General features: G+C 46.7%; 122 protein-coding genes, 1 riboswitch and 1 other annotated feature (2 of these 124 cut by a window edge). Of the genes, 114 read left to right on the top strand and 8 right to left on the bottom strand.

Annotation, left to right across the window (positions count from 1 at the left end; translation table 11 throughout):
* Both MKY87_RS04860 and lipB read left to right on the top strand, forming a co-directional pair.
* Window positions 1-553, top strand: the final stretch of a protein-coding gene (locus MKY87_RS04860) for a dihydrolipoamide acetyltransferase family protein (protein ID WP_338587715.1). 893 nt of this gene lie to the left of the window's left edge; only the last 553 of its 1446 coding nucleotides appear in the window; its start codon lies off the left edge, out of view; the stop codon is at window positions 551-553.
* Between the two features lie 111 nt (window positions 554-664).
* Window positions 665-1372: a lipoyl(octanoyl) transferase LipB gene (gene lipB, locus MKY87_RS04855; RefSeq protein WP_339782945.1), complete on the top strand. Its 708-nt coding sequence runs from the start codon at window positions 665-667 to the stop codon at window positions 1370-1372.
* Between the two features lie 26 nt (window positions 1373-1398).
* Here the strand turns inward: lipB and prli42 are convergent, their stop codons facing one another.
* Window positions 1399-1500: a stressosome-associated protein Prli42 gene (gene prli42 / locus MKY87_RS04850; RefSeq protein ID WP_017687624.1), complete on the bottom strand. Its 102-nt coding sequence runs from the start codon at window positions 1498-1500 to the stop codon at window positions 1399-1401.
* A gap of 266 nt (window positions 1501-1766) precedes the next feature.
* Here prli42 and MKY87_RS04845 point away from each other — a divergent pair, with 266 nt between their 5' ends.
* Window positions 1767-2900 carry a M20/M25/M40 family metallo-hydrolase gene (locus MKY87_RS04845; protein ID WP_339782946.1) on the top strand — a complete coding sequence of 378 codons (1134 nt, stop codon included), beginning with the start codon at window positions 1767-1769 and terminating at the stop codon, window positions 2898-2900.
* Between the two features lie 139 nt (window positions 2901-3039).
* Here the strand turns inward: MKY87_RS04845 and MKY87_RS04840 are convergent, their stop codons facing one another.
* On the bottom strand, window positions 3040-3174 hold the full coding sequence (locus MKY87_RS04840) for a Z-ring formation inhibitor MciZ (RefSeq protein ID WP_017687626.1): 135 nt from the start codon (window positions 3172-3174) through the stop codon (window positions 3040-3042).
* 122 nt (window positions 3175-3296) lie between these two features.
* On the opposite strand from MKY87_RS04840, the gene MKY87_RS04835 reads away from it, so the two are divergent.
* From MKY87_RS04835 to sigF, 11 genes are all read left to right on the top strand, one after another.
* Complete coding sequence (locus MKY87_RS04835) at window positions 3297-3890, top strand: NUDIX domain-containing protein (RefSeq protein WP_051447058.1); 594 nt, start codon at window positions 3297-3299, stop codon at window positions 3888-3890.
* 2 nt (window positions 3891-3892) lie between these two features.
* Complete coding sequence (locus tag MKY87_RS04830) at window positions 3893-5113, top strand: endonuclease Q family protein (RefSeq protein WP_340963167.1); 1221 nt, start codon at window positions 3893-3895, stop codon at window positions 5111-5113.
* Between the two features lie 162 nt (window positions 5114-5275).
* Window positions 5276-5905: a stage II sporulation protein M gene (spoIIM, locus tag MKY87_RS04825; RefSeq protein WP_017687629.1), complete on the top strand. Its 630-nt coding sequence runs from the start codon at window positions 5276-5278 to the stop codon at window positions 5903-5905.
* Between the two features lie 107 nt (window positions 5906-6012).
* On the top strand, window positions 6013-6480 hold the full coding sequence (fur, locus tag MKY87_RS04820; protein WP_036607866.1) for a ferric iron uptake transcriptional regulator: 468 nt from the start codon (window positions 6013-6015) through the stop codon (window positions 6478-6480).
* Window positions 6481-6638: 158 nt separating this feature from the next.
* Window positions 6639-6881 (top strand): DUF4227 family protein, encoded by a 243-nt coding sequence (locus MKY87_RS04815; RefSeq protein ID WP_017687632.1) that lies wholly within the window; start codon window positions 6639-6641, stop codon window positions 6879-6881.
* 75 nt (window positions 6882-6956) lie between these two features.
* A complete protein-coding gene (locus tag MKY87_RS04810; RefSeq protein WP_036607863.1) occupies window positions 6957-7847 on the top strand; it encodes a tyrosine recombinase in 891 nt (296 codons plus the stop codon).
* A gap of 129 nt (window positions 7848-7976) precedes the next feature.
* Window positions 7977-8801 carry a purine-nucleoside phosphorylase gene (locus MKY87_RS04805; protein ID WP_036607861.1) on the top strand — a complete coding sequence of 275 codons (825 nt, stop codon included), beginning with the start codon at window positions 7977-7979 and terminating at the stop codon, window positions 8799-8801.
* 304 nt (window positions 8802-9105) lie between these two features.
* Window positions 9106-10227: a D-alanyl-D-alanine carboxypeptidase family protein gene (locus tag MKY87_RS04800; RefSeq protein ID WP_340967379.1), complete on the top strand. Its 1122-nt coding sequence runs from the start codon at window positions 9106-9108 to the stop codon at window positions 10225-10227.
* Between the two features lie 144 nt (window positions 10228-10371).
* The gene (gene spoIIAA, locus MKY87_RS04795) at window positions 10372-10725 is read left to right on the top strand and encodes an anti-sigma F factor antagonist (protein WP_017687636.1); all 354 of its coding nucleotides are present in this window, start codon (window positions 10372-10374) and stop codon (window positions 10723-10725) included.
* A complete protein-coding gene (gene spoIIAB / locus MKY87_RS04790; protein WP_036672324.1) occupies window positions 10722-11177 on the top strand; it encodes an anti-sigma F factor in 456 nt (151 codons plus the stop codon). The genes spoIIAA and spoIIAB overlap by 4 nt, the downstream gene beginning before the upstream one ends.
* Window positions 11178-11191: 14 nt before the next feature.
* A complete protein-coding gene (gene sigF, locus MKY87_RS04785; protein WP_036607856.1) occupies window positions 11192-11947 on the top strand; it encodes an RNA polymerase sporulation sigma factor SigF in 756 nt (251 codons plus the stop codon).
* An 87-nt stretch (window positions 11948-12034) separates the two neighbouring features.
* Here sigF and MKY87_RS04780 read toward each other — a convergent pair whose 3' ends face one another.
* The gene (locus tag MKY87_RS04780; RefSeq protein ID WP_340963165.1) at window positions 12035-12964 is read right to left on the bottom strand and encodes a DMT family transporter; all 930 of its coding nucleotides are present in this window, start codon (window positions 12962-12964) and stop codon (window positions 12035-12037) included.
* Between the two features lie 108 nt (window positions 12965-13072).
* On the opposite strand from MKY87_RS04780, the gene MKY87_RS04775 reads away from it, so the two are divergent.
* Window positions 13073-13981, top strand: a complete 909-nt coding sequence (locus tag MKY87_RS04775) for an AraC family transcriptional regulator (RefSeq protein ID WP_340963164.1) — start codon at window positions 13073-13075, stop codon at window positions 13979-13981.
* Window positions 13982-14526: 545 nt separating this feature from the next.
* Here the strand turns inward: MKY87_RS04775 and MKY87_RS04770 are convergent.
* Entirely contained in the window at window positions 14527-14679 is a 153-nt protein-coding gene (locus MKY87_RS04770) for a hypothetical protein (RefSeq protein ID WP_340963161.1), read from the bottom strand.
* A 105-nt stretch (window positions 14680-14784) separates the two neighbouring features.
* Here MKY87_RS04770 and MKY87_RS04765 point away from each other — a divergent pair, with 105 nt between their 5' ends.
* The 25 genes from MKY87_RS04765 (at window position 14785) to MKY87_RS04645 (ending at window position 43805) form a co-directional block, all read left to right on the top strand.
* Window positions 14785-15441 (top strand): stage V sporulation protein AA, encoded by a 657-nt coding sequence (locus tag MKY87_RS04765; protein WP_340963158.1) that lies wholly within the window; start codon window positions 14785-14787, stop codon window positions 15439-15441.
* Window positions 15422-15850, top strand: a complete 429-nt coding sequence (locus MKY87_RS04760) for a stage V sporulation protein AB (RefSeq protein ID WP_026080996.1) — start codon at window positions 15422-15424, stop codon at window positions 15848-15850. The genes MKY87_RS04765 and MKY87_RS04760 overlap by 20 nt, the downstream gene beginning before the upstream one ends.
* A 24-nt stretch (window positions 15851-15874) precedes the next feature.
* On the top strand, window positions 15875-17542 hold the full coding sequence (locus tag MKY87_RS04755) for a spore germination protein (protein ID WP_340963155.1): 1668 nt from the start codon (window positions 15875-15877) through the stop codon (window positions 17540-17542).
* A gap of 104 nt (window positions 17543-17646) precedes the next feature.
* The gene (gene lysA, locus MKY87_RS04750) at window positions 17647-18978 is read left to right on the top strand and encodes a diaminopimelate decarboxylase (protein ID WP_017687645.1); all 1332 of its coding nucleotides are present in this window, start codon (window positions 17647-17649) and stop codon (window positions 18976-18978) included.
* A gap of 249 nt (window positions 18979-19227) precedes the next feature.
* A complete protein-coding gene (locus MKY87_RS04745; RefSeq protein ID WP_017687646.1) occupies window positions 19228-19659 on the top strand; it encodes a peptidylprolyl isomerase in 432 nt (143 codons plus the stop codon).
* A 107-nt stretch (window positions 19660-19766) separates the two neighbouring features.
* Entirely contained in the window at window positions 19767-21080 is a 1314-nt protein-coding gene (locus MKY87_RS04740) for a hypothetical protein (RefSeq protein WP_340963153.1), read from the top strand.
* 168 nt (window positions 21081-21248) lie between these two features.
* Window positions 21249-21415, top strand: a riboswitch (FMN riboswitch).
* 323 nt (window positions 21416-21738) lie between these two features.
* On the top strand, window positions 21739-22842 hold the full coding sequence (gene ribD, locus MKY87_RS04735) for a bifunctional diaminohydroxyphosphoribosylaminopyrimidine deaminase/5-amino-6-(5-phosphoribosylamino)uracil reductase RibD (RefSeq protein ID WP_176872572.1): 1104 nt from the start codon (window positions 21739-21741) through the stop codon (window positions 22840-22842).
* 61 nt (window positions 22843-22903) lie between these two features.
* The gene (gene ribE / locus MKY87_RS04730) at window positions 22904-23572 is read left to right on the top strand and encodes a riboflavin synthase (protein ID WP_036607839.1); all 669 of its coding nucleotides are present in this window, start codon (window positions 22904-22906) and stop codon (window positions 23570-23572) included.
* Between the two features lie 31 nt (window positions 23573-23603).
* Window positions 23604-24836, top strand: coding sequence for a bifunctional 3,4-dihydroxy-2-butanone-4-phosphate synthase/GTP cyclohydrolase II (locus tag MKY87_RS04725; protein WP_133385394.1), 1233 nt, complete (start codon window positions 23604-23606; stop codon window positions 24834-24836).
* 102 nt (window positions 24837-24938) lie between these two features.
* Window positions 24939-25406, top strand: coding sequence for a 6,7-dimethyl-8-ribityllumazine synthase (gene ribH, locus MKY87_RS04720; protein WP_017687651.1), 468 nt, complete (start codon window positions 24939-24941; stop codon window positions 25404-25406).
* Window positions 25407-25510: 104 nt separating this feature from the next.
* The gene (locus MKY87_RS04715; RefSeq protein ID WP_076328266.1) at window positions 25511-26311 is read left to right on the top strand and encodes a segregation and condensation protein A; all 801 of its coding nucleotides are present in this window, start codon (window positions 25511-25513) and stop codon (window positions 26309-26311) included.
* A complete protein-coding gene (gene scpB, locus MKY87_RS04710; protein ID WP_340963151.1) occupies window positions 26280-26936 on the top strand; it encodes an SMC-Scp complex subunit ScpB in 657 nt (218 codons plus the stop codon). Before MKY87_RS04715 ends, scpB begins: the two co-directional genes overlap by 32 nt.
* A 188-nt stretch (window positions 26937-27124) precedes the next feature.
* The gene (locus MKY87_RS04705; protein WP_249913479.1) at window positions 27125-27856 is read left to right on the top strand and encodes a DUF2953 domain-containing protein; all 732 of its coding nucleotides are present in this window, start codon (window positions 27125-27127) and stop codon (window positions 27854-27856) included.
* A gap of 147 nt (window positions 27857-28003) precedes the next feature.
* Entirely contained in the window at window positions 28004-28486 is a 483-nt protein-coding gene (gene ytfJ, locus MKY87_RS04700) for a GerW family sporulation protein (protein WP_339782962.1), read from the top strand.
* Window positions 28487-28616: 130 nt separating this feature from the next.
* A complete protein-coding gene (locus tag MKY87_RS04695; protein ID WP_340963149.1) occupies window positions 28617-29810 on the top strand; it encodes a D-alanyl-D-alanine carboxypeptidase family protein in 1194 nt (397 codons plus the stop codon).
* Window positions 29811-29841: 31 nt separating this feature from the next.
* Window positions 29842-30468, top strand: coding sequence for a nucleoside recognition domain-containing protein (locus tag MKY87_RS04690; protein WP_017687657.1), 627 nt, complete (start codon window positions 29842-29844; stop codon window positions 30466-30468).
* Between the two features lie 6 nt (window positions 30469-30474).
* The gene (locus tag MKY87_RS04685) at window positions 30475-31008 is read left to right on the top strand and encodes a spore maturation protein (RefSeq protein WP_017687658.1); all 534 of its coding nucleotides are present in this window, start codon (window positions 30475-30477) and stop codon (window positions 31006-31008) included.
* Between the two features lie 63 nt (window positions 31009-31071).
* Window positions 31072-31890: a S1 family peptidase gene (locus MKY87_RS04680; RefSeq protein WP_339782965.1), complete on the top strand. Its 819-nt coding sequence runs from the start codon at window positions 31072-31074 to the stop codon at window positions 31888-31890.
* A gap of 196 nt (window positions 31891-32086) precedes the next feature.
* On the top strand, window positions 32087-32836 hold the full coding sequence (locus MKY87_RS04675) for a pseudouridine synthase (RefSeq protein WP_062835222.1): 750 nt from the start codon (window positions 32087-32089) through the stop codon (window positions 32834-32836).
* Between the two features lie 134 nt (window positions 32837-32970).
* Window positions 32971-33498 carry a redoxin family protein gene (locus MKY87_RS04670; RefSeq protein ID WP_017687661.1) on the top strand — a complete coding sequence of 176 codons (528 nt, stop codon included), beginning with the start codon at window positions 32971-32973 and terminating at the stop codon, window positions 33496-33498.
* Window positions 33499-33512: 14 nt separating this feature from the next.
* Entirely contained in the window at window positions 33513-35186 is a 1674-nt protein-coding gene (gene resB / locus MKY87_RS04665; protein ID WP_340963146.1) for a cytochrome c biogenesis protein ResB, read from the top strand.
* A complete protein-coding gene (gene ccsA / locus MKY87_RS04660; protein WP_338587622.1) occupies window positions 35183-36445 on the top strand; it encodes a cytochrome c biogenesis protein CcsA in 1263 nt (420 codons plus the stop codon). Before resB ends, ccsA begins: the two co-directional genes overlap by 4 nt.
* Window positions 36446-36584: 139 nt before the next feature.
* Window positions 36585-37301, top strand: a complete 717-nt coding sequence (locus tag MKY87_RS04655) for a response regulator transcription factor (protein ID WP_036607918.1) — start codon at window positions 36585-36587, stop codon at window positions 37299-37301.
* A 55-nt stretch (window positions 37302-37356) separates the two neighbouring features.
* A complete protein-coding gene (locus MKY87_RS04650) occupies window positions 37357-38754 on the top strand; it encodes an ATP-binding protein (protein WP_253501426.1) in 1398 nt (465 codons plus the stop codon).
* A 194-nt stretch (window positions 38755-38948) separates the two neighbouring features.
* A complete protein-coding gene (locus MKY87_RS04645; RefSeq protein ID WP_340963144.1) occupies window positions 38949-43805 on the top strand; it encodes a BclA C-terminal domain-containing protein in 4857 nt (1618 codons plus the stop codon).
* A gap of 194 nt (window positions 43806-43999) precedes the next feature.
* Here the strand turns inward: MKY87_RS04645 and serA are convergent, their stop codons facing one another.
* Window positions 44000-45595, bottom strand: a complete 1596-nt coding sequence (serA, locus tag MKY87_RS04640) for a phosphoglycerate dehydrogenase (protein WP_076209897.1) — start codon at window positions 45593-45595, stop codon at window positions 44000-44002.
* 199 nt (window positions 45596-45794) lie between these two features.
* Window positions 45795-46025: a binding site (T-box leader), on the bottom strand.
* Between the two features lie 335 nt (window positions 46026-46360).
* On the opposite strand from serA, the gene MKY87_RS04635 reads away from it, so the two are divergent.
* Genes MKY87_RS04635 through MKY87_RS04625 form a run of 3 tightly spaced genes read left to right on the top strand, consistent with a single transcriptional unit; the run spans window position 46361 to window position 48230 of the window.
* Entirely contained in the window at window positions 46361-46954 is a 594-nt protein-coding gene (locus MKY87_RS04635; RefSeq protein WP_338587620.1) for a CPBP family intramembrane glutamic endopeptidase, read from the top strand.
* Complete coding sequence (locus MKY87_RS04630) at window positions 46951-47403, top strand: hypothetical protein (protein WP_338587619.1); 453 nt, start codon at window positions 46951-46953, stop codon at window positions 47401-47403. Before MKY87_RS04635 ends, MKY87_RS04630 begins: the two co-directional genes overlap by 4 nt.
* Before the next feature lie 53 nt (window positions 47404-47456).
* The gene (locus MKY87_RS04625; RefSeq protein ID WP_340963142.1) at window positions 47457-48230 is read left to right on the top strand and encodes a metallophosphoesterase; all 774 of its coding nucleotides are present in this window, start codon (window positions 47457-47459) and stop codon (window positions 48228-48230) included.
* Window positions 48231-48275: 45 nt separating this feature from the next.
* Here MKY87_RS04625 and MKY87_RS04620 read toward each other — a convergent pair whose 3' ends face one another.
* On the bottom strand, window positions 48276-49172 hold the full coding sequence (locus tag MKY87_RS04620; RefSeq protein ID WP_339782970.1) for a polysaccharide deacetylase family protein: 897 nt from the start codon (window positions 49170-49172) through the stop codon (window positions 48276-48278).
* 94 nt (window positions 49173-49266) lie between these two features.
* Here MKY87_RS04620 and MKY87_RS04615 point away from each other — a divergent pair, with 94 nt between their 5' ends.
* From MKY87_RS04615 to MKY87_RS04505, 23 genes are all read left to right on the top strand, one after another.
* Window positions 49267-49620 (top strand): hypothetical protein, encoded by a 354-nt coding sequence (locus MKY87_RS04615; RefSeq protein ID WP_338587614.1) that lies wholly within the window; start codon window positions 49267-49269, stop codon window positions 49618-49620.
* A 187-nt stretch (window positions 49621-49807) separates the two neighbouring features.
* Entirely contained in the window at window positions 49808-50422 is a 615-nt protein-coding gene (locus MKY87_RS04610) for a genetic competence negative regulator (RefSeq protein ID WP_338587613.1), read from the top strand.
* Between the two features lie 43 nt (window positions 50423-50465).
* Window positions 50466-51161, top strand: coding sequence for a glutamic-type intramembrane protease PrsW (gene prsW / locus MKY87_RS04605; protein ID WP_062835211.1), 696 nt, complete (start codon window positions 50466-50468; stop codon window positions 51159-51161).
* 114 nt (window positions 51162-51275) lie between these two features.
* Window positions 51276-51446, top strand: coding sequence for a hypothetical protein (locus MKY87_RS04600; protein WP_167350887.1), 171 nt, complete (start codon window positions 51276-51278; stop codon window positions 51444-51446).
* A gap of 121 nt (window positions 51447-51567) precedes the next feature.
* Window positions 51568-52914, top strand: coding sequence for a germination protein YpeB (gene ypeB / locus MKY87_RS04595; protein WP_339782974.1), 1347 nt, complete (start codon window positions 51568-51570; stop codon window positions 52912-52914).
* A 148-nt stretch (window positions 52915-53062) separates the two neighbouring features.
* The gene (locus MKY87_RS04590) at window positions 53063-53716 is read left to right on the top strand and encodes a flagellar brake protein (protein ID WP_338587610.1); all 654 of its coding nucleotides are present in this window, start codon (window positions 53063-53065) and stop codon (window positions 53714-53716) included.
* Window positions 53717-53779: 63 nt separating this feature from the next.
* Window positions 53780-54004 carry a hypothetical protein gene (locus MKY87_RS04585; protein WP_340963139.1) on the top strand — a complete coding sequence of 75 codons (225 nt, stop codon included), beginning with the start codon at window positions 53780-53782 and terminating at the stop codon, window positions 54002-54004.
* 103 nt (window positions 54005-54107) lie between these two features.
* The gene (gene cmk, locus MKY87_RS04580; protein WP_315936052.1) at window positions 54108-54812 is read left to right on the top strand and encodes a (d)CMP kinase; all 705 of its coding nucleotides are present in this window, start codon (window positions 54108-54110) and stop codon (window positions 54810-54812) included.
* Window positions 54809-55396 carry a lysophospholipid acyltransferase family protein gene (locus MKY87_RS04575; RefSeq protein WP_091018056.1) on the top strand — a complete coding sequence of 196 codons (588 nt, stop codon included), beginning with the start codon at window positions 54809-54811 and terminating at the stop codon, window positions 55394-55396. Before cmk ends, MKY87_RS04575 begins: the two co-directional genes overlap by 4 nt.
* Before the next feature lie 142 nt (window positions 55397-55538).
* Entirely contained in the window at window positions 55539-56753 is a 1215-nt protein-coding gene (gene rpsA / locus MKY87_RS04570) for a 30S ribosomal protein S1 (RefSeq protein ID WP_062835205.1), read from the top strand.
* 185 nt (window positions 56754-56938) lie between these two features.
* Window positions 56939-58261, top strand: a complete 1323-nt coding sequence (gene der / locus MKY87_RS04565) for a ribosome biogenesis GTPase Der (protein WP_076209907.1) — start codon at window positions 56939-56941, stop codon at window positions 58259-58261.
* Between the two features lie 11 nt (window positions 58262-58272).
* Window positions 58273-58896 (top strand): glycerol-3-phosphate 1-O-acyltransferase PlsY, encoded by a 624-nt coding sequence (gene plsY / locus MKY87_RS04560; RefSeq protein ID WP_076209908.1) that lies wholly within the window; start codon window positions 58273-58275, stop codon window positions 58894-58896.
* Window positions 58889-59929 carry an NAD(P)H-dependent glycerol-3-phosphate dehydrogenase gene (locus MKY87_RS04555; protein ID WP_036607707.1) on the top strand — a complete coding sequence of 347 codons (1041 nt, stop codon included), beginning with the start codon at window positions 58889-58891 and terminating at the stop codon, window positions 59927-59929. The genes plsY and MKY87_RS04555 overlap by 8 nt, the downstream gene beginning before the upstream one ends.
* Window positions 59930-60032: 103 nt before the next feature.
* Window positions 60033-60308, top strand: a complete 276-nt coding sequence (locus MKY87_RS04550; RefSeq protein ID WP_017687687.1) for a stage VI sporulation protein F — start codon at window positions 60033-60035, stop codon at window positions 60306-60308.
* Between the two features lie 173 nt (window positions 60309-60481).
* On the top strand, window positions 60482-60661 hold the full coding sequence (locus MKY87_RS04545) for a DUF2768 family protein (RefSeq protein ID WP_017687688.1): 180 nt from the start codon (window positions 60482-60484) through the stop codon (window positions 60659-60661).
* An 83-nt stretch (window positions 60662-60744) separates the two neighbouring features.
* Entirely contained in the window at window positions 60745-61362 is a 618-nt protein-coding gene (locus MKY87_RS04540; RefSeq protein WP_340963137.1) for a hypothetical protein, read from the top strand.
* 17 nt (window positions 61363-61379) lie between these two features.
* Entirely contained in the window at window positions 61380-61730 is a 351-nt protein-coding gene (locus MKY87_RS04535) for a 2Fe-2S iron-sulfur cluster-binding protein (RefSeq protein WP_091028919.1), read from the top strand.
* A 46-nt stretch (window positions 61731-61776) separates the two neighbouring features.
* Window positions 61777-62556 carry a hypothetical protein gene (locus tag MKY87_RS04530; protein WP_340963135.1) on the top strand — a complete coding sequence of 260 codons (780 nt, stop codon included), beginning with the start codon at window positions 61777-61779 and terminating at the stop codon, window positions 62554-62556.
* A gap of 455 nt (window positions 62557-63011) precedes the next feature.
* On the top strand, window positions 63012-64490 hold the full coding sequence (spoIVA, locus tag MKY87_RS04525; protein WP_036607700.1) for a stage IV sporulation protein A: 1479 nt from the start codon (window positions 63012-63014) through the stop codon (window positions 64488-64490).
* A 217-nt stretch (window positions 64491-64707) separates the two neighbouring features.
* A complete protein-coding gene (locus MKY87_RS04520; RefSeq protein ID WP_036672016.1) occupies window positions 64708-65805 on the top strand; it encodes a sugar ABC transporter substrate-binding protein in 1098 nt (365 codons plus the stop codon).
* Window positions 65806-65918: 113 nt separating this feature from the next.
* Entirely contained in the window at window positions 65919-67436 is a 1518-nt protein-coding gene (locus MKY87_RS04515; RefSeq protein WP_339782978.1) for a sugar ABC transporter ATP-binding protein, read from the top strand.
* Window positions 67433-68419, top strand: a complete 987-nt coding sequence (locus tag MKY87_RS04510) for an ABC transporter permease (RefSeq protein ID WP_017687695.1) — start codon at window positions 67433-67435, stop codon at window positions 68417-68419. Before MKY87_RS04515 ends, MKY87_RS04510 begins: the two co-directional genes overlap by 4 nt.
* Window positions 68420-68636: 217 nt before the next feature.
* A complete protein-coding gene (locus MKY87_RS04505; protein ID WP_024630670.1) occupies window positions 68637-68909 on the top strand; it encodes an HU family DNA-binding protein in 273 nt (90 codons plus the stop codon).
* A gap of 66 nt (window positions 68910-68975) precedes the next feature.
* Here the strand turns inward: MKY87_RS04505 and MKY87_RS04500 are convergent, their stop codons facing one another.
* Window positions 68976-69137, bottom strand: a complete 162-nt coding sequence (locus tag MKY87_RS04500; protein ID WP_340963132.1) for a hypothetical protein — start codon at window positions 69135-69137, stop codon at window positions 68976-68978.
* Between the two features lie 147 nt (window positions 69138-69284).
* Here MKY87_RS04500 and mtrB point away from each other — a divergent pair, with 147 nt between their 5' ends.
* The 33 genes from mtrB to MKY87_RS04335 all read left to right on the top strand — a co-directional run bounded on the left by mtrB (window position 69285) and on the right by MKY87_RS04335 (window position 99459).
* Entirely contained in the window at window positions 69285-69506 is a 222-nt protein-coding gene (mtrB, locus tag MKY87_RS04495) for a trp RNA-binding attenuation protein MtrB (protein ID WP_017687697.1), read from the top strand.
* Between the two features lie 121 nt (window positions 69507-69627).
* Window positions 69628-70179: a hypothetical protein gene (locus tag MKY87_RS04490; RefSeq protein ID WP_340963131.1), complete on the top strand. Its 552-nt coding sequence runs from the start codon at window positions 69628-69630 to the stop codon at window positions 70177-70179.
* Between the two features lie 101 nt (window positions 70180-70280).
* Window positions 70281-71144, top strand: coding sequence for a heptaprenyl diphosphate synthase component 1 (locus MKY87_RS04485; protein WP_340963128.1), 864 nt, complete (start codon window positions 70281-70283; stop codon window positions 71142-71144).
* 15 nt (window positions 71145-71159) lie between these two features.
* Window positions 71160-71888 carry a demethylmenaquinone methyltransferase gene (locus tag MKY87_RS04480; RefSeq protein ID WP_036607690.1) on the top strand — a complete coding sequence of 243 codons (729 nt, stop codon included), beginning with the start codon at window positions 71160-71162 and terminating at the stop codon, window positions 71886-71888.
* Window positions 71881-72747, top strand: a complete 867-nt coding sequence (locus MKY87_RS04475) for a UbiA-like polyprenyltransferase (RefSeq protein WP_091028934.1) — start codon at window positions 71881-71883, stop codon at window positions 72745-72747. The genes MKY87_RS04480 and MKY87_RS04475 overlap by 8 nt, the downstream gene beginning before the upstream one ends.
* A complete protein-coding gene (locus tag MKY87_RS04470) occupies window positions 72748-73368 on the top strand; it encodes a UbiX family flavin prenyltransferase (protein ID WP_339782981.1) in 621 nt (206 codons plus the stop codon). It begins immediately after the preceding gene.
* A 343-nt stretch (window positions 73369-73711) separates the two neighbouring features.
* Entirely contained in the window at window positions 73712-74686 is a 975-nt protein-coding gene (locus MKY87_RS04465) for a polyprenyl synthetase family protein (RefSeq protein WP_017687703.1), read from the top strand.
* A 154-nt stretch (window positions 74687-74840) separates the two neighbouring features.
* Complete coding sequence (ndk, locus tag MKY87_RS04460; protein ID WP_017687704.1) at window positions 74841-75284, top strand: nucleoside-diphosphate kinase; 444 nt, start codon at window positions 74841-74843, stop codon at window positions 75282-75284.
* Between the two features lie 25 nt (window positions 75285-75309).
* On the top strand, window positions 75310-76104 hold the full coding sequence (locus tag MKY87_RS04455; RefSeq protein ID WP_074095642.1) for a CheR family methyltransferase: 795 nt from the start codon (window positions 75310-75312) through the stop codon (window positions 76102-76104).
* Window positions 76105-76282: 178 nt separating this feature from the next.
* Window positions 76283-77452 carry a chorismate synthase gene (aroC, locus tag MKY87_RS04450; protein ID WP_017687707.1) on the top strand — a complete coding sequence of 390 codons (1170 nt, stop codon included), beginning with the start codon at window positions 76283-76285 and terminating at the stop codon, window positions 77450-77452.
* 1 nt (window position 77453) lies between these two features.
* The gene (aroB, locus tag MKY87_RS04445; RefSeq protein WP_340914123.1) at window positions 77454-78548 is read left to right on the top strand and encodes a 3-dehydroquinate synthase; all 1095 of its coding nucleotides are present in this window, start codon (window positions 77454-77456) and stop codon (window positions 78546-78548) included.
* A 5-nt stretch (window positions 78549-78553) separates the two neighbouring features.
* Window positions 78554-78931 (top strand): chorismate mutase, encoded by a 378-nt coding sequence (gene aroH, locus MKY87_RS04440; RefSeq protein ID WP_338587591.1) that lies wholly within the window; start codon window positions 78554-78556, stop codon window positions 78929-78931.
* Between the two features lie 729 nt (window positions 78932-79660).
* Window positions 79661-81229 (top strand): anthranilate synthase component I, encoded by a 1569-nt coding sequence (gene trpE / locus MKY87_RS04435; protein WP_036607674.1) that lies wholly within the window; start codon window positions 79661-79663, stop codon window positions 81227-81229.
* 68 nt (window positions 81230-81297) lie between these two features.
* Window positions 81298-82338 carry an anthranilate phosphoribosyltransferase gene (gene trpD, locus MKY87_RS04430; RefSeq protein WP_091034830.1) on the top strand — a complete coding sequence of 347 codons (1041 nt, stop codon included), beginning with the start codon at window positions 81298-81300 and terminating at the stop codon, window positions 82336-82338.
* Entirely contained in the window at window positions 82328-83116 is a 789-nt protein-coding gene (gene trpC / locus MKY87_RS04425; protein WP_340963124.1) for an indole-3-glycerol phosphate synthase TrpC, read from the top strand. Before trpD ends, trpC begins: the two co-directional genes overlap by 11 nt.
* Before the next feature lie 35 nt (window positions 83117-83151).
* On the top strand, window positions 83152-83853 hold the full coding sequence (locus tag MKY87_RS04420; protein WP_340967378.1) for a phosphoribosylanthranilate isomerase: 702 nt from the start codon (window positions 83152-83154) through the stop codon (window positions 83851-83853).
* On the top strand, window positions 83850-85049 hold the full coding sequence (gene trpB, locus MKY87_RS04415; RefSeq protein ID WP_074095639.1) for a tryptophan synthase subunit beta: 1200 nt from the start codon (window positions 83850-83852) through the stop codon (window positions 85047-85049). Before MKY87_RS04420 ends, trpB begins: the two co-directional genes overlap by 4 nt.
* Window positions 85046-85852 carry a tryptophan synthase subunit alpha gene (gene trpA / locus MKY87_RS04410; RefSeq protein WP_074095638.1) on the top strand — a complete coding sequence of 269 codons (807 nt, stop codon included), beginning with the start codon at window positions 85046-85048 and terminating at the stop codon, window positions 85850-85852. Before trpB ends, trpA begins: the two co-directional genes overlap by 4 nt.
* Before the next feature lie 86 nt (window positions 85853-85938).
* The gene (hisC, locus tag MKY87_RS04405; RefSeq protein WP_307534835.1) at window positions 85939-87039 is read left to right on the top strand and encodes a histidinol-phosphate transaminase; all 1101 of its coding nucleotides are present in this window, start codon (window positions 85939-85941) and stop codon (window positions 87037-87039) included.
* Window positions 87040-87065: 26 nt separating this feature from the next.
* Entirely contained in the window at window positions 87066-88160 is a 1095-nt protein-coding gene (locus tag MKY87_RS04400; RefSeq protein ID WP_074095636.1) for a prephenate dehydrogenase, read from the top strand.
* A gap of 726 nt (window positions 88161-88886) precedes the next feature.
* The gene (locus MKY87_RS04395; protein ID WP_062835180.1) at window positions 88887-89480 is read left to right on the top strand and encodes an RNA polymerase sigma factor; all 594 of its coding nucleotides are present in this window, start codon (window positions 88887-88889) and stop codon (window positions 89478-89480) included.
* Complete coding sequence (locus MKY87_RS04390) at window positions 89477-90112, top strand: anti-sigma factor family protein (RefSeq protein ID WP_338587582.1); 636 nt, start codon at window positions 89477-89479, stop codon at window positions 90110-90112. Before MKY87_RS04395 ends, MKY87_RS04390 begins: the two co-directional genes overlap by 4 nt.
* Window positions 90113-90155: 43 nt before the next feature.
* Window positions 90156-90755, top strand: a complete 600-nt coding sequence (locus MKY87_RS04385; RefSeq protein WP_340963121.1) for a histidine phosphatase family protein — start codon at window positions 90156-90158, stop codon at window positions 90753-90755.
* Between the two features lie 233 nt (window positions 90756-90988).
* Entirely contained in the window at window positions 90989-92107 is a 1119-nt protein-coding gene (locus MKY87_RS04380) for a hypothetical protein (protein WP_340963119.1), read from the top strand.
* Window positions 92108-92151: 44 nt separating this feature from the next.
* Window positions 92152-92658, top strand: a complete 507-nt coding sequence (locus MKY87_RS04375) for a gamma carbonic anhydrase family protein (protein ID WP_338587578.1) — start codon at window positions 92152-92154, stop codon at window positions 92656-92658.
* Between the two features lie 23 nt (window positions 92659-92681).
* Window positions 92682-92861 (top strand): IDEAL domain-containing protein, encoded by a 180-nt coding sequence (locus tag MKY87_RS04370; RefSeq protein ID WP_017687723.1) that lies wholly within the window; start codon window positions 92682-92684, stop codon window positions 92859-92861.
* A gap of 153 nt (window positions 92862-93014) precedes the next feature.
* Complete coding sequence (locus MKY87_RS04365) at window positions 93015-93437, top strand: DUF2487 family protein (RefSeq protein WP_340963116.1); 423 nt, start codon at window positions 93015-93017, stop codon at window positions 93435-93437.
* 192 nt (window positions 93438-93629) lie between these two features.
* Entirely contained in the window at window positions 93630-94172 is a 543-nt protein-coding gene (locus MKY87_RS04360) for a QcrA and Rieske domain-containing protein (RefSeq protein WP_017687725.1), read from the top strand.
* A 15-nt stretch (window positions 94173-94187) separates the two neighbouring features.
* Window positions 94188-94859, top strand: coding sequence for a menaquinol-cytochrome c reductase cytochrome b subunit (qcrB, locus tag MKY87_RS04355; RefSeq protein WP_017687726.1), 672 nt, complete (start codon window positions 94188-94190; stop codon window positions 94857-94859).
* Window positions 94860-94880: 21 nt separating this feature from the next.
* Complete coding sequence (locus MKY87_RS04350) at window positions 94881-95765, top strand: menaquinol-cytochrome c reductase cytochrome b/c subunit (RefSeq protein WP_036607643.1); 885 nt, start codon at window positions 94881-94883, stop codon at window positions 95763-95765.
* A gap of 111 nt (window positions 95766-95876) precedes the next feature.
* The gene (locus MKY87_RS04345; RefSeq protein ID WP_340967377.1) at window positions 95877-96503 is read left to right on the top strand and encodes a DUF1405 domain-containing protein; all 627 of its coding nucleotides are present in this window, start codon (window positions 95877-95879) and stop codon (window positions 96501-96503) included.
* 246 nt (window positions 96504-96749) lie between these two features.
* Window positions 96750-98495 carry a cellulase family glycosylhydrolase gene (locus MKY87_RS04340; RefSeq protein WP_340963113.1) on the top strand — a complete coding sequence of 582 codons (1746 nt, stop codon included), beginning with the start codon at window positions 96750-96752 and terminating at the stop codon, window positions 98493-98495.
* Between the two features lie 94 nt (window positions 98496-98589).
* Complete coding sequence (locus tag MKY87_RS04335; RefSeq protein ID WP_338587573.1) at window positions 98590-99459, top strand: sporulation protein YpjB; 870 nt, start codon at window positions 98590-98592, stop codon at window positions 99457-99459.
* 114 nt (window positions 99460-99573) lie between these two features.
* Here the strand turns inward: MKY87_RS04335 and MKY87_RS04330 are convergent, their stop codons facing one another.
* On the bottom strand, window positions 99574-100443 hold the full coding sequence (locus MKY87_RS04330) for a YitT family protein (RefSeq protein WP_340963111.1): 870 nt from the start codon (window positions 100441-100443) through the stop codon (window positions 99574-99576).
* Between the two features lie 172 nt (window positions 100444-100615).
* Between MKY87_RS04330 and MKY87_RS04325 the strand changes: the two genes are divergently transcribed.
* The 15 genes from MKY87_RS04325 to MKY87_RS04255 all read left to right on the top strand — a co-directional run.
* Window positions 100616-100945 carry a nucleotide pyrophosphohydrolase gene (locus MKY87_RS04325; RefSeq protein ID WP_017687732.1) on the top strand — a complete coding sequence of 110 codons (330 nt, stop codon included), beginning with the start codon at window positions 100616-100618 and terminating at the stop codon, window positions 100943-100945.
* A gap of 50 nt (window positions 100946-100995) precedes the next feature.
* Entirely contained in the window at window positions 100996-101520 is a 525-nt protein-coding gene (locus tag MKY87_RS04320) for a tetratricopeptide repeat protein (RefSeq protein WP_084650368.1), read from the top strand.
* 80 nt (window positions 101521-101600) lie between these two features.
* Window positions 101601-102404, top strand: coding sequence for a 4-hydroxy-tetrahydrodipicolinate reductase (gene dapB / locus MKY87_RS04315; protein WP_017687734.1), 804 nt, complete (start codon window positions 101601-101603; stop codon window positions 102402-102404).
* 11 nt (window positions 102405-102415) lie between these two features.
* Window positions 102416-102856 (top strand): methylglyoxal synthase, encoded by a 441-nt coding sequence (gene mgsA / locus MKY87_RS04310; RefSeq protein ID WP_017687735.1) that lies wholly within the window; start codon window positions 102416-102418, stop codon window positions 102854-102856.
* Window positions 102853-103551, top strand: a complete 699-nt coding sequence (gene bshB1, locus MKY87_RS04305; protein ID WP_340963108.1) for a bacillithiol biosynthesis deacetylase BshB1 — start codon at window positions 102853-102855, stop codon at window positions 103549-103551. Before mgsA ends, bshB1 begins: the two co-directional genes overlap by 4 nt.
* Window positions 103552-103649: 98 nt before the next feature.
* On the top strand, window positions 103650-104810 hold the full coding sequence (gene bshA, locus MKY87_RS04300; RefSeq protein WP_340963105.1) for an N-acetyl-alpha-D-glucosaminyl L-malate synthase BshA: 1161 nt from the start codon (window positions 103650-103652) through the stop codon (window positions 104808-104810).
* A gap of 63 nt (window positions 104811-104873) precedes the next feature.
* Window positions 104874-106172, top strand: a complete 1299-nt coding sequence (locus MKY87_RS04295; RefSeq protein WP_340963103.1) for a CCA tRNA nucleotidyltransferase — start codon at window positions 104874-104876, stop codon at window positions 106170-106172.
* Entirely contained in the window at window positions 106159-107136 is a 978-nt protein-coding gene (locus tag MKY87_RS04290; RefSeq protein WP_339783000.1) for a biotin--[acetyl-CoA-carboxylase] ligase, read from the top strand. Before MKY87_RS04295 ends, MKY87_RS04290 begins: the two co-directional genes overlap by 14 nt.
* A 344-nt stretch (window positions 107137-107480) precedes the next feature.
* On the top strand, window positions 107481-108359 hold the full coding sequence (gene panB, locus MKY87_RS04285) for a 3-methyl-2-oxobutanoate hydroxymethyltransferase (RefSeq protein ID WP_036672039.1): 879 nt from the start codon (window positions 107481-107483) through the stop codon (window positions 108357-108359).
* A complete protein-coding gene (panC, locus tag MKY87_RS04280; RefSeq protein WP_338587561.1) occupies window positions 108356-109252 on the top strand; it encodes a pantoate--beta-alanine ligase in 897 nt (298 codons plus the stop codon). The genes panB and panC overlap by 4 nt, the downstream gene beginning before the upstream one ends.
* Window positions 109245-109628 (top strand): aspartate 1-decarboxylase, encoded by a 384-nt coding sequence (gene panD, locus MKY87_RS04275; RefSeq protein WP_017687742.1) that lies wholly within the window; start codon window positions 109245-109247, stop codon window positions 109626-109628. Before panC ends, panD begins: the two co-directional genes overlap by 8 nt.
* Window positions 109629-109745: 117 nt before the next feature.
* A complete protein-coding gene (locus MKY87_RS04270) occupies window positions 109746-110369 on the top strand; it encodes a tetratricopeptide repeat protein (RefSeq protein WP_313771433.1) in 624 nt (207 codons plus the stop codon).
* A 142-nt stretch (window positions 110370-110511) separates the two neighbouring features.
* Entirely contained in the window at window positions 110512-113373 is a 2862-nt protein-coding gene (gene dinG / locus MKY87_RS04265; protein WP_339783005.1) for an ATP-dependent DNA helicase DinG, read from the top strand.
* Between the two features lie 218 nt (window positions 113374-113591).
* The gene (locus MKY87_RS04260; RefSeq protein ID WP_062835163.1) at window positions 113592-114245 is read left to right on the top strand and encodes a redox-sensing transcriptional repressor Rex; all 654 of its coding nucleotides are present in this window, start codon (window positions 113592-113594) and stop codon (window positions 114243-114245) included.
* Window positions 114232-115343, top strand: partial view of an amidohydrolase gene (locus tag MKY87_RS04255; RefSeq protein ID WP_339783008.1) — the 5' portion only. 196 nt of this gene lie beyond the right edge of the window; only the first 1112 of its 1308 coding nucleotides appear in the window; it begins with the start codon at window positions 114232-114234; the stop codon falls past the right edge of the window. Before MKY87_RS04260 ends, MKY87_RS04255 begins: the two co-directional genes overlap by 14 nt.

The following is a 115343-nucleotide window of genomic DNA, read 5'->3' as shown; positions in this document are numbered from 1 at the left end:
TGAGTTCAAGCGTAAGGAAGGCATCAATCTGACATATCTGTCCTTCATGATGAAGGGAGTCGTTAACGCGATTAAAGACTACCCAATCATGAACTCGGTATGGGCAGTGGACAAAATTATCGTCAAACGGGACATTAACCTGTCCATGGCGGTAGGAACCGAAGATTCCGTACTTACACCTGTAATCAAACATGCCGATCAGCGAAATATTGCAGGTCTGGCCCGTGAAGTGGATGAACTGGCTCGCAAAACACGTGAAGGTACGTTGAAGCTGGATCATATGCAAGGTGGTACGTTTACGGTAAACAACACAGGTTCATTTGGTTCGATCCTGTCCCAGCCAATCATTAACTACCCGCAGGCAGCGATTCTTACATTTGAGTCGATTGTCAAAAAGCCAGTGGTTATTAATGATATGATCGCTGTTCGTTCGATGGCTAACCTGTGTCTATCACTGGATCACCGAATCCTGGATGGTGTAATCAGCGGACGTTTCTTGCAACGTGTCAAAGAAAACCTTGAAGGATATACCATGGAGAGCAAGGTGTATTAAGTAAATAGTTGACGGGAAAGTGTATGTGCCGGAGGCCGTGCACTTTTCCTGCTGTCTATGGACAAGTGCTCAATTGTACAATGAACCTGAAGCAGAAGGGTGTGGGGAATCATGAGCAAGCCGCTGGATGTTGCATACATACCAATGCTTGATTATGAAGAGGCTTGGAACCGCCAGAAAGCGATTGTGCAGCGATTGGACGAGGGCGAGGGAGCGGAGCAGATGCTGCTTTTACAACACCCGCCTACGTATACAATCGGATCACAAAATCATCCGGAGCATCTGCTTCTCAGTCCGGAAGAGTTGCGTGAGCAAGGGATTTCTTTGTTTCAAATTGACCGTGGCGGTGATATTACTTATCATGGTCCGGGCCAGTTGGTAGGTTACCCGTTATTGATTCTTGGTCGGGATGAAGACCTGGATCTGCACGGCTATTTACGGAAACTTGAGCAGGTACTTATGGATTATCTCGCAGACCAGGGCATTGAAGCCGGACGCAAAGAGGGTTACACGGGTGTGTGGATTGGCGATATGAAGATTGCTGCAATCGGCATCAAGTTTAATCGTTGCAAACACCGCCGCGGTTTTGTGACCAGTCATGGGTTTGCTTTTAACATCAGCTCAGGCATTCAACATGCAGGTTTTCAGGGGATTGTTCCTTGTGGGATTGAGCAGTATGGCGTTACCTCACTGGAGGATATAACGGGCAAGTCCTATGCGGTGGAGCAGGTAGCGCAGGAGATTGTTCCGTACTTTAATCGTATCTTTCCGTATAAGATTAATTGGGTCACGGAAAAAGAAGCCCTTCAACGTCTGTAAACAGTTCGTCGAAAGGCTTTAGGTTGCTATCCGAACAGCAACGGTTCGAGAGCGATGAAAAGGGTGGACCCGATCATGGCGATCAGCATGAGATAGATGATGATTTTGAACCATTTCTTTTTTTGCATGATGAGAGAACTCCTTTCAACATAAAGTGTATGTTCAAAAAGACTGGTTTTCAGTACCAAGAAGATGGGATGAAGCTAGAAATGGAGTAGCGGAGCGTAGGGAAAACTACGTGAGCAACGGACATTTCGGCTGAATTCCATATTCGATGCTGATGATGCCGCCAGGCATCCTTCGTAATCAAATGCAGACTTTTTGAACAACCTCATAAAATAAACAAGCCATAGTAATTGTATTGTACCGTATCCACGAGAGGGAGGAAAGTCCTATGATTAAACAACAACGTGTTATCGATCAGTTCATGGAACTGGTGCAGATTGATAGTGAAACGAAAAATGAACAGAACATCTCGAAGGTGTTAAAAGAACAGTTTGCAGAGCTTGGTCTTCATGTCTATGAGGACGACACCATGGAGCAAACCGGACATGGCGCCGGAAATCTCGTCATTACCTGGGAAGCCGAAGGAACAGAAGGGGTTGCACCGATCTTTTTCACATGTCATATGGACACCGTAACGCCAGGACAGGGAATTAAGCCTGAACTGGGTGAAGATGGCTGGATTCGCAGTGATGGAACAACGATCCTGGGAGCAGATGATAAAGCAGGGATTGCGGCATTGTTCGAAGCGATTCGTGTGATCCAGGAAAACAAGATTCCTCATGGCAAAATTCAATTGGTCATTACAGTTGGCGAAGAGTCTGGACTGGTGGGCGCACGTGCGATGAATCCGAAGGATATCGATGCCGAGTTCGGTTATGCGCTTGACTCTAATGGAGCTGTAGGCACGATCTGTGTAGCTGCACCAGCCAGAGCTGAAATTCAAATGAGCATCTATGGTAAGTCCGCACATGCGGGCGTGAACCCGGAAGACGGGATCAGCGCCATTCAGGTAGCAGCCAAAGCAATTGCAGCGATGACACTGGGCAGAATTGATGATGAAACGACAGCAAACATTGGCAAATTCCAGGGTGGATCACCACTCAACGTGGTATGTGACTTTGTACAGCTTGAAGCGGAAGCCCGCAGTATTGTGCAGGAGAAAGTTGAATTGCAGGTTGCACAGATGCGTGATGCGCTGGAAACGACATGTCGCAAATACGGTGCAACGGCTGAATTTAGAAGTGAGATCCTTTACCCTGCATTTGGCTTCCATGATGAACACGAAGTTGTACAGCTTGCACAGCGTGCCATCCGCAGTATTGGGCTGGAGACAAGTACGTTTGCTTCCGGTGGTGGCAGTGATGCCAATATCTTTAACGGATTCGACATTCCAACAGTGAACTTGGCGGTAGGGTATGAGGATATTCATACAACCAAAGAACGTATTCGTGCCGAAGACATTGTGAAGTTATCCCAGGTAGTCGTAGCTATTATTCAGGAAACGGCAGCTGACAAGAAATAACGTGTACTTCTTAGACAAAAGTCCGAACCCGGTCTATATCGGATTCGGACTTTTTGCGAATTCATGTTATATTTCAAGGGAGAAGACTCGTTAATTTAGGGTCAAATTGAGTCAATGGGTGAATGGATTAATGACCCATTCATTTGCGTCCAGCGAGCAGATCGATTAACTTGGCATCCGGGCCCCACTCGCGCAACCATTGTTTGAGTATGAGCTGTACTTGCCGGGCTTGTCCTACCACGTGTACGGATTGAGGCGTCATATAACTGTTCATCGAAAGTCCCCCTGATTCGTTTATATTTGCTGTGAGAATTCTATACGCTCACCATATGCCCAAAATCAGAGATATATACATTAACCGAATATATAATCCTACGATATGGAGTTGAAGAACAAATGAAACCAAACCAATCTGCCCAATCCATCCACGCGGCACAACCTGCCAATCCAAAACTAGATGAAGTGACCGTATCCACTAAGCCAATCTTCGAGGGCAAAGTGATTTCACTTCAAGTCGATACCGTTAAACTACCGAACGGCCAGACGGCTACACGTGAGATAATCCGGCACCCTGGCGCTGTAGCTGTACTCGCTCTGAATGGGGATCGTATGCTTGTAGTGGATCAGTATCGTCAGGCAATGGGACGCACCGAAGTGGAGATTCCTGCGGGAAAATTGGACCCGGGAGAAGAGCCCGAGGTTGCCGCAGCACGTGAATTGCGAGAAGAGACGGGATATGTAGCCAAGTCGCTGCGTCATTTGCGTTCCTTTTACACGTCACCGGGTTTCGCAGATGAGATCATTCATCTTTACATCGCTGAAGAGTTGGAAGCAGGGGACATGGCGCTGGACGAAGATGAATTCCTTGAAGTTGCCGAAATAACTCTGGAGGAAGCCTATGCGCTCATGGACGAGAACCGGATTAGCGATGCCAAAACGATGATGGCTGTGTACGCGTGGGATCTCTACAGAACGACAGGACGGTTCTAAACATGCAAGACCAACTGGAAACATCCTCGATGTGGGAGCCCTGTTATACAGACCTGCATATTCACATCGGACGAACCTCACGCGGCGAGGCCGTTAAAATCAGCGGCAGTCGGGATCTGACATTTGAGAACATTGCTCGGGAAGCATCGGATCGCAAAGGAATTCATTTGCTTGGTGTTATTGATTGTCATTCTCCGGTTGTACAGATGGATATTGAGCAATTGCTGGAGAGTGGTACGATGTCTGAGATTGAGGGAGGCGGCATTGCCTACCAGGACACCACCATTCTGCTGGGTACAGAGATTGAGCTGCGCGAGCCTGGCATGCGTGAGTTCCATATGCTGGCGTATTTCCGTGATCTGAAAACGATGAAGTCCTTCACGGACTGGATGAAACGTTATATGAAAAATGTGAACCTCAGTTCTCAGCGTGTATACGTGCCCGCTCTAGAGATGCAGGCCGAGATTAAGGCGCGTGGTGGGCTTATTGTGCCTGCACATGTATTTACACCGCATAAAGGCATCTATGGCATCACGGCGCCCCGTATGAGCGATGTTCTGGATACTAGTCTCGTGGATGCTGTCGAGCTGGGGTTAAGCTCGGACTCATCCATGGCTAGTTATATTCGGGAGTTGGATCATGTCCCGTTCCTGACCAATTCGGATGCTCATTCACTCGGTAAGATTGGACGGGAGTATAACGAACTGCAAGTTGCTGCCCCTTCTTTTGATGAATTCCGTATGGCACTTCAAGGAGAAGCCGGCAGGAAAATTGCGGCCAATTATGGACTGAATCCAAGGCTGGGCAAATACCACCGTACTTACTGTGCAGCATGTGGCAGCATTATGGACGAGCAAGCGATGTCAGCAGAGCGTTGTCCGCACTGTGGCAGTCTGAAGCTGGTGCAGGGGGTGCTGGATCGCATCCTGGCGATCTCTGATCGAGAGAGTCCTCATGTTCCTGCAAACAGACCGGCCTATCATTATCAGGTACCACTGGAGTTCATCCCCGGTCTTGGCAAAGCCAAACTGCGCCAGCTACTGGACCATTTTGGTACGGAAATGAATGTACTTCATCGCACCAGAGAGGAAGAGCTTGATGCGGTTGTTGGACCTGTGCTGGCAGGCCTGATTGTGGCTGCACGGAACGGACAACTGGAGCTGTCCTCCGGAGGTGGCGGTACGTACGGAAAGGTTGCTGTTCAGGAAAAAGCTTCGGAGTGACCCGTGTAAATATTCTGTAGTTCAACTCATATTAGCTTTGGCTTTACAGAGGTCCAATCTGGACAAGAAGTCATACAGGCGCACTCCGGTTCATAAGAATGACTATGAGGATGGAATTGAGAATCCTTGCAGCATGATACCGGAAAGGGGACTCGTACCTGTATGCGCTCTTCCTACTTTACATTTAAAGGTCAGACTTCGTTATATGTATTTGTGGCTGTCTTGTTTCTGGTCGGCGTCATTTTTGGTGCGCTCATGGTGAACGCATTGTCTCTTGAGCAACGTCAGGATCTGGAGGGTTATCTCGGCAATTTCTTCATGACCGTGCAGCACAGTGCACAGGTGACTGAGACCGGGGCATATTGGGACATTGCCATGCTCCATCTGAAATGGGTGGGTCTGATCTTTATTCTGGGTTTATCCGTCGTTGGACTACCCGGTATACTGGTTCTGGATTTTCTAAAAGGTGTGCTCATTGGATTCACAGTGGGGTACCTTGTTGGGCAGTATTCCTGGAAAGGGCTGCTGTTTGCACTGGTGTCCGTGGCACCGCATAATCTATTTGTCATTCCGATCCTTCTGATCTGCAGTGTGGCGGCGATGACGTTCTCGTTATACATCATTCGTAATCGTGTTTTGATGCAGCGAACACCTGGTCGACAAAGGCCTTTTGCTTCATATATAGTGTTAACTTTGGTTATGGCTGCATTGCTGCTCGGCGTGGCGTCTTTTGAAACATGGGTTACACCTGCGATGATGCGTTGGGTCACGCCAATGTTACTACCGGCCTAACGTGCACCGTATAGTGTAAAATGTTGACTTTAATTACGCACTCCCCCTATAATGAAAAGAGTGGGTTAAGTTGCAGTGTGCAGTGATTTCCTAGGGGGAGGGAGAAAATGGAAGCACGGATTGATAAAATTAAGCAGCAACTACAGTCCCAAGGATATAAATTAACGCCCCAGCGGGAAGCCACCTTAAGAGTACTTCTTGAGAATGAAGAAGATCATCTGAGTGCAGAAGACGTATTCATGCTCGTTAAAGAAAAGGCTCCCGAAATCGGTCTGGCAACCGTGTACCGTACCCTCGAACTGCTGAGTGAGCTGCATGTTGTAGAGAAAATCAACTTCGGCGACGGTGTAGCGCGTTATGATCTGCGCGGAGATACATCCAAGCATCACCATCATCACTTAATCTGTGTTCAATGCGGAAGTATGGATGAAATACGTGAAGACTGGCTTGGACCGCTTGAAGAGCGTTTGGAGCGGGAATTCAACTTTTCGGTAGTAGATCACCGACTGGACTTTCATGGAATTTGTTATCGTTGCAAAGCTAAAAATGAACAGAAACCCAAAGATGAAGAATAACATAGCATATCTTCAAGCTCTCACCGGCGGTTTTGACGGGAGAGCTTTTTTGGCAACGGACATGATCTGGAGTTTCGCCCAAATGGCATAAACCTGTGTTTATGGACATACCCTGATTCAAGGACAATACCGGATTCGAATCAGGAGGGGACGCGCCCATGATTATATCAGTGCGGAGAGGGCTCCGTTTTATTCGATTTATTATATTTTTTGCTGCATTAGTTTATCTGTTCTATCATGTTCTGGATCTGTTTAATGGCTGGATCTCACCTGTGGATCAATATCAGATGCCAACTGGCAATGCAATCAAAGTATTTCAGGAAACGGATTGGCCGGGTAATGGAGAAGGACGTCCTACGATGGCAGAGCGTCTCCGTTTGTTCTATTGGTACGGGGAGTAGCTTCGAACAGCCAAGGATGCAAATACGGGAGCAGTCTGCCAGAGCGGCAGATCTGTCAGTTGAGGAGCGTTGTACATGAAACAGACGATACACGCCTATGCCTTATACTTGGAAGATGATAAAGGGATGTCGAGCAGCACGCTTGAATCGTATCTCCGAGACGTGGACAAGTTCATTGAATTTGCAGATAAGGAATATGGCATACGCGAAGCCGATCAGGTCAGACGCACACATGTCGTCCTGTTTGCAGGTCAGCTCAAACAGGCAGGACGTGCCAATGCAACCATTGCCCGCAGCATCGTATCTCTGCGCTCCTACTTTCATTTTTTGATGCGGCGGGGTGATATTATACAGGACCCTACGTTTGATGTGGAAGCTCCCAAGGCGGACAAGACGCCACCACAGGTGTTAAGTATCCAGGAGATCGAACAACTGCTGACAGCGCCTGATACTCGTTCACCGCAGGGTGTGAGAGATCGAGCGATGCTTGAACTGTTATATGCTACGGGTATTCGGGTCTCTGAACTGATTGCGCTTGACATTCGGGATGTACAGCCAGGTATGCGCTTTATCCGATGCGGTGGGGCGGGCAAGGAACGTATCCTTCCCATCGGTGCACCAGCAGCACATTGGGCAAGTGTATATGTGGAGGAATTCCGCAACAAGTTGCTCAAAACCGATTCGGACGAGCAGGCACTATTCGTGAATGTATCCGGCAGACGTTTAACCCGGCAGGGCTTCTGGAAGCTGCTCAAAAAAGCGGCGGTGGACGCGGGAATCTCGGAAGAAATTACGCCGCATACGCTGCGTCATTCGTTTGCGGCGCACCTGATTGCCAATGGGGCGGATACACGTGCGGTTCAGGACATGCTGGGTCACGTGGAGCAGCCTGGACAACAATACGGCAATCATGGTCGCAAAACCATGAAAGAAATCTATGAAACCCATCATCCGAGGGCAAGATAGATTTTGACGCAGGGCATTCACAAATAAATGCGGAACATTGGGCCGATTTAGGATAAAATAAATTGAATACATCCAAACGCCGTTATACATAAGACGGATCGTTTCAACTCAAGGAGGAACATACATCGCATGACAGCATTAAACCAACAAATGATTTCGGAAGCAGCATCTTATATTCAAAGCAAAAGCTCCATCAAGCCGGAAGTCGGTTTGATTTTGGGTTCGGGTCTTGGCGTACTGGCAGAACTGATTGAAGATGGTGTAAGCATCGCTTATCAGGATATTCCACATTTTCCGGTGTCCACAGTAGAAGGACATGAAGGTGAACTATTGGTCGGAACCATCAAAGGTCGTCCAGTCGTGATGATGAAAGGCCGTTTCCACATGTACGAAGGATATGGTCCTGAACTGACAGCTTTCCCGGTGCGGGTTATGAAAGAATTGGGTGTAAGTAGCCTGCTTGTAACCAATGCTGCGGGTGGTGTGAATACGTCGTATGAAGCTGGAGACTTGATGCTGATCTCTGATCACTTAAATCTTACAGGCAAAAATCCACTGATCGGACCAAATGACGCTGCACTGGGCGTGCGTTTCCCGGATCTGTCCGAAGCATATAGCCGCCGTTTGCGTGCGCTGGCGAAGGATACGGCCGCATCACAAGGTTTTAACGTACGTGAAGGGGTATACGCAGGTATGCTCGGTCCGAACTATGAGACACCGGCAGAGATCAGAATGCTGCGTACATTGGGCGCAGACGCAGTGGGTATGTCCACTGTATCTGAAGTGATCGTGGCACGCCACGCAGGCCTGGAAGTACTCGGTATTTCCTGTATCAGCAACATGGCTGCCGGAATTCTGGACCAGCCGCTGTCACATGATGAGGTGATGGAAACGACGGAACGTGTGCGTGAGTCGTTCCTGGCGCTGGTAGTGGCGGTTATTCCGCAAATGTAAGCAAGATTTGAGTAGAGAAGGTTACCTCTTTGGATGAGAAATCATCGGGGGGGAACCTTTTTTTTGTTGTGTTAAACGTACGGTTACTCATTCATTGAGTGCAGTACGTTTTTTTGCTTTGACCACATTTTTCAATAAAAGTTCGGGAAATCATGCTTTACATGGAATAATTTACTGGAAACGGGCCGACAATGATTAGCAGTACATGCATGGAACATGCAGTAAGCAAGTCATTTGAGGAGGTAACCTTGTGAAGAAAAGAATAATGGCATCGTTCATGACCCTTTGTATCCTGCTGTCCCTTATGGCATCAACGGCATTAGCTGAAGAAACACCGAAGGCAGCGGGAGGAACTGATCTGGCCCCGTCGGCGCGATCAGCGATCTTAATGGATGCAGATACGGGGACCGTCATTTATGAGAAAAACAGTCATGATCAGCTGCCTCCGGCGAGCATTACAAAAATTATGACCATGCTGCTTACGATCGAAGCGATCGACTCAGGCAAGCTGAAGCTGACGGACAAAGTAAGAGCGAGCGAATATGCAGCTTCGATGGGCGGTTCGCAGATCTTCCTGGAGCCTGGGGAAGAAATGACAGTTGATGATATGTTAAAAGGGATCGCGATGGCTTCGGGCAATGATGCCTCAGTGGCTATGGCTGAGAAGATCGCTGGCTCGGAAGAAGCCTTTGTACAGCTGATGAATGAACGTGCGAAGGAGCTTGGCATGAAGGATACTCATTTTGCCAACTGTAACGGTCTGCCAGTCGATAATCATTATTCTTCCGCCCATGATATTGCCGTCATGAGCCGTGAACTGTTGAAACATTCCGGGATTACGAAGTACACCGGTGCATATCAGGATTACCTTCGCAAAGATACGGAAAAGCCATTCTGGCTGGTTAACACCAACAAGCTGGTTCGTTTTTATCAAGGGGCAGACGGTTTGAAAACAGGTTACACTTCCGAAGCGAAATTCTGCTTGTCTGCAACGGCGTCCAAAGATGGATTGCGTGTCGTTTCCGTGGTACTTGGTGAACCAAATACCAAAACACGGAACAGCGAAGTGTCTTCGATGTTTGACTATGCGTTTAGCCAATATACGATGAAGGCGCTCTACAAGGCAGGGGATCTGCTGGGCAGTCTGAAGATCGAAAAAGGTGAAGTTGCCGAATTGCCTCTAAATGCCACGCAAAATTATAGTGTACTGATGCGCAAAGGAGCCAAATCCAACGACATCCGACATGAATTGTCGGTTGCCAAAGAATTGAAAGCTCCGATCAAGGCTGGGCAAAGTATAGGTAAACTTGTGGTTTACCAGGGCAATGACGTGATTAAGGAGTTCGATATTCAGGCCCCGCAGGATGTGAATAAGGCTGGCTGGTGGAAGCTGTTCAAGCGGACAACGTCCAACCTGTTTGACTAAACGGCGATTTCTGCGAGTTGCACGCATCCTTCGAACATATTTTGTAGTTAAATAGGGGTTTTCTTCTAGTTTTGTCGGGGGGCAGGAAAAGCCTTCGGAAGCGTAGAAATCCTTGTTCTAAGACAGGGAGGAGAGTGAGCAAACGTGAACTTGCATGTGGAAATGGAACACCATCGCGGGATTCTGATTGTACGATTATCCGGGGAGCTGGATCACCATACAGCTGACATGGTACGGATGCAGATGGATGAAGCCATCCAGCGGAGACAAAGCGAGCATCTCGTACTCAGCCTGAAAGATCTGCAATTTATGGACAGTTCGGGTCTGGGTGTCATTTTGGGAAGATACAAGCTCATTAAGAATAAAGGTGGCAAGATGGTGGTCTGTGACGTCAATTCGCCAGTGTACCGATTGCTGGAAATGTCGGGTCTGTTCAAGATTATGCCGATATACGAAAATGAGGGAACTGCTCTCTCAGGTCTGGAGGTCGTCTCATGAATGAAGGAACAGGGACAAATTTCATGAATCTGCAATTCGCGGCCAAGTCAGAGAATGAGTCGTTTGCACGGGTAACCGTTGCTGCGTTTATCTCCCAGCTTGATCCAACGATGGACGAGCTCAGTGACCTGAAGACGGTCATTTCGGAAGCCGTGACCAACAGCATCATCCACGGATACAACAACAACTCCGAAGGTGTTGTGTCTATCCAGGCCGAGATTCGGGAAGACATGATCACAATCATCGTGGAAGACCGCGGTGAAGGAATCGAAGATCTTGAACTCGCCAAGCAGCCGCTATATACGTCCAAACCCGAACTTGAGCGGTCGGGCATGGGCTTCACCATTATGGAAAACTTTATGGATGAATTCGAAGTCAGCAGTGAGCCCGGCAGAGGCACCTCCATCAAGATGAAAAAAAGGATTGAATCCAAGAAAGCATTGTATAATTAGGGGTTGGTGTTCTTATGGATGCTGAAGTGAAACCATCTTCACAGACCTATTTGGACGATGCCGAGGTCAAACGGCTGATTGCGCTCAGTCAGTCGGGTGACCATGTCTCACGGGATACGCTGGTGAACTGCAACATCAGACTCGTCTGGTCCGTCGTACAGCGTTTTATGAACAGGGGATATGATCCGGAAGATCTGTTCCAGATTGGTTGTATCGGTCTGCTCAAGTCAGTGGACAAATTCGATCTCAGTTATGACGTGAAGTTCTCAACCTACGCGGTACCGATGATCATCGGAGAAATCCAGCGATTCCTGCGGGATGACGGTACCCTGAAGGTCAGTCGTTCACTAAAAGAGATGGCGAATAAAGTCCGTAAAAAAAGGGACGAACTGTCTAAACATCTGGATCGTCTGCCAACGATTAAGGAAGTTGCCGCAGAGCTGGGGGTAACCCCGGAGGAAGTCGTATTTGCCCAGGAAGCGAACAAACCACCCACCTCCATTCATGAGACGGTATTCGAGAATGACGGTGATCCCATCACCTTAATGGATCAGATTGCCGACGAGTCTCAGGAACGTTGGTTTGACAAACTGGCCTTGAACGAAGCCATCGGTGGTCTCAGTGAGCGGGAGAGGTTAATCGTGTATCTTCGGTATTACCGGGATCAGACCCAGTCCGAGGTTGCCAGTAGGCTGGGTATATCTCAGGTGCAGGTATCGCGTCTGGAGAAAAAAATACTGCAATCCATCCGCGACCAGATCGCGCAGTGATTTTGTGGAGTGCAACAACAATATTGGCGCTTATGCACCAATATACGACAACTAACAACCTTCTATCGCGCATTATGGCGAGGGAGGTTATTTGTTGTTACTCCGGGGAGATCTCGAACGATTGGACTGCATGACCAGCATCATGCCAAGAATACATGCCATACCAATCCATTGATAGAAGCCAAAAGGTTCATGGAGCCATATGACGGTTGTTCCAACAGCAGCAAGCGGCTCTGCGCTCCCGAGCAGGCTAGTTTCCTTGGGTGTAAGACTCTTGAGACTCGCAATATAAAACCAAAAAGCAATCATGGTTCCAAAAAGGATCGTAAATATCAAATAACCGTAGGTTTCAAGCGTGATGTTAGCAAAATTCATTTTCCAGGGTGGGTGAATAAAACTCATTCCCAAACCACCGATGATCATAGCCCAGCCGACCACAACAAGTGAATCGAACTTTTTAATCAGTTGCACGGCATACAGCGTATAAAATGCAGCTGAAACCCCGGATAACAGTCCCCATATCACTGCGAGCGAGGAGACGGATAACCGCGTAAGCGAGCCATTCGTCAGCAGGAGAAAACACCCACTGAGAGCCAGAACGGCGCATGCAAGGTCATTGCGTGTGAGGACAGACTGCTTACGGAGTGCGATGTAAATCATGATCATAATAGGGGACAGGTACTGCAGGAGTGTAGCCACCGCTGAATTACCGTGTTTAATGGATGCCATGTACGTATACTGGACGGTAAGCATGCCGACCAATCCAAAAATGATCAGCTGTCCAGCCGTTTTTTTATTTCTCCACACATCAAAAATCTGAAATCGTCCATTAGTAAACGATTGAATAACCAGTAATGGTAACCCAGCAATCAACAATCGTACCGTGACATACCAATTGACCTCAATTCCATCCAGTTGAAACAGTTTTTGAGATACCGTACCCCCAATGCCCCAACAGATGGCTCCGGTTAGAACGAGTACGATGCCTGAAATTTTGGATTTTGCAGAAGTTGTCATTCTTGTTCGCCTCACCTTAAATATAAGAATAGTGTTATATTAAGGAGAAATGCGGTACATTAATATCAATATTACACTTAAAAATATAACTATATTGAGATGAGGGCCATGCGGAAAATCGAATTTATCATTGATCAACAATTGAAAGAAATGACGCAACACCGTACCGATACATTATCTATAGCCTGTTATGAGACAACCATTGTTCAAAATGTTCACGGACATATTCCTCTCCACTGGCATGATGAATTGCAGTTTGTTACCGTTCTTCAGGGTACGGCGTTGTTCCATATCAATGATCAAAAGATGATTTTGTCCAAAGGTGACGGGATTTTTATCAACAGTGGAATAATGCATATGGCCGAAGATCATGGTGTGAGCGAGAACTGCATTTATTTATGTCTGAATTTGTCCCCGCATGTTATCATGCCTTCGGATTTGTATATAAAGTACGTACATCCATATGTAACAGCAACTAATTTGCCTTTTCTGTATATCGAAAGAGCTAACGCTTGGGGAGAACAGATCCTGAGTGCCATTGCACGGATTAGAAAGGAGTTAGTGGAAAAAGTTCCTTTTTACGAAGTAAATGTTGCTTCTGCGGTGCTGAATATGTGGAAACTGCTGATTATGAACGGATATTCCCTGGAACATGATCCATCAGAGATGAGCAGAAACAAGCGAATGAAAGACATGTTGCAATGGATTAATCTCAACTATACCGATCCAATTAAGCTGGAAGATATTGCAAAGGCCGGACAGTTAAGTCGATCGGAGACATGCCGTTATTTCAAGCAAATCCTAAAAACCACACCCATGCAATATGTGATCGAGTACCGCATCCAAAGAAGCATTGAACTATTGCAACTCTCCGAGCGTAGCATCACCGAAATTGCCTATGAGGTCGGTTTTAACAGCACGAGTTATTACATTAACCAATTCCGCAAAACAATGAATTCAACCCCTTTACGATTTAGAAGGGAATTGAACAAAAGAGAAAAAGAACATAATTGTTGAGTTATTGTTCATGATCCGTGAACTTATCTACTGATATCCAAGAGTCGCCCACACGGCGACTTTTTTGATATGTGTAATAATGCTTCACACTCAATTACGCCCCAAATCGGTTACAAGGAAAGAGTATAAAAGGCTGATCCCAAATTCCTACACAGTTGTATTCTAAGACGCATGCAGAAGACAAACTCCAACGTCATAGAATTTTGAGCAAAATAAACCCCAAAAAGCTCATCTTTTAATTCCCTTCATGCCTCCTCCCCAGCATATTTATTTCAAACGTTTGGAAACGGGAGGACGATGGGCAGCGGAGGGATGGAATCGGTCAAAAGGAGCGAAGCGTGAGGGTTCATCTAAGGATACATAAGCAACGCAGGCGGCAGATTAGACCTGAAGAAGCGAAGCGTGCGCCTTTGTCTCCAAATTTCTACACAACTGTATTCTAAGACAGTGCCAAAAGATAACTTCAAGAGTCATAGAATTTTGAGCAAAATAAACCCCAAAAAGCTCATCTTTTAATTCCCTCCCTGCCTCCTCCCCCAGCCTATTTATTTCAAACGTTTGGAAGCGGGAGGACGATAGGTAGCGGAGGGATGGAATCGGTCAAAAGGAGCGAAGCGTTCGCCTTTATGCCCGGATTTCCTCCTTGGAAAGGAGAGTTCAAGAAATCCGGGGATAACAGCGACCAATGACCGATCCATCCCGTAGCGCTAGCACAACCTCCCGATCTTTTTCCAACCCGTTTGTAATAAATTTGCACATTCTTCAAATACTAACCTAAATTACGCAGTAAAGGAGTGCTATGGATGTCCCAGACACCCACTCCAATGGTCTATATTCGTCTGCGCAGCCGTATTCGCATCCAGAGGGGCAGAGCAGTCAAGCTTGGAGACATTGCACATGTACTGACCTCTTCTGAAGACCAGGAGGGCAGGCTACTGGAGCTTGAACTGTTGCGCCCTGGACCGGAGGATGGCAATCTGATCCTCATTGATATATTGCAGATTATTCCCCGAATTCGGCACATCTTGCCGGAGGTAAGTGTGGAACTGATGGGATCAGGTCATACGTTGGTTGAAGTCGTTGCGGGAAATGGTCAACCTTCCAAGTCATTGTTCATTCTGGTTTGGCTGCTGCTGTTCTTTGGATCAGCCTTAACCATTATGAATTTTCATGCTGATGTGAACATGCAGGAAGTGCAGATTCGAATTGTGGAGATGCTTACTGGGCATCGGGACGAACATCCCTATCTGTTTCAAGTGGCGTATTCCATTGGCATTGGATTCGGTATGGCAGTATTTTTTAATCATTTGTTCAAGAAAAAGTGGAATGAGGAGCCTACCCCGCTGGAAGTGGAGATGTTCCTATACCAGCAAAATGTAGATAAATATGTGGTGATTGAAGAAAGCGAACGGATGCACGAGCAGGAACGCAGGGAGATGAATGCGGATGAGCGTTCTTAATGGAGCAATCAGCATTGTATTGGGTATTGCAGGGGGAATTGCCGTAGGGAGCGGCGTAATTGCGCTCATTCTGGTGCTCGATATGATTCCCAGGTTGGCCCAACTTACGCAATCGTATGACAAGACTCACTGGTACGAAGGGGCGCTGATCGGTGGTTCACTGCTCGGGACGGTGGCGGATTTCTGGCACTGGAAAATGCATGGGGTGCTGCTGCTCAGTCCAATCGTTGGTTTGTTCTGTGGGGTGTTCATCGGTCTGCTGGCCGCAGCGCTCACTGAGGTGCTTAATGTACTGCCCGTACTAGCCAAACGATTGGGCATGAAACCTTATTTGTTTGGATTACTGCTCGCCATGATTTTGGGCAAAATGACAGGTTCCCTGTTTGATTTTTTCATATATCAGCGGTAACTCGTGGCCATAGGAGGATGGAAGATGGATGAACAAACAGAGCACACAGGCCAGGAAAATAGTAAAGGTATAACGGAAGAGATGTTACACAAGTCTGCTTATGAGATTCAGAAGGAAGAAGAGGAGAAAGCGTACAGTAAGAAAAAACAAAATGAGATGTCCGACAGCATTGAGGAATCCGTGCAATATTGGCAGGAAAACGATGATATCTCCCCACGCATGAGTGAGAATAGATATACACTGCAACAGGTACTGGGGCTCGGAGAATCGTTTGACGTGAATATGAGAGAAATGGTCCTGGGTGGCAAGCACGTTGGATTGCTGATGATCACCGGCTTCGCCAAGGATGAGATTTTGCTTGAAGTGTTGAAAAGACTCACCTATCTCACGCCGGATGACGTGTCCGGACATGCACTCAAATCTTATTTTGAATGTTACATTCCCCATATTCAGGTGGAAAAAGTCGAGAAGATGAGTGCGGTCATCAACAAGGTTCTTACCGGTATGAGTGCAATGTTCGTTGAAGGGGACCGCTCGGTCTTAATTATGGATACCCGGAGTTATCCGGTACGTTCACCCGAAGAACCTTCATTGGAAAGGGTAGTCCGGGGTTCCAGAGACGGCTTTACCGAAACACTCCTGACCAATGTAACCTTGGTCCGCCGTAGAATTCGCGACCCAGGACTGAAATTTGAGATCATGCAGGTGGGGCGGAGAACACAAACCGATGTCTGCGTGGTGTACATTGACGATATTGTGGATAAAGTGCAGGTGGATTCCGTTCGTGAAAAAATTCAGCGAGTGGATATTGATGGTATTCCCTCCGCCGATAAACAGCTGGAAGAAGCGATTATCAACAAGGGTTGGAATCCGTTTCCACTCGTCCGGTATTCCGAACGACCGGATGTTACAGCTTCCCATTTGCTGGAAGGACGTGTTGTCATTTTCGTAGACACTTCCCCTAGTGTGATGATTCTGCCTACGACCTTCTTCGACCTGTGTGAGCATGCGGAGGAGAATAGACAGACGGCCTTGATGGGGACGTATTTACGATGGGTGCGTTTTGCAGGGATTCTCATATCGTTGTTTTTGCTACCGCTATGGCTTCTCATGGTTATTGACCCTTCGATTAAACCGATGGGACTCGACTTCATTGGTCCGCAGGAAAATGTAAAGCTTCCGTTAATTCTACAGTTTCTACTGATCGAACTGGGCGTCGATTTATTACGGATGGCAGCGGTTCATACGCCTACACCTCTGGCATCGGCCATGGGTTTGATCGCGGCGATTTTAGTTGGGGATATCGCCGTCAAAACAGGATATTTTGTCAATGAGGTTGTACTCTATATGGCGATCGCAGCCATCGGAATGTTTGCCACGCCGAGTTACGAGCTTGGACTTGCCAACAGGCTGGTCAGGTTGGTTCTGTTAGTCGCTGTTGCAATATTCAAGGTTCCGGGATTGGTGGTGGGCAGTACATTGCTCATATTGGCGCTCACCATTCACCGGTCGTACAATTCTTCGTATCTCTGGCCTTTTATACCGTTTAATGCAAAGGCCCTGGGCAACTTTTTATTCCGGCTTCCGTTGCTGGAAAATAAAAAACGTCCATCATTCAACAAAACCCGTGACAACACCAAAATGTCTGATGATCCAGACGGTGAACTGCGAAAAAGTAAAAAACACAAATGATCTTCCGAAAAATCCATTCATCTCGCTGCCTAATTTGATATACTGGTGTAAAATCATTGGAATAGCAACTGTTCCAGTATATAAAAAAGTGAGGAATGCAGATTATGTATTTACATGGTACAAGTAAAATAAACGCGCAAGGGCATCTGGAGATTGGCGGAGTTGATGCAACAGATCTGAAAGAACAATTTGGAACTCCCCTGTACGTTGTGGACGAGCAATTGGTTCGCGAGCGTTGCAGAGAGTATATGGAAGCATTCCGTGCTTCCGGATTGGGCTTCCAGGTTGCATACGCAAGTAAAGCATTCTGTGTAATGGCGATGTGTGCCCTTGCAGCTGAAGAAGGACTTTCCCTGGATGTTGTATCTGACGGTGAACTGTTTACTGCACTGCAAGCAGGATTCCCGGCTGAGCGCATTCATTTCCACGGTAACAACAAAACGCTGGAAGAGATCGAAATGGCTCTTGATGCGGAGATCGGATGCTTTGTTGTTGATAACTTCAATGAACTGCATCTGTTGCAGGCTGTAGCAGCGGACAAAAATCGTAAAGTAAACATTTTGCTTCGTGTGACGCCTGGTGTTGAGGCACATACGCATGAATATATTTCTACAGGTCAAACGGATTCCAAATTTGGATTCGATATCGGTAATGGTACGGCATTTGAAGCGATTGACTTGGCTTCCAAGCAGTCTAACCTGGTATTGCTCGGTGTGCATTCCCACATCGGTTCCCAGATCTTCGAAGTTGAAGGCTTCCAGATGGCTGTTCAACGTGTTGCTGAATTTGCAGCAAGTGTATATGAGCGTCTTAATGTTGCTTTCAAAGTGGTTAACCTTGGTGGTGGATTCGGAATCCGTTATATCGATGGAGATACACCGCTTGAAGTTGCGCAATACGTGAAGGCTATTACAGACGCAGTTAAAAATCATTTTGCTCAAATCGGCTATGCCGTACCTGAGATCTGGGTTGAGCCAGGCCGCAGTATCGTGGGTGAAGCGGGAACAACGCTGTATACTGTTGGAACAAGCAAAGACATCCCAGGCGTGCGTAAATACGTTGCCGTTGATGGTGGTATGACCGATAACCCACGTCCTGCTTTGTATGAATCCAAGTACGAAGCTGTGCTTGCCAACCGTGCGAATGAGGCTGCTCAGGAAACGGTATCTGTTGCGGGTAAATGCTGCGAGAGTGGCGATATGTTGATCTGGGATCTGGACCTGCCAAAAGTGGAGAGCGGCGATCTGCTCGCTGTAGCTTGTACAGGTGCATATAACTACTCCATGGCGAGCAACTACAACCGTATTCGTCGTCCGGCTGTTGTGTTTGTCAAAGACGGTCAAGGAGATGTCGTAGTACGCCGTGAGACGTATCAAGATATCATCCAGAATGACCTGGTACCAGCGCGCATTGGCAAACAGCCAGTAACTCGCTAATTCGTCAAAAAATAATGCGTTTCTGCATTATTCAGGATATAGGGATTTTAAATTTGAAGCAGATGAAAAGGGAACTTCCTTTTTCGTCTGCTTTTTGTATATTCGGACTAAATTATGAAAAAAAGTTTCCGTTTTTTTTGCGATCCAGTCATTTTCGGTGTACACTAAGAAAAGTGCTGTAATGCTTGACCCAGGGTCATGCGTTCTGGCACCATTAACGATGGTCAATACGAAAGGAGTCATTTACATATGGCGAAACAAGCGAAAATTAAATTGGCAAACGGCGGAGAAGTTCTGATCGATCTGTTCGATCAAGAAGCTCCAAACACAGTAGCAAACTTTGAGAAACTGGCTAACTCCGGTTTCTACAATGGTCTTACATTCCACCGCGTTATCCCGGGCTTTGTAGCTCAAGGCGGATGCCCTAACGGTAGCGGTGCAGGTGGCCCAGGTTACACAATCAATTGTGAAATTAACCCGAACAAACATGAGCGCGGAACACTTGCTATGGCACATGCTGGCCGTAACACAGGTGGAAGCCAGTTCTACATCTGCTACCAACCGCAACCACATCTGGATGGACAACATACTGTATTTGGTAAAGTAACTAAAGGTATGGAGTTCGTGGACGCTTTAGAAGGTAAAGACAAAATGGAAACTGTTGAAGTTGTAGAAGCTTAATACCTTCACCTTAACTGGATCCAAACATGAAGTGCTTCTTTTATAGAAGCACTTTTTTTGTTTTTTTACATACTTGAAATCGATGATTAGAAAGGATGAGTAAAACCTTGGATACGGTTACTCAGCTAAGCTTGTTAAAACAAATTTATAGTGAGCGCACGTTGTGGGATGAAGAACTGCAGGCATCGCGCCATGTCGTTCCGGATAGTCTATCCGTAAAGGATCGAGAAGCGCTTGAGGCAGCCGGGCATGAACCGAATCGATTTGTACGTCCGCAACATGATGAAACGATTACTGAGCTGAAAAAAGTTGCGAATTACTGGACGATCAATGATGCAGCGCAGGCCTTTGTATCCTCTTTGTGGTCAGCACCCATGATCTGGCGCTCGTTGCTTACGGGCAAGCTTATTGCGAGCAGTATGCCAAGTCATGAACATACGCCATATCCATCTTCAAACACTTGTAAGATTTGCGGATTAAGTGTAGATCAAGCAACCGACACAACGCTGCAATGGTATTGGCGGATGACCAATGGAACCCCGTTGGACGGTGATCCTTTTGGATATGTGTTGGCACTTCGAGAGCTGGCTGCCGCGCAGGAGCTTCCAATACCCAATGAGTACGACCGCTGGACATTCCGTGCGGTTTTAACGGTGCTGCGCGAATTACCTCCCAGAACACGTTACAGCAAGGCAGCAGTAGCGCTCAAGAAGGAACGTCTTTTGCCTACACAGAAGGAATATGCCTACCGTGATTTGCTTGAGACGTTAGCTCTGATTGGCATATTGGATACGCCGGAACATCCTGGAATGATCACGGAATTCACCACTTACATGCAACGTGACGCACGCCCCAATGTGCGGGTTGAGGTACAGGCGCCTCTGGCGTGGTGGGACTCATCTGTAGGAATCAATGAGAACAACCTGAACAAGATATTTCATGATTTTGATCTGAATAATATATCTCTTGCGGATAAGCCTGATGAGAGTCCAGCTGTAAAGGACACGATCTTAGGAGCATTGGAGAAGAAGAGAAGTGTTCGCGGAAAAGTACCAAAGGCATCTCCTGATGCAGGTACCGGGGAGGTACAGTCTGGAGATGTGTATGCTGTTCGGGTCCGGGAAGGTGTATGGGTGACAGTATACTGTCATGAAGTCAGAGACAAGCGTGTCATCGTTGAATATCTGGATGGTGTCTTTCCAGAGATGCCGGGAAAAGCAGATTTGCATGGGACTTTTCGACCGAGAGCGAATGGACGCTGGAAATGCTCGGCTATTGCGATCGATTCCACAAGTTGGGTCAGAAGGGTGGCAAGAGAGTTCCCGCTGCCAACTTCGCCCCTGCAAGAGCCTGACCGCACTCCATTCCATAATGCCAAAGAATTAAAGCATATGGCGAGCTGGTGTTTTCCTGATATGTAGAATGATGCGATGGATGTGAAGTGGGCCTCCAAGCAAAAACCGTGCCTCCTTGAGAGGAAGCGGTTTTTTGTTGTTTCTTAGCTTATTAAAAGTTAGTATGTGACAAAAAGGAACAAAAAACAATTGATTTTTTGGCATTAAAGTGCTAACATCCAAGTAATAACGAAAGCAATCCTTCAGGGCAGGGTGCAATTCCCTACCGGCGGTGATGCAGGAAGTGTAAGGACACATGTCCAGCACTTGATGCAAAGTCCGTGACCTGTCTGCCATTGGCAGATGGCTGATCTGGTGTAATTCCAGAACCGACAGTATAGTCTGGATGGGAGAAGGAGAGGTGCAGACCTAACAGGTTTGCATTCAGCAGGAGTATTGCTGCACAGTCTAGATTGGTAATGTCTTGCACTGTACAGGGAAGATCCGGTTACGCCGGACAGTTCCATACATATGCCACACGATAAAAGCTCTTTACCTGTAATTGATGTTCATTAAGGTATGTGTCTATTTTCACTTGCCCGAAATGAAGTTTTGGGCAAAGTGTTGGCGTGCTGTATCCATTTCACTCCTGCTGGTGACATTTGTCTCTCATCATCCCCATCGAACTGATTGTTCGACGGGGATTTTTTAATAAACAAGACTTTAAACCGCGGGGTGAACGGATTTGGAAATGATCAATGATGAATTTTATATGGCACTGGCATTGGATATGGCGGAACGAGCACAAGGACAGACGGGGATTAATCCGGTCGTTGGATGTGTAGTTGTGAAAGAAGGTCGTATTGTAGGTCTGGGGAGCCATCTGAAACGTGGAACCGGTCATGCGGAGGTGCATGCCCTTAACATGGCAGGCAGCGATGCAGAAGGAAGTACGGTATACGTTACACTTGAGCCCTGTAGTCATTATGGCAAGACGCCACCTTGTAGTGAACGCCTGATTCATGAAAAGGTAAAACGTGTTGTCGTATGTTGTGAAGATCCAAATCCGCAAGTATCCGGCAGAGGCATCAGCATGCTTCGTCAACAAGGCATTGAAGTTGAAGTTGGCGTACTGCGTGAGCGTGGAAGACGCATGAATGAAAAATTCATTAAATTTATAACAACGGGTCTACCTTTTGTGACACTGAAAACGGCTACTACTTTGGATGGCAAAATTGCTACTCGCAGCGGAGACAGCAAGTGGATCTCCAACGAGCCCGCTCGTGAGATTGTGCATGCCCTTCGTCATCGTCACCAGGGAATTATGGTTGGCGTCGACACAGTGATTGCCGATAATCCGGAACTTACAACCCGTTTACAAGTGGAAGGCATTAGTCCGGTGCGCATTGTGGTGGATTCCAAGTTGCGTCTTCCCGTAGGTGCCAAAATGGTTAAGGATGGTCTTGCTCCAACATGGGTTCTCACCACAGACGAAGCCAGTCCTGAAGCTGCTGAACGTTTGGAAGCTTACGGTGTTGAGATTATACGCTGTGGTCCTGGACCACGTGTGGATCTGTTAAGCGGACTTAGCAAGTTGGGTGAGCGTGAGATTGGTTCGATTTTGCTTGAAGGTGGGGGCACTCTGAATGGAGCCATGCTGGAGGCACGGTTGGTCGATCGACTGCTCATGTTTATCGCTCCGAAGATTGTAGGCGGTTATGATACACCTGGAAGCTTCCGCTTCGAAGGTGTGGAACGTATGAATCAGGCGATTCAATTGAATCAGTTGGAGATCGAAAAAGTTGGAGATAATATCAGCATTGGCGGTATTCCGGTGTGGCCTGAATAAATAAATGAATTTTAAAGAAACAAGTTAGACTCTTTATAAATTAAAGAAGGGAGGCGGCAGCATGTTTACCGGTTTGGTGGAAGAAGTTGGTCAGATCCGGCGTATTGGTCGGAAAGGCGAAGCGATGGTCCTGAATATCGGAGCTTCCGCCATCATGGACGATCTGAAAATTGGTGATAGTGTAGCAGTGAACGGCGTGTGCTTAACTGCGACAACGCTCGAAGGTGGAGGTTTTACCGCCGATGTAATGCCTGAAACCTATCGCCATACCAATCTCAGTCAGCTGCAATCTGGCAGTAAAGTTAATCTGGAGCGGGCCATGCAATCCGGCGGGCGTTTTGGCGGACATATCGTTCAGGGCCATGTCGATGGTACCGGGGTGATTGGCAGTATAACACGTGATCAGAATGCGATTGTGTTTGAGATCAAACCTGATGATCACCAGTTGTTCAAATATCTGATTCCCAAAGGATCGGTTACACTGGATGGCATTAGCTTGACCGTTGTCCATACATCGGATACCGCATTCACGGTTTCCATAATCCCGCATACCATTGGTGAAACTGTACTAAATGTGAAAAAGACAGGGGATACCATTAATATCGAATGCGATATTTTGGGCAAATATGTGGATCATCTGCTCCAGTATGGGAGAGGACATCGAGAGACGGGTGCTGGCAAGCCGCGCAGTATCAGTGAAGATTTTCTCTCCAATCACGGATTTGCATAAATAAAAACAGAAATAAACTGGAGGTGGACCCATGTCAGAACAATCCATTTTGGATACGATAGAAGAAGCTATATATGATCTCATGCGTGGTAAACCGGTCATTGTTGTGGATGATGAAGATCGGGAGAATGAAGGCGATTTTATCGCTTTGGCCGAAAAGGCGACACCTGAAGTCATTAATTTCATGATTACTGAAGGTAGAGGTCTGGTCTGTGTTCCGATTACACAACAACGTGCGGACGAACTGAATCTGAAACCGATGGTTCAACAAAATACGGATTTCCATGGAACAGCCTTCACCGTCTCTGTGGACCACAAAGATACGACAACAGGTATCTCGGCACATGAACGCTCTATTACCGTGAAAGGTCTGATCGATCCTGAAGCGAAAGCTGGGGACTTCCGTAAGCCTGGTCACATGTTCCCGCTGATTGCAAAAGATGGCGGTGTACTTCGTCGTGCCGGGCATACAGAAGCGGCGGTAGATTTGGCCATTATGTGTGGTTCATATCCCGCAGGCGTGATCTGTGAAGTGATTAAGGAAGATGGCACAATGGCCAGACTTCCGGATCTGCAGGAGATTGCCCGCAAACATGATCTGAAGCTGATCAGTATTCAGGACATGATTCGTTACCGTAACGAAAAAGAGCAGCTGGTTCAACGTGAAGTGGCTGTACGTATGCCAACGGACTTTGGCGAGTTTCAAGCGGTGGCCTATACAAATGCTGTGGACAACAAGGAGCATGTGGCGCTGGTTAAAGGCGAAATAGATGGTTCCAAACCCGTACTTGTGCGTGTGCACTCTGAATGTTTGACTGGCGATGTATTCCATTCCCATCGTTGTGACTGTGGTCCTCAGTTTGATGCGGCACTTAAACAGATTAACGAGGAAGGCAATGGCGTTCTGCTCTATATGAGACAGGAAGGTCGGGGCATTGGGCTAATCAACAAACTCAAAGCCTACAAGCTGCAAGAGGAAGGTCTGGATACGGTGGATGCAAACCTGAAGCTGGGCTTTGCTGCCGACTTGCGTGATTACGGGATTGGCGCCCAAATTTTGAAAGACCTTGGGGTTCGTCAGATCAGACTGCTTACTAACAATCCTCGTAAAATTAAAGGCCTTGAAGGATATGGACTTGAAGTTGTAGAGCGTGTTGCAATCCAGATGGAAGAGAATGAGGACAATACAGTGTATCTTCATACGAAGCAAGCCAAGCTGGGGCATATGCTCAAGTTTGATGATATTGAGCAGAACGAAGAGTAAATGCGTTTTAGATGAACAATGTTCACCATGTAATTTATGGAAGTGATTACTTAGGGATTTCCGTTACTTACATTACATTATACCGTTAGGGAGATGACTTGAATGCCACAATTTTTTGAAGGACATTTAGTATCAGAAGGATCACGTTATGGAGTTGTCGTTGGACGTTTCAACGAATTCATCACCAGTAAATTACTTAGCGCGGCGCTTGATGCATTCAAACGTCACGGCGTGCAGGATGATGAAGTGGATGTAGCCTGGGTTCCAGGAGCGTTCGAAATCCCTCTGATTGCGCAGAAAATGGCGGAGAGCGGCAAGTATGATGCGGTGATTACCCTGGGAACTGTCATTCGTGGATCCACTACGCATTACGATTATGTGTGCAACGAGATGGCTAAAGGGGTAGCAGCAATTAATCTGAAAACTGGCGTGCCTACAATCTTTGGATTGGTTACAACAGAAAATATTGAACAAGCGATTGAACGTGCCGGAACCAAAGCGGGTAACAAAGGTTGGGATGCAGCTACGGCGGCAATTGAGATGGCAAACTTGACGAAACAGCTAAAATAGTGCTTATTTAATAGTAGTGCCCTGCTTTGCGCAGACGAACACGGGAAACCGGATTCGGACGGCTTAGCAGGGTTTTGTATTTTTCTGGCGGGAGGATTCGTCTAGTGACGGTAGTTACATACAAACTGGAGACTTTTGAAGGGCCTTTGGATCTGCTGCTTCATCTGATTGATAAGGCTGAAATTCATATCCAGGATATTCCCATCAGCGATATTACCGATCAATACATGGCGTATCTGCATTCGATGCAGGAACTGGAACTGGATATTACGAGTGAATTTCTGGTCATGGCAGCAACATTGCTGTCGATCAAGAGCAAACTTTTATTGCCCAAACCACCGGTCATTGAGGACTTCGAGGATTATGATTTTATGGAAGAAGAAGATTATGATCCACGTGCAGAGCTGATTGCACGTCTGATAGAATATCGCAAGTACAAGGGAATTGCGCGTCATCTTCATGAACGGGAGTGGGAACGTAGCCTTATATTTTCCAAAGAGCCCGAGGATCTGCGCCCCTATATGCCCGTAGAAGCCCAATCGAACCCGGTTGAGGGTTTACACACCTCTGACCTGATTGCAGCCTTTCAGAAGGCGCTACGTAAGGCTGAGAAGCGCACAACTGTAACCCGAATCAAACGGGATGAGATTTCGGTTAAGGACCGGATACGGGATGTCATCGGCGCTTTGGAAAGTATGGGGCCGGGAGGCAGACTGTTATTTTCCAAGTTGATGGACGAGCATATCTATCGCCATGAGATTGTTGTCACTTTTCTGGCGGTGCTGGAACTGATGAAGATGAAGCAGATTGTCTGTTATCAGGAACGGATGTTTGAGGATATCGTTATGGAGTGGAGAGGGGAAACAAAGAATCATGGATTTTCCGAAATTGAAATCGATTATTGAAGGCCTGCTGTTTTTGTCCGGAGAAGAAGGTCTGAGTATCAAACAAATCGCCGAGATCGTCGACCAGCGAGTGGAGCTTGTAACGGACGCGATTGAGGAGATGATTCATGAATTCTCACAGCAGGGACGAGGTGTACAGATTCTCAAGATCGCTGGTGTAGTTCAGTTGGGAACCTTGCCTGACCACGCTGTATATTTCGAGAAACTGGCATACTCTCCCGCACGCACGTCCTTATCCCAGGCGGCTCTGGAGACGCTGGCCATTGTGGCGTATCGTCAGCCGATTACACGGGTAGAGATTGAGGAAATCCGTGGTGTAAAATCGGAGCGGGCCATCCATACGCTTGTGAATAAGGATTTGATTATTGAAGTGGGACGAGCCGAGGCGATCGGACGACCAATTCTGTACGGAACGACCAAGTCATTCCTGGATTATTTCGGTTTGGCTTCAATTAAAGACCTTCCGGAACCAGGCTTGTTCGAAGATTCCGAAAACCTGGAGGAAGAGACACAACTGTTATTCAACAAACTGGATTTGCAACAACTGGAACCGGAAAGTGTTGATCCGGCGGATGACCTAAGTCATATCGACAACGAAGACGATAATACGGGTTCTTCACTCTAATTTGCAAGCTCATACTAACCGACACCCATCAGTGGAGTCGGTTTTTTTGTGCATTGTTTTAGAAAAATGGTGAATAGAATAGTTTCTAAATAAATATGAAATGGGATTTTTAGGTCAGACGTGAATTTTTTCCTATTCAGAGTGTCATACTAGACGAGAAAAGAATTGAGGGCTTGGAGGTAAGGCCTGTGTGGATTTGGCTTGGAGGAATCGGTTTGTTGTTCGCATTGCTGATTGCCGCAGTCCTCATCTCAAATGTTCATGTACATTTTACATTCAGTAAACATAAAAGTGATGATTACGCCAATATTAATGTTCGTTTTCTCTATGGAATTGTGCGGATTAACTATGAGATCCCGAGTATTGTTTTCCGCAATATGAAGGAAGGTTTTCTGGTCAAGACCGAACAATCCATGAATCATTCGAGAGGTGAGGCCCAGGGAAGTGAGCGGGTCAACAAACGTAAAGTCAAGAAGTGGACTAAAGATGTGAAAATTATGCTTAGGGCAACGGACGCGCTCAAGCTGTGGCTTAAGCAAACACTCACACGCGTACATATGACCCAACTGTCCTGGGCAACCCACATCGGCGTTGGTGATGCAGCATATACAGCGGTGCTGACGGGCTGGGTGTGGAGCATCAAGTCCATTATTATTGGTTTTCTCACCTATCAGATCCGCTTTGATGAAACACCCGTGCTTCAGGTTATGCCGGTATGGTCCGATGAAATGGAATTTAGAACGGAGCTCGATTTCAGAGCGAAAATTCGGATTACAGCCGTTCTGATCGCTGGAGTTACACTACTCACCCGTGTGCTTCAAGTCGAAGGCGGATGGCGGATGTGGTTCAAGCTTCTTCAGGAACAGCGCCGCAGGCATAAGGAGAAACAAAAGAATAAGCTTAGTGGGACAACAGTATAAAAACCCATCATAGTCGGTCTGTTTTTGGGAATGTAAGGTTGGGGTTTGGTGAGTGTATTTAAAATGCTTATTACATAAGTCCCTTCAAGTTTGGGGATGATATGGTTAGATCAAACCTAGCTTACATTGAAACTGGAGGGAATTTAAATGTCAGATCATCCAATTCAAGGCTTAATGGAAACCGCAATGGAAAATATCAAGGCCATGGTGGATGTCAATACAATTGTTGGCGATGCAGTCGAAACACCAGATGGTACCGTGATTCTGCCAATAAGTAAGGTAGGATTCGGATTTGCTGCCGGTGGTAGTGATTTTCACGTTAATGGAGAAAGTAGTGGCAAAAGTGGTGCTACGGGTACCTCTACTGAACATGCGAGTTCAGCTAAAGTTGCTTCTCCGTTTGGTGGCGGTAGCGGCGGCGGTGTATCCATACGTCCTATTGCGTTCCTGGTGGTAGGTAAACAGGGGGTACACATTGTACCACTCGATAACTCCACACATCTGTTTGAGAAACTCATTGACTCCACCCCTTATGTTTTGGACCGAATTCAAGGCATGTTCCAACGGAATACAACACCAGCGAATGCTACAGGTGTACCAGTTACACCAGATCCATCAACGTATAGCTGAATCATTTCGTCATGATCCCTCCCGCATCCCAGCGTGAGGGATTTTTGCTGTTTTTGCCCTATGGGACATACTCCAAGTTGTCCGAACATAAGATAGTACAAGATTCCAAGTGACCCGGAGGAATGAATTGATGCGAAAAATAACGAAAGTACTTGCATGCATGCTTATCCCTGTCTTCTTGCTGTCTTCATTAGGGGTTACTCAAGCCCAGGCAACAATTCAAGGTCCGTCTACACATGCGCAAAGCGCTGCTCTCATTGATGTCACATCAGGCCGGATCTTATACAGCAAAGATGGGGATAAGGAACTGCGAATTGCCAGTTTGACCAAAATCATGACAGCGATCGTAGCGATCGAACACAGCAAGCTGGATGAAAAAGTGAAAGTGTCTCCCTCAGCTTTTGCCAAAGAAGGATCTTCTCTCTATCTGAAGTTAGGTGAAGAGATGACGCTTGAAAACATGTTGTACGGGCTAATGCTCCGTTCAGGCAATGACGCGGCCTCTGCGATCGCAGAACATGTCGGTGGATCGGAAGAAGGCTTTGTCCTGTTAATGAACAAAAAGGCGGAGCAAATCGGTCTGACGCATTCCCATTTTATGAACCCTCATGGACTGGATGCAGAAGGTCATTATTCCACAGCCAATGACTTGGCCAGATTAACGGCATATGCGTTGCACAATCCGGTGTTCAAACGCATCGTAGCCACGGAAGACAAATCCGCACCGAATCCCAATGAAAGCTGGGAATACTCCTGGCACAACAAAAATAAAATGCTGCGGATGTACGAAGGTGCAGATGGAGTGAAAACCGGTTACACCAAGAAAGCTTTCAGATGTTTGGTTAGCTCGGCTACACGCAATGGACAGCAGCTCGCCGCGGTAACGCTGAACGACGGAAACGATTGGAACGATCATGCTCGGATGCTAGATTTCGGGTTTGAGTACTTCCCGTTAGTAGAGGTCGCCAAGCAAGAACAGCCTGTGCAAAATACAGATGTCGTTACGGGCCGGGGATTCTGGTATCCTCTGGCCGAGAGTGAGAAAAGTTCATTGACCAAAAAGTTGATTCTGCACGAGAATCGCGCCCAGTCGGAAACGAAAGTCGAAGGCAAGGAACAATCGACAGATCCTTCGTTCGGATTGGCAGGTCGCATTGATATGCAGCTTGACGGCAAACTTGTTGGCTCAATTCCGGTGTATCGCAAAGGCAGTTATATTCCTCCTGAACCGAAGACAGAAGATGCAACGCTGGGTGGAATCGGTGATGTCTCTTCCTGGGCAGCTGCATGGCGTGCCGTGTTAAGCCACCTGTTGTCTCCTTAGCTAAATCGTCATTGAAGGGAGGATATAATCCATGATTAATCTAATTTGGCTGCTCATGATTTTAATCGGATTTGCTTTTGCAGCCGTCAACGGCAATATCGAAGTGGTCACGCAAGCCGCTTTTGATGGGGCGGCAACGGGAGTCACGGTCTGTTTTGGACTGATTAGTGTGCTTGTGTTCTGGATGGGCATGATGAAAATGGCTGAGGATGCTGGCCTCCTGGCCCGGATTGCCAAGCTGCTCGGTCCGGTTGTGGGCTTCCTGTTCCCCGATGTGCCCAAAAATCATCCGGCGATGGGTTATATTCTCTCCAATATGAGTGCGAATCTGCTGGGGCTAGGAAATGCGGCTACTCCGATGGGAATCAAAGCCATGCAACAACTGCAGGAGCTTAATCCGGACAAACAAACCGCTTCTCCTGCCATGTGCACCTTACTGGCTCTGAATACGGCTAGTATTACCATTATTCCGACAACGCTGATCGCCATCCGCTTAAACTATCATTCCGCCAATGCAACAGAGATTGTGGGAACAACATTGATGGCTACCATTATCGCTACACTTGCTGCTATAATCGCCGATCGCTGGTATCGGAACAGGGCTTTACACAAACCGCCGCGCATACCGAAAAGTGGCAATCCCGGCATGAAAGGATGAGCACCTTTGTTAACCTTCATCAACTGGATCTCCGTCTGGGCCATCCCGGTTATTATCGCGTTTGTTCCATTATATGCGTTTACCAAAAAGGTCCCGGTTTACGAATCCTTTGTTGATGGGGCCAAGGATGGTTTCTCTACTGCAATCAGTATTATTCCGCATCTCGTGGGCATGATGGTCGCAATCAGCGTATTTCGTGCCTCGGGTGCACTGGATTTTGTGATTAGCCTGTTCGCTCCGCTGGTGTCCTGGATGGGTGTTCCAGGCGAAGTGTTGCCACTCGGAATACTGCGTCCTTTAACGGGGACAGGCTCTCTGGCGTTTACAACCGATCTGATCAAAACCCATGGCCCTGACTCCATGATCGGACGTATGGCATCTACGATTCAGGGGAGTACAGATACCACATTATATGTGCTGACTGTTTATTTTGGGGCTGTAGGTATACGAAACGGTCGATATGCACTCAAAGTAGGGTTGTTTTCCGATGTCGTTGGTTTTATTGCTGCCCTTGCCATTTGTTTGCTCGTGTTTGGTTAAAAGATATCTCCTTTCCTTCCGATATATTAGATATGCTAGAATAATAGCGGAGGAGAGTGAGACATGCAGAAGAGTTGGAAACGAATGCTCCGTGTCGGAATGTCAGGCGTGCTTGCTATTGCAATGCTCGCAGGGTCAACGGGGCTGGCGGCAGCTCAAGCCGTTCAGACGATACATTTTACAGGTTACTTCGACAAACAGCTGCGTGCACAAATGGCAGTCACAGCGGATTCTTTTCCAGTCGTGAATGTACGTTTGGTCAAGCAGGATGAACCCGATATGGTATATTATGATGTTGGTACCTCGATACTGATCTCCAAGGATGAAGTGCTCACGAATTATCATGTCGTTCAGAGTTATGCTGAACTGTCTGATGGTGATGAAGGCACACTGACTGTTGCGAGTCCGGGTTCCTTGGGTAAGCCTGTAAAGGCAAAGATTATTAAGACAGACCCGGTGACAGACATGGCGCTGCTGAAGCTGGACAAGGAAATAGACGCCCAACCGGTCACGTTTGCAAACGCAAGGGATAACCAGGTTGTCTATACCATTGGATTCCCCAAAAATCCTGCTGGTGATCTTGTCATCCTGGATGAAGATTTTCCTTCAACCTACAATACGATAGCCAAAAGCAGAGTGTTCAGTTCCCAAGCTTCGGACGTTCCAGGTAAAAAGGGAATCGGCAGTATTGTGAAATCCATGGCACAAGGTAATTCAGGTGGCCCTGTTCTGGATCAGAACAACCGGGTCATTGGTATGATGACATTTGTGTACGGTGGACGTACCTATTATATTACTTCCAAGACATTGCAGACTTTCATTAAAGAGAGTACTAAACCTGCCAAAAAACAGGTTGCAGTTGCAGGAAAAGTTTCCAATTAAATGATTTGAGGAAAAGGCTTATCTTTACACCATCTGTGTTCAACAGGTCGTGTAAAGGTAGGCTTTTTTTGCGTCAATCTCAAAGGGGAAGGTCGCCTAAAATGCATATTCGTGTCGCCAGTTTGCAAAATCCTTGGATTATCCTTGTGATTTCCCTGCGTGATGGGTATCATTAGTGTGAGGTGACATGACAAACATGGAAAGATTACAAAAAATTATCGCACAGGCAGGCATTGCATCCCGCCGCAAGAGCGAGGAACTAATCCTGTCCGGCAAAGTAGAAGTTAACGGGGAGGTCGTAACCGAACTGGGTACAAAAGCGAACCCCGAAGAGGATATGATTACGGTTAATGGAAAACCAATCCGCAGTGAGAAAAAAGTGTACTTGATGTTGAACAAGCCAAAAGGTGTAATCACAAGTGCATCTGACCCGGAAGGTCGGAAAATTGTATCCGACTACCTGAAAGGTGTCAAGGAACGCGTATATCCTGTGGGTCGTCTGGATTATGACACAGAGGGCTTATTGATCCTTACCAATGATGGAGAGTTTGCACATTTGTTGACGCATCCGAAGCATCACGTACCCAAAACGTATCATGCAACGGTTAAAGGTGTGCCGCATGGTACAGCTCTGGAGAAATTAAAGACAGGCATTATGCTGGATGACGGCATGACTGCTCCTGCAGAGGTAGAGTACAAAGATGTGGATACAGCCGCTAATGAGTCGGTCATTTCCATTACGATCTATGAAGGACGTAACCGTCAGGTTAGACGCATGTTCGAGGCGATCAACCATCCGGTAACCCGTCTGAAACGGATTTCGTTTGGTGGTATTTTGCTACAAAACCTGAAACGTGGTCTGACACGTAATCTGACCAAAGAAGAAGTCAACAACCTGATTACCCTCGCACAATCAGAACCAGCCAAAAAAATGAAAAAAAGGTAATGTGAGGACACACAATTTTCATAAAACCGCCGCAGTTTTGTGACGAAATTCGCTATAATTGTTCATAGGATGTTCACAGTTGTCTTAGACCAATAAGATGCGAATGCTACAGTCACATAAAAGGGGAGCAGCACATGGGGAAATCAAGAAGAACGGTGCAAATCGTCATTTTGTTATTGATCCTGGTGTTGGGCGGATATGCGATTACCACATCGGTATCCGGCTCGAATGGCAAGCCAAAGGAAGGGGACAAGTCTCCTTCTTTTGAACTGCTGGGCCTGGATGGTCAAGTTCATACGTCTGATGAGTACAAAGGAAAAGCGATGGTGATCAATTTCTGGGGCACATGGTGTGAACCTTGTGTTAAAGAAATGCCTGCACTTCAGGCGCAGGCTGACAAATGGAAGGACCAGGGAGTACAATTTGTCGGAATTAATGTTGGAGAAGACCAGATGACCGTGGATAATTTTGTACGGCAGGTTGGGGTTACGTTTCCAATCATGCTTGACAGGGAGAAAAACTCGGTTCGTGATTTCGGGATCTCTCCGATGCCAACAACATTCTTTGTATCCGACACGGGCAAAATCTCTACCATTCATATCGGGCAACTTGATTTGGACACACTTGACGCTCAAATTTCGCAACTGGCGAAGCAGCCCTGACAGGAGGTCTATTCGTGTTCCAAAATACCAAATGTGAGTGCGGACACCAGAATCCGGTAGGCACTGTACTATGTGAAGCATGTGGGAAACCGCTGCTGGAGTCTGAAGCTAAATCGGATGAAGTGTTGGAAATGCGTTATGATGGCATGGCGCGCCGTTCACAGCGTAGTAATCCCAACATCATTGACCGCATATGGAACTTTTTTTCATCCGTCAAAATTGCCGTCTATATGATTGTTTTTACGCTGGTAGGTTCTATGCTTGGTACAATCTATCCGCAAGAAAGTACATTCTTGAATATTGATCCTTCCGTCTATTACAAAGAAACATACGGTCAGTTGGGTCATATCTATTATCTGTTGGGTTTATCCCATACATACGAATCCTGGTGGTTTATTCTACTGCTGGTGCTGATTGGGGCATCATTGGTGATATGCAGTCTGGATCGCGTCCTACCGCTCTACAAAGCACTGAATAAACAGAGAATACGTAAACATACGCAATTTTTGACAAGACAGCGTCTGGTGTTCCAAGGTACCATCGAAGAGGCACCAGAAGACTGGATTAAGAAAGCGGTTACGCCGTTGAAAAAGAAAGGATACCGCGTGCACACCCAGGGGGATGCATTACTCGCAGAGAAACAGCGATTCAGTCGATGGGGCCCATATGTCATCCATATTGGACTCATTATATTTTTGCTGGCGGTACTCGCACGAGGGCTTCCAGGTCTGAATCTGGACGAGCACGTCGCTTTTCCTGAAGGTGAGATCAAAAAGATCCCGAATACATCGATGTATCTGCAAAATGAACAGTTCAATGTTGAATTCTACAGTGAGGAAGAAGTACCTGAGCAATTCCGTAACCTCAATAAAACCGTTCCGAAACTGTTCGAAACAAAAGTTGTTTTGTATGAATGTACAGCAGACTGTTCGGATCTTTCGAAGAAACCTCAGTTAGCTGAGGTGGCCAGACATGATGTACGCGTGAATCATCCATTGAATTATAAAGGTCTGAAAGCATATCAGTTTGATTATGATCTAACACCCACCATTCGGTCCGTAACGCCTGATCTGGTCAATACAAAGACGGGTGAAGTATATGGGCCAATTAAGATTGATATGGTAGATACCCAAAGAACATTTGAAGCTGGTCCTTATAAGCTCACGGTAAAAGAAAAGTTTATGGACTTTGGATTGGATGAGAATGGTCAGCCCAAATCAAAATCGCCTTCACCTAATGCACCTGCTTTTCTCTTTCTCATCAAGGGACCGGATCTGCCCGAAGAGGGGATACAATATCTGTACTTTGCGAAGCAGATTGACAAACAACGGTTTCAACAAGATGCGATTAACCAACAGTTGATTGGAGCTGAGATTCCTCTACAGCTGGAAGTAGACAGTATGGACAAGGTTGATATTATTCAGTCCGTAAGTTATCTCAATATAAGAGTGGATAAGGCAATGCCTTTTGTGTGGGTAGGAGCCGGTATTGTTATGTTGGGTCTGGTCATGGGTTTTTATTGGCATCATCGCCGCATCTGGATTCGTTTTGATGATAAACAGCTCACCTTGGGTGGACATACCAACAAAAACTGGTTTGGCTTCAGGCGTGAAGTTGCGGCCGTCTTGAAACAGATGAATCTGGAAGTGGAAGAGAAGTCGTTGGATAACGGGGGGAACCAGGCATGAATTTATTGGATTTCAGCAGCGACGCATTTATCGTATCTTTCTTTCTCTATTGTGCTGCATTCTTGTTATATGCTGTCGCAGTCATGGGCAAAAAATGGAGTAATCGTGATCCTCTGGACCATATGAATCGCTGGGGTAAAAGAGCTTTTATCGCTTCGACTGTCGCCTTGGCGGCACATATCGTATTTTTTGTAACCCGATGGGCTGGGGCAGGTCATATCCCGGTTAGTAACATGTATGAGTTCATGTCTTTTCTGTCCATGATGATTATGGTTGCATTTATTGTTGTATATGCCATATACCGTAAGTCATTACTGGGTTTGTTTGCGTTACCACTTACCATTATTATTATGGCGTACGCCGCTGTATTTCCTCAGGAGGTACAGCCATTAATCCCGGCGCTTCAGTCCATCTGGCTGAAAATTCACGTGACGTTGGCGGCGCTTGGTGAAGCATTCTTCGCCGTGGGTTTTGCCGCAGGGTTCATGTATTTGCTCCGTACTGTTGATTTCAGTGGTAAGGACAAATCTTCAAGACGTCAACGAGGATGGGTTGAATTCACCCTGGTTACGATTGTTGTAGTCATCGGATTCATCGGAACGGTATTTGCCTTTCGTACAGCTGGTTACGAGGCGGTTTTTGTACAGAAAACGGTCAGCATTGACACAGAGGTACAGGAAAATAGTACAATAGAGAAAGTGATTTATCGCATGCCTCCGATTTTTGCACCATATAATAGCGAAGTGGAGAGCATGACACCGTTTCTTGGCATAAAAAAACCTTTACTTGAGACGCCTTCCTGGATGAACGGGGTAAATGCCGGGCGTAAGCTGAATACGGTGGTTTGGTCACTTATTGTAGGTCTGATCCTGTATGGAATTGTACGACTTCTTGTGCGCAGACCTCTTGGACAAGCGTTACAGCCAATGATGGATGGAATTGATGCCGATGATCTGGATGAGATAAGTTATCGTGCGATTGCCATTGGTTTTCCGATATTTACGCTGGGAGCATTAATTTTTGCCATGATCTGGGCTCAGATTGCCTGGAGTCGCTTTTGGGGTTGGGACCCTAAAGAGGTGTGGGCATTGATTACATGGCTATATTATAGTGTGTATCTGCATTTGCGTTTATCCAGAGGTTGGCAAGGTCAGAAGTCTGCATGGCTTGCAGTTCTTGGCTTCCTGGTCGTCATGTTTACGCTGGTTGGGGTGAATCTGATCATTGCCGGATTACATTCTTATGCTGGAGCGGACTAGGACAGACTTCTATTGCAAAGGTTGAGTTTAGAAGCGGGAAACACAAACGTACCTTTTTATAAGAGGGTATTCAAATATTGTTCGCCAGATCGAACATAATAGAAGTGATGAGGAGTTATTGCAAAGGGGCTGGAGAGGCATGGCTGAACATGAGAATCGAATACTGGTCGTGGATGACGAAGAGAGAATCCGCAGGCTTTTGAAAATGTATCTTGAAAAAGAAGGTTATGAGATCGATGAAGCTGAGGATGGGGAAACTGCACTGCGTAAAGCAACAGCAGGGGACTACGGGCTGATTTTGCTTGATGTGATGTTGCCGGGTATGGATGGAGTTGAAGTGTGTACCCGTCTTCGTCAGGTGAAATCAACACCGGTTTTGATGCTCACTGCAAAAGGTGAAGAGATTAACCGGGTTCAAGGCTTCGAAGTTGGCGCTGATGATTATGTTGTAAAACCATTCAGCCCGCGTGAAGTGATTTATCGCGTCAAAGCGATTTTGCGTCGAGCTTCCGCGACAGCTTATCTCTCCAAGGAGAGCAATTCGAGTAACAACATCGTGTTCCCGCATCTGGTTATTGAGCATGATGCCCACCGGGTAACCGCTGGTGGCGAAGAGATTAGTCTTACACCAAAAGAATATGAATTGCTGCACTACCTGGCAACATCTCCCGACAAAGTTTTCTCCAGAGAAGAATTGCTCAAAGATGTATGGAATTACGAATTCTTTGGCGATCTTCGTACCGTGGATACGCATGTGAAGCGTCTTCGCGAGAAACTTAACAAGGTATCGCCTGAATCGGCGGCCATGATTACGACGGTGTGGGGTGTGGGTTATAAACTGGAAGTACCGAAGTAGTTTTAGTTTCTGGAGATCACTGGTCGGGAAGTTATGGATCACTATTATCTGCCTTGTGGGTTGTGTACTTATAGCGCTGGGTCTTTTTTTGCTGCCCTACATTGATACGAACTTTGCAGAATCCGAATCCAGAGATATTAAGCGGTTGTTTACCTATATCTGTATTATCGGATTCAGTTTAACCACGTTTTTTGCATTGTTTCTATTCACCAAAATAACGCAGCCCATGCAGCAATTGATTCAGGCAGCCAATGCGATTCGCAAAGGGAACTACGGAACACGTCTCTCCCTGGTAACGAGTGATGAGATTGGTGAACTTGCCAACACATTTAATCATATGGCTGCCCAACTGGAAGATAATATTCGAAACCTTAACCATGAGAAGGAACATTTGGCGAGTGTGCTTCGCAGCATGACCGATGCGGTGGTTACATTTGATGGTGAAGGCAAAGTTATTCTGACGAATCCGCCAGGAGAGAAGATCATGCAGGCATGGTATGATCTCGATTGGGCAAAAATGGACGAAGGACAAGAATCCGAGCAGTCTGACAAGACTTCGCGTGATGTACCTGAGCCCCTTCTTCCTTTGTTTAGAATGGTGATGGAGCAAGGTGGGGACCAGAACTCCAATGTTCATGTACAGCAAGGTGTTTGGTCTGTTCAGATGGCACCGTTGTATGCTGACAGTGTTGTTAGAGGGGCTGTGGCTGTCTTAAGAGATGTAACAGAAGAAGTGCGTCTGGAAAAAATGCGGCGTGATTTCGTGGCTAACGTATCTCATGAGATACGAACTCCGCTATCCATGATGCAAGGTTACAGTGAAGCTCTTTTGGACGGTATGGCAACCTCACCGGAAGAGAGCGAAGAACTGATCCAGGTCATTCATGATGAGTCTCTACGGATGGGCAGACTGGTTAAAGACTTGCTTGACCTTGCGCGGATGGAAGCTGGACACACGGACATGGTGATGAAGGAAGTTGACCTCGGAGAACTGCTTGAACGTGTATATCGGAAGTTCTCGGTGCGTTCAAAAGAACAGGGAATTCAACTACAATTTAAGTTTGAACAACCAACCATTGAACTTCAACAGGCAGATGAGGATCGACTTGAGCAAGTATTTACGAATTTGCTGGATAATGCGTTCAGACATACGCCTACTGGCAAAAATGTAATGATCTCAGCCGAGCGGGTCACTTATCTTCGTGCTCCATTTGTCAGAGTTTCTGTAAAGGATCAGGGTGTAGGTATCCCTTCATCCGACTTGCCATTTATTTTCGAACGATTCTACAAAGCAGACAAGGCTCGTGTTCGGGGAGAAAGTGTAGGTACGGGGCTTGGTTTAGCGATTGTGAAGAATATTGTTGATGCGCATCAAGGCATGATTACCGTCAATAGTGTGCTTGGCGAAGGAACAGAGTTTATTTTGCAATTTCCTTTGGATTCATCGAAATAGCCTGAATTTCATACAAAAAGTGCGGAAACACCCCCTTATGGAGGGTGTTTTTTTGTTGAAGACTACCGTTTAATCTTGTTCAACGTGGAACATGAATGGTCTTTTTTTGACTAAAAAGAGTGTCCAAGATAATTTTCCTTCCTATGTGACATAAGCTTGAAAAGCAAGCAAGATAGAGGAGGATTGAGTTAAGCATGTCCGATGATCGAAAAAGGGTCAATATTAAAGCTTTTCTGGAAGGCAGATCTTTTAGAGCGGGCTCTCCGTTTATTCCAATAACCACAAGCGAACTAGAGCAGTTTGAATCCATACTGCGTTCATTGGCTGTGGCTATTCCTGCTGTAATCAGTCAGCCGACTTCAGCCAATATACTGTCTTTGCAGAACGCATTACGCCAGTTACTTAGTTTTGTAAATCAATCCGGATTTCGTGCCGGAGTAAAGGCAGAATTACAAGCCGTATTGGAATTAACGATTGCAGGTTCAGAGGTTGTCCCTGTTCCTCTTATTAATCTCGCAGGTAACTTGCAAAACTTACTGGATGACTTGTTAAGTGTGACGCTGCTTCTGGAAGTACCTCCTGCAGAAAAAGATAAACTTGTGGGATTAATTCGATCGATCTCCATATCACTAAGCCGGGCAACGACAACTCTTGGAACTGGAGGGATTACCGGACCAGCCGGTCCACAGGGAGTGCCAGGAGTCCCTGGGGTACCAGGTGTCCCGGGAGTCCCTGGGGTGCCAGGGGCCACTGGAACACCCGGAGGAATTGGACCAGTAGGACCGGTTGGCCCAGTTGGTCCACAGGGAGCACAGGGTCCTGCAGGAGCACCTGGTGTTGGCTTGAACAATATTACTGCATATGATCCTGCACTGGGACCAACTTATGCTCAAGGTCAAGTAGTAAGCTACGAGGGTAGTCTTTATGTTGCTAATGTAAACGGTCCCTTGGGTACACCAGGAAGTTCTCCAGACTACACTCTTTTACTGTCGGGTGGAACCAATGGAGCAACGGGAGCAACCGGAGCTGGTTTGACAGGAGCCGTGGCATTTAATGCAGCGCTCGCGCCGGGTTATCCAGCAGGTCAAGTAATTACGTATAACGGTAGTACTTACATTACGAGTGTAGCTGGTCCTCTAGGAACACCAGGATCTTCATCGGATTACACATTAATCGCTGCTGCGGGGGCGACTGGTGTTACTGGAGCCACAGGTGCAGGATTAAGTGGCATCGTGCCATTCGATCCCGCATTAGCACCAACATATCCAGCTGGACAGATCGTCACGTTTGGTGGCAGTACTTACATTACAAATGTCGCTTCGCCAACGGGAACGCCAGGTACTTCGCCAGACTATACATTGCTTGCAGGTGCAGGACCTACAGGAGCCACAGGTGCATCAGGTGTAACGGGAGCAACCGGGGCGGGATTGACAGGCCTAGTACCATTCGATCCAGCCGTAGCTCCAACGTATCCAGCGGGTCAAGTCGTAACGTTCAACGGCAGTACGTTTATCGCTAATGTGGCATCGCCAACCGGAACGCCGGGGACTTCACCGGATTACACATTGCTTGCGGGCGCAGGCGCAACGGGAGTTACAGGAGCAACCGGCATTGGTGGAACGGGAAGTACCGGAGCTACAGGAGCATCGGGCGTAACAGGAGCGACAGGCGTAGGTTTGAGTGGCATTGTACCATTTGATCCAGCCGTAGCCCCAACGTACCCAGAGGGTCAAGTTGTAACGTTCAACGGTAGTACGTATATTGCAAATGTGGCGTCACCAACGGGAACGCCGGGGACTTCACCGGATTACACATTGCTAGCGGGCGCAGGAGCAACGGGAGTTACAGGAGCAACCGGCATTGGTGGAACGGGAAGCACGGGTGCTACCGGAGCATCGGGCGTAACGGGAGCGACCGGCGTAGGTTTGAGTGGTATCGTACCATTCGATCCAGCCGTAGCTCCAACGTATCCATCGGGTCAAGTTGTAACATTCAACGGTAGTACGTATATTGCAAATGTGGCGTCACCAACGGGAACGCCGGGCACATCGCCGGATTACACGTTGCTTGCTGGCGCGGGAGCGACAGGTGTGACGGGTGCAACTGGCGTTGGAGTAACCGGGAGCACCGGAGCATCGGGCGTAACAGGAGCGACAGGCGTAGGTTTGAGTGGCATTGTACCATTCGATCCAGCCGTAGCCCCGACGTATCCAGCCGGCCAAGTTGTAACGTTCAACGGCAGTACGTATATTGCGAATGTAGCATCACCAACCGGAACGCCGGGCACATCGCCGGATTACACATTGCTAGCGGGCGCAGGAGCAACGGGAGTTACAGGAGCAACCGGCATTGGTGGAACGGGAAGCACGGGTGCTACCGGAGCATCAGGGGTAACGGGAGCGACAGGCGTAGGTTTAAGTGGTATCGTACCATTCGATCCAGCCGTAGCTCCAACGTATCCAGCGGGTCAAGTCGTAACGTTCAACAGCAGTACGTATATCTCGAATGTGGCGTCACCAACGGGAACGCCGGGGACTTCACCGGATTACACATTGCTAGCGGGCGCAGGCGCAACGGGAGTTACAGGAGCAACCGGCATTGGTGGAACGGGAAGTACCGGAGCTACAGGAGCATCGGGCGTAACAGGAGCGACCGGCGTAGGTTTGAGTGGTATCGTACCATTCGATCCAGCCGTAGCTCCAACGTATCCAGCGGGTCAAGTCGTAACGTTCAACGGTAGTACGTATATTGCGAATGTGGCATCGCCAACCGGAACGCCGGGCACATCGCCAGATTACACGTTGATCGCTGGAGCAGGAGCGACAGGTGTGACCGGTGCAACTGGCGTTGGAGTAACCGGAAGTACCGGAGTCACAGGAGCATCAGGGGTAACGGGAGCGACAGGCGTAGGTTTAAGTGGTATCGTACCATTTGATCCAGCCGTAGCCCCAACGTATCCAGCTGGCCAGGTTGTAACGTTTAACGGTAGTACGTATATTGCGAATGTGGCATCACCAACGGGGACGCCGGGGACTTCACCAGATTACACGTTGATCGCTGGAGCAGGCCCAACTGGTGTGACGGGTGCAACTGGAGTTGGAGTGACAGGAAGTTCCGGTGAAACAGGAGCGACTGGTCTTACAGGGTTAACAGGGGCGACTGGAATTACGGGAGCCACGGGACTAAGCGTAACGGGATCAACCGGAGTAACTGGAGGAACCGGGGCAACTGGTGAAACAGGAGCGACTGGTCTTGTAGGGTTGACTGGGGCGACGGGGATAACAGGAGCCACAGGAGTAAGTGTAACAGGCAGTACTGGTGCTACAGGCGAAACAGGAGCAACAGGCGTAACAGGATTGACTGGAGCAACGGGAATAAGCGTAACCGGAGCAACGGGAGTCGGCATAACAGGAAGTACTGGAGTAACTGGTGTCACGGGTGAAACCGGAGCCACAGGTATAACAGGAGCCACGGGAGTCGGCGTAACGGGAAGTACTGGAGTAACTGGTGTCACGGGAGTCGGCGTAACAGGAGGTACCGGAGCGACAGGTATAACAGGAGCCACGGGAGTTGGAGTAACGGGAAGTACTGGAGTAACTGGTGCAACTGGGGGAACAGGAGTCACAGGTATAACCGGAGCGACAGGTATAACGGGGGCAACGGGAGTTGGCGTAACGGGAAGTACTGGAGTTACTGGTGCGACGGGGGAAACCGGAGCCACAGGTATAACGGGAGCAACGGGAGTTGGCGTAACGGGAAGTACTGGAGTTACTGGTGCGACGGGGGAAACCGGAGCCACAGGTATAACGGGAGCAACAGGAGTCGGCATAACGGGAAGTACGGGAGCAACAGGTGCAACTGGGGGAACAGGAGCAACAGGAGTCGGCGTAACGGGAAGTACTGGAGTTACTGGTGCGACTGGTGAAACCGGAGCGACAGGTATAACTGGAGCAACGGGAGTCGGCGTAACAGGAAGTACCGGAGTTACTGGTGCAACTGGTGCGACTGGCGTAACGGGAAGTACTGGAGTAACTGGTGCGACTGGTGAAACCGGAGCGACAGGTATAACCGGAGCCACAGGAGTCGGCGTAACGGGAAGTGCCGGAGTTACTGGTGTCACTGGGGTAACAGGAGCGACAGGTATAACGGGAGCAACAGGAGTCGGCATAACGGGAAGTACGGGAGCAACAGGTGCAACTGGGGGAACAGGAGCCACAGGAGTCGGCGTAACGGGAAGTACTGGAGTTACTGGTGCGACTGGTGAAACCGGAGCGACAGGTATAACCGGAGCCACAGGAGTCGGCGTAACGGGAAGTGCCGGAGTTACTGGTGTCACTGGGGTAACAGGAGCGACAGGTATAACAGGAGCGACAGGTATAACGGGAGCCACAGGAGTCGGCGTAACGGGAAGTACTGGAGCAACTGGTGCGACTGGTGGAACAGGAGCGACAGGTGTAACCGGAGCCACGGGAGCCGGCCTAACGGGAAGCACTGGAGCAACTGGTGTTACTGGGGAAACCGGAGCCACAGGTATAACCGGAGCCACGGGAGTCGGCGTAACGGGAAGTACCGGAGCAACTGGTGCGACTGGTGGAACAGGAGCCACAGGAGCCACAGGTATAACGGGAGCAACTGGTGCAACCGGAACATCTGTAACATCTAACTCGGCTTTTGCTGAGAACACTAATGGTACGATTGTTGTAATATTGGGTGGTACACTCGTTCCATTACCGAATAACCAAAATATTGGCACAGGTATAACCGTCAATGGGACAAATGACACCTTTACACTGACCAATGCAGGTCGTTACTATATCTCATACAAGATAAATCTGACAGCTGCGCTTGCTATCCAATCTCGGGTTTTACTTAACGGTGCAGCAATTCCAGCGAGTGTGGTATCTCCAGCACTTTCTCTCAGCCAGCTGCAGTCTGACTTTATGGTTACCGTTACCGCTGGTTCTACAATACAGTTACAATTATTCGGGCTTGTTGGCGCAGCCGTTCTGTCTCCTCCGGGGTCTACACTAAACATTATTCAGTTAAGTTAATAGTTCGATTACGTATTAAGACTATTTCCATTGACCAAAAGAAGCGGAGTTCATATGGGGTTGAGGGGCACCCCTTTTTCAATTCCACAAATATTTTGTTTGCAAACTTCTTCACCGATATTTCAGCGGGTACACGAAAAAAGACGGGACCACGAGGGGCCCGTCTTTCCTTTTACATATAGGAATATATTTGATTATTCCAGAACAATTTCAACAGCAGTATTGATTTCAGGCAGCGCAGCAAGCTGCACAAGCACATCTTTTGGAACAGCCTTATCTACGGTCAGAATCATGATTGCTGCACCACCAATAATTTTACGTCCAACCTGCATGGATGCGATGTTGACATCGTTTTGTCCAAGCAGGGTTCCTACACGTCCGATAATACCTGGTTTATCGTTGTGAGAGATCAAAATTTGATGACTTTCCGGTGCGATATCTACCGGGAATTTGTCCAGACGAACAATACGCTCTCCATAACCTGCAAGTAATGTACCTGCTACACGACGTTCCTCAGCATCCTGAGTTGTAACCAATGTTACGGTAATCAGGTTAGTGAATCCTTTAGTTGCTGAGGTTTGGCTTACAACCACATTCAGATCACGGATTTTGGCCAGATGCATGGAGTTAACGATGTTGGCTTCCCCACCCAAATGTCTGGCGAGAATCCCTTTCACAATGTAACGTGTGAGAGGAGAAGTATCTACTTCAGAAAGTTCACCAGCATAGTCGATACGAATCTCCTGCACTGCATTTTGTGTAATCTGTGCTGCAAAACTACCCAACGTTTCACCCAGTTTGAAGTACGGCTGCAATTTGTTCATCACGGTTGGTGCAACAGCCGGCATGTTAACTGCGTTTTTAAACGGTTCGTTACGCAAAATGTGAAGCACCTGTTCCGACACATCGATAGCCACGTTCTCTTGTGCTTCTACTGTGGACGCACCAAGGTGAGGCGTAACGATAATGCTAGGGTGATTCAGGAACGGGTGATCAGCGGCTGGCGGCTCGCTTTCGAATACGTCAAATGCTGCACCAGCAACAATACCTTGATCGATGGCTTCGACAAGTGCCATCTCATCTACAACTCCACCACGAGCACAGTTGATGATACGCATGCCTTTTTTCATCACTTCGAATTGTGGACGTGAAATCATATGCCGTGTTTCCGGTGTTAATGGCGTGTGCACGGTCATGAAGTCCGCATTGCGAATGATATCATCTACACTAGCCAACTTCACTTGCAGCTTCTCGGCACGCTCCTCCGTGAGGAACGGGTCGTAAGCAAGAATGTCCATTCCGAATGCTTTGGCGCGCTTGGCAACTTCACTACCGATCCGTCCCATACCCAGTACACCGAGCGTTTTATTTCTTAATTCCACACCCAGGAAGGTTTTACGATCCCACGTACCCTGAATAGTCTTGGCATATGCCTGAGGAATGTGTCGTGCCAATGCCATCATCATGGCAAACGTATGCTCACAGGTTGTGATGGTATTGCCATCAGGTGCATTAATAACGATGATACCGCGCTGTGTAGCAGCTTCCAGATCAATGTTATCTACACCAACACCTGCACGTCCGATCACCTTAAGGTTGGTACCAGCCGTCATAATACGATCTGTAACACGAGTCTGGCTGCGAACCAAGAGGGCATCATAATCACCAATAATGGCAACAAGTTCATCTTCACTAAGACCGGTTTTCTTCTCAACAACAACATCATTTGCATCCACCAGTTGCTGGATACCCAGATCACTGATTGGGTCCGACACTAACACTTTGTACATGGTTTCTTCCTCCTTAGGTATGTGTATCTATATCGTCAAGGTCTGACCTCAGCGAAGAGGTATTCCTTAAAACCAGATTGATTCTTCCGCCCAACAACGCGGTGTCGCAACAGAGGGGGAAGGTGAAACAAATAGAGTGATCCCACAGATATCCTTTAAAATAAATCAAAAAACTCTCAATCCACATACTGCTTGCGCAATAAGGGACGAGAGTTGTCGTGGTACCACCCTAATTCACCGCCGTTTCGCAACGACAGTCTTAGCGGTCAATGAAGACCGAAGAGGATAACGGGTCTAAACCGATTGCACCTACTCCAATTTCAATGCAATAACTCAGGAGCGCTCAAGACCATTTGCCTGCCACCGATTCACACCTACCATCGGCTCTCTGTAAGACGAAGCAACGTCTTTTTTCCATCATCGTGTTTAACGTGACTAATTTTTTCATAATGTATCATGGCTGACATGAGCATGTCAATAGGCTTAAATGTTTTAAATTGTTTTGCAGATGTCTTGCGGTTCATATATAAACAAAGCCATTATAAGCAATACAATAGTTACTGAACATACTACAAGAAGATGAAATATGTGCTGTTTGATGAATCGGATTTTACTGCTTTAATGAAGTAATGACACGGACACAAAACCAGGACTTGGGGCAGGCCTTGAACCTATTTGGTTTTTTGGCTATCATTTAGTATACTATCCGATTGGACAACGTAATTGTTATCCATCAAATTTAACTCAAGAGGACAGACGCATCCGATGAAAAAATTCAAGTTTCCCAAGTTCAAGATTCAGAAGGCTGAGCCACAGCAGCTTACCGAGCGTTTGCTTTTAATCAATCTATACTTTACACAAGGTCTGACACTGATTATCGGAGTTGTGTGGATCTTATTGCAGAAACGAAACTTGTTAGATGTACTCGCATGGCCTGACAATTACCAATTTATATGGTGGGGTCTTGGTCTTGCAGGCGTTATGCTTGTTATGGACTTGGTACTGTCGTATGTTATACCTCAGGAAAGCATGGATGACGGTGGAATTAACGAGATGTTGTTCCGTGGGCGTCCGATCTGGCACATTGTATGTATAGCAGCCATTGTTGCTGTGTGTGAGGAATTATTATTCCGTGGAGCCATCCAGCATGCCATCGGTCCTTACTGGACAAGTATTTTATTTGCAGTTATCCATATTCGTTATTTGCGACACTGGATTCCAACAGGCTGGGTGTTTGTCTCAAGTTATGGATTGGGTTGGATTTACTTGCAGTCCGGCACATTATGGGCGCCTATACTATGTCACTTTATTATTGATTTGGTGTCCGGATTAGCGATACGTTTTCGGAGGGGATCATGAATCAGCCATTAAGTAGAATGAAGACATATGGCAGTCAGCGCCATCGTCAATCGGATAAAAAAGAGAAATCCGAGCGTCAGGTGGCTTCTCAAGTAAGCATCGTTGCTGAAACGGCAGCAGCTGCTGAGGTTGGCGGAATCACACCAATTACTTCCGTTTCTTTACCTAGATCACAGCGCAAGCCTTATACAGAAAAACTGGAAAGTCCAGTACTTCCTCAAAGGGCACCATCACGCTCCAAAAAAACGCCAAATTCAACGGAAGAATCGATCCCCGAAGCGGGTTCGCTTCCTACACGGACAGAATTACATCCTTCACGTCGGCTAAAATTGAGCAAAAGGTTTGTCAATTCACTCATTTTTATTTTTGTCATGTTAACGATTAGTCTGGTTTGGTGGGGGGTTGAAGGGGCACCCCCTCTGAATACGTTCCTTCCTTTGCCGTGGTAGTACTGTTAATCGCAGGTTTAATCATTTTGATAGGAGTTTTACTACTTTTTCATATGTGGCGTGAAGCCCATATTCATCAAATGATTGAAGAAGAGGTTGAAGTACCTCATCTGCCAACATCCTTTGACGGGGCTATGATTTTGTATGTATCCGACACGCACAAGCGCAAACTGAAGCAGAAGGATCTGGAAAACGTTAAAAACAAGGTGGACTGGGTTCTCATCGGCGGGGATGTTGCGGAAAAAGGAATCTCATGGTCTTTGGTTAGACATAACATGAAAATTTTATCGAACATTGCTCCTTCATTTACGGTGTATGGCAACCATGACAAGAGGGCAGGTACCGCTCAACTTGCGCGAATCCTTCGGGAATCGGACGTTAAGCTCCTTCAGGATGATGTGGAATATCTACAAAGGGGCAACGACAGATTGAGCCTGATCGGCATAGACTATCGTTCCAAACAGGGCGATGTATTACTACAGCAGATCGGTAACCGTTTTTGCAAAATTGCTATCGTTCATGATCCTTTGCAGGCCCTTCGCTTGGAAGAAAATGCAGATCTTATTTTAAGCGGTCATACACATGGCGGACAATTGGTTTTACCATTTTTCGGACCTTTGTTCCTGAGCAAAGCGTATCGTCCCGTATCGAACGGGTGGTACTCCCTGAAGCGAAGTCCGGAGGACGTTCACCAAGAAGGCAAAATGCTTGTTAGCAGAGGATACGGTACAAATCATCTTCCTCTCCGACTAGGTTGTCCTGCGGAGATGCATATCATCACGTTAAGAGTGCCCGCGGAAAAAGCACTCACAGAGAAACAGCCTTGATCCATTGGATCAAGGCTGTTTTATTTTAATGTGCAAAATTACAATTTAACGAGCTTCCAATTCAATTGCACGGGGATCAACAAAGGAATAACCTTTCTTTTCGAGCTTGGTCAGCAACTCATCCAATGCTTCAACCGTCCATGGCAACTCGTGCATCAAAATATTGCTTCCGGGATTTAACTGGTCCAATACATTTTGAATGACTTTTTCCGGTTTGTCTTTGGTGCTTTTATCCCAATCGAGCGAACCATTAGACCAAGTCATATACAACATGCCATTTTTCTTCACAGCAGCCTTCAGTGCATCATTTCCCGAACCAAAAGGTGGACGGAAGAATTGCGGTTCCTCACCAATGGTATCCTTCACTATTTTTTGGACATCTGTAACCTGTTTTGCCGCCTCAGCGTTGGACATTTTTTGGAGATCCTCGTGATCCCAGGCATGATTGCCTACAATCTGACCCCGTTCATGTATGAGTTTGAGCAATTCCGGATGGCTTTTTACCCGATATCCATTGACGAAAAATATCGCTTTAGCGTTATGTTTATCTAAAGTGTCGATCAGTGAAGTAATCATTTTTTCTTCTTTGGGTCCATCATCAAAAGTTAACAAGACCACTTTGTTTGGGCTCGCTTCATCGTTTGGTTTAATATAATAATTTTCATTCATATGATACGTCTTTTCCACTTTCTCTTCTGTAGAAACCTTCTCCGAAGATTCAGGTTCTTCTTCTGTCGCAGTTGAATCTTCCGTTGAAGGCTCGGGCACACCAGTTCCGGGTTCTTCTGTTTCAGTTGGGTTAGAGTTACCTTGCTCTTCTTGAACCGTGGTAGTCGATTCGCCCGCTGGTGCGGAATTATCAGATGTTTTTTCTTCCGCTGTCCCACAAGCTGACAACAGCAAACTTGCAGCAATGATCAATGCGGCGGTATGTCTGAACATGATTTCAACTCGCTTTCCTGTATTTATACGGAATGAGATCGCTCACTCCCGCAAACACTAAACATGATTTTAACACTTGAAGGAGGTTGGTGTAATGAAGACGTCATCCTTTTTTTGGGGTCTTGTCATTGGTGTTGCAGCCAGTTCATGGCTGTCCAAAGGCAAATTGCCCATGATGTCATCGGGTTCATCAAGAAATATGATGGATCAGGCAAAACATAAGATGATGGAAATGACTTTCCCGGGTATGGACGGGTTCACAAGCAAGCAAAATCAACATGGTGAATCCCACAAAAATCCGGCAGCAAAGACCGCAAGAGCAATTACACCGCAGGAAAAAGAAGCGAATATGAGCATGCTCAAAGATTTTATTCGCACCAATCCCGATGTGAAGCATGAAGTTGAGCAAATTTTAAGTCAAACAAACACAACAGTACCGGGTTTATAAACCAAAACCTCCAATTAGAATCATCCACAGTCTGGATTGGCTGTGGAATGATTCTTTTTTTGTCGATTTTACTTCGTGCATTTAGAGGTATAAAATGATAACATAACTACATAGATTTATTTTCAGCACATATTGTTTTGTGCTTCATAATCTGTTATAAGACTTGCTTATAAAGGGGAGATCCTGTATGAAAATAGAACGACTAAGTCACGATAAGATACGGATTTTCCTGACCTTTGACGATCTGAGCGAGCGCGGAATACAAAAAGAAGATATGTGGCAGGAAATACCTAAGGTTCATGAACTGTTCACTGAAATGATGGACCAGGCCTATTCCGAACTTGGATTTGATGCCACAGGTCCACTTGCTGTCGAAGTATTCGCACTTCCCGCTCAAGGGATGGTTGTCATTGTCACACGTGGAAAATATGATCCGCAACAATATGGTTCAGGTCATGAAGATGATCTTCCTGAAGAAGTATATGAAATGGAAGTTACACTCGAGCAAAGCGATTCCATCGTTTATGCATTCAAGGACTTTGAAGTGCTCATTGAAGCTGCACATATGTTGCGTCAGCATGTTACGGATGCTGGGAGACTTTATTCTTATAAAGACAAGTGGTTCTTGCATTTTGAGCCAGATGAGGTAGATTCCACCAAACATGCGGCATTGATTGCTTTGCTTGCTGAATTTGGTGAAGGCTCCTCAATGACTCCGGCAGTTATGGAAGAGTATGGTAAGGTTGTTATTCCTGCACAAGCGATTGATGTTATCTGCACCCACTTCAAACGCCAGGATTAATCTCTAGTTGTAATCGCGTCTTTAGTCAGAGGAGGGAATTTCGGTGCTTTTGTTTTCGGTCTTAGCGGCAGCAGTTGCTCCGGGTCTCGCCTTGTTAACATACTTTTACCTGAAAGACCGTTATGATTACGAGCCACTTCATATGGTATTGCGGGTTTTCCTCATGGGGATTCTGATGGTACTGCCTGTGATGATCATTCAGCGTGGCATGATGATGTGGCTCGGGGATAATCCTTATCTTGAGGCCATTCTGATCTCAGGTGGTGTGGAAGAATTCGTCAAATGGTTCGTACTTTATCATATCATCTATAATCACACCGAATTTGATGAACCGTATGATGGGATCTTATATGCAGTTGCTGTTTCACTTGGATTTGCCACTGTTGAGAATGTGTTGTATGCCTTTGCGGGGAATGCATCCGTCTCAGCCATGTTCCTTCGGGCACTGCTCCCTGTTTCAGGGCACGCTATGTTCGCGGTAATCATGGGTTATTACATGGGGAAAGCTAAGTTTATCGGTGGTAAGAAAAAGCGGTGGTACCTGGTTCTTTCTCTGGTGTTACCTTTTTTCTGGCATGCATTGTACGATGTCATCATGAACACCATGGTGAATCATTGGTTGTGGTTTATAGCGCCGCTAATGGCGGGCCTGTGGTATGGGGCAATGGGTAAAATCACACGAGCTAATAACCGTTCTCCTTTTCGTTTTGTGAAGCGGGAGGAAGAGGTTAAATTATAAAAATACGGACACACTGGTGGACATAAAGCGCATATTGCGCCTATGGCTCCGGTGTGTTTTTATTTTTACGGATAAACTCCCGGGGAATGACCAACAGAAACGGAGATCGTTGTGATGAGAATTAAAATTAAAATCAGATGCAAACAATGCGGTGAACGATTTACATTACGAGGCAAGAAAGAGCGGGGCCGGATTGAGACGGGATTCAAGCAGTGCCTTTGTGATAACAGAGATCAGTTCGAAATTGAAGAAGAGGGCATGGCAACTGGGGTCCAGCTCAATTAAAAGGAGAACCCAAACGATACTTTAGCAGCCTGCTTGTGTAAGGACTGGAAATCGCATGCATAAGAGATCTTTCTTCGATCCACAATAGAGGTAGTGGTTTAGAAGAAAGGAGACTCTACCGATGTATAAACGATTAAGTTCAGTTATGTTTCCGATATTTGCGGTTCTGCTGGTCGGTGCGCTCGTGTGGGGCTATCAGGAGAATCAGGAGAAGAATGCAATTCTGATCAAGGCAGAGAACCAATATCAGCGTGCCTTTCACGATTTATCTTTTCATATGGACAAATTGCATTCGGAGATTGGTAACACCTTGGCGGTTCACTCTACTTCACAGGGGATGCATCGCAAAGGTCTGATGAATGTATGGCGACTCACCAGTGAAGCGCAGAATGAGATCAACCAACTGCCACTCACCATGCTGCCATTTAACGAGACAGAGGAGTTTCTCTCACGTATTTCCAACTTTGCCTACCGGGCGTCGATGCGTGACTTGACGAACGAACCACTAAGTGAGAAGGAAATGGGCAACCTGAAAAAGCTGTATCAGAATTCATCCGAGATTACCAAGAATCTGCAGGATGTGCAGCAGAAAGTCCTGACGGACCGATTGCGCTGGATGGATGCGGAGACTGCCATGGCAACGCAAGAGCAAACCATGGACAATACGATCGTTGATGGATTTCGTACGGTGAACAAAAAGGTACAGGAATACCCGGAGCTTGATTGGGGTCCTTCCGTATCCAATATCTATGCCAAACGATCAGTCAAGAAACTGGACGGCTTGCCGGTGACCAAAGAACAGATTCAGAGCAAGGCTGCAAAATTCTCTGATGCGGATAGTAGCAAAATCCAAGTGCAGGAGAACGGTAAAGGGACAGACTGGGAGTCGTATACTGCCACGATTGATCATGCCAAGAATGGCAAACTGATGATGGATTTCACGCGTAATGGCGGAATGCTGATCTCTTACAGTGATACGCGTCCAATCGGAACCAAAAAAGTATCTCGTCAGAATGCCATGGCTAAAGCAGATCAATTTCTAATGAACAAAGGTTATAAGGATATGAAGGCTGTAAACTACGATGAATATGGTAACCTGGGTAACCTTACTTATGTGCGCAAGCAAGGGGACACGTTGATCTATCCCGAGAAAATGTCAGTTCGTGTAGGTTTGGATACAGGCGAAGTTACCGGCTTCCAGGCGAGTGACTTTGTCTACGAACATAATGACAAGCGCAAAATTCCGAAAGCAACTCTTACAGAGCAACAGGCGCGCAAAAAGCTTAATTCGGAGTTCGAAGAAAATTATGTTCGCAAATCCCTGATTGAGAATGATTACAGCAAAGAAGTATTGTGTTATGAATTCGGAGGGAAAATTAACGGTTCCCGTTACCGGATATACATTAATGCGAATACAGGATTAGAAGAAGCGGTTGAAGAGATCAAACCGGTCAATGCAACCTCATAAAAAGATGGATAATCTCAATTTGAAGTTGAGCGAATAACTGCGGCAGACCACATTGTGGTCTGTTTTTTTCTTGTTCAATGTGAGAAAGGTCATGGTATAATAGTCCTTGTACATACGAAGATAAATACATAAAGTGGCGGTGAACAGCTTGTTTCCTAAAATAAATGAAATTTTATACATCCAGATTGCTTCTGCAGATGAAAAAGAGGAACACAAAGAGTACAAATCACGCATTGCAGATATGGATGACAGCGGTTTTCTGATTGAGGTCCCGATGCAACAAGGAACCAGCCGTCTGAAAAGGCTCTTTTTCGGAGAGGAATTGTCCATTTCATATATTACGGAGGATGGGGTCCGGCATTATTTTAATACCTATGTCACGGGATTTGAGGAAGATGTGGTCCGTCTTGTCCGTATCCGCAAACCGCTACCTAGCGATATATCCAAAATACAACGGCGCAGCTTTCTTCGTGTTCATGCAAACCTCGAATTGGCCATCCAGAGTGAAGATCTGACCCGTGCCGTCGGATTGACTGAAGATATTGGTGGCGGTGGATTGTCCATCTACGGCGAAACAGGTTTTTCAATAGCTGAAGGTCAAAAACTTAAATGCTGGTTGCTGGTTCCCTACCGGAATTCAACCATCGAACATGTGAATTTTGAAGCTGAAGTAGTGCGGATCAAAACCCTGGAAACCGGCAGACAGCTGTGCATGCTGAAATTTGTGCAGATTTCAGATTCGGAGCGCCAAAAAATTATCAAGTTTTGTTTCGAACGGCAACTTGACTATCGCACGAAATAGGAATGTTGTGGCATAAAGAGAGGGAACTGCGGGTACCGTAATGAAAAAAACGGAGGTATTGCCTTGAATCATCGTCATGCAACCCGCAGATATGAACGACTTTATTATGTTTTCTCCAGGCGAATGGAACGAAAGGTTACGATTCTGATTACAGCCCTTCTTATCCTGCTTGTGGTATATCAATTGCTGCTGTTGGTACCCGGCTTCAAAAAGAATTTGACCACCATTGACCGCCTGGAAGGAACTCCAATTGAAGTGCAAACGATGAATGATTACAAACGTCGTTGATTTGTCTGTTTTTGCATCCATGTGTAGAGTGTGGTATAATTTTCACGATGCAGGCAATGCCTGTTTTTTTATTGAGGTTTATCGTTTGAGGAGGAATGCCCCGTTGGCAAGCCAGAACACATCAGAGAACGGGAAAATGAACGTTGCAATTGACGGACCTGCCGGTGCCGGGAAAAGCACGGTGGCCCGATTGGTTGCAGAGGCGCTCGCGTATGTATACGTCGACACAGGCGCAATGTACCGTGCGGTAACCTTGCACATGCTTCGGAATGATATTGCGCCGGAAGAAGTGACACAGGTACTTCAGGAAGCCCAAAAGCTGGTCATTGATTTACAACCGGATCCCGACGGACAGAAAGTGTTCTGTAATGGGGAAGAAGTAACCTCGGAAATCCGCTCCCGTGAAGTGACGGGAATCGTGTCCCGATATGCGCAAATCGAGGGGCTGCGTACGCAATTAGTGGATACTCAGCGGCAAATGGCTTTGCGCAAGGGCGTCGTCATGGATGGACGCGATATCGGAACGACAGTATTGCCCGATGCGGAAGTGAAAATCTTCATGACTGCCAGTGTCGAAGAGCGTGCACTTCGCCGCTTTAAAGAACTGGACCCCTCTGAAGGACTGACGTTGCAACAGCTGGAGCGAGACATTGCCACCCGTGACAGATTGGATGAGAATCGGGAAATTTCCCCATTGCGTTGTGCTGAGGATGCTATCGTCCTTGATACAACGGAAATGAACATCCATGAAGTGGTTGACAAAATCGTATCTTATTGCACAATGGTCAGAGGAGAGATCGGTCTATGATTTACACATTTTGCAGCACATTACTGCGGATCATTTATACCATTCTTTTCCGCTTGGAGGCCGTTGGACGGGAGAATATTCCGAAAGAAGGCGGCGTACTTTTATGTTCCAATCATATTAGTAACTTCGATCCTCCAACCGTTGGTATCAAAATTCGCCGTCAGGTGCGTTTCATGGCCAAAAGCGAATTGTTTGAAATTCCGGTACTCGGCCGAATTATTAAAGCCGTGGGCGCTTTCCCCGTTAAACGTGGAGGTGTCAGCAAGGAATCCATCAAAACCTCACTCAATATTTTGCGTGATGGTCAAGTGCTTGGAATCTTCCCCTCGGGAAGCCGTCACAATGATGGAGGTATCGGCAAAAAAGGGGCAGCGAGTTTTGCTCTCCGCAGTGGCGCTACAGTTATTCCTACTGCTATTATCGGTAACTACAAAGTTTTTCGTAAGATGAAAGTTGTATATGGAGCACCAGTAAGTTTGGACGAGTTCAAGGAAGACCCATCTGGAGAAGCTCTGGAGAAGGCGACTGAAAAGATTATGTCCAAGATTAACGAAATGGTGCAAACGGGCGTGCCAAGTAAGTAGTGGCTTCGTCGGTAGCTGAGTGCATGTTTCCATATTTTTGAGGGAGACTAAAGCTTGAGCACTCAGTGATGAAAGTGTTTTGAACTCTGCTACAGGCAGGTTTGAATATAATGGGGTTTTTGAATTGAGGAGGGTATTTGACATGTCGGAAGAAATGAAAAATCAAGAAGCAACCCAAGATGAGTTGGATCAATTCGTTTCCTTGAAAAAAGGAGATACCGTAAAAGGAACCATCGTCAAATTGGAAGATAACCAAGCCTATGTGAGCATTGGATATAAATATGACGGTGTCATTCCAATTCGTGAACTGTCTTCATTACATGTTGACAGCGCGTCTGACGCAGTAGAAGTTGGACAAGAAGTTGAAGCTAAAGTTCTTAGCATCGACGACGAGAAAGAAAAACTCGTTCTGTCCAAACGTGCAATCGACAGCGAAAACGCATGGGATCAATTGCAAAAGCATTTTGAAGACCAAGACGTATTCGAAGTTGTTGTAGGTGATGTTGTTAAAGGCGGTCTGGTAGCAGACGTGGGCGTACGTGGATTTATCCCGGCTTCCATGGTTGAACGCCATTTCGTTGAAGACTTCAGCGACTACAAAGGACGCACACTGCGTGTTAAAGTGAAAGAGATCGACCGTGAGAACAACAAAGTGATCCTTTCCCAAAAAGACGTACTGGAGCAAGAATTCGAAGCAAACAAAGCTACAGTAATGGCTGGTTTGCAAGAAGGTCAAGTGATCGAAGGTACAGTACAACGTTTGACTCAATTCGGTGCATTCGTTGATGTGGGCGGAGTTGACGGTTTGGTTCACGTATCCGAGCTGGCTTGGACACATGTTGAAAAACCATCCGACGTACTGTCTGAAGGTGACAAAGTTAGTGTGAAAGTGCTGAAAGTTGACCCTGAAAAAGGCAAAATCAGCCTGAGCATGAAAGCTGTTCAACCAGGTCCTTGGGAAACAGCAAGCGAAAAATTCAATTCCAGCGATATCGTAACAGGTGTTGTAAAACGTCTGGTTGACTTCGGTGCATTTGTTGAAATCGCTCCTGGTGTTGAGGGACTTGTGCATATTTCGCAAATCTCCCACAAACACATCGGCACTCCACATGAAGTGCTGAAAGAAGGACAGGAAGTTCAAGTTAAAATCTTGGACATGAACCCTTCTGAGCAACGTGTAAGCTTGAGCATCAAAGAAACAGAAGAAGCTCCAGCTCAACCACAAAAATCAGAAAGACCTGCAAGAAACAACGCTCCGCGTGAAGAAATCAACAATCCAAACGTTTCCTTGAACAATCAAGGTATGAGCACTACGCTCGGCGAACTGTTTGGTGACAAACTCAGCAAATTCAAATAAGTTAACAATGCATGGTTCTAAGTTATATACTGCATATTTTGCTGAATAACAAAAGCAAGATCGGCGAGCCCCAGGCGGGTTCGCCGATTGTTTTTATTGCGAGTAATTTGGCATGAAACGTTAGCCAAGACATATCTTTTTTGCTATGATGAGTATCGTAAGTATGGACAGGAGGAGTGGAATGTATGGCAAGACCCGTTGTGGCAATTGTCGGACGACCGAACGTGGGTAAATCCACCATTTTCAATCGGATCATCGGCGACAGACTGGCCATTGTGGAAGACAAGCCGGGCATTACCCGTGACCGCATATATGGAATCGGTGAATGGAACGGTAAACCATTTAGTATTATTGATACAGGTGGTATCGAAATTGATGGTGAAGATGTAATTTTAAAATCGATTCGGATGCAAGCAGAGCTCGCTATTGAAGAAGCGGATGTTATTGTATTCATGTGTGATGCAAAAGCAGGTATTACGCAATCGGATGAAGAGGTAGCAGAGATGCTCTACCGCTCAGGCAAGCCTATTGTTGTAGCCGTTAACAAAGTGGATAATATCGGACGAAGTGAGCTCATTTATGAGTTTTATGGATTTGGTTTCGGTGATCCCATCGGCGTATCCGGTAGTCACGGTACAGGTGTAGGTGATTTGCTTGATGCAATTGTGGAGAAGTTGCCAGAACTTGAGGAAGAGACTTACGATGAAGATGTTATTCGTGTAGCTCTGATCGGACGTCCTAATGTGGGTAAATCTTCACTAGTGAACGCTATTCTGGGAGAAGAGCGTGTCATTGTAAGTGACGTGGCTGGAACGACCCGGGATGCAATTGATACACCTTTTGAAAAAGACGGCCAACGTTACGTGCTGATTGATACAGCAGGTATGCGTAAGCGTGGTAAAGTATATGAAACAACTGAGAAATACAGTGTAATGCGTGCGATGCGTGCGATTGAGCGTGCAGATGTTGTTCTGATTGTCATTAATGGTGAAGAAGGCATTATTGAACAGGACAAGCATATTGCAGGATATGCATTCGAAGCTGGTAAAGCGTCATTGTTTGTTGTGAACAAATGGGACGTAGTAGAGAAGCATGACAAAACGATGAAAGAGTTTGAGAGAAAAATTCGGGATCACTTCCTGTTTATGACTTATGCTCCGGTTGTATTCTTGTCAGCCCTCACAAAACAACGCTTACAAAAACTGTTGCCGGTTGTGCAACGTGTAGCAGAGCAACACTCGTTACGTGTGCAGACACATCTGCTTAACGATGTGGTGTCTGATGCGGTTGCGATTAATCCTCCGCCAACGGATAAAGGACGGAGAATGAGAATTAACTATGTGACTCAGGTTGCAGTTAAACCGCCGACCATGGTTATTTTTGTGAACGACCCTGAGTTGATGCACTTCTCATATGAGCGCTATCTGGAGAATAAAATCCGTGCAGCGTTTGATTTCGAAGGAACACCAATTCGCATATTTACTCGGAAGAAGTCCGACGAAAGTTAGGGGAGAAGTGTGTGATTTTACAAATCGCAGCGATTGTACTGAGTTATTTACTCGGTTCGATCAGCTTTAGTGTCCTCCTTGCCAAAGCGATACGGGGGATCGATATTCGTCAGCACGGAAGCGGAAACGCGGGAGCTACCAATACGTTGCGTATTTTGGGTAAAGGACCGGCAATTGCTGTTCTGTTACTTGATGTACTTAAGGGTGTTGCAGCTGTATGGATAGGAATCTGGCTGAGTGACGGATCTGCCTGGATTCCTGCACTCAGTGGTATAGCAGCCATTGCAGGACATAACTGGCCGCTTTACTTCCATTTTCGTGGAGGAAAAGGCATTGCCACAGCCATTGGTGTTCTGGTGAGTCTTGCTTTCCTACCTGCGTTATGTGCTGGGGTGATCGCCATTCTGTCTATTGTATTGACACGCTATGTTTCATTGGGGTCTCTGATTTTTGTAGCATTCACACCCATCTTTATCCTGGTATTACCCGGATATTCAATGAATATCTTCTGGGGGAGTCTGATTATTTGTCTGTTTGCGTTCTGGAGACATCGTACCAATATTGCGAAGCTCGCCAAAGGACAGGAAAATAAATTGGGATCGAAAAACCCTGGAGGGGGTAAACGAGTTGTCTAAAAAAGTTGCTGTTCTGGTCGCTGGAAGCTGGGGGACAGCTCTGGCCAGTGTACTCGCCGCCAATCAGTTGGATGTGATGATGTGGACACGTGGTGAAGACCAGGCTAACGAAATCAATAACAAGCACACCAATACTCGCTATCTTCCGGATGCGGAGCTTTCACCACGGATCCAAGCAACAACTGATATGGAAGCTGCGGTGGAAGGCGCTATAGCTGTGTTAATTGTTGCGCCTTCATCAGCCATGCGTGCAGTTACGAACCAGCTTAAGGCTTATTACAAGCCTGAGATGTTAGTCATTCATGCAACCAAAGGTTTTGAGACAGAAAGCCTCAAACGGATGTCCACAGTCATTTCAGAAGAGCTTGAATGTGAAGAAGGACGTGTGGTTGTTCTTTCTGGCCCAAGCCATGCGGAAGAAGTGGTGAAGCGTTGTCCAACGACAGTGGTTGTAGCTTCACTGGATAAGGCATCTGCCGAGTCTGCCCAAGCTTTGTTTATGAATGCCTATTTCCGGGTTTACACGAATCGGGACATGATTGGTGTTGAGCTTGCAGGCGCATTCAAAAATATCATTGCTCTTGGTGCAGGCATGTCCGATGGTCTTCAATTTGGTGATAATGCCAAAGCCGCTTTGCTAACACGAGGTCTGGCAGAGATCACACGTATTGGTGTTGAGATGGGAGCAAATCCGCTAACGTTTTCGGGACTTGCCGGCATCGGGGATCTGGTTGTAACGGCTACAAGTCAGCACAGTCGGAACTGGAGAGCAGGTTCCATGTTGGGTCAGGGACAGAAGCTGGATGATGTACTGAAGTCCATGGGCATGGTGGTAGAAGGCATTCGAACTACGCAAGCTGCCTATTTCATCTCACAAAAATACGGTGTGCAAATGCCAATTGCGGATCAGTTATATCACGTTTTATTCCAGGAGAGACAGCCGCGTGATGCGGTTGAAGCCTTGATGGGACGTGACCCGAAGACTGAAATGGAAGTCATGAAACTTGAAACCTGGGAGCAATGGCATTCCTGATTGTAATCAGCCTAAACGTACCTTGTGAAATAAGAAGCTTATTCACCTTTTCTGTAGCAGACTCATACTATACACATGAGTATTGCCGGAGGAGGGGAGACGAATGGGTAACAACATTTCCAAAGATGCACTGAATGCAATCAACAAGAAAACGGGTAAAACGATAACTGAAGGTGCCGTTAAGAAATTGGCAAGCACGGTGAAACCAACGACGATTCAGAATGAAGCTCAGTTGCGCCAATTGATCAAACAAGTATCCGCCATGGCGAAAGTTCCGGTATCTGAGGATACGGTTAAGGATATTGTGAGTGCGGTCAAGAAAAGCGGATTGAATCCGAGCAGTATGGAATCGTTAATGAAAATGATGATGAAAAAATAATAGATCACACCTGCATGTACAGGTGATCCAGTAAGACAAAAAGACGAGTCGGCTTCTGCCGGCTTGCTTTTTTGTCTTTTTTTTGGAAAGTTGAGCTGAATTTCGTGTTATAATGGTTGCAATTGTCACAGTGTCAGTGATGAATATCGGACTGAAGGGGAGACTGCTGGATTATGAGCGCAATGGACAAGATGTGGCTGTCATTGGTGGCCATCCTCATTATGGGATTATCTGTATTCCTGATTACGTTTGCTCGTGCCAAAACAAAAGGTATTGTACGGGGGATTCTTTCTCTAATTGCATTTTTGATTATGCTGATTGGCTTTTTCGGTGGAATCGCTTCTCTGACCTGATTTCCCATGCCTGAAAGATAACATCCGCATAAGCACATCATAAGAACTGACACAATGAACACGGATGAGGGGAGTGTGAGCCTATGGGGCCGCATGATACGGAGGGTCGGACAGAGCGTTATCCGGAATTACACGCGGCTTTGCTGGAAACGGCCAAAGCCTGGAACACACAGCCACAGACATGGTTACTTGGAGGAAGTTGTGGGTTGCTGCTTCAAGGGGTGGAGTTGCAACAAGCTCCAAGAGATATTGATATCTATGCGGATGTTGCTGCTGCTAAAGAACTTCACCTTAGCGCTCCGGGGGAAATGCTTGACGAGCCTACAGTGGACAAGACAGGACCGTATGCTTCTCTGCTGAGCCACTATCAGGTGGGTGAATGTGCGCTGGAATTGGTTGGTGGTTTCGAAATATGGGCTCGCAAAAGTTGGTACCGTATCGAGATTGAACATGTACTTGCTCCACATGCACCAGTAGCACAAGTAGGTTCATATACCCTGCGACTGATGCCGCTTGCGCATGAGCTGTTGTTTAATCTGCTGCGAGGTCGTGAAGATCGTTATGTACCCATTGCGACACAGATGCGTCAGCAACCACATGCACATCAACCTATAATGATGCTGTTAAGTCAACAGAATGTATGGACAGCCCGCTTCAGAGCCGAAGTGGAAGAGCTTGTTGGCTTTGCATGGCCCCAGTAGGTTGAGGGAGGAAAATGATGGACTATAAGATAACTTTTTTACCTATGAACAAATCGATAGCGCTCAAACCAGGGGCAACACTTCTGCATGCAGCACGACGTGCTGGAGTCAAGATTACGACCCGATGTGATGGTAAAGCGGCTTGCCTGATGTGCAAAGTCAACGTGGATGAAGAACATCGGGCGGAACTGTATCCACCAACAGATGCAGAAAAGCGCAAGCTGGGTTCACTGCTGGAAGCAGGTACACGACTGTCCTGTCAGGCCAAGGTGTGTGGATCTCTATCGGTTCATGTTCCAGAGGACCCGCTGAAGGCAGCTATTCGGAAACAACTGGAACGTCAACAACAGGAAGACGACTGGTTCTGAGCGTTATAACATTGATTCTCTAATGAGTTATTCAAGGAGGACACGAATGATTAGGAACAAGCCAAAATGTGTGGAAAGAAGTGGACGGCAGCGTCTGAAACATCAGACGGGTGGTCTGCTGTTATTCCTGTTGTTTGCTTTTACAGCAAGTGGTTGTATGTATCCATCCCAGAGCAATTCGGACCCTAAGATAGCCTATCGGGAAAGCGTGAGCCGTATCCAGAGTGCGGTCGAGGCATTTCAGCAAGATGAGGGGATTTTGCCAATCATTAATGCAGATATGGAAACGCCAAAATATGAAAAGTTCAGAGTGGATCTACCCAAGTTGAAACAACTGGGGTATCTGGATGAAATACCGGGAACCGCTTTTGAAAGTGGTGGTAGCGCTTACTTCCTTATCCAGGATGAAGAAGTGAATCCGACCGTTAAAGTGATGGACCTTCTGACCGTACAGAAAGTGAATGATGTTCAGCGAATGGTTAATCAATATAAGTCCGTACATAACAATAAGCTGCCAAGTGGGGAAGAACTGTATCCGGGGTTATATGCTGTGGATATGGATCAGGCTGCACAGGCCTGTACTTCTTCCATAACGTTGAATAGTGTGTATTCGGGTCAGGCGTTACCTTTTATGATGGATGACGAAGGCCAAGTCTACGTAGATTATGCTTTTGACATTATGCAGGCAGTGGAAAAGTCTGACGTGTCTCCAGCTGAGACTGAAGATGTTCGGGATTTTCTATTGGAGCACTCCTACTTCGTACCTGTAAAATCTGTTTCCTACGCTTGGCAAAACAATGCACCGGTTGCACAGCCAATAAAATAAGCATGGTTGCAATTCAACTGATCTAGTTGTATGACTACCATGGCTCTAATGGTTCAAAAAGAGATATCCCAAATAAGGGATATCTCTTTTTTTCTTTTGTCAATATGAGCAATAACCGTCATAAAAGCTTCACGGATCACATAAAGTAGATTGAAATAAAGACGCGCAGTCCGAGATCGGGGGATTTTCCTAATGTCATCACCATAAGATAAAAAAACAAAAATACGCGTCATATTGCCGCATACGGATACATAAGATGATACTAGTCCAATTGCATGTACGAGTTAACGCCGCTCTCGCCGGTTTCATCAGAATGCAACGTTCGGCGGCGGACGACTTCCGGGCACTCACAAAGGCGGCTCTACCGTTGCAGGGATTTCAGTCTTCTGATTGAAAAAACGAAGCGGATGCTCTTTAGCATTTTTCCTTCGGAGTAATTTAGGGAGGGGATTTCATTGGAGAAAGTGGACATTTTTAAGGACATAGCTGAGCGGACCGGAGGGGATATTTATCTCGGGGTTGTCGGCGCAGTCCGGACGGGAAAATCAACATTTATCAAACGATTCATGGAAACCATTGTATTGCCAAACATCACAAACGAGGCAGATCGTGGTCGAGCGGTGGATGAACTTCCACAGAGCGCAGCGGGTAAAACCATCATGACTACCGAACCGAAATTCGTCCCTAATAACGCAGTCCAGATCAAGGTGGCAGAAGGACTCGATGTTAATGTGCGCCTTGTGGATTGTGTAGGTTACGCGGTGGAAGGAGCCAAGGGATACGAGGATGAGAATGGTCCACGCATGATCTCCACGCCTTGGTTCGAGGAGCCAATTCCGTTCCAGGAAGCCGCCGAGATTGGTACTCGCAAAGTCATTCAGGAGCATTCTACACTGGGTGTTGTGGTAACAACAGACGGCACAATCGCCGAAATTGCACGAAGCTCCTATGTGGAATCCGAAGAACGGGTCATTGCGGAATTGAAAGAAGTGGGTAAACCGTTTGTCCTGGTCATCAACTCCACTCGTCCTCGCAGTGAAGAAGCCCTGCAATTGCGTAGTGAGCTTGCTGCCAAATACGACATTCCGGTGATGACACTCAGTGCAGCCACGATGACGGAAGATGATGTGACGGGTGTACTTCGTGAAGTACTCTATGAGTTCCCTGTGCATGAAGTGAATGTAAACTTGCCGAGCTGGGTTATGGTGCTCAACGAGACTCACTGGCTGCGTAGCAACTACGAAAATTCCGTACGGGATACCGTCAAGGATATTCGCAGACTTCGCGACGTGGATCGCGTTGTTGCTCAGTTCATGGAATATGAATTCATTGATCGCGCAGGCCTGAGTGGCATGAATATGGGGCAGGGTGTAGCCGAAATTGACCTGTATGCGCCAGATGAATTGTATGATCAGATTCTCGTGGAAGTGGTCGGAATTGAAATTCGCGGTAAGGATCATCTGCTGCAATTGATGCAGGAATTCTCGCATGCGAAGAGAGAATATGACCGCTTCGCAGAAGCGCTGGAGATGGTCAAAACGACCGGATACGGCATTGCTGCTCCATCTCTTGCCGAGATGGCTCTGGATGAACCTGAGCTCATTCGTCAGGGCACCAAATTTGGCGTACGCCTAAAAGCAACGGCACCGTCCATTCACATGATCCGGGTTGATGTGGAATCGGAGTTTGCTCCAATCATCGGTACGGAGAAACAAAGTGAGGAACTGGTGAGATATCTGATGCAGGACTTCGAGAACGATCCAATCAAGGTATGGGATTCAGACATGTTTGGACGTTCGTTGCACTCCATCGTGCGAGAAGGTATTCAGGGAAAAATTGCCATGATGCCGGATAATGCAAGATACAAATTGCAAGAGACGCTGGGAAGAATCATTAACGAAGGTTCGGGCGGCTTGATCGCTATCATTCTGTAAGACATCAAAAGACCGTAAGGGGGCATCCCCTCGCGGTCTTTTTTATATGATTTCTTTATTTTGGATGAAATGGATAGGAAGAATAGTGCTTTCGAAAAAACTTAGCGAGTTTTAGCTTTAAATTGCTAAAACCCATTTACATACTAGGGATTAGCCGTTATATTAATATTCAACTATTGTGATCGAGATCACAGAGAGTGGACAGGGGGAGACAGAGATGAAAAGAAAAGAGACAAAATGGGTATGGTTGAGTGTGTTATTAGTATTTACATTGGCGCTGTCCGCTTGCGGAATCAAAAAAGAACCGGCAGCAACTCCGGCTTCGGGTGCATCAGATGATACACCAAAAACGGAAGCAGTTACAGGCCCTCTAAGCGGCAAGCGGATTGCACTTATTATGGAGTTTAATACAGGTACTTTCTCGCAGCAATATGTACAGGGTGTAAAAGAAGAAATCGAAAAATTCGGTGGAGAACTGACAACGTTTGTTGCCGATAATGACAAAGCAAAGATGGTATCCTTGCTTGATAGCGCAATTAACCAGAAATTCGATGCCATTCTCACGGATCACGGGGATTCCCTATTAGAGCCAGGCGTGAAGAAGGCAGTAGAACAGAATATTCCAGTGGTCGTGTTTGACGCAGCTATCAGTGTTCCAGGAGCTACAGTCCTGTCGCAGGATGACCAGAAGATGGCTGAACTGACGCTGGAGCAAATGAAAAAAGATATCAATGGACAAGGTAATATTGTCAAAGTATGGGTAGCTGGTTTTGCACCGATGGAACGCCGTCAGATTGCATACGGTGAATTCATGAAAGCAAATCCGGACATCAAGGAAATAGCTACATTCGGTTCTGCACAGAACCCGGCGCTGGATACACAAGCCAAAATGGAAGCTATTCTCAAGCAATATCCAAAAGGTGAAATTACAGCTGTATGGACTGCATGGGATGAGTTCGCCAAAGGTGCAGCGCGTGCGATTCAACAAGCTGGACGTGATGAGATCAAAGTGTATGGTATTGATATGAGTGACGAGGATCTGCAAATGATTCAGGATCCAAAAAATCCTTGGGTTGCTTCTGCGGCTGTTGATCCAACGGATATTGGTCGCGTCCAAGTACGTTACGCTTATCAGAAACTGAACGGGGACGAGACAGAAGATGCAGTTGTTCTTAACCCGGTCTATGTTCAACGTGAAGCTCTGCCAGATAAACAAATCTCCACTTCGGAGCTGTCAGAGTTCGTTGAAGGTTGGGGTGGCAGCACACAAGGAATTAAGGACTGGATGAGTGAATACGGAATTACTGCTAAATAAGCAGCGTATCGGAAGCGCGCCGCAAGGCGCGCTTTTTCAACCATAATGAAGATATGTGTGGTCTGGATGAAAAAAGGGACGCTCCCGGAAGGGAACGAATGGAGGTTAACATCATGAGCACTGCACCGATACTGCTTCAAATGGAACATATCCACAAGCAGTTTTCAGGTATTCCTGCACTGAAGGATGTGGATTTCTCTGTAAAAGGTGGGGAGATTCATGCGCTGCTGGGTGCCAATGGTGCCGGTAAAAGCACGTTAATGAAAATTTTGTCCGGTGCCTATCCATTGGATCAGGGAACGATTCAGTTGAGTGGACAAGCACTTCATTTAAGTTCTCCGGGAGACGCGAAGGCAAGTGGGATTCACTGTGTCTATCAGGAAGTGGATGCTGCATTAGTGCCACAGCTGACGGCTGCGGAGAACATTATGTTGGATCAGTTGGCTTCATCTGCTGGAGGTTGGTGGAAGAGTCCACGAAAACTGCAACAGCGCGCGATTGAAGCGTTGAAGCAATTAGGGGCGGACATATCCGTTCACCAAAAAGTGGCTGATCTGACACTTGCAGAAAAACAGATGATACTGCTCGCACGGATTTTGATTCAGGATGCCAAGGTCATCATTTTTGACGAACCTACTGCACCGCTGAGTCAGGAAGAAACGGATGCATTTTTCCGGATTGTACATCTGTTGAAGGAACGGGGAGTAGCTTGTATTTTCATTACCCATCGTCTTGCTGAAGTGACGGGTCACTGTGATCGTGTTACGGTTATGAGAGATGGGCAACACGTGTTTACTGGTGAAGCAAAGGGACTTACGATCAACGATTTGGTTACACAGATGTTAGGTAAACCATTCGAAGAAGAATTTCCAAAGACGGAAGCACCCGTGGGGGAACTGCTGTTGGAGGCACGTGGGCTTCGTCGTGGAGTGAAGGTCAAAGGTGTTAACCTCTCTGTACGCCGAGGTGAAGTCCTCGCTGTGGTGGGTCTGGTAGGCGCGGGTAAAACGGAAAGCTCTCGTTTGCTGATTGGTGCAGATCGGCTGGAGGGAGGCGAGATCCGGCTTAACAACCGTAATCTCCGTCTGTCTCAGCCTGCGGATGCGGCGGCGCTGGGGATTGTTTCTGTACCGGAGGAGCGACGTAAACAAGGAATCCTGATCCAGGAGAACGTGGAACGAAATTTAAGCCTGCCTTTGCTAAGCCGTCTCAGTACATTAGGTTTCGTAAGCCGCAAGCGGGAGCGTCAGAATGCGGAGTCATTGGTGAAACAGCTCGGAATCAAGACTTCGTCCGTGAAGCAGGAAGTAAAATATTTAAGCGGTGGTAACCAGCAGAAGGTAGCCATAGGTAAATGGCTTAATGCGGATGCAGATGTATTTATATTTGATGAACCAACCAAAGGCGTAGATATTGGGGCGAAAAGTGACATTTTCCGCATCATCAATGAACTGGCTTTGGCGGGCAAGGGTGTAATCTATTTCACCTGTGAACTGGATGAAGGCATGGGAATTGGTGACCGAATCGCTGTCATGTGCGAGGGTGTTATCGTAAAAGAGTTCAAACGAGGCGAGACTAACCAAGAACAGCTGCTATACTATGCAAGCGGTGGACAAGAGGTGCAATCATGAAGGATAAATCACTGGATTTTGCGTTCCGTTACGGGGCGATTATAGTCATCATAGGTGTTATCGCATTTTTTGGCATTAAATTGCCTTATTTCTTTACGTACAGTAACTTAACCGATATTTTGGGCTCGATCTCTATCGTTACGTTTGTAGCGATCGGTGTTACGTTATCTCTCATTGTTGATGGATTTGATCTCTCGGTAGGGGCGACTGTCTCATTGACCACCGTCGTTACTGCTTCGTTAATGATCTGGTATCAACAACCACTGGCAATTGTCATTATTGTGCCACTAATCATTGGCGCTGTTATTGGTTTACTGAACGCGTTGCTCATTGTAAAATTGCGTATTCCGGATTTGCTCGCAACCCTTGCCACGATGTACATCATCGGAGGTATTCACAAAACGTATGCACAGGGATATACCATTTACAATCACATGCAGTTCCCTGATGGGAGCAAAGCTGCGGGAGAGATGGACCCGACATTCCTGCTTATAGGGCAGGGAAAATGGCTTGGTATGCCTATATCGGTTATCATGCTACTTATTGCGGTAATAGGTGTGCATATCTTTTTGACGTATACGAAATATGGTCGCCAGATGTACATTACAGGCGGTAATGAGGAAGCTGCACGTTTGTCCGGAATCAAGGTGAAAAAGGTGCGTACACTCGCCTATGTAGCCGCTGGAGTGTTTGCAGCAATCGGGGGTATCATCTATGCTTCCAAAGTAGGATCTGGGCAAATCGATGCCGGATCACCGTTGTTAATGGAATCTGTAGCCGCAGTATTTGTCGGTTTCTCTGTATTTGGCGCGGGTAAACCAAATGTCATTGGAACCTTCATCGGTTCGGTTCTGATTGGTGTTCTTGTGAACGGGTTAACGATGATGAACGTACAGTATTTCACACATGATATTGTAAAAGGTGGGGTTCTGGTGCTTGCCCTGGCGGTTACATTTTACGTCTTAAACCGCAACCGGACTTGAAATTGTGGGCTGTCTGTATTAGTATGAAATTTGTTCGGCGTCTGAAATGCCCGTGGTTTCAGACGACATTCTGCCGAAAATGACTGTTGACCGCAGGCGGAGATTTGTGTTCAGCGCTCAAGATGTACGTAGATTTTTTGCGTATGAACGTATATTTCGCTATAAAACGGAAACACAGTATAACATTCAGGACATTGATACAGGAGGTGAAAAACAAATGAACAAATCAGACTTGATTACACACGTATCCGAAGCGACTGAATTGTCCAAGAAAGATGTAACGAAAGCGGTTGATGCCGTATTCGAAGCAATCTCTGAGGCTCTTCAAAGCGGAGATAAAGTACAATTGGTTGGTTTTGGGAACTTCGAAGTTCGCGAGCGCTCTGCACGTAAAGGACGCAACCCGCAAACAGGTGAAGAAATCGAAATTCCTGCGAGCAAAATTCCTGCATTCAAACCAGGTAAAGCGCTCAAAGACGGAATTAAATAAGATTTCTACATATTCCATATGTCGACAAAAAGACCGTGACTTGTTCACGGCCTTTTCTTTTGCCCTTTAACGATGATTCTTGCGGCTATTCGAGTGCTCAGGATTCTCTGGTTGCCCGGTATAAGCAACCAGAATCAGTTCTTCACCAGCAGCTGCAGACAGATGCTGTTCGATTTCTTTTAACTGATGAATATGCTCGTCTGTAAGCGCGGCAGGGGTGTACTTCATGCAGATTCTCCTTTCTGTGGCTGTACAACTCTAGTATGACCCGAGGGTAGCCGATTCTTGCGGTTCATTCGTATAAGGTGCAGGTTGACAAATGAATCAATCTTAATCATCATTAACGCTATCGAACTAAAGAAGGGGACATGCGTGATGGATCATCCAACCGGCAATGATTATATTGTAATTAAGGCAGAGGAAAATGGTGTCCAGGTGATCGGATTAACCCGAGGTCAGGATACACGTTTTCACCACACCGAGAAATTGGACAAGGGTGAAGTGATGTTTGCCCAATTCACCACCCATACTTCAGCTATTAAAATCCGGGGCAAAGCCACGCTGATTACCAAGCATGGACAGATTGAATCGGAGTAATGGACAGATTGAATACAATCAAATGAAGATTGCAGGCATAGCCTGCTTTTTTTCATTGTACAATGAGGTATGAGCCTTTACCGGACAGACTACACTAACAGGTAAAGGCAGGGAGGCGTATATGAAACCGCGGATGATTGTTACTGCTTCAATACTGGCAACGGTTGCGGCGGTCTTTCTGCTTGTTGCGATACAAACCTTACATATGCGTACATGGGGCGGGGACAACGTACAGCCTGCCTCTGCATCACATCATCCAGTTCAGCTAACGAATGACAATCTGGTTGATGTGCTAAGCTCCATGGAACTATCAACTCCCATTGCAAGAGTGGAATGGAAACAGTCCATTTTGACACTGGACCTCAAAGTTAAAGGAACGGGTACAAGTTACACTGAAATCTATGAGAACATGGCAGCTGTGGCGGATCTGGGCTTTCGGAGTCTGGATAACGTGGATCAGGTGCTGCTGCGTGTGATGGCAGAAGATGAATGGATGCATAAACGACATCTGTTACTTGCTGCTGATATTCGGCGTGGAGAGTGGCCTCTGTATGCGATTGAAACATTACGGAACTGGAAAAGTGCGGCCTTTTCAGATGAATTGAAGGACTGGTTTCATTTGATGGAGACCGAACTCTGGAAGAAGCAATTCGAAATGACAAGTCAGGGGTAATAGAATAGCAGGATTCAGTGCGTGCCCGTTCAACATATGCTATAATATATAAGATTGTAGTGCAGAAATGGTTTAACAATGTTAAGGCTCGGAGGCTGAGAATGAATTCATATCGCGTACCCCAACTAGCAAAGAAATATACGGATTACGACATGATTCGACAACATACGGAAATCCCATCATTTCCGGATAGCCGGGCACGTCTGTTGCAGGTATTTGTGGGCCGCACAGACGAAAAGGTGCATCAAGAGTTATATGCTCTTGCAACTTCGCTCGTTCAGTTGGCCATGGATACGCATGATCGAATCGATACCATTTCCGGTGAGCGAAAAGAACAGGAGATGCGTTCACGCCAGTTGAATGTACTCGCCGGGGATTATTTAAGTAGCCGTTTTTATCAATTGCTTGCCCAAGCGGGCAGAATTGAAATGATTGGCAAACTCAGTGGTGCTGTATCCGGAGTGAACGCACGCAAGATGACGCTGTATGAACGGATGAAGAAGCTTCTCGTTTCGGCTGACGAATACTTGCGTGAAACGGTACAGCTGAGGATGCAGCTGTTTCTTTCATTTACAGGCATGATTCAACATAACGAAGAGTCATTATGGAACAGCCTGTTGACCGAATTCAGCTCCTGCGAAACGATCGTGGAAGAACTGAAGCGGATGAATGACGCAAAACAATATCTTCACAGCTATGCATACTGGCACATATACGAGCATGGTAATGACGATGAGCGCAGTGTGTTGCGTCAGTCTGAACCGGATGCACGTGCATGGAACGCTATGGTGCTGAGGCATAGGGTTGGCGAGGTTTTGCTGGACAAGCTTCGCGAGTGTACACACCGCATTCAACTGTTGTTGCAAGACGAGGAAGGGCGGATGGGCTTGCATGAGATACATGCAATTCTAGAGCCTTACTTGGCATATTTGCAGCCTTCACATGCGGCAGTAAGGGAAGATTGAGGGGGAGACAGACGAATGGGGAGCGGAGAGACCAAACCGAAAGAAGAATATGTCCATTCGGTTTTTCAGAGTATAGCCGGAAAATATGATGTCATGAATGATATTCTAAGTTTCCGCAGGCATAAGGCTTGGCGTAAATTCACCATGAAAAAGATGAATATGTCCAAAGGCGATACCGGTCTTGATTTGTGCTGCGGCACATGTGACTGGACGCTTGCTATGGCAGAGGCAAGTGAAACGGGGCACATGCACGGACTTGATTTCAGCAGCAACATGCTGGAGGTCGGCCAGACAAAGATCAATGCGGTGCAACGTCAAAAGCAGATTACCCTGACACAGGGAAATGCCATGTCACTTCCTTTTGAAGACAATTCATTTGATTATGTGACGATCGGGTTCGGGCTGCGTAATGTACCTGATCTCAGACAAGTGCTGTCTGAAATGAAACGTGTGGTCAAACCGGGCGGTATGGTGGTGTGCCTGGAATTGTCCAAGCCAACATGGCAGCCGTTCAAAGGCATTTATTATTTTTATTTTGAGAAGGTTTTACCGAATCTTGCCAAAGTGTTTGCTAAAAGTTTCGAGCAGTACAAATGGCTACCGGACTCACTGGCCATTTTTCCGGGAAGGCAGGAACTGGCAGACATTTTTGCAGAAACTGGATTACAACAAGTGCAGGCCTACCCTCTGACCGGAGGTATAGCGGCACTGCATATTGGAACCAAGGAGAATCAGCATGTTTAGGAAAATTCGCATCTTTTTAGAAATGATCAAGATTGAACACACGCTTTTTGCTTTACCTTTTGCATTTATGGGGGCCATCCTGGGCTCCATGGTAGTGAATGATACCTTCCCAAGCTGGATGCAGATCATGTGGGTATTGCTTGCGATGGTCGGCGCACGTAGTGCGGCTTTTGGTTTGAACCGAATTATTGACCAAGCGATTGATGGCAAAAACCCGCGTACCGCGATGAGAGCCATCCCGGCAGGACTGTTGAAAAACGGGGAAGTTGTTATATTTGTCATTATCTCATTTATATTGTTATTCTGGGCCTCATCCAATCTTAATGTATTATCTATGCAGCTTTTGCCTATTGCTGTGTTTATGTTGGTACTGTATTCGTACACCAAACGATTCACATGGTTATGCCACGTCGTTCTTGGAATGACGATTGGTTTGGCACCACTTGGTGGCTGGGTAGCTGTAACAGGAACGATGGATTGGACAGCGATTGTGCTGTACGTTACGATTGTGTTCTGGACAGCGGGCTTTGATATTATCTATGCATGTCAGGATCTGGAATTCGATCAGGGAGAGGGTCTTCACTCCATACCTTCCCGTTTTGGCCTGGTTAAATCCTTGCAGATCGCTAAGTTCTTCCATGTGATTACTGCAATCGGTTTTCTTGCGTTATTGTTGATGACAGATCTGAGCTGGTGGTATGGCGCAGGTATGTTGGTGACGTATGGAATTCTGTTCTACCAACACTATATCGTATCGCCTAATGATATGAGCCGTGTTCAAACGGCGTTTTTTACCATGAACAGTTTGCTTAGTATAATCGTATTTACGTTCACTCTGATTGATCTGGCGGTGAAATAAATGGTGCAGCAGCCGGACAATAAACGACTGGTTGTCGGAATTACCGGAGCGAGTGGCAGCATATATGGCGTTCGATTGATTGAAACGCTGCTTGATTTGGAATATAACGTTCATCTGGTCATATCCAATGCAGGGTGGCGTGTACTGAAAGAAGAATTGGACTGGGATGTGACGAATCGGGACGCGGTGCTGGAAGAAAAATTCGGCAACCGTGCCGGTTCTCTGATCTATCATCCTGTGAGTGATATAGGGGCCTCCATTGCAAGTGGTTCTTATCTGGCCGACGGCATGATTATCATGCCATGTTCTATGGGAACTCTTTCGTCCATCGCGCAGGGATCGTCGGATAATCTGATGTCTCGCGCAGCCGATGTTATGATGAAAGAGGGAAGAACATTGATCCTCGTACCACGTGAGACGCCTCTTCATGCAATCCATCTGGAAAACATGCTGAAGCTTTCTCGTCTTGGTGTACGAATGATACCGGCTATGCCTGCTTTTTATTACAAACCTCAAACTATGGATGAGTTGATTCTATTTTTGGTGGGGAAAGTGCTGGATAGCTTGCGCATCCCACATCAACTGTTTACAAGATGGGGAGAACCGGATGAACGGGGATAACGACTGAGTTCGATACAAGGCTGTTTTTTGCCAAAGTGTTGCTCGGTTTATTTGTCCCCCGAATCCCGGGGTATTGGTGAGTGCTGATGGTGAGTCTTCATGAACCACAGTCTTGACCCATGCTCCGGCAACTTCTGTATTTTGTTTCAGAACAAGTCGCAGAGTTTAATTTTCGGGTGTCGGCTATGACATTCGGAGAAGAAAAATACGTTAGATTACCTTATAGAAAAACACAAGCAAGAACGGTAAGCCGGGTTTTTCGTAATGCCTGCAGGCCCGACTTGCTGGAGGGGAAGGTAAGCATGAATTTATGGACTGACAATACGCTGATACGGGTGAACGAATGAAACTATTGGATATTTTCGGGTTGTTAAAAAAGGACATGGATTACATTGAGAAAGAATTGTATCGCAGTGTTCGAGGAGAACAGAAGCTGCTGAGTGAAACGTCACTTCATTTGCTCAAAGCAGGAGGAAAACGGTTACGGCCCGTTTTTGTGTTACTTGGTGGGAAATTTGGTACATACGACATTGAACGTCTGAAGCTGGTTGCGGTTCCGCTGGAACTCATTCATTCGGCATCCCTCGTTCACGATGATGTTATTGATAATGCGGAGACACGCCGCGGTAAACCCACGGTGAAGTCAAAATGGGATAATCGGATTGCCATGTACACTGGAGACTATATCTACGGTAAGGCACTTGAAATGACTGCCGGATTATCCGATCCAGCTATTCATCGTATCCTTGCCAAAGCTATGGTACAGATGTCCATTGGTGAGATGGAGCAAATTCGCGACTTTTTCAATACGGGACAAAGTGTTCGTAATTATCTACTGCGGATTCGCCGCAAAACAGCACTTCTGATTGCGGTTAGCTGTCAGTTAGGGGCATTGGCTACACGTGCGCCTGAGCATGTATCTTCCCTGCTGTATACGTACGGATACAATGTGGGGATGGCTTTTCAGATTCAAGATGATGTACTTGATCTGGTAGGTACCGAGAAACAACTTGGCAAGCCACCTGGCAGTGACATGAAGCAAGGGAATATTACTCTTCCTGTACTTTATGCTCTGGAAGAATCCGATCTGCGGGAACCTTTACTTAAGGAGATTTCCCGTGTCCAGCATGAAGAAGGACGGGCAAGTGCATCGGATGCAATTGGAATGATTCGCCAAAGTCAAGGAATTGCTAAAGCAGAAGCCCTTGCTGACCGATATATGAAGAAAGCGCTCGATGCTCTCGATCAGCTACCTAACATCAAGACGACCAAAAACCTGCGTGATATCGCTCATTTTGTGGTTAAACGTACGCATTAAACTTTGTATGACCTTCGACTCTCGGCTTGCTCATACCCAAAGATGAACAGAACTGTGAGATTCCTCATTGGGAGGATTTGGACATGTATGTTACAATCAGAGGGATTGCGTTTACATAGTGATTAACTTTGAACCGTGAGTGAGGAGTGAGCTGATGGATCGTACATTTTTGATGGTGAAGCCGGATGGTGTGCAGCGTGGATTGATCGGTCGAATTATTAGCCGTCTGGAAGACAAAGGATTTAAGTTGGTGGCAGGCAAATTGGTGCAGATGTCTGAGGATCAGGCAAAACGCCATTATGCTGAACATGAAGGTAAACCATTTTTCGATGATCTGGTTCGTTTTATCACATCTGGGCCTGTATTTGCCATGGTGTGGGAAGGCGACGATATTGTGGCGCTTGCGCGCATCGTCATCGGAAAAACCAATGTGAAGGAAGCAGCTCCGGGTACCATTCGCGGAGACTTCGCCAGCCACACACCACATAATCTGATTCATGGGGCAGATTCACCGGAAAGTGCTTCCCGTGAAGCAGCAAATTTCTTTGCTTCAGATGAACTGGTGGTATACGACAAGAGCATCGCAGCCTGGTTGTAATTATTAGCCAAAAGGGTGATACACGATGCTGGAGCAAGAACAACTACTAGACCCGGATTACACCGGATTCATTCGTAAAATCAAAGAGAGCACAGGCATTGATCTTGCTCAATACAAGGAAGGCCAGATGAAAAGAAGGCTGACCACACTTCGCAACAAAAACGGGTTTCATACATTTTCTAACTTTTTTGAAGCTATGCAGAAAGATAAATCATTGTTTTACGAGTTCCTTGATCGTATGACGATTAACGTGTCGGAATTCTGGCGTAATCCCAATCGTTGGGAAGTGTTGCGGGACGAGATCCTGCCTGAGCTGCTGGGGTCCAAGCGTCGTGCTAAAGTTTGGAGTGCAGCCTGTTCAACAGGTGAAGAACCTTATACACTCGCCATGATTCTGGACACGATGGGCATTTTGAAGGAGAGCTCCATTACGGCAAGTGATCTGGATGAAGGTGCATTGGCCAAAGCCAAGGAAGGGCGTTATATGGAACGCTCACTTAAGGATGTGCCAAAGGAAACGGCGAACCGTTACTTCAAGCAGGATGGCTTGGTATACCGTATTGATGAGCAACTCAAAAATTCGATCAAGTTCATGAAACAAAATTTGCTCGTAGACCGTTTTGACGATGGGTACGATCTGATTGTGTGCCGAAATGTCATGATCTATTTTACCGAGGAAGCCAAAAACCTGTTGTATCACAAATTTGCAGCAAGTTTGCGTCCAGGCGGTATTTTGTTTGTGGGCAGTACGGAGCAGATCTTCTCCCCGGGACAATATGGTCTGGAGACAGCAGAGACATTCTTCTATCGGAAAAAATAATGATAATGGTTGTTGAGCCGTCTGAAGCACATGTACATGTGTTCAGGCGGTTATTTGTATACCAAGTACAAGAAAGAGCCGACTTTCTTGTCAAAGCCGGTCAGCTATACTATAATAAGCAAAGAAATTATGGGATTTTAGCAATGTGAAGTTTAACAGTTTAAAGGGGGAACGTATTATGAGTTTACGCTATTTAACCGCAGGGGAGACGCACGGACCCCAATTGACCGCTATTATTGAAGGATTGCCAAGTAATTTGACGATTGATTTTGAAGAACTGAATTTCCAGCTTCACCGCCGTCAAAAGGGATATGGCCGTGGACGCCGGATGCAGATCGAGAAAGATCAGGCTAATTTCGTTGGTGGTATCCGTCATGGATATACAACAGGTGCTCCGGTAGCGCTGGTTGTTCAAAATAATGACTGGAAACATTGGCAGAATATTATGAATATTGAGCCGATTGAAGGCAGTGACGAAGAGAAACGTCGCGTTCATCGTCCTCGTCCTGGACACGCTGACTTGAACGGTGGACTCAAGTATAATCTCAAAGACTTGCGGAACGTACTGGAGCGCTCCAGTGCGCGTGAGACAACGGTACGTGTGGCATGTGGCGCCATTGCACGTCAATTCCTGGCTGAATTCGGAATCAAGGTAGCTGGACGTGTACTTCGTATTGGAGAGATCGAAGCTCCGTATCAGGATCTTCCAATTGATGAATTGATCGCAGTGACAGAAGCTTCCTCTGTACGTGTTACGGATGCTGAGACAGAGAAGAAGATGGAAGCCTACATCGACCAGATTAAACAAGAAGGCGATTCCATCGGAGGAATCGTGGAATGTATCGTTGAAGGTGTACCTATTGGTCTTGGTAGTTATGTTCAATACGATCGAAAGCTGGATGCACGAATCGCTCAAGGCGTAATGTCCATTAATGCATTCAAAGGTGTAGAGATTGGTATCGGATTCGAAGCCGGAGTCATTCGGGGATCACAGGTGCATGATGAAATCATGCATACGGATGAGCGCGGCTACCACCGGGCAACCAACCGTCTGGGTGGATTCGAAGGTGGTATGACGAACGGCATGCCAGTCGTTGTACGTGGTGTAATGAAGCCGATCCCAACGTTGTATAAGCCACTGCAAAGTGTCGATATTGATACAAAAGAAGCATTTACGGCTCAGGTTGAGCGCTCGGACGCTTGTGCTGTACCAGCAGCGAGTGTCGTTATGGAGCATGTTGTAGCGTGGGAAATTGCCAAAGCATTCCTGGAGAAATTCGGTGGGGATTCCATGGAAGAGATCCGTGCCAATGTTGCTAGCTATAACGCTCAACTGGAGAATTACTAATATGCGTCAGCTGACGGTACAGTTGGAGGAACGCTCATATCCGATTCTGATTGGTAGCGGCCTATTGGCACAAGCCCCTCAATATTTTGAGCAATATGGCTTAACCAAAAAAAGTCCGTTACTCATCATTACAGATGAAAATGTGGCTCCCAAATACTTGTCAGGTTTGGAGCAAACGCTGCGTACGGCTGGTTATACAGTCGTATCGGCGGTTGTGCCCTCTGGTGAAACATCGAAATCCCTTTCGGTGTACCAGGATATGATGACCGTTGCGATCGAAGGCAAACTGGATCGGAGTTCTGCGATTCTGGCCCTGGGTGGTGGTGTCGTAGGTGATCTGGCTGGCTTTGTTGCCGCTACATATATGCGTGGAGTGAAGTTTGTTCAAGTGCCTACAACAATTTTGGCGCATGACAGCAGTGTAGGCGGTAAGGTAGCTGTCAATCATCCGCTGGCCAAAAATATGATCGGTGCATTCCACCAGCCCGAGCTAGTGCTCTATGATGTGGACACACTTCAATCCTTGCCACCACGAGATGTATCGGCAGGGTTGTCAGAGATGCTGAAGCACGGGCTGATCCGTGATGAGGCTTTTGCACATTGGTGTGAGGAACATGCGGAAGAACTGCTTGCGCTTAATCCGGAAGCACTGGGATACGGCTTGGAGCGTGGATGTGGCATTAAGGCAGAGATTGTATCCAGAGACGAACGTGAGAATGGAGAACGTGCGTTGTTGAACCTGGGACATACGATTGGCCATGCCATTGAAGCGATTGCGGGTTACGGAGAATTCCTGCACGGAGAAGCGATTTCCATCGGTATGGCTGGTTCAGCATTGCTGGGTGAGAAGCTTGGTGCGCCAGCAGGGCTCTATGAAGATACAGTGCGCATGCTGCGTTCACTTCGCCTTCCAACTACGATGCCTGCTCATCTGGACACGGATGCATTAATGGAAGCGATGATGCATGACAAAAAGTTCCGTGAAGGTCATATGGTGTTCATCATTCCTGATCGGATTGGGGCTGCAAGAATTGTGAAGGACGTACCGGTGTCGGCAGTTCGGGACGTCATTGAAATGCTCAGGAAGGGAGAATAACAGCAATGGTCACACGGGGAATTCGCGGGGCTACAACAGTCACGCAGAACAACGAAGAACAGATTTTGAAGGAAACGGCTGTATTGTTGCAGGAGATCGTGGATCGCAATGAGATTCAACCGGAAGATATCTGCAGTGTGTGGATTACGTTAACTGGGGATCTGGATGCTGCTTTCCCGGCAAAAGCTATTCGCCAACTGGATGGCTGGGAACTCGTACCACTAATGTGTGCACTGGAGGTTCCAGTTCAAGGTGCCTTGGCGCAATGCATTCGTTTCATGGTTCATGTGAATACGAATAAATCGCAGAATGAAATCAACCATGTGTATCTGAACGGTGCACAGGCATTACGTCCGGATTTGGCAGCACCTTCTGGCTCTTAAGTAGTGGGTTGTCAAACCGATCATAATGATGTATAGTGAGAACCAGTTGAGTAGAGTTGAGATTGAGCTGAGAGCAGCTGAGCTAGTGGAGTATATAGCAGAGTCCAGTGGGTGGTAACCGGGGCAACAGAAACCGGTCAACTGATTCACGGTACGTCGTGCTACGGAATAGGTAACAGGAACAGGGAAAACAAACGTGTCATAGGACATCGTTGTTTTGATATATTTTGGTATAAACACAATCAATGCACTCTCCTATATTTTATGAAATATTGGAATGAGAGTTGAAGTGTTATAACTGATATATTTTCCCGATTTGGATGATGTGAGATGCATCAATTCAGCGACCTGTGAATAATCCGACAGCGAAGTATAGGGACTTGTTATTTATGAAGCATCACCCTGTTAAATACAGCTTATAACCAAACCTCTACCTGATGGTAGAGGTTTTTTTGTACATTTAACCTTTTCTTCTACCCCTATAAGTTCAACTAAACTTTTACACAAAAACGCAGAGGACAGAAATAACGTGAAGAAGCGAAGCGTTCGCCTAAAAGCTTTCTGAAAGAAAGCTACATCGGAAGCATACGCTATCACCGGATTTGCCCTTTTGAAAGGGAATCAAAAAAATCTGGGGATAACAGTGATCGGAAGGTTGTTCTGTCATCGAAGTGCTCAGTGTAAACAATCTTTAGTTGAACTTACCTAAATCTGAAAGGACGTGATCTGATGATAACGCCAAACGTTAATCAAGTACTGAAAATGTCGAATGAGTATAATCTGATTCCGGTAGTCAAACGGATTCTGGCAGATATGGAGACTCCGATTCGAATATTCCGTCGTTATGCTGACAACGACCGGGCATTCCTGTTGGAAAGTGTAGAGGGGGGGATCCAATGGGCGAGATACTCGTTCATCGGTACAGATCCGTTCCTGATGATTTCGGCCAAGAAGGGTCGGATCGTTGTAGAAGAAGCAGGGAAAACTCGTGAATTGCCAGGCAAACCGATCGAAGAACTGAAAGCACTGCTGCGTAAGTATCGCAGCCCAAAAGATGATGAACTGCCACCATTCACAGGTGGGGCAATTGGTTTCTTCGGATATGATCTGCTGTCCTATTATGAGAAACTTCCAGCTCACGCGCTGGATGACCTGAATATGGATGACATTCGCTTTATGTTCTGTGACCAGATTATCGTGTTTGACCATGTGAAGCAGCAGATGCTGCTCGTCGGGAATGTACACGTCAAGGACGGTGCAACGGATGATGAGATACGTCAAGCGTATGCAGTGACTTCGGAGAAGCTGGAGCAGGCCGCAGAACGTTTGCAGCAGCAAGGACCAGGGGAGAACCTGAATCCGCGTTCCATTCCGGGAGACGTGGAACTGGGGGATATTCGCTCCAACCTTACGAAGGAGCAATTTATCGGTAATGTGGAGCAAGCCAAAGATTACATTCGCGCAGGTGATATTTTTCAAGTGGTATTATCCCAGCGTTTCCACATTGATACGGAAGTTTCTCCGCTTCACGTGTATCGTGTGCTTCGGACCCTGAATCCATCACCTTATATGTACTATCTCAAAATGGATGATGAGATTATCGTGGGTACTTCGCCTGAAGCGCTGGTCAAGGTGGACGGAAATCGTGTCGAGACACGTCCGATTGCTGGCACACGTCCAAGGGGAGCAACAGAGGCGGAAGATCGTGCACTTGCTGCCGATCTGCTCCAGGATGAGAAGGAACGCGCGGAGCATCTGATGCTGGTTGATCTGGGTCGTAACGATCTGGGCCGGGTATCCAGCTTCGGTAGTGTGAAGTGTGACATGTTCATGGAGATTGAACGGTATTCTCACGTGATGCACATGGTCTCCAACGTTACGGGTGAACTTAGAGAAGACAAGGATTTCTTCGATGCGTTCCTCTCATGCTTGCCAGCGGGTACCGTATCCGGTGCACCGAAACTGCGAGCAATGGAGATTATCGCGGAACTGGAGAAAGAGGCACGGGGTGCCTACGCAGGAGCGATCGGATACCTTGGTTTCTCGGGTAACATGGACTCTTGTATTACGATTCGTACGATTATTTTCAAAAAAGGAAAAGCATATGTGCAGGCCGGAGCGGGAATCGTATGGGATTCTGTGCCTGAGAATGAATATGAGGAAACAGTTAACAAAGCTAAAGCATTGCTCAAAGCGATTCGAACAGCAGAAGCCATGTTTCCTGCCAAAGAAAAGGACAGCACGTTGAGACTGGCGAATGCAGACTACTTTGTCACACCAGCGGCCGCTAAGAACTGAGAGAGGAGAGACCGGAGATGAACATAAACCCAATAATGAATGAGAACCCTGTTACACCCATTGCTGAGATTACTCGTGAGGAAGGCATGAAGAATGGCCTGGCGAAGATTTTGGAGGGCAGCCATCTGGAGCAAGCCGAAGCAAGAGATTTGATGTACTCGATTATGAGAGGTGAGGCAACGCCGGCTCAAATCGGAGGTTTGCTGATGGCGCTGCGGATGAAGGGGGAAACAGTGGATGAGATCACCGGTTTTGCTGAAGCCATGCGTGGTCAGGGCGGACGAATTCTAACGGATGGCAGTGGCTTGCTGGACACGTGTGGAACAGGCGGATCGGGTATTCACAAATTCAACATTTCCACAGCATCCGCCATCATTGCTTCGGCCGTCTCGGTTCGGGTTGCCAAACATGGCAACCGTTCAGCTTCAGGCAAAGCAGGTAGTGCAGATGTATTAGAGGCACTCGGTGTAAATATCCATCTGAACGGCGAACAGGCCAGACAATGTTTGGATGATATCGGAATCTGTTTCTGTTTTGCCCAGGTATATCATCCTTCCATGCGACATGCGGCAGGACCAAGAAAAGAGCTAGGTGTTCGTACCATTTTTAATATGCTCGGACCATTAACCAATCCTGCAGGAGCAGATCGCCAATTGCTTGGTCTGTATGATCGTTCCCGGACGCCGATGATTGCTGAAGTACTGAATCGTCTTGGTCTCAAAAGAGCGTTGGTTGTGGCCAGCCATGATGGTCTGGATGAAATCAGTATCTCGGCACCAACTCAGGTATCTGAACTTCGCAATGGCGAAGTGCACACCTATGATATTGATCCACGTGACATGGGATTGTCTCTGCATCCGCTTGAAGCGGTACTTGGAGGAGATGCGGCACAGAATGCCGAAATTATTAAGAGGATCTTCCAGGGTGAGCAGAGTGCCTACCGTGATGTCGTTCTGTTAAACGCTGGAGCGTGCATCTATGTATCCGGTCTTGCAGATAGCATTGCTGAAGGGGTAACACTTGCCGCAGAAGCGGTAGATTCGGGCAAAGCTGCCGGGAAGCTTGAACAGTTAATTCATACAACGGAGGCGTACAGTCATGTATCTTGATCGAATCGTTGCAACCAAACATAAAGAAGTTGAAGTTCTGGCACAAACATTTCGCATGGATGAAGCTATCCAAAAAATCGAACAACTACCCGCAACCCGGGGGTTTGAACAAGCACTATCGAGCGGACGTAATCGCAAACTCGGCCTTATTGCTGAAGTGAAGAAAGCTTCACCATCCAAAGGGTTAATTCGTCCGGATTTTCATCCGGTAGAGATTGCTGCTGCTTATGAGCGAGCGGGTGCAGACTGCATCTCCGTATTAACGGATGTGTCGTATTTTCAAGGCAGCAACGAGTACTTGCAGGCGATTCATCAGGCGGTGAACATTCCGCTGTTACGCAAGGATTTTATTATAGATGAACGACAGATTGCCGAGGCAAGATTACTGGGTGCGGATGCGATACTGCTGATTGCCAGTATTCTGACACCTGAACAGATTCGTCAATATCTCGAATTCGCCAAAAGTTTGGGGCTGGATGCTTTGATTGAAGTCCATGATCGAACAGAATTGGAGCATGTATTGGAGATTCCGCAGGCAACACTAGTGGGCATCAATAATCGTAATTTGAAAACATTCGAAACCAGTCTGAACACGACACTGGATTTGATGGAATTGATTCCAAGTGGCGTTACCTTGATTAGCGAAAGTGGTATTGACGGACCAGAATCAACCGTACCTCTGATCCAGGCCGATGTTCATGGTATTCTCGTAGGTGAGCATCTCATGCGCAAGGATGATGTCGAGGCGGCTGTATATGATCTGATGGGACCCAAATGATGAATACTTCCATATACGATGGCACAGGCGACAGTATGTCAGAACTGAGAAACCCGCTGCCAACGGCCGTAAAAATATGTGGACTTCAGGACGTTGAAGTGCTAAAATCGATGATAAACTTGCCTGTGGATTACATTGGTGTTGTTTTTGCCAAATCACGCCGCCGAATCGAACCCGAGCAGGCCGCTGCATTAAGAACGGTGTTGTTCGAATGGTCTACCTATGATCGGCCGAAGCTTGCGGGTGTATTTGTGAATCCTACGATCGAAGAGCTGGAACACATTATGGAGATTGCTCACTTGGATGTTATTCAGCTGCATGGACAGGAGACTGCGGAATTTTGCCAGCAGGTGAAGCAGCGGTGGAATGCCAAAGTGTTCAAAGTTTTTTCTTTTCCAAAAGATGAAACGGGACCGGAAGCTGATGTCGCAGCCATAAGGGCTCTTGATAGTTACGATAAATTCGTGGATGCGATATTGCTTGATACCCATGATCCTCTATATGGAGGGGGCTCCGGGAAAACGTTTGCCTGGGAGCGAATCCCTGCCTATGCTGAATGGGCGAAAAGTCGTGAAATTGCTCTGTTCGTTGCAGGAGGTTTGCAGCCGGACAATGTACAACAACTAATACAGACATATGCACCTTTCGGCGTCGATGTATCCAGTGGCGTGGAGACAGAAGGTGTGAAGGATATTGCCAAAATTACAGCATTCGTAGAAAGGGTGAAGCAGGCATGACACATCAATTGCCGGATCAACACGGGCGTTTCGGTCACTTCGGAGGCCGCTTTGTACCTGAGACACTAATGAACGCACTCATAGAGTTGGAGGAGGCATATAGCCACTTCTCTAAAGATGAGGAATTTAACAAGGAACTGAACTATCTGCTAAGCGAGTATTCTGGACGTGAAACGCCATTGTATCATGCAGAGCAATTGTCACGCCGATTGGGCGGACCGAAAATTTATCTGAAACGTGAAGATCTCAATCATACAGGCGCGCACAAAATTAATAACGCCATTGGACAAGGTTTGCTTGCCAAACGGATGGGCAAAAAGAAAGTGATTGCCGAAACAGGTGCAGGTCAACATGGCGTTGCAACGGCTACCGTAGCCGCATTGCTTGGATTGGAATGCAAAGTATTTATGGGGGAAGAAGATACAGAGCGTCAGCAGTTAAACGTATTTCGGATGAAGCTGCTTGGAGCAGAAGTGATTCCTGTGACGTCTGGAACACGGACATTGAAGGATGCTGGTAATGAAGCGCTTCGCTACTGGGTCAGCAATGTGGAGGATACGTTCTATGTGCTTGGATCCGTGGTTGGTCCTCATCCATATCCGATGATGGTGCGGAATTTCCAACGTGTGATTGGTGATGAGACCCGTCGTCAGATTCAGGAGATCGAAGGACGTTTGCCAGATGTAATTGTAGCAGCTGTTGGTGGAGGAAGTAATGCGATTGGTATGTTCTATCCATTTATCGGTGATCAGGATGTGAAGCTTGTTGGTGTTGAAGCCGCAGGCAAAGGGGTCGAAACCGAGTATCACGCTGCGACGATGACCAAAGGTACGCATGGTGTATTCCAGGGATCTATGAGTTACCTGTTGCAGGATGAGTATGGACAGGTTCAGCCAGCGCATTCCATCTCGGCCGGACTTGATTATCCGGGTGTTGGTCCGGAGCATTCCTATCTCAAGGATATTGAACGGGCAAAATATGTACCGATCACGGATCAGGAAGCACTGGATGCCCTGCAACTCCTGTGTCGGACTGAAGGAATCATTCCTGCTCTGGAGTCTGCACATGCGGTAGCTCAAGTTGTCAAACTGGCGCCTGAACTTACAGCAGATGATATTGTAGTCATTTGTCTGTCGGGACGTGGAGACAAGGATGTTGAATCGATCATGAAATACACGGGAGGTGACTTGGGATGAATCTGATGGACCAGACCTTCCAGCAATTGAAGGAACAGAATCGCACGGCACTTATTCCATTCTTAACCGTGGGAGACCCGGATGTGGATACAACGATTGATATCATCAAGGAGCTTGAACAGGCTGGAGCGGACATTTTGGAATTGGGTGTTCCCTATTCCGATCCGCTTGCAGATGGCCCAGTCATTCAGCGTGCTTCCGAACGTGCGCTGAAAAGCCAGATTACCATTCGTACTGTGATGGAAACTGCAGCAAAAGCTCGTAAGGCAGGTGTGAAACTGCCGTTTGTACTGTTCACCTACTATAATCCGGTATTGCAGACAGGACTGGATGTATTCTTTGATGAATTGGTCAAACACGATATTAGTGGCATGATCATTCCGGACCTGCCGATTGAGGAAGCGGAAGAGATGCGTGAACGCGCAAATCGTGCTGGTGTGCATCTGGTGCCGCTTGTTGCACCTACATCTAATGCCCGGATTGAGCGGATTGTAACGGGAGCGAGTGGTTTTATCTATTGTGTATCATCCCTTGGGGTAACCGGAGAAAGAGCTTCTTTCTTTGATGGCGTAGAAAGCTTCATTGAGACGGTGAAAAGTCTGACAGACCTTCCTGTAGCGGTAGGTTTTGGTATCTCCAGTCATGAGCAGGTGGCCCATTTCTCCCGCATCTGCGATGGCGTTGTTGTAGGTAGTGCCATTGTTCGTCAGGTGGAAGATGCAATTCCTCTGCTTGAAAATCCGGATACGCGTGCAGCGGGACTGTTGCAAATTCGCAACTTTGTGGCACAATTAAAGGGATAGGGATGTCCTGAAAGGACATCTTTTGGACACGTAAGGTGCACGCTGATTCGTGTCTAACATTATTTCAATAACAGGAGGCGGTCGGGTTGAAACCGAAATCCCAGATTGTCAATCTGCCTGTGTACCAGCCGGGCAAACCGATTGAAGAAGTGAAACGTGAACTGGGCCTTGAACAAGTCATCAAGCTGGCCTCCAACGAAAACCCGTACGGCAGTTCTCCTGCCGCCCTAGAAGCCATTACGAGAGAAATGACTAATATAAGCATATACCCAGACGGTAGCTCGGTTGAGCTGACGGGAGTTCTTGCCAAGCATCTTGGCGTTGAACGGAACAACTTAATATTTGGTTGTGGTTCCGATGAGATTATTGCTTTGATCACAAGAGCTTTCTTCTTGCCGGGCGACGAGACCATCATGGCAGATCAGACATTCTCCGTATATAAAAGCAATGCAGATATTGAGGGTGCCGTGACCATCGAAGTGCCTCTGAAAGATGGCACGCATGATCTGAGCGCGATGCTCGCACAAATTAACGACAAAACCAAAGCAGTATGGGTGTGTAATCCCAATAATCCAACAGGTACGATTATCTCCGAGCAGGAACTTACAGCCTTTATGGACCGTGTGCCTGCTCATGTGATGGTCATACTGGACGAAGCTTATTATGAATTCGTAACCGATGAAGCATACCCGCAAAGCGTACCATTGATCGAACGGTATCCGAACTTGGTCATACTGCGGACATTCTCCAAAATCTACGGTTTGGCTTCGCTCCGGATCGGTTACGGCATTGCACGTCCCGAAATAATTGATTTGATTAACCGTGTACGTGAACCGTTTAACACCTCCCGTTTTGGACAGGTTGCGGCAACTGCTGCACTTCTGGATCAGGATTTTGTTCAAGAGTGCTCGAAGCGGAATGCAACGGATCGGGATTACCTGCAAAATGAATTTACACGGCTCGGATTGTCGTATTTCCCTTCACAGGGTAATTTCATTATGGTTGATCTGGATATGCCTTCAGCAATTGCGTTCCAATCCTTGCTCAAACAAGGCATTATCGTTCGCCCAGGATTCCACGTATACCCAACTTACATTCGTGTGTCCGTCGGAACATCAGAACAGAACCGTGCATTTGTCACGGCACTGGAGAACACGCTGGCTGAGAAGGCGGTAGCACGCCCTTAATACTGGCGATGAAAGAGTGAGGACCCATGAAACTAAAAATTGCAATGATTGGTGTAGGACTCATCGGCGGTTCACTTGCGCTCTGCTTCAAAGGCAAGCCAGGTGTAACCGTGATGGGCTACGCCCACTTGGATGAACTGAAGGACAAGTACATAGCGAGCGGTGTAGTGGATGATGCTACGCTCTCTCTGGAAGAAGCGGTAGAGGATGCCGACTTTATTTTTTTGTGCGTTCCCGTAGGTTTGCTAGAATCCTATTTCGAAAAGCTCTCCAAGCTGCCATTGAAAAAAGGATGTATCATCACGGACGTAGGAAGCACTAAAGCTTCCATTGCCGCTTGTGCCGAGCATGTGCGGTTGACTGACGCTTACTTCATTGGTGGTCACCCTATGGCAGGGTCGGAGCGTGCAGGCGTAGATGCGGCCTCAGCCGTGTTGTTCGAGAATGCATACTATGTCTTAACCCCTTCAGAACATGTACCTGAGGAAGCCTACAGCAGGCTGTCTGAGCTGCTTGCGTATACGCGGGCACAGATCGTGCGTGTGGAGCCTCTGCTGCACGATGACATCGTGGGGGCGATTAGTCATCTGCCACATGTTATTGCTGTTGCGCTGGTGAATCAGGTGCGTGAATATAATGAGTCGAATCCACTGTATAAAATGCTGGCTGCAGGTGGTTTCCGGGATATTACCCGGATTGCGTCCAGTGATGCGATTGTGTGGAGAGATATCTTGCTTAGCAACCGTGATGTACTGCTGGGCTTGCTTAAGGACTGGAATAGCCAGATGACGGCCTTTACGGATATGCTGGAGCATAAGAACGGTGAAGGCATAGAGGAGGCATTCCGTCAGGCCCGCGAGTTCCGCAGTATATTACCAGAACGACGCAAAGGCATGATTTCGCCGTTATTTGATCTGTATACTGATGTCCAGGATGCACCGGGCATGATCGGTAAGATCGCAACTGAGCTTGGGGCGAATGACATCAACTTGAGCAACTTGGAGATTATCGAGAACCGGGTGGATGTGCCGGGCATTATGCGTCTGTCTTTCCGTCAGGAAGAAGATATGGAACGAGCCAAGACGTTATTGGATTCCTTAGGTTATCAAGTGTGGATATAAGACGAGAAAGAGGGCGAAAGCCCTCTTTTTTGTGAGGTTATATTGAATTTGTTATTTGATTTTTAGTCACGAATAAAAAGGATGTATTATCCTGATTTACCGAAAGATATAATTAATTCAAACAATTTTATTGAAAGTGTTGACAAAATGAAAACGTATACATATAATAAGGGTACAGTATGGTTTCTCTCCACTCCTATCCAATAACTGTATTGCTCCACGTGAGCAATGGCCGCTTATGTAAGCGGTCTTTTTTTTGTCTTAAAAAGTTATGGGAAAGGCATTGATATGTTAATAGTTACACTTAAGCTCACATCCTCTATTTACATCTCCCTCCTTAATCTGTTAGGATACCTTAGATCAAATAAATATCACATTTTTGTAACCTTTTTGGTATGTCGTCCGTCTATATAAGCAAGGGTTACCAAAAAGGCTCAAAATGAAGTCATGAACGTGAAAATGACCGCATATGAATGACAGGTCGGGTTCTGTGGATACCAATGGATTTGCCAGGATGATGCAGACCGTTGTACAATAAATACTGTTAATGTAGAAACGTTGGGGAAATTGCCATTACATAGGGGAATTTGGCGGGAAGGCCAGTTATGGCGCTGAACGCTGTTTATATGCGGTGAGAACCGCAACTTTTTTGTGCCTGTTCGGTAATACATGGATAGAGTCGAACGGGGAGAAGCACATGGATGGGCGAGGAGGGGTCGCACTCAAATGACGGATTCCCAGTTGATTCGAGAGATCAAGGAAGGTAACCTGGAGTTATATTCCGAGCTGATGAGTCGTTATCAGCGTAAAATACTGGCTTTCGTATATCATATGTTGAAAAGTTCCAATATGGAGCTGCTTGCGGAAGATCTCTGTTCTGAGACTTTCTATAAGGCGTTCCGCAGTCTGCACTCTTTCCGTGAGGTGGATGCCTCATTCTCAACCTGGTTATATACCATTGCGAGAAATACGGTACTGAGTGAGCTTCGCAAACAGCGCAGCGGAAATGTCCCACTTGAAGAGAGCGGGATTGTCCCCGTTGCTCCTTCGGAGAATGCACCGGAGTATGCTGTACTACGCAGCGAGCGGGTGATGCTGGTTAGGGATGCGATTAACAATTTGCCGGAGAAGCAGCGTTCTGCGATTATACTCCGCGAGTATGATCAACTAGACTACCAAGAGATTGCGAATATTCTTGGGCAGAGCGTCAGTTCTGTGAAATCGCTATTATTCAGAGCAAGATCAAGCGTAAAAACTCAATTGGAACCTTATTTCTTCGAACCGGTGTACGAGCCATATGAAGGGATGAAGAACCGATGAATTGCAATGAAGCCCAGGAACTGTTTGCACTGGTCTGGGACTTGCCGGAAAATCATCCTCAGCGGATTGCATTTCATGCTCATCTCGCTGGTTGTGAAGAGTGCTCCGAGCAGTTTGAGGTCTGGGAAGAAGCCCAGATCTTGCTGCACAGCATCCCGGTTCCAGTGACAGAACAACAGGCAGAGAGAGTGAACCGTAACGTTATGGACCGGATCTATGCGGAGTCTCCATGGTTATTGCCGGAAGAGGCAAAGGTTAATCGTTTCTCTGCTGTGATCCGTAAGCATATGTCTTTGTGGATCGCCGCGTTCCTGGCTATTTTTTTATGCAGCTTTCTGTATATGGCAATGTTTAAGCCAGACGTATCAGAAGCTGAGCAAACCAAGGTTGTTGCTACAGGTATCCTGGAGACAGGGGTTGCCGGAAGCGGACCATCGTCCTCTGGAATGTATCAGTACAACATGACTGGAGCGGACAGAGGAAGTATCATGGAACCTTTTGTTGTGAGCATGGGACCTGCTTATCCGCAGTATTGGATGGCACTTTCTTTACTTGCAATAGGCATGGCGTTATTTTCTCTTGGACGTATGCATCGAACAACGAATAAACGCAAACAAGGTGCGAGTGCATAGGTAATAACCTTTCGTTCGCCGTGTGGAGAAATGAGGGATGTAAGTGCGAATCGGGCTTATTCGTCACGGTCTTACAGACTGGAATGCGGCGGGCCGTATACAGGGTCAGACGGATATTCCTCTGAATGGAGAAGGTCGTGAACAGGCAGAGCGCCTGGGAAGACGTCTGCTGACGGAAGAATACCAATGGGACTATATCATCACAAGTGGATTATCGCGTGCTCAGGAAACAGGGGAGATTATCTCTAAACTGTTGAATTTACCTTTGCTTGAGCCGGACGCACGGTTGAAAGAAAGGGCTTTTGGTCAGATTGAAGGTCTGACTTCAGAAGAACGGGTTGCCCGTTGGGGAAAATCCTGGGAGACATTGGACTTGGGACAGGAGCAGATAGCGGATATCCAGATTCGTGCACTGGCGTTTCTGGAAGATCTATGGTCTGCCTATCCGGACCAAAACGTGCTCATTGTCACTCACGGAGCTTTTCTGGCCAACCTGTTAACAGCCTTGTTTAAAGATCGGTACACAGAACGGATTGGAAACCTGTCACTGACGATCCTGGAAAAGGAACGTGATGACTGGAGTCCGCTGTTATATAATTGCACACGACATCTGTCTTTGGACACAGCGAAACAACCTGAGTAATCCAACTTGGGTTGTTTTTTTGCGTTTTATGGGGAAATAAAGACTTTATATGATTTCAAACCTCTCATTTTTCTTCTGATTGACCAACTTGGGGCATAGTATGGTTTAAAACATAAAAGATTTCCAAAAAGAGGTTTAGATTATGGGAATTCCGTCAACGATGTTTACAAAACCAAACTATTTCAGGCTCCTAATCAGCAGTCGAAGTAGTTAACGGGCGAGGCGATGGACCCATGAATCTAGCGGATATGCTTACTTTTGCCGATATTGGCCAGCTTAATCGAATAGCAGACTATTACCAATGTGAATGCAAGCCCAATTCCAAACATGAACTCATCCAGAGTATTCTCACTACATTGGGCAGCAGACCCTTTTTTGAGCAGCAGGTACGTCAACTGAATCAAGCAGATCAGCGCTTTTTGAACAACTTGTTGTTTGATCCTCGCCAGTATTATGGTATGGAAGAACTCATTGCCATAGCCCGTCAATCGATGGACAAAAAGGAGAGTGAGGCTGGCGCGAGTCCACGTGATCTCATCGTTCGCTTTAATAAGAGTGGATGGTTGTTCAATGGGACAACGCAGCAGACCAGGTATTTGTATCAGGTACCCCAGGATCTGAAATTAAGATTCAGGGATGTGTTATCCACACATCTGCGAGCAGGCATTACCAAAACAACGGAACCACCCATGTATCGGGATGAATATCATCTCTTAGCGGATGATCTCAAGTTGTTCCTGCAGTTTGTCCAGCAGCACGAAATTACCCTTAACGCTGAAGGCATGATGTACCGTCGCTCTCAACAGCAGATTATGGAGCATCTGCACATTAGTGAGGAATTGGTGGGCAAAGGTGGATGGAGATTCGGATATGGCCGTTCCTTCAAGGATTACCCGGATCGTTTTGCACTTCTCTACGACTATGCATTTCACCATCGGCTGGTTCGTGAGGAGCAAGGCACGCTGAAGTTGTCACCAGCTGGAGAAGACAAGCTGGGGGCAGAGAAAACAGCCGAAATGATACAGCTATTTAGGTTTTGGTTAAGATTGTATAAAGGTGCTATTCCCAATCTGTCCTCTATTGTGTACTGGACAGGCGAATGTGCCCAAGAATGGTCAACCGCCGAGTCGCTGTTTCGTCAGATCGGTCCATTCATTCAGCCGTTCTATTATGATACGGTTGAGGCCATCTATGATAACAGAATTGTTAAAATGATGTTGCATCTTGGCATGGTCCGTTTTGGGGAACATGAGGAAGGCCGGACGATACAAATGACAGCCTGGGGCACACGTCTTGCTGCATCCTGTCGCTCCATCTCAGGAGACATTACGCCTATTATGTTTGACAAGTGAAGGACAAGTTGCTAAAATCACTCCCAAATTAAGGAGTGATAATAATGATAATTCCATACAAAGGTCTACAACCTCAGTTACACCCTTCGGTATATATGGCTGAAGGTGCAAAACTGATCGGTGATTTGAGAATGGGAGAAGAGTCTTCCGTCTGGTTCAATGCAGTCCTGCGGGCTGATTTGGCTCCTATTATCATTGGAAAGCGCTGTAATATTCAAGATAACGTTGTTGGGCATGTCAATACTGATCAACCTTTGATTGTGGAAGATGATGTCTCAGTAGGACATACAGCGATCATTCATGGTTGTCGTATTGGAACAGGATCATTAATCGGCATGGGAGCCATTCTGCTGAATGGAGCCGATATTGGCGAATATACGCTGATTGGAGCCGGTTCTGTTGTTACTGAGAATAGTAAAATTCCGCCCTATACTCTTGCTTTGGGGACACCTGCCAAAGTGATACGTGAGCTGACTGATGCCGATCTGGAGCGGATGTCCAGAACTTCACTGGGTTATGTTACCAAAGGAAAAGAATATAGGAGCTCTTAAATCCGTTTTGGAGGTGCATCCTATTGGATAAAATGAAAGTTACGTATGAAGTCATGTTGGGGCTGGCAGCTGAGATGGTGTGGGACGAAGCGCTTCGCAAACAGCGCAGCGAGAAGCTCTATTTGGAAATCGATAAAGCGTTAGCTACCGGAGACGAAGTAGCTTTCCGGAGTCTGACGGATGAACTGAGGACCATAAACTGATTAGCAAAATAGTTCCTTTCTGAGATAAAAGGGAATGCGCAGATGCGTGTTTCCTTTTTTTGATATGTGTAATTCCGAAATGAATGTCTGGATTTATAAGATATAGTCATATATAATATGGGAATAAAATGGATAGAAAGGGGATATAGGGAATTGAAATTCAGTGAGATGACTCAAGACAGCTGGGCTGAACTGCAACTCTATCTGGATACATGCCTTATTCCATACACAGCTCTTAGCGGTGAGCAGTCGCCAGTTGAAGCTACCGAGGCGTTGGAGCGGCTGAGAGATTTTCTGGATCTGGTCGAAATTCCTTTCAAAGGGAGAATCATGACTTATCCAGCCTTTCATTATGCTAATTCGGAATTGTCAATGACATTAAATTCCTTGTCTGCACAGCTTAAATCCTCAGGATTCAAATATGTGGTTATTATGTCATCAGATGGTTATTTGGGTGGCGTGGACATTCCAGCTGCTGATCTGGTTTTGAGTCGGTCCGTCTTAACTCATGAGGTCGGAGAAGAGGGGATTGCGAGATTTATAGGGGAAAAGATACGAGAGTTGTGGAAAAAATAGTTTTTAACGACAAATGTGACAATTTACCAACATTTTTTTAATAACGCTTACAATTGAACCTTAAAAATGTGTGACAAATTCTTGACGGTGTTCTAGGGCTACTATATGATTATGTATGTTCTAGTAAGTCGTGGAATTTATGAAAATGAAAACGTTTGAGAGAGTTGGCTGAAAAAGGGGGTTGGAGACAGTATGAGCAGTGAGCATGACCACCACGAAGCTTCATTGAAATTGCCAAGCCGCATGGAGATGTCACGCAGGCAGTTTTTGACGTACACGCTTGGTGGAGCTACAGCCTACATGGCCGCCGGTGCAATCCTTCCTATGGTCCGTTTTGCGGTGGACCCGATTTTGCAACATAAGGGAGAAGGCACCTCTGTCAAAGTAGCTGAAATCAGCAAAATTACGAATGAGCCTCAAGAATTCACCTTTGAACTTAAACAACAGGATGGTTGGTATCTGAGTAATGCATCGTTAGTGGCGTGGATTCGCAAAGACGAGCAGGGCAAAATTTATGCACTCTCACCTATCTGTAAACATCTGGGATGTACAGTAGGCTGGAATAGTGACAAGCAATACCCTGACGAGTATCATTGCCCCTGCCATGGCGCGCACTATGACAAGGAAGGGAAGAATCTTGCCGTAGCCCCCAAACCGCTGGATGAGTACGTAGTCAAGGAAGAGCAGGGTTGGGTATATCTGGGCGACATTGTTCCGAACACCCGAGTGAATTAGGAGGCGTGAACGCAGATGTTTAAAAATGTCTATGACTGGATTGACGAGCGTCTTGACATCACGCCAATCTGGCGGGACGTTGCGGATCATGAAGTTCCAGAGCATGTAAATCCGGCTCATCACTTTTCCGCATTCGTGTACTGCTTTGGTGGATTGACGTTCTTTATTACTGTTATTCAGATTCTGTCAGGCATGTTCCTGACCATGTATTACGTACCTGATATTATCAATGCCTACGCAAGTGTGGAGTACCTGCAGACCAAAGTAGCCTTCGGCCAAATTGTTCGCGGCATGCACCACTGGGGAGCCAGTCTGGTTATCGTAATGATGTTCTTACATACGATGCGTGTGTTCTTTACAGGCTCTTACAAGGCACCGCGTGAAATGAACTGGGTTGTCGGCATGCTGATCTTTTTCGTCATGTTGGGCCTGGGGCTGACAGGGTACTTGTTGCCATGGGATAACAAAGCCTATTTTGCAACAAAAGTAACACTGGAGATTGCCAATACGGTTCCTTGGTTGGGACCGATTATTAAAGAATTCCTGCAAGGCGGTACGATTGTCGGTGCACAGACACTAACCCGATTCTTTGCCCTGCATGTATTCTTCCTCCCCGCTGTGCTTCTGGTGCTTCTGGTCGGACACTTTATCATGATCCGCAGACAGGGCATTTCGGGACCACTATAAACTGAGAAGGGAGGAATCGCAATGGCTCACGGACATAAGAAGGATGATGAGGAAAAGGTTATCTTTGTCGGTGATTCACGGGTCCGTAAAGGGGCGGGATTTATTACCCCTCCTGATTACACGGCGTATCCCGGCAAATCAGAAGCCTTTATTCCCAACTTCCTGCTGAAAGAATGGATGGTTGGTGTCGTTGTATTGGTGGGGATTCTGGTTCTCACGATCTCAGAACCTGCACCTTTAGGCTATCCGGCCAATCCGAGCGCATCCGTAATTCCTATGCCGGACTGGTACTTCCTTTTTCTGTATCAGTACTTGAAGTATCCATATGCATCGGGCGATTACGTTTTGCTCGGGGTACTGGGGGTCAGCGGAGTCGCTTTTGGAGCGTTGCTGCTGGCACCATTCCTGGATACAGGCAAGGAGCGGCGTTTTTATAAACGCCCAATTGCTTCATCACTGATGATTTTGTCGGTCATTTCTGTATTCTACCTGACGAATGTAGCGTGGACGCACTACGAGCATGAGTTGGAAGCAAGTGGACAGAAGCCTGAACATATTCAACGTGAAGAAGAAGCGCTGGAGAGGCGTGAGCAGGGGCTCCCACCCGTTTCCAATGCACCTGGACAGCAAGAAGAAGTTGCGATCGTGGAACAGGATGATCCTGCAATGGAAACGTACAAAAAGGCTGGATGTATTGGTTGCCATGCGGCTGATATGAAGGGCGCAACTGGACCTTCGCTTCGAGGCATAGGTGACAAGCACAGCCAGGAAGAGATTCTGACCATTATCAAAGAAGGCTACAATGCAATGCAGCCTCAGTACAATAATGCTATTGCTCAAGGCGTCACGGATGAAGAGATTACTCATCTGACCGAATGGCTTGCGAAACAGAAAGCAGAACAGTAAAATCAAAATAACCAATGAAACCTGATCGTTTATGCGGTCAGGTTTTTTTGAAGTGTTTTTTGGACAGCACTGTATCGTGCACAATATATGATGAAGGAAGGGGCAGGGAATGTGGCTTTATCGTATTTCTGGAGTAGGGAATTTCTGACCAATCGTTATTTCCTGTGGCTATTATTTTGGTGTAATGCGGTAGGAACGGTATACGGATACATCTGGTACGGAGAGCAAATGAAATTGACGCTGGCTGAGCAGCCGGTGTGGCAGATCGTATTTGTGCCGGATAGTCCAACAGCGAGTTTGTTTTTTACTTTAGCGTTGTTATGGATCTTGTACCCACCACGGTCCATCATTATCAAACGGATCGGACATGTGATTCAGGCGCTTGCCGTGGTCACATCTGTGAAATATGGCGTGTGGGCCGTATCCATTATTTTCGCTGGCTGGATGCAAGGCGGTACACAGCACTGGCAAGACTGGATGTTGATTGCTTCGCATAGTGCGATGGCCATTGAAGCTCTTATATATGTACGCTTTTTCGGCTTCCGCTGGGCTGCCCTTGTTGTTGCAGGTCTCTGGACGCTGTTGAACGATACGATGGATTATACATATGATATTTACCCTTGGTTACCCGCTTCCCTCTATGATCATGTAGATGGTGTGCGTAATTTTACATTCGGACTGACACTGGTGAGCATTCTGTGCGCGTGGCTGGCCTTAAGACAGGCAAGACGTACCTGATCTCATACTTTGGAGAGATAATAACACGTCTCATGAAGAGTCGCTATTTTAGCGGCTTTTTTTGTGTCCAAAATGTGTCCATATTGTGCTGTTTCATGGCTTGAAAATCAAGGATATCTCCATTCTGCATCTTATAATAAAATTGAAACTGGATTTTGAAATTATTTTCCATAATTACTTAATATTAAAAGAGGTGACGAGTTGTGATCAGCTTTGTAAGTTAATCCGGAGAGGAAGGTGACATGTATGATGAAGAGAACAAGAATAGTAAAACTATTAATTGTATTTTTGATAGCGCTATCCATTTCATATCAAGTTGATGATGGGAATTCTCAAGCCAATGCCGATCCACAAACTCCATCTCAGGCATATGTACAGAAAATGGGCAAAGGCTGGAACGTATTCAACACCTATGACAGTTTTAGAACCGACGATCTCGCCCTGTCTGACGAAACCTCCTGGGGGCAGCCACAAGTAACCCAAGAATTAATATTATCAGCCAAAGCAAAAGGCTTTGATAGTATTCGGATTCCAATGACTGCCTATACAAGGTATACACTAGGTGCAGATGGACACTATGTGATCCATTCCGAATGGTTGGCCAAATATAAGCAAGTGGTTGATTGGGCCGTTGATGCAGACCTGTATGTGATGATCAACCTTCATCACGATTCCTGGACATGGCTTTCCAATTGGGATGGAAATAAGGCGTCAGAGGAGTATAAAAGATATGTAGATCTCTGGACGCAGCTTGCTAATCATTTTAAGAATGAACCTGAGCAGGTCATGTTTGAGACAATGAATGAACCTTATTTTGAAAATGATACAGGAACCATCACCAAACAGGATAAATTGGATATGATCAATCAGGCTGCATATGATGTTATCCGCAGCTCTGGTGGAAATAATGCCACAAGAATGATTGTTATTCCAACGTATTCTACAAGCGCAGATATGGATAAAGCCAACGCAGCCTATCATTTTATTGCGGGGCTGAACGATCCAAACTTGATCGCCACTGTGCATTTTTATAGTGACTGGGTCTTCAGCGGCAACTTGGGTAGAACGGGCTTTGATGAAAAGCTTTACGATGGAGTTCAAGATACGCCAAGAAGTAATATAGACCAGATGTTTAACACATTAAATCATGCCTTAATTTCCAAGGGGATTGGAGTTGTTATTGGTGAATATGGCTGGTTATCCCCTGATGATGGCGCGGCGAAAATGCAGTCAGGTGAAAAACGGAAATATCTTGAATATCTGAACTACAAGGCATCGCAATATGGAGTTAGCTCAATGATATGGCCAGGTGCGTTTTGGAGGGTTCCACCTTTTGACTGGCATGATGAATATGGAACTACCATTCAAGCAGCTAATATGAAACAGCGTTCTTCCTATTCCACAGGTCTAAATGAAATCTATGTTAATCAGCAAGCTGCAAACGATATCCAAATTCCGCTTACTCTGAATGGAAACAGCTTTAAGCACATTAAGGGAGTCCATAAAAATTATTACTCATTGGATGAAGCTACCTCAACACTTACGATCTCTAGAGAATTTATAAACGAGAAATTCAATCAGGCTTCTAACGGCATTATTGCTGATTTGGTTTTTGAATTCTCGAAAGGCGCAGAATGGCATCAGCTTATTATCAAACATTCAATGCCTGTGTTTGAAATGACCGCAGGCACAATAACCGAAGGAATCGTCATTCCGGTCCAATATAACGGGACCAACGTAAGACGTGCCTCACTTCTCGATGAATCTGGTAACCGAATAGGCGGCAATTCCTGGTTTCCATATATGAAGTTTGGCAGTGATTTTACAGCTGACTATACGGATGGAACATTCACCCTTTTGAAAGATGCGTTTGACAGCTCGGTTCCGGATGGAAAACTGAAGGTCAGGATCGAATTTTACGATGGCCAGAGTATGAACTATTCCATTCAGAAAAGCGGAAATAATGTAACAGGTTTAGGTATCGTTTTCTAAATGAAGTGTCATAAGTCTAGTAGGATACGGAATCGTCCTCTGCTTGTTCTAACGAACTGTCCCCCGCCATACATTGGTGGTGGGAGGGATGTCCATGAAGAGAACGTTTGGGATCAAAACCGGCTTATTGGTGGTATCGTTCATGGCTCTGCTGCTTTGGACGAACTTAGCATATCGTGTATCCGCACAAAGTGAAGCATTGAATTCGATTTCAGATCAGCAAGTGTCCACAAACAATTCAATTGCACAGCTTAATGAGGAAGCAGCCATATTGTATCGTCAGGCGCTCGAGAACAATATTGAAGAAGTGCGAGGCAGCATTCTGCGTATCAGTAAAAGTCTGGAGCATATCTCCTTTGAGGGACAAACAACCGTCGAGGGCATTCACGCCTTGTCCGAAACCATAGTTGAAGTGAAACAAGCCGTTGTGAAGGTGAAAAATGACGATGCTTCTCTTCAGCAGTCCTCTGCCAAACTCAGACTTGCAGCAGATAGTCTTGCGAATCCAACCAAGCCTTTATGGCTCCAGTATTATAAAATCGTGAAAAACGATCTGGACGCTTTATCCGCTGCTACAAATCAAGGCCAAACTGCGGCTGTACTGGCAAACCGCTACACCGTTCTGGAGGAGCATTATGAGACGATTCGTCCTGCTGCACTGATTCGTCGTGAACCGTATGAGATTGCTCAGATGGACGCTTGGTTATCTCATACCAAAGGGCTTACCGCTGCAAAGCAGCCTGATCTGGCTCAATTAAAGAGCATGGTGGGCCATGGGGAGGAACTGGTGAACCAGTTGTTTGGTCGCGAGAAGGACGAGAGTGCTTTTGTACCGTTTGTACAGGGCCCTGATCGCAGGGCAGCTGGGCTGCTCATTAGTTCGGTTATTGTAGCGACGTTAAGTTACGCCGGATATCGTAAATATCGTGCGCAGCAGCAGGGGATTTTTCCTTTTCGGCGCTAAGTGGATATGAACGTAATCGTGGTATATTTCAAAAAAAGACCTCTTGTTCGCATAAACAGCCACGCTAATGGCTCCTCATGTGAACAGAGGTTTTCTTGTAGTTTCTGTAGTATGTCAGCTTTCTTTGAAACCTTCGCCATGTACATCGTGAACATCGCTGATGATGACAAAAGCTCTGGGATCAATGGAACGTACAATGGTCTGCAGACGCCTGAACTCTTGCCTGGAGATCACGCAGTAGGCCATGTGTTTGGCCTGTTTAGAGTACGCGCCAATGGCTGGAATGAGGGTAACGCCACGATCCATATCCCGTGTGATCTGGTCCGCAATTTCGGGTGCATGGTCACTAATGATCATGAAAGCCCGGGCAGAATATGCACCTTCCTGAATAAAGTCGATGACTTTGGAGGCGATGAATACAGCTACAAGCGTATACAGAATTTTTTCTTTGGGGATGTAGATGAGAGAGAGCCCGATAATGGCGAAGTCGATGCCCAGTAATACTCGTCCCATACTCCATCCATACTTGCGGTTAAGAATACGAGCGATAATGTCTGAACCGCCCGTCGTTCCACCCCAACGAAATACGATACCAAGGCCGGCTCCGAGGGTAACACCTGCATATAGTGCTGCTAACAGTAAGTCATTCTCGGTATGTAATGGTTCAATCCAGCCCAGATGAATCAACTTCTCAAACAACCACAGAAAAACAGTCAGTGCCCCGATTCCGATACCCGTATAGATCATCTGTCTGCCGCCCAAAATTTTGAGCCCGATCAGAAAAAGGGGAACATTCAGAATCAAGGTTGTAAGTGAAGGTGAGATGCCAAAAGCGTAATTGATCAGCACCGTAACCCCGGTGAGGCCACCTTCCATAAGCTGGTTGGGGATAATAAAATAGAGGAGCCCAAAGGCATATAAGGCTGTACCCAGCACGATGGGAAGAACCAGTTTAACTTGAACCCAGGTTTTGGCAGTGCTCATAAGATCCCTCGCTGTAGATAAATTAGAATGAAGAAGCAATCATTCCCATCTAGTATACCTGTTTATTGATTCTTTAAAAATGATTTGTCGCTGATGATGGTGGAAGTGAATCTAAATAACTGATATTATTAGGAACAAATACGACATCATTTCAAAAGGAGAATCCGTTCTCATGGAGAAAAGCATCGCAGAAATGCAGCGTGAGGTTGATCAGTATATCTCCCAGTTCAAGGAGGGGTATTTCAGTCCTCTGGCCATGTTGGCCCGGATGTCTGAAGAGGTTGGAGAGCTCGCCAGAGAAGTGAATCATGAATTCGGCGAGAAGCCGAAGAAATCTTCCGAAGCAGCCAATTCCATTGAACTTGAGCTTGGAGATATTTTATTTATCACGATTTGTTTTGCAAACTCACTGGGAATTGATCTGGCTGAGGCGCACGATAAAGTCATGCATAAATTTAACACCCGCGATGCCAATCGGTGGACTCCCAAAAACACCGATTAGGCGTAGATTACATATGCTGTACCATCACCCGATCGGGGAGGGTCAGCTTAATGATGAAACCGGAAGAATATATGCAGCAGGCCTACCGCTGTATATTGCAAAATGATTTTGAGCAGGCGATTCGTTGGTTCGAGTCAGCCATTCACGCTCATCCAAAACATGCGGAGTTATATTATCGCTGTTCCATTACACACGCTCGCAGCAAGCATCTCGTTCCAGCGCTTGAATATGCGCGCAAGTCGGTTGAATTGTCGCCAGGAACTGAAGAGTATATTTTACATCTGCAGACGTTGGAAGCAAAACAATTGACCTCCAGAGCGAAGTTGCTGTTGGAGCAGGCTGGTATTGCAACACAGGAGCGCTATGTGGAAGCGTCAACGCTACTGCAAGAAGCGGTCAAACTTGATCCGCTTTCGGTGGAAGCTCATGTTATGCTTGCGCTGGCTTACAGTGATTTGAATGAATTTAACTATGCAATTCAGGCGCTGCGTGAGGCAATTTTGCTGGACCCGCAGAATGGGCAGCTGCATCAAATGTTACAGGAAATCAAGCAACGTATGAAATCCATTCAATAAGAATTCATTTTACAAAGATTTCTTTTGAGTTGAAATGGATTCAACGATATGAACCAACATAGCGAGGAGATGCAGTCAATATGAGTGAAGTAATCAGAGTTGCCGTGATCGGAGCGGCTGGCCGTATGGGCCGTGAAGTTGTGAAATTGGTACTTCAGGACCCGGAATTGGAGCTTGCAGCGGCTGTCAACCGCTCCGGAGCAGGTACGGATGCAGGAACCCTTGTTGGTTTGCCAGAGTGTGGGGTGCTGGTGACTGATGATATCGAAATGGCTTTTGCCGAAACAAAACCTCAGGTTATGGTTGATTTTACAGTGCCTCAATATGCTTTTACACATACCGAGATTGCGATCCGTCATGGAGTCAGACCTGTCATGGGTGTTACCGGCTTTACGCCGGAGCAGATTGAACAGTTGGACAAGCAATGCCAGGACAAAGGAATTGGAGGGCTTATTGCCCCTAACTTCTCGATCGGTGCCATTCTGATGATGCGATTCGCAGCACAGGCTGCCAAACATATGCCAAATGTGGAGATTATCGAATATCACGGGGATCAGAAGCTGGATGCTCCTTCCGGAACAGCAATCAAAACTGCCGAACTGATTGCTGCCAATCGGGAAGAACTTCGTCAGGGTAACCCGAATGAGGAAGAAACCATTGAAGGATCACGCGGCGGTTATTACAACGGATTCCGAATTCACAGTGTACGATTGCCTGGTGTATTCGCGCAGCAGGAAGTTGTTTTCGGAGACTATGGACAGTCACTCAAAATTCGGCATGACTCCTACGAGCGCGCAGGTTATATGCCTGGTGTTAAGATTGGTGTGCAAAAGGTTATGGAATATACAGGAATGATCTACGGATTTGACCACTTTATCGACTAAAGGAGATTGTCATGTTGAAAATAGCATTTATCGCCCATGATCGTAAAAAAGAAGAGATGGTTAACTTCGTGACGGCATATGAGCCTGTTTTTACGGACCATCAATTGTATTCTACAGGAACAACGGGCCTTCGTATTATGGAAGGAACGTCTCTGAAGATTCATCGATTCGAATCAGGCCCATTGGGCGGAGATCAGCAGATTGGAGCTTTGGTTGCGCAAAATGAGATGGATCTGATTATTTTCCTGCGTGATCCACTGATGGCACAACCTCACGAGCCAGATATTAATGCGTTGTTACGTCTTTGTGATGTGCAGGGAATTCCACTTGCCACCAATATCGCAACCGCTGAGATTCTGGTTAAGGCTCTGGATCGTGGCGATTTTGCCTGGAGAGAGCTGGTACATAAATACAAGCCGGAGGCTGGATTAAATTCGGGTGATTCCGAATGAGCCTGGATATTCTTATCTTTGGAGCACATGCGGACGATGCGGAGATTGGTATGGGTGGAACGATTGCCAAACATACCGCTGCTGGTTTGAAAGTAGGCGTGTGTGATCTGACTCGTGCTGAGATGTCTTCGAACGGAACAGTAGAGCGCAGAACCGAGGAAGCGGAGCAAGCCTCCCGCGTCCTCGGTCTTTCGTGTCGAACGAATCTGGGGCTTCCTGATCGTGGTTTATATCTTACGCCTGAACATGTACAGGCGGTAACGGCTGAGATTCGGCGCCATGCCCCTCGGATGGTGTTTGCTCCATATTGGAAAGATCGTCATCCGGATCATGTCAATTGCAGTAAGCTTGTGCAGGAGGCTGTATTTAACGCCAAGCTTCGCAACTACATGCCGGACATGCCTGCCGTGCAGGTGAAGGAACTTTATTTTTACTTTATTAATGACATCGGGCCTACGGATTTGATTGTCGATATTACGGAACACTATGAGCAAAAAGAAGCTTCATTGCTCTCTTATCGTTCCCAATTCGAACTGGGAGCCGGAGCGGTCTCGACGCCATTGAATCAAGGGTATATTGAACGTGTAAGAGCCCGTGATTCCTTGCTCGGACAACGCAGTCTCATCCCGTTTGCAGAAGGGTTTGCTACAATTACACCTTACGTGGTTCATCAATTTGGCACGGGTGCCAAATAAACGATTTCACATTTTACGTTTAATGAAACGAAGGGTTTCATTATTCCGTTGCATTATATCAACCTGCTTAAGCGGGAGATCAAAGGAGCGTCCACAGGATGGATAAAAAGCTAAAAATCGGCATCACCTGTTATCCGTCCCTCGGCGGGTCTGGCGTTGTCGCAACGGAACTGGGCAAATTACTTGCCGAACAGGGGCATCAGGTTCATTTTATTGCCAACAGTATCCCGTTCAGACTGGGTACGTTCCAGAAGAATATTTTTTATCATGAAGTTGAAGTAAATGATTATTATGTGTTCCGTTACCCTCCGTATGACCTGTCATTGGCAACAAAGATGGCTCAGGTGGCTAAGTCACAGCAGCTCGATCTGCTGCATGTTCACTATGCCGTTCCACACGCAGTATGTGCCTTTCTTGCCAAACAAATGGTAGGGGATGGCCTGAAAGTGGTCACCACGTTACATGGAACGGATATTACGGTTCTGGCTCAGGATGAATCTCTGAAGGATCTGATCCGTCTAGCTATTAATGAAAGTGACGCGGTCACTGCAGTATCCAAAGATTTGATTCGGGAAACGGTCGAATTGCTGGATATTCAGCGTCCAATCGATTTAACCTATAACTTTATTGACAAACGAATATATTATCCGCGGGATGCTGCAAGTTTGCGAAGAGACTTTGCTTCATCCGACGAAAAAATATTAATGCACATTTCCAACTTCCGACCGGTGAAGAGAACTCAGGATGTGGTAGAGGTCTTCCGTCAAGTACAGGAGCAGGTTCCAGCCAAACTGTTATTTGTAGGTGAAGGGCCTGATTTGCCGAAGATGCAATGGAAAATTAATGATCTCGGGTTGAATGATAAAGTTCATTTCCTTGGCAAACAGGATGACATTGCTCAGGTCATTTCCATGGCAGACGTGTTGATGCTTCCATCGGAGAAGGAAAGTTTCGGACTTGTGGCGCTCGAAGCAATGGCTTGTGGCGTACCCACGATCGGTTCACAGGCCGGAGGAATTCCGGAACTGGTATTACACGGTAAGACGGGATTCTTATCCGCGATCGGGGATACACAATCCATGGCCGAGAACACAATCCGTTTGTTAACAGATGATCGTTTGGCTGCGGAATTCAGGGAAGCGTGTCTTCAACGCGCACATCACGACTTTTGCAATGATGCCATTCGGCATGAATATGAACAGATTTATTACCGGGTGCTGGGAAGGGAAGTTCCGAACTTGAAGCCGGTTTGCGGTTAATCAATTTGTTTGACGAAATTATACTGTGCATACCACAACAGGCAAGAGAAGAGGTGATATGTGGTGGTTCAATGGACACAGGTAGATCGTGAAATGGCAATTCAAAGTGAGAATGTACTCACAACATTAAACAAACATGGCTACAAGGCATATTGGGTAGGTGGTTGCGTTCGTGACGAATTGCTGGAACGAGTTGTAGACGATATGGATATCACGACATCTGCTTCTCCTCAGCAAGTCATGGAACTGTTTGACGATTGTATTCCTACAGGTTTGCAACACGGTACGGTTACCGTTCGTTCAGGCGGTTATTATTTTGAAGTGACCACCTTTCGAACAGAATCCGAATATCAGGATAACCGCAGACCAGCTACGGTTCAATTTGTTCAGGATATCAAGGAAGACTTACAACGGCGTGACTTCACGATGAACGCTCTTGCTATGGACGTCACTGGGACAATCGTTGACCCGTTTGGTGGACAGGCAGATATCAAGGAAGAGCGAGTCAGATGTGTGGGTTCTGCGATGGAACGATTTGGTGAAGATGCACTGCGGATGCTCCGCTGTGTCCGGTTTGCTTCCGTATTTGATTTCAAAATTGCCCATAACACGTGGAAGGGTCTTGTAAGGCAGAAAGACCTGCTTCAACATATAGCAATGGAACGAGTACGCACCGAGATGGTAAAAATGATGTCGGGACCCCATCCATTAAGAGGGTTGGAACTGTTATACAGAAGTGATGCGCTTGCGCACATCAAAGCGCCGGTTAGTTCGGCGCGTTTTAACAAGACGTTGTTATCCAATCTGGAACAGTTGTCAGGTGAACATGTGTTGCTCCGCTGGTCACTCCTTCTGATTGCTGGCGGTTATAGCAAGGACGAAGCAGACGTATTATTACGTCAGTGGACATTCTCTAATGAACATCGTTCTCGTATAACAGGTGTCCTTCAGGTGGAGCAGTTGATTCATACTTCCGTTCAGGAGCAGAAGGATACGGTCAGTCTCCGTTCCGATTGGATCGTTACTGTTCTGGCTTGTGGTGTTCAGGCGGCGGATGATTGGCTTCAAATACAGTCTGTACTGCCAGCAGGATGGCGGAATCAGTCCGAACAGGCAGCAATGCAGGTTGTTTTGGTTCAAGAGCTTGCAGCCGAATGGAGTCAATCGATTCCTGTGCATGACTTAAAAGAGCTGGACATCACAGGGGAACAAGTGTTGCAAATGGTGCAGCGCAAAGGCGGGCCTTGGCTGGGGCAACTGATGAAACATTTGTTGAGAGAAACGGCGATTGGAACGATAGCGAATCAGCATGCAGCACTAAGTGCAGAAGTGAAGCGGGTGGTTCAAGATGACCAAGCATGAAGATCTGTTACATATGTTATTAAATGCAGAAGGACGATTCGTATCGGGTGAAGAGATTAGTCGTAATCTGTCCATCAGTCGGACCGCTGTGTGGAAACATGTGAACAAGTTGCGAGACATGGGTTATGAGTTTGAAGCGGTATCCCGCAAAGGATACCGTCTGGTAACGAAGCCGGATAGCATTGACGCTACTGCCCTCCAATTGGCACTGGATACAACCTTATTTGGCCGTAAGGCTGTTTTGTTGACTTCGACCCTGTCTACGCAAGGGGATGTTCTCAAGCTAGCTGAGAAAGGGCAGGCAGAAGGTGCTGTGGTCATTGCGGAAGAACAAACAGGAGGAAGAGGACGTTTCGGTCGACAGTGGTTTTCTCCTCCGGGTAAAGGAATCTGGATGAGTGTCCTGTTACGACCTGATCTACCACTTCAGCATACGCCGCAGCTAACTTTATTAACAGGAGTGGCTGTATGTCGTGCCGTTCGAGCTTGTTCAGGAGCTGATGCAGGCATCAAATGGCCAAATGATGTGTTGATTGACGGACGCAAGGTATGTGGCATATTGCTAGAATCTACGGTGGAAGATCATGAAGTCAGATACTGCATTGCAGGTATAGGTGTTGACGTGAACTTTGATCCCGAGGATTATCCGGAAGATCTGACCACAATCGCTACTTCGCTCAAGATGGAGACGGGACAATCCGTTGATCGCACCAAACTAACGGCTGCCATTTTGACGGAGCTTGAACAGTTGTATTTTTTGTATCAAAAAGAAGGATTCGGTGTGATCTCAGCTCTATGGGAGGCCCTGTCCGTATCGATGAATCGAGAGATTACAGTGACTAATCCTCATGGTGTCATTGAAGGGAAGGCAATCGGTCTTGACCCTTCCGGGGCACTTATCGTGGAGAAGCACGATGGAGAACATTCACTAATCATCTCTGGTGAGATTTCCTGGAAATCATAAACAATTTGTCGAATTTTCACTGGTAAAATGAACATAAGACGTGAAGTTTGAGCAGAACTTTGGTATACTGTGTTCGTGAGGCGGTATCGGCTAATGCAGACCGAATTGCACTCCCGTAACAGTAGCCTTTGTTCTGCTTTGATGTGTTTTATATAAGCAGACCGCAGTGCAAGAATGAAATACGTTTAAGTGAGTTGTTGGATTCTGCTCTGAGCCGAAGAGGACCGAGACAGAAGGGACGATCGCAAGTGACTCTTTTTTGACTTTTCGGGACTTTTTAGTGGAAAACTAAAAGGTTTTTTTGTTGCGTTTATTTGAAAAGAAGAAAGGAGCCATGAGAGAAAATGGCGAACAAACAAGCGTTGAATATTGTGAAAATGAAAAAATACAAGCAGGACGGCGTGCCGCTTACCATGATCACGGCTTACGATTATCCGACAGCTCTCCTAGCAGAGGAAGCAGGTATTGATCTGATCCTGGTTGGTGATTCACTCGGCAATGTAGTACTGGGTTATAACTCGACGCTTCCGGTGACCATTGACGACATGGTGTACCACACACGTTCCGTAGTGCGCGGTGCTGAGAAGACATTTATTGTGGCTGATATGCCTTTTATGACCTATCATGGCAGCGTGGATGAGACGCTTAAGGGTGTACGTCGACTGATGCAAGAGGGGCATGCCCATGCCGTTAAAATGGAAGGCGGAGTCGAGATAGCGGACACCGTTAGAGCAGTCGTGCAAGCAGGCGTGCCTGTTCTTGGACATATCGGACTTACACCTCAATCGGTTAATCAGATTGGTGGTTACCGCATTCAGGGCAAGGATGCAGCGGACGCGAAACGTCTGATGGACGAAGCCAAAGCCCTGGAAGCTGCAGGCGCGTTTGGCATTGTGCTTGAACTGGTTACGGAAGAAGTTGCACGGGCGATCTCGGAGGAACTGTCCATCCCTACCATCGGAATTGGAGCAGGACGAGGCTGTGATGGTCAGGTACTGGTATTCCACGATGTGGTTCAATACGCCTCTCCGTATACACCCAAACGATTTGTCAAAACCTATGGAGATGTGGGTACATTAATCAGAACGAGCATCGAAGCTTACGTGAAAGAAGTTAAAGATCGTTCGTTCCCGGCCGAAGAGCATGTATTCAATGCTGCGGATGGTGTTCTGGATCAACTGTACGGCGGACAACGCAAGGAAAAGGTGGGGAGTAACTCATGAAAGTATTACGGACAATCGCAGAGTTAAGACAGGAACTAAGCTTGAAGCGTCAAGCGATTCGGTCCAGTGCGTCCGTTGTAGGTCTGGTACCGACAATGGGTTATCTTCATCAAGGTCATGCAAGCTTGATGCAGGCAGCAAGAAAACAGAGCGATATCGTGGTATTAAGCATATTTGTTAATCCGATTCAATTTGGCCCTAATGAAGATTTTGACAGCTATCCGCGGGATGAAGCCAGAGATGTGGAAACAGCACGCTCACAAGGAGTAGATATCGTATTTATTCCCTCTGTTGAAGAGATGTATCCACAGGCAACACAAACGACCGTATCGGTCTCAAAACTGACGGAGCGCCTATGTGGCGCTTCCCGTCCGGGGCATTTTGACGGGGTAACGACCGTAGTCTCCAAACTGTTTAACATCGTACAGCCACAGCGTGCATTTTTTGGAATGAAAGACGCTCAGCAGGTTGCGGTCATTCAACAGATGGTGAATGATTTGAATATGCCTGTAGAAATTGTACCCTGTCCGATTGTTCGCGAAGAGGATGGGCTTGCCCTCAGTTCACGAAATGTCTATCTTAGCGCAGAACAGCGTACACAGGCATTGGTTCTGTCGAAGGCACTGCGTGCAGCTCAGGAAGCCGCAGATACAGGTGCAGCTATAAACGCTGCAGATATCCGTCGTATTCTGCGCGAGCAGATTGCAAGCTCACCGCTTGCCGTTATCGACTACGCCGAGATTCAGGCTTTTCCAAGTCTGGAGCCACTCGCAGATCAGGAGGAAGTTCAAGGACGTGATGATCTGCTCATCGCACTTGCGGTGAAATTCGGAAAAACAAGATTGATTGACAATATAAGGTTGCAAAAATCGGAGGTACTGTCCCATGTTTAGAACACTGATGAAATCCAAAATTCACCGGGCTACGGTAACGGAAGCCAACTTGAACTATGTGGGTAGCATTACCATAGATGAAGACTTGATGGAAACATCCGACTTGATGGAAAACGAGAAAGTGCAAATTGTGAACAATAACAATGGTGCACGTCTGGAAACTTATGTGATTCCAGGACCACGCGGAAGCGGGGTCATATGTCTTAACGGCGCAGCTGCACGTCTGGTGCAGCCTGGAGATAACGTCATTATCATTTCTTACGCCATGATGTCGCAAGAAGAGGCAAATACTCACAAACCAACCGTTGTATTTGTAGATGGACAGAATAAACCTGTACAAACGATGAAACAGGAAGTCCACGCAACAATTATGTAATCGACTGGTAAGGAGAATGAAATCGGCCCTTGAAGCAAAAAATGAGTACAGGTCACTGCACTAATCCATTTTTTCAAGGGTGGGGATGCATCGATGTTCCAGCATGTTTTCGCAGAAATGAACGACATGTTAGATGAAATTATCAAGAGCTATCCTTCCGCTGAAGGCCTGAACAAACAAGAATTGCTGCAAAAGTGGAACTTGCTTAAGCGGATGAGTGACGGAATGCTGGATGAATGGCTGATGTTTGAAGAAAAGATGAGCCAGGTGAGGGAGCGGGAGATGGATAAGCCTGCTTCCCTTGAACCGGAACAGGAAGCTGTTACCGCGCTGCCTGAACTCCATCTGGAATGTTTCAGTCGAGGTCAGGGCTATTTCAAACTACAGATGTATCCGCAGGCGATCATGCAGTTCTCCCGGGTTGTGACCGACCATCCGGAGAGTGCATTGACTCGCTTTTACCTGGCGCTCGCGTATCTGAATCTGGAACAAATGGCGGAAGCGGGGACACATTTGCAGCAGATCATGTACCTTAAGGGTTCACCTCGCTTAAAAGGGCTTGTATGTAACGCCCTGGGCTGTATTCAAGCCAAGCTTGCGAATCCCGAAGCTGCATGTTCACTCTTTGCACAGGCCCTTCAGTATGACCCGACATTGACCGAACCACTGTACAACATGGAAGCTTGCAGGTTGAACAGGGGAAAATTGCAATATGCTAATCAGCTGACGACCCTTCATTAAGCGGGAATTCGGCGACAAAAAAACGGTGTTCCCTCCTTTGGCATAGCGGCGGGGACACCGCTTTTTTGTCAGTTAATTTTCAAATCCCCTTTTTTTTGCTATGCTGTAACATAGACTGGAATGGAAGGGACCGTACATTGCAATGAAATTTGCCGTATTGGATTTCGAAACAACCGGCACGCAGTCCGACGGTGAGATTATACAGGCCGGACTTGCCATCATAGATCATGACTACAGCATAACTCAAATATATAGTTCTTATGTGAACCCTGGTGTACCGATTCCCCCGTTTATTTCGGGGTTGACGGGTATTACCGATGAAGATGTAGCGGACGCTCCTTCACTCGAAGAGATGATGATGGAGATGGTTCCGCTGCTTAATGATGTGGTGCTAGTTGGACACAACGTCGCTTTTGATTTTCACTTTTTGCAGAATGCTCTTGACCGTTGCGGTTATTTGCCGTTCACTGGCCGTATTCTGGACACGATTGATTTTCTGAAGATTACATTCCCATCACTGGGTTCTTATCAACTCGGTTATGTGTCTTCCGAATTTGGATTTCAACATGATCGCCCTCACCAGGCAGACAGTGATGCACTGGCGACAGCCTATGTGCTGCTCAAGTGTCTGGATGAGTTAAAGGAATTACCGCTCATAACGATTCAGCGCCTCAGTGACCTGTTTGCACCAGAAGACAGTGACTTGGGCTGGTTTTTGGACGGGATGCGCAGTGAGAAGGAAGCAGAGCCGATTCAGGATCTGGACGGACATACCTATTATCGTCAGCTTGCTCTTAATGTAAGTGATTGGACCGACATTGGTGCACCACGCGATGAGCGGGAGGCTAACCCCCTCGATGGTGTAAGCTTCGAACAGTTTATGGACCAGGTTCGGGAGAACCTGAAGGATACACTGGATCATTACGAAGAGCGTGAAGCGCAGACCCAGATGTTCAGCAGTGTAAGGCAAGCCCTGGATGAAGAGAAACATCTCTTGATCGAAGCTGGAACGGGTACCGGTAAATCTCTAGGGTATCTGTTGCCTGCTATTTACGAAAGTGTGAAGCAAGAACAGAAAGTTATGGTCAGCACGCATACGATCAATCTGCAGGAGCAATTGAGAGAGCGGGACATTCCGATGCTGACTCAAGTGGTTCCGTTCCCGTTTAAGGCTGCTGTATTCAAAGGACGTGGACATTACCTGTGCCTGCGCAAATTTGAACACAAAATCAATAAACGTGAATTCGCCACACCTAAAGAGGATTATTTCACAGCTGCTCAGATGATCGTCTGGCTTACGCAGACCGAAACCGGAGATGATGAGGAACTTAACCTTAGCGGACGCGGAGGGGACTTCTGGGAGACCGTACAGAGCGAATCCGAATCATGTCTGGGAAGATCCTGTCCATGGTTCCGCAAATGTTTCTACCATCGTGCCAAACATGAGGCAGGGTTGTCTGATATCGTAATCACCAATCACTCCAAATTATTTACGGATGTGAAAGCCGCGCATCAGCTGCTGCCAGCCTATGAGAGTCTTGTAATCGATGAGGCACATCATCTGGAGGATGTCGCTGGTAAACATCTTGGAATGCATATGAAATATTTCACTTTGGTTCATACACTGACCCGCCTGTTTAAAGACAGTCGTAATGGTCAGCTGCCTATGCTTCGTTCGCAGTTATCCGGGCATGAAAATTCGGTGCAATGGGGCTCCATGGTGGACCAGATGTTCCCGCTCGCTCTTGAGGTCAAGGAACTGTGGGATCGTATGAGCGATGCATTGTTTGGTCTGTTGCCTGAACGAAGTGATGCTTCACCGGGCGAGACGGGGCAATTTTCACTGCGTCTGAAAGCATCTCAGAAACCTGCAAAATGGCAGGAGTTGCAGGATCTGGAGAACCAGATCTATGTGACTCTGGGCGATTTGGTTCGCAAAGGGGACAAATTGCTGCTTGAAGTGAAAGAGGATCAGGATGATTATCAATCGGATAGTCTGATCACGGACATAACAGGATTACTGAAAGATCTGACCACATTGAAGGAGAATCTACGTTTCTTCATGCGTATGGATGACGCCAAAACGGTGTACTGGATGGAAGCCAGCGGCCAGTTCCGCAGTAAATCACTCCAGCTGTATGCCGTACCTGTAGATGTCAGTGCACAACTAAAGGATTTGTTTTTTGATAAAAAGAAAAGTGTTGTGCTTACATCAGCTACGCTTTCGGTAGATAAGTCATTCCAGTTCATGATTGAGCAGCTTGGCTTGCAGGAAGCTTCCGAGAATAATCGGTTGTTAACGTCGATGCTGCCATCACCTTTCAACTATCGCGATCAGGCACTTCTGGTGATTCCGCGTGATTTCCCGAGTGTGAAGGGAAGTGTGGGTGATGCGCACTTTGTTAATATGCTGGTGCAATCACTCGCAGAGACGGCAATTGCTACGCGTGGACGCATGATGGTTCTGTTTACTTCATACAAGATGTTGCGACAGGTCTATGATCCGCTGAAGGAGGCGCTGTCTGGCAACGACATCTCGTTGCTTGGTCAAGGCGTTGATAGTGGAAGTCGTTCCAAATTGACTCGCAGGTTCCAAGATGCCAAAGCAACAGTACTTCTGGGCACAAGCAGCTTCTGGGAGGGTGTAGATATCCCGGGAGAAGCGCTGACCTGTCTCGCTATTGTAAGATTGCCTTTCCAACCGCCGAATCATCCGTTGGTGGAAGCCAAGAGTGAGTTGCTTCAGGAACAGAAGAAAAATCCGTTCATGAAACTGTCCGTGCCACAAGCGGTCATTCGTTTCAAGCAGGGATTTGGCCGATTGGTGCGTACAGCAAAGGACAGAGGAATTGTCATTGTTTATGATACACGTGTGATTGAAGCGTACTATGGTAAATTCTTTTTATATTCATTACCAGGTCCCAAAATGGAGCATATGCTCACGGAGCAGATGGTTCCACGAATAACCGAGTGGTTGGAAAAACCTGCTAATGAACAAGAATAATGGTTGTTTTGTTCGTTATATCATTGCATGACACTATCGTTTGGCGTTAAACTTTATTAGATATTTCCGTATCCGATTAGAGCAGTTGCACGTAAGAACTTATAACCTAAATTACAAGGAGCATTCTGTATAAAATGTCACGTCTATCATTGAGTTTATACAGAATGCTCATCTTTTCATCTATTATTTTATCGTGGCCTTGGTAAGGGGGAGCAAGAATGAAATCGGATAAAATTTCGGAAGCGGTGGTACGACGTCTGCCTGTATACTTGCGCTATTTGAGCGAGTTGCACCAGCGTGAGGTGGCTACTGTTTCTTCTCAAGAGCTTGGACAAAGGCTGGATCTGAATCCGGCCCAAATTCGTAAAGACCTGGCTTACTTCGGTGATTTTGGTCGTAAAGGGATCGGGTATGATGTATCCTATTTGATCGAGAAAATTCGTCACATTCTCAAAATCGATCAGCAAATTAATGTAGCTCTGGTAGGTGCGGGTAACCTCGGACAGGCCTTGTCCAACTACAACGCATATCTGAAAGACAACATGAAGATTGTTGCTGTATTTGATGCATATGGACCGAAGATTGGTAGTCAAATCAACAGTTTGACGGTAAAGCCAATGAATGAATTGACGGAAGCGGTTAAAACGGATAACATCCGCATCGGTATTATTACGGTTCCGGATACGGAAGCCCAAAATGTAGCCGATCAGCTTATTGAATCGGGAATTGAAGCGATCCTTAATTTTGCACCAACAATTCTAAAAACACCGCCGCATATCCGCATTCACCATGCTGACTTTACAACGGATCTGCTTAGTTTGGCCTATTACTTGGAGACTGGAAAGGACGACGAGGAAGATGACAACAAATAGATGGGTAATTCACAACGGTAAATTTGCCGTTAATGAAGGCGGCACAACATGGAACGTTGTTCAAGGATACATGGTTGTTGAGAATGACAAGATTGTGCATATTGGTGAGACATTGCCGGATGGAGACGAAAATTGTACCAAAGTGGATGGAAAAGGATTGTTCTTCCTGCCGGGTCTGATCAATACGCATGGTCATGCAGCGATGTCGTTGCTCAGAGGGCACGGAGACGATCTTGCGTTGCAAGTATGGTTGCAGGAAAAAATGTGGCCGATGGAAGCGAAAATGACTTCAGAAGACGTATATTGGGGAACTTCGCTATCGGTGCTTGAAATGTTGAAAGGCGGAACTACAGCTTTCCTGGACATGTACGATCACATGGATCAAGTTGCCAAAGTTGTGGAGCAATCCGGCGTTAGAGCAGCACTGGCACGTGGTGTAATTGGGCTGTGCTCGGAAGAAGAGCAACTGCGGAAGCTGGAGGAGTCGGCAGCGTTTGCACGTGAGTGGAATGGACAGGCAGATGGTCGCATTACAACCGTAATCTCGCCACACGCACCATATACATGCCCTCCTGACTACATAGAGAAGCTTGTACAGGTCGCGAACGACCTAAACCTTCCTCTTCATACACATATGTCAGAAACGCTTCGTGAAGTCGAGCAGAACGTGGCTGATTATGGACTGCGTCCTGTAGCACATCTGGAGAAACTGGGCTTTTTCTCCCGTCCATCCCTGGTTGCACATGCGGTGCATCTGAATGACGAAGAGATTGAGATTCTGGCCCGTCATGATGTGGCTGTATCCCATAACCCGGGAAGTAACCTGAAACTCGCTTCCGGTGTTGCGCGTGTACCTGCGTTGCTGAAAGCAGGAGTTACCGTTTCACTCGGAACTGACGGACCAGCAAGTAACAACAACCTGGATATGTTCGAGGAAATGAGACTGGCTGCATTGATCCACAAAGGTGTATCTGGTGACCCGACGGCAGTGCCAGCAGGCGAAGCGTTACTACTCGGAACGTCATATGGAGCCAAATCAATCTTCTTGAACAATACCGGAGCACTCCAGGTCGGCATGAAGGCTGATTTTATCGCCTT

Origin of the sequence: Paenibacillus sp. FSL R7-0198, from assembly GCF_038000415.1 — a bacterium.
GTDB lineage: Bacteria > Bacillota > Bacilli > Paenibacillales > Paenibacillaceae > Paenibacillus.
The sequence above is the reverse complement of the archived record's forward strand: the minus strand, read 5'-3'. Positions and strand labels throughout refer to the sequence as shown.

Excerpts from the sequence above, each read along its gene's own strand:
- MKY87_RS04475 (WP_091028934.1), top strand. The coding sequence starts at position 71,881 with ATGTTTAGGAAAATTCGCATCTTTTTAGAAATGATCAAGATTGAACAC.
- MKY87_RS04375 (WP_338587578.1), top strand. The coding sequence starts at position 92,152 with ATGATAATTCCATACAAAGGTCTACAACCTCAGTTACACCCTTCGGTA.
- panB (WP_036672039.1), top strand. The coding sequence starts at position 107,481 with ATGGCGAACAAACAAGCGTTGAATATTGTGAAAATGAAAAAATACAAG.
- MKY87_RS04635 (WP_338587620.1), top strand. The coding sequence starts at position 46,361 with ATGAAAAAATTCAAGTTTCCCAAGTTCAAGATTCAGAAGGCTGAGCCA.
- MKY87_RS04780 (WP_340963165.1), bottom strand. The coding sequence starts at position 12,964 with ATGACAACTTCTGCAAAATCCAAAATTTCAGGCATCGTACTCGTTCTA.
- MKY87_RS04625 (WP_340963142.1), top strand. The coding sequence starts at position 47,457 with ATGTGGCGTGAAGCCCATATTCATCAAATGATTGAAGAAGAGGTTGAA.
- qcrB (WP_017687726.1), top strand. The coding sequence starts at position 94,188 with ATGTTTAAAAATGTCTATGACTGGATTGACGAGCGTCTTGACATCACG.
- MKY87_RS04695 (WP_340963149.1), top strand. The coding sequence starts at position 28,617 with ATGCGAAAAATAACGAAAGTACTTGCATGCATGCTTATCCCTGTCTTC.
- MKY87_RS04320 (WP_084650368.1), top strand. The coding sequence starts at position 100,996 with ATGATGAAACCGGAAGAATATATGCAGCAGGCCTACCGCTGTATATTG.
- der (WP_076209907.1), top strand. The coding sequence starts at position 56,939 with ATGGCAAGACCCGTTGTGGCAATTGTCGGACGACCGAACGTGGGTAAA.
- trpE (WP_036607674.1), top strand. The coding sequence starts at position 79,661 with ATGATAACGCCAAACGTTAATCAAGTACTGAAAATGTCGAATGAGTAT.
- MKY87_RS04760 (WP_026080996.1), top strand. The coding sequence starts at position 15,422 with ATGCGGATGAGCGTTCTTAATGGAGCAATCAGCATTGTATTGGGTATT.
- mgsA (WP_017687735.1), top strand. The coding sequence starts at position 102,416 with ATGTTGAAAATAGCATTTATCGCCCATGATCGTAAAAAAGAAGAGATG.
- ribH (WP_017687651.1), top strand. The coding sequence starts at position 24,939 with ATGCCACAATTTTTTGAAGGACATTTAGTATCAGAAGGATCACGTTAT.
- MKY87_RS04530 (WP_340963135.1), top strand. The coding sequence starts at position 61,777 with ATGATTAGGAACAAGCCAAAATGTGTGGAAAGAAGTGGACGGCAGCGT.
- MKY87_RS04550 (WP_017687687.1), top strand. The coding sequence starts at position 60,033 with ATGGGTAACAACATTTCCAAAGATGCACTGAATGCAATCAACAAGAAA.
- MKY87_RS04545 (WP_017687688.1), top strand. The coding sequence starts at position 60,482 with ATGAGCGCAATGGACAAGATGTGGCTGTCATTGGTGGCCATCCTCATT.
- MKY87_RS04540 (WP_340963137.1), top strand. The coding sequence starts at position 60,745 with ATGGGGCCGCATGATACGGAGGGTCGGACAGAGCGTTATCCGGAATTA.
- MKY87_RS04835 (WP_051447058.1), top strand. The coding sequence starts at position 3,297 with ATGAAACCAAACCAATCTGCCCAATCCATCCACGCGGCACAACCTGCC.
- ccsA (WP_338587622.1), top strand. The coding sequence starts at position 35,183 with ATGAATTTATTGGATTTCAGCAGCGACGCATTTATCGTATCTTTCTTT.
- MKY87_RS04505 (WP_024630670.1), top strand. The coding sequence starts at position 68,637 with ATGAACAAATCAGACTTGATTACACACGTATCCGAAGCGACTGAATTG.
- MKY87_RS04845 (WP_339782946.1), top strand. The coding sequence starts at position 1,767 with ATGATTAAACAACAACGTGTTATCGATCAGTTCATGGAACTGGTGCAG.
- MKY87_RS04675 (WP_062835222.1), top strand. The coding sequence starts at position 32,087 with ATGGAAAGATTACAAAAAATTATCGCACAGGCAGGCATTGCATCCCGC.
- MKY87_RS04805 (WP_036607861.1), top strand. The coding sequence starts at position 7,977 with ATGACAGCATTAAACCAACAAATGATTTCGGAAGCAGCATCTTATATT.
- spoIIAB (WP_036672324.1), top strand. The coding sequence starts at position 10,722 with ATGAATGAAGGAACAGGGACAAATTTCATGAATCTGCAATTCGCGGCC.
- MKY87_RS04610 (WP_338587613.1), top strand. The coding sequence starts at position 49,808 with ATGAAAATAGAACGACTAAGTCACGATAAGATACGGATTTTCCTGACC.
- ndk (WP_017687704.1), top strand. The coding sequence starts at position 74,841 with ATGGATCGTACATTTTTGATGGTGAAGCCGGATGGTGTGCAGCGTGGA.
- MKY87_RS04620 (WP_339782970.1), bottom strand. The coding sequence starts at position 49,172 with ATGTTCAGACATACCGCCGCATTGATCATTGCTGCAAGTTTGCTGTTG.
- MKY87_RS04670 (WP_017687661.1), top strand. The coding sequence starts at position 32,971 with ATGGGGAAATCAAGAAGAACGGTGCAAATCGTCATTTTGTTATTGATC.
- ytfJ (WP_339782962.1), top strand. The coding sequence starts at position 28,004 with ATGTCAGATCATCCAATTCAAGGCTTAATGGAAACCGCAATGGAAAAT.
- MKY87_RS04520 (WP_036672016.1), top strand. The coding sequence starts at position 64,708 with ATGAAAAGAAAAGAGACAAAATGGGTATGGTTGAGTGTGTTATTAGTA.
- scpB (WP_340963151.1), top strand. The coding sequence starts at position 26,280 with ATGGATTTTCCGAAATTGAAATCGATTATTGAAGGCCTGCTGTTTTTG.
- MKY87_RS04340 (WP_340963113.1), top strand. The coding sequence starts at position 96,750 with ATGATGAAGAGAACAAGAATAGTAAAACTATTAATTGTATTTTTGATA.
- trpA (WP_074095638.1), top strand. The coding sequence starts at position 85,046 with ATGAATCTGATGGACCAGACCTTCCAGCAATTGAAGGAACAGAATCGC.
- serA (WP_076209897.1), bottom strand. The coding sequence starts at position 45,595 with ATGTACAAAGTGTTAGTGTCGGACCCAATCAGTGATCTGGGTATCCAG.
- MKY87_RS04380 (WP_340963119.1), top strand. The coding sequence starts at position 90,989 with ATGAATCTAGCGGATATGCTTACTTTTGCCGATATTGGCCAGCTTAAT.
- MKY87_RS04655 (WP_036607918.1), top strand. The coding sequence starts at position 36,585 with ATGGCTGAACATGAGAATCGAATACTGGTCGTGGATGACGAAGAGAGA.
- MKY87_RS04630 (WP_338587619.1), top strand. The coding sequence starts at position 46,951 with ATGAATCAGCCATTAAGTAGAATGAAGACATATGGCAGTCAGCGCCAT.
- MKY87_RS04775 (WP_340963164.1), top strand. The coding sequence starts at position 13,073 with ATGCGGAAAATCGAATTTATCATTGATCAACAATTGAAAGAAATGACG.
- MKY87_RS04420 (WP_340967378.1), top strand. The coding sequence starts at position 83,152 with ATGTCAGAACTGAGAAACCCGCTGCCAACGGCCGTAAAAATATGTGGA.
- rpsA (WP_062835205.1), top strand. The coding sequence starts at position 55,539 with ATGTCGGAAGAAATGAAAAATCAAGAAGCAACCCAAGATGAGTTGGAT.
- dapB (WP_017687734.1), top strand. The coding sequence starts at position 101,601 with ATGAGTGAAGTAATCAGAGTTGCCGTGATCGGAGCGGCTGGCCGTATG.
- MKY87_RS04810 (WP_036607863.1), top strand. The coding sequence starts at position 6,957 with ATGAAACAGACGATACACGCCTATGCCTTATACTTGGAAGATGATAAA.
- trpB (WP_074095639.1), top strand. The coding sequence starts at position 83,850 with ATGACACATCAATTGCCGGATCAACACGGGCGTTTCGGTCACTTCGGA.
- MKY87_RS04400 (WP_074095636.1), top strand. The coding sequence starts at position 87,066 with ATGAAACTAAAAATTGCAATGATTGGTGTAGGACTCATCGGCGGTTCA.
- mtrB (WP_017687697.1), top strand. The coding sequence starts at position 69,285 with ATGGATCATCCAACCGGCAATGATTATATTGTAATTAAGGCAGAGGAA.
- aroC (WP_017687707.1), top strand. The coding sequence starts at position 76,283 with ATGAGTTTACGCTATTTAACCGCAGGGGAGACGCACGGACCCCAATTG.
- MKY87_RS04500 (WP_340963132.1), bottom strand. The coding sequence starts at position 69,137 with ATGAAGTACACCCCTGCCGCGCTTACAGACGAGCATATTCATCAGTTA.
- MKY87_RS04350 (WP_036607643.1), top strand. The coding sequence starts at position 94,881 with ATGGCTCACGGACATAAGAAGGATGATGAGGAAAAGGTTATCTTTGTC.
- aroB (WP_340914123.1), top strand. The coding sequence starts at position 77,454 with ATGCGTCAGCTGACGGTACAGTTGGAGGAACGCTCATATCCGATTCTG.
- panC (WP_338587561.1), top strand. The coding sequence starts at position 108,356 with ATGAAAGTATTACGGACAATCGCAGAGTTAAGACAGGAACTAAGCTTG.
- lipB (WP_339782945.1), top strand. The coding sequence starts at position 665 with ATGAGCAAGCCGCTGGATGTTGCATACATACCAATGCTTGATTATGAA.
- MKY87_RS04510 (WP_017687695.1), top strand. The coding sequence starts at position 67,433 with ATGAAGGATAAATCACTGGATTTTGCGTTCCGTTACGGGGCGATTATA.
- prli42 (WP_017687624.1), bottom strand. The coding sequence starts at position 1,500 with ATGCAAAAAAAGAAATGGTTCAAAATCATCATCTATCTCATGCTGATC.
- bshB1 (WP_340963108.1), top strand. The coding sequence starts at position 102,853 with ATGAGCCTGGATATTCTTATCTTTGGAGCACATGCGGACGATGCGGAG.
- MKY87_RS04535 (WP_091028919.1), top strand. The coding sequence starts at position 61,380 with ATGGACTATAAGATAACTTTTTTACCTATGAACAAATCGATAGCGCTC.
- MKY87_RS04470 (WP_339782981.1), top strand. The coding sequence starts at position 72,748 with ATGGTGCAGCAGCCGGACAATAAACGACTGGTTGTCGGAATTACCGGA.
- MKY87_RS04690 (WP_017687657.1), top strand. The coding sequence starts at position 29,842 with ATGATTAATCTAATTTGGCTGCTCATGATTTTAATCGGATTTGCTTTT.
- fur (WP_036607866.1), top strand. The coding sequence starts at position 6,013 with ATGGAAGCACGGATTGATAAAATTAAGCAGCAACTACAGTCCCAAGGA.
- MKY87_RS04465 (WP_017687703.1), top strand. The coding sequence starts at position 73,712 with ATGAAACTATTGGATATTTTCGGGTTGTTAAAAAAGGACATGGATTAC.
- MKY87_RS04270 (WP_313771433.1), top strand. The coding sequence starts at position 109,746 with ATGAACGACATGTTAGATGAAATTATCAAGAGCTATCCTTCCGCTGAA.
- MKY87_RS04360 (WP_017687725.1), top strand. The coding sequence starts at position 93,630 with ATGAGCAGTGAGCATGACCACCACGAAGCTTCATTGAAATTGCCAAGC.
- MKY87_RS04490 (WP_340963131.1), top strand. The coding sequence starts at position 69,628 with ATGAAACCGCGGATGATTGTTACTGCTTCAATACTGGCAACGGTTGCG.
- MKY87_RS04335 (WP_338587573.1), top strand. The coding sequence starts at position 98,590 with ATGAAGAGAACGTTTGGGATCAAAACCGGCTTATTGGTGGTATCGTTC.
- ribE (WP_036607839.1), top strand. The coding sequence starts at position 22,904 with ATGTTTACCGGTTTGGTGGAAGAAGTTGGTCAGATCCGGCGTATTGGT.
- MKY87_RS04325 (WP_017687732.1), top strand. The coding sequence starts at position 100,616 with ATGGAGAAAAGCATCGCAGAAATGCAGCGTGAGGTTGATCAGTATATC.
- lysA (WP_017687645.1), top strand. The coding sequence starts at position 17,647 with ATGTATTTACATGGTACAAGTAAAATAAACGCGCAAGGGCATCTGGAG.
- trpC (WP_340963124.1), top strand. The coding sequence starts at position 82,328 with ATGTATCTTGATCGAATCGTTGCAACCAAACATAAAGAAGTTGAAGTT.
- MKY87_RS04330 (WP_340963111.1), bottom strand. The coding sequence starts at position 100,443 with ATGAGCACTGCCAAAACCTGGGTTCAAGTTAAACTGGTTCTTCCCATC.
- MKY87_RS04770 (WP_340963161.1), bottom strand. The coding sequence starts at position 14,679 with ATGGATCGGTCATTGGTCGCTGTTATCCCCGGATTTCTTGAACTCTCC.
- MKY87_RS04600 (WP_167350887.1), top strand. The coding sequence starts at position 51,276 with ATGAGAATTAAAATTAAAATCAGATGCAAACAATGCGGTGAACGATTT.
- spoIIM (WP_017687629.1), top strand. The coding sequence starts at position 5,276 with ATGCGCTCTTCCTACTTTACATTTAAAGGTCAGACTTCGTTATATGTA.
- MKY87_RS04830 (WP_340963167.1), top strand. The coding sequence starts at position 3,893 with ATGCAAGACCAACTGGAAACATCCTCGATGTGGGAGCCCTGTTATACA.
- aroH (WP_338587591.1), top strand. The coding sequence starts at position 78,554 with ATGGTCACACGGGGAATTCGCGGGGCTACAACAGTCACGCAGAACAAC.
- MKY87_RS04765 (WP_340963158.1), top strand. The coding sequence starts at position 14,785 with ATGTCCCAGACACCCACTCCAATGGTCTATATTCGTCTGCGCAGCCGT.
- MKY87_RS04645 (WP_340963144.1), top strand. The coding sequence starts at position 38,949 with ATGTCCGATGATCGAAAAAGGGTCAATATTAAAGCTTTTCTGGAAGGC.
- MKY87_RS04615 (WP_338587614.1), top strand. The coding sequence starts at position 49,267 with ATGAAGACGTCATCCTTTTTTTGGGGTCTTGTCATTGGTGTTGCAGCC.
- MKY87_RS04515 (WP_339782978.1), top strand. The coding sequence starts at position 65,919 with ATGAGCACTGCACCGATACTGCTTCAAATGGAACATATCCACAAGCAG.
- MKY87_RS04680 (WP_339782965.1), top strand. The coding sequence starts at position 31,072 with ATGCAGAAGAGTTGGAAACGAATGCTCCGTGTCGGAATGTCAGGCGTG.
- MKY87_RS04260 (WP_062835163.1), top strand. The coding sequence starts at position 113,592 with ATGAAATCGGATAAAATTTCGGAAGCGGTGGTACGACGTCTGCCTGTA.
- MKY87_RS04390 (WP_338587582.1), top strand. The coding sequence starts at position 89,477 with ATGAATTGCAATGAAGCCCAGGAACTGTTTGCACTGGTCTGGGACTTG.
- MKY87_RS04840 (WP_017687626.1), bottom strand. The coding sequence starts at position 3,174 with ATGAACAGTTATATGACGCCTCAATCCGTACACGTGGTAGGACAAGCC.
- bshA (WP_340963105.1), top strand. The coding sequence starts at position 103,650 with ATGGATAAAAAGCTAAAAATCGGCATCACCTGTTATCCGTCCCTCGGC.
- MKY87_RS04815 (WP_017687632.1), top strand. The coding sequence starts at position 6,639 with ATGATTATATCAGTGCGGAGAGGGCTCCGTTTTATTCGATTTATTATA.
- MKY87_RS04455 (WP_074095642.1), top strand. The coding sequence starts at position 75,310 with ATGCTGGAGCAAGAACAACTACTAGACCCGGATTACACCGGATTCATT.
- MKY87_RS04725 (WP_133385394.1), top strand. The coding sequence starts at position 23,604 with ATGTCAGAACAATCCATTTTGGATACGATAGAAGAAGCTATATATGAT.
- ypeB (WP_339782974.1), top strand. The coding sequence starts at position 51,568 with ATGTATAAACGATTAAGTTCAGTTATGTTTCCGATATTTGCGGTTCTG.
- MKY87_RS04745 (WP_017687646.1), top strand. The coding sequence starts at position 19,228 with ATGGCGAAACAAGCGAAAATTAAATTGGCAAACGGCGGAGAAGTTCTG.
- MKY87_RS04485 (WP_340963128.1), top strand. The coding sequence starts at position 70,281 with ATGAATTCATATCGCGTACCCCAACTAGCAAAGAAATATACGGATTAC.
- MKY87_RS04480 (WP_036607690.1), top strand. The coding sequence starts at position 71,160 with ATGGGGAGCGGAGAGACCAAACCGAAAGAAGAATATGTCCATTCGGTT.
- MKY87_RS04290 (WP_339783000.1), top strand. The coding sequence starts at position 106,159 with ATGACCAAGCATGAAGATCTGTTACATATGTTATTAAATGCAGAAGGA.
- sigF (WP_036607856.1), top strand. The coding sequence starts at position 11,192 with ATGGATGCTGAAGTGAAACCATCTTCACAGACCTATTTGGACGATGCC.
- MKY87_RS04395 (WP_062835180.1), top strand. The coding sequence starts at position 88,887 with ATGACGGATTCCCAGTTGATTCGAGAGATCAAGGAAGGTAACCTGGAG.
- dinG (WP_339783005.1), top strand. The coding sequence starts at position 110,512 with ATGAAATTTGCCGTATTGGATTTCGAAACAACCGGCACGCAGTCCGAC.
- MKY87_RS04575 (WP_091018056.1), top strand. The coding sequence starts at position 54,809 with ATGATTTACACATTTTGCAGCACATTACTGCGGATCATTTATACCATT.
- panD (WP_017687742.1), top strand. The coding sequence starts at position 109,245 with ATGTTTAGAACACTGATGAAATCCAAAATTCACCGGGCTACGGTAACG.
- MKY87_RS04800 (WP_340967379.1), top strand. The coding sequence starts at position 9,106 with ATGGCATCAACGGCATTAGCTGAAGAAACACCGAAGGCAGCGGGAGGA.
- MKY87_RS04755 (WP_340963155.1), top strand. The coding sequence starts at position 15,875 with ATGGATGAACAAACAGAGCACACAGGCCAGGAAAATAGTAAAGGTATA.